The 115,343-nt window shown below is 41.4% G+C and carries 103 protein-coding genes and 3 pseudogenes (1 of these 106 running past the window's edge); 30 read left to right on the top strand and 76 right to left on the bottom strand.

Translation table 11 applies throughout. The features are described from left to right. The 6 genes from C161_RS25720 to C161_RS25695 form a co-directional block, all read left to right on the top strand. Positions 1-2,162 carry the 3' portion of a DUF4132 domain-containing protein gene (locus C161_RS25720; RefSeq protein WP_036673703.1) on the top strand. It extends 1,396 nt beyond the left edge of the window, so only the last 2,162 of its 3,558 coding nucleotides appear in the window; the start codon falls outside the window, past its left edge; its stop codon occupies positions 2,160-2,162. Between the two features lie 4 nt (positions 2,163-2,166). Further along, the gene (locus C161_RS25715) at positions 2,167-3,999 is read left to right on the top strand and encodes a hypothetical protein (protein ID WP_036673702.1); all 1,833 of its coding nucleotides are present in this window, start codon (positions 2,167-2,169) and stop codon (positions 3,997-3,999) included. After that, positions 3,986-4,264, top strand: coding sequence for a hypothetical protein (locus C161_RS25710; RefSeq protein ID WP_036673701.1), 279 nt, complete (start codon positions 3,986-3,988; stop codon positions 4,262-4,264). Before C161_RS25715 ends, C161_RS25710 begins: the two co-directional genes overlap by 14 nt. 223 nt (positions 4,265-4,487) lie before the next feature. Further along, positions 4,488-5,030 (top strand): sigma-70 family RNA polymerase sigma factor, encoded by a 543-nt coding sequence (locus tag C161_RS25705; protein ID WP_036673700.1) that lies wholly within the window; start codon positions 4,488-4,490, stop codon positions 5,028-5,030. Between the two features lie 13 nt (positions 5,031-5,043). Further along, positions 5,044-6,459 (top strand): DUF4179 domain-containing protein, encoded by a 1,416-nt coding sequence (locus tag C161_RS25700; RefSeq protein WP_036673699.1) that lies wholly within the window; start codon positions 5,044-5,046, stop codon positions 6,457-6,459. 174 nt (positions 6,460-6,633) lie between these two features. Further along, positions 6,634-9,141, top strand: a complete 2,508-nt coding sequence (locus tag C161_RS25695; protein ID WP_036673698.1) for a WG repeat-containing protein — start codon at positions 6,634-6,636, stop codon at positions 9,139-9,141. 154 nt (positions 9,142-9,295) lie between these two features. On the opposite strand, the gene C161_RS25690 is transcribed toward C161_RS25695, so the two are convergent. Next, the gene (locus tag C161_RS25690; RefSeq protein WP_036673697.1) at positions 9,296-9,769 is read right to left on the bottom strand and encodes a YbaK/EbsC family protein; all 474 of its coding nucleotides are present in this window, start codon (positions 9,767-9,769) and stop codon (positions 9,296-9,298) included. A 54-nt stretch (positions 9,770-9,823) separates the two neighbouring features. Continuing rightward, complete coding sequence (locus C161_RS25685) at positions 9,824-10,381, bottom strand: helix-turn-helix domain-containing protein (RefSeq protein ID WP_036673696.1); 558 nt, start codon at positions 10,379-10,381, stop codon at positions 9,824-9,826. 431 nt (positions 10,382-10,812) lie between these two features. Here C161_RS25685 and C161_RS25680 point away from each other — a divergent pair, with 431 nt between their 5' ends. From C161_RS25680 to C161_RS25660, 5 genes are all read left to right on the top strand, one after another. Then, positions 10,813-12,612, top strand: a complete 1,800-nt coding sequence (locus C161_RS25680; protein ID WP_036673695.1) for an ABC transporter ATP-binding protein — start codon at positions 10,813-10,815, stop codon at positions 12,610-12,612. Then, positions 12,609-14,357, top strand: a complete 1,749-nt coding sequence (locus tag C161_RS25675; protein ID WP_036673693.1) for an ABC transporter ATP-binding protein — start codon at positions 12,609-12,611, stop codon at positions 14,355-14,357. The genes C161_RS25680 and C161_RS25675 overlap by 4 nt, the downstream gene beginning before the upstream one ends. Before the next feature lie 83 nt (positions 14,358-14,440). Continuing rightward, a complete protein-coding gene (locus tag C161_RS25670; protein WP_235193937.1) occupies positions 14,441-15,403 on the top strand; it encodes an ABC transporter substrate-binding protein in 963 nt (320 codons plus the stop codon). 403 nt (positions 15,404-15,806) lie between these two features. Continuing rightward, entirely contained in the window at positions 15,807-16,016 is a 210-nt protein-coding gene (locus C161_RS33185; protein WP_143780989.1) for a hypothetical protein, read from the top strand. Between the two features lie 303 nt (positions 16,017-16,319). Next, positions 16,320-16,718 carry an RDD family protein gene (locus tag C161_RS25660; protein ID WP_081746009.1) on the top strand — a complete coding sequence of 133 codons (399 nt, stop codon included), beginning with the start codon at positions 16,320-16,322 and terminating at the stop codon, positions 16,716-16,718. 358 nt (positions 16,719-17,076) lie between these two features. On the opposite strand, the gene C161_RS25655 is transcribed toward C161_RS25660, so the two are convergent. The 10 genes from C161_RS25655 to C161_RS25610 all read right to left on the bottom strand — a co-directional run bounded on the left by C161_RS25655 (position 17,077) and on the right by C161_RS25610 (position 28,058). After that, positions 17,077-17,262, bottom strand: a complete 186-nt coding sequence (locus C161_RS25655) for a hypothetical protein (RefSeq protein ID WP_036673690.1) — start codon at positions 17,260-17,262, stop codon at positions 17,077-17,079. A gap of 176 nt (positions 17,263-17,438) precedes the next feature. Continuing rightward, entirely contained in the window at positions 17,439-17,843 is a 405-nt protein-coding gene (locus C161_RS25650) for a hypothetical protein (protein ID WP_036673688.1), read from the bottom strand. Positions 17,844-18,372: 529 nt separating this feature from the next. After that, positions 18,373-19,875 carry a PIN-like domain-containing protein gene (locus C161_RS25645; RefSeq protein WP_036673686.1) on the bottom strand — a complete coding sequence of 501 codons (1,503 nt, stop codon included), beginning with the start codon at positions 19,873-19,875 and terminating at the stop codon, positions 18,373-18,375. A gap of 119 nt (positions 19,876-19,994) precedes the next feature. After that, positions 19,995-20,534 (bottom strand): DUF4145 domain-containing protein, encoded by a 540-nt coding sequence (locus C161_RS25640; RefSeq protein WP_036673684.1) that lies wholly within the window; start codon positions 20,532-20,534, stop codon positions 19,995-19,997. Between the two features lie 702 nt (positions 20,535-21,236). Continuing rightward, on the bottom strand, positions 21,237-21,884 hold the full coding sequence (locus tag C161_RS25635; protein WP_036673682.1) for a restriction endonuclease: 648 nt from the start codon (positions 21,882-21,884) through the stop codon (positions 21,237-21,239). Positions 21,885-22,737: 853 nt separating this feature from the next. Beyond that, positions 22,738-23,766: a hypothetical protein gene (locus tag C161_RS25630; RefSeq protein WP_036673680.1), complete on the bottom strand. Its 1,029-nt coding sequence runs from the start codon at positions 23,764-23,766 to the stop codon at positions 22,738-22,740. Between the two features lie 292 nt (positions 23,767-24,058). After that, complete coding sequence (locus tag C161_RS25625; RefSeq protein ID WP_036673678.1) at positions 24,059-24,463, bottom strand: hypothetical protein; 405 nt, start codon at positions 24,461-24,463, stop codon at positions 24,059-24,061. A 328-nt stretch (positions 24,464-24,791) separates the two neighbouring features. Beyond that, positions 24,792-26,327, bottom strand: a complete 1,536-nt coding sequence (locus C161_RS25620; RefSeq protein ID WP_036673677.1) for a Dyp-type peroxidase — start codon at positions 26,325-26,327, stop codon at positions 24,792-24,794. A 20-nt stretch (positions 26,328-26,347) separates the two neighbouring features. Further along, positions 26,348-27,451 carry a hypothetical protein gene (locus C161_RS25615; RefSeq protein WP_051449947.1) on the bottom strand — a complete coding sequence of 368 codons (1,104 nt, stop codon included), beginning with the start codon at positions 27,449-27,451 and terminating at the stop codon, positions 26,348-26,350. A 247-nt stretch (positions 27,452-27,698) separates the two neighbouring features. After that, on the bottom strand, positions 27,699-28,058 hold the full coding sequence (locus tag C161_RS25610; RefSeq protein WP_036673674.1) for a hypothetical protein: 360 nt from the start codon (positions 28,056-28,058) through the stop codon (positions 27,699-27,701). 406 nt (positions 28,059-28,464) lie between these two features. Between C161_RS25610 and C161_RS25605 the strand changes: the two genes are divergently transcribed. After that, a complete protein-coding gene (locus C161_RS25605) occupies positions 28,465-29,949 on the top strand; it encodes a M6 family metalloprotease domain-containing protein (RefSeq protein ID WP_036673672.1) in 1,485 nt (494 codons plus the stop codon). Between the two features lie 673 nt (positions 29,950-30,622). Here the strand turns inward: C161_RS25605 and C161_RS25600 are convergent. From C161_RS25600 to C161_RS32120, 14 genes and pseudogenes are all read right to left on the bottom strand, one after another. Continuing rightward, a complete protein-coding gene (locus C161_RS25600; RefSeq protein ID WP_036673671.1) occupies positions 30,623-30,880 on the bottom strand; it encodes a hypothetical protein in 258 nt (85 codons plus the stop codon). 996 nt (positions 30,881-31,876) lie between these two features. Beyond that, positions 31,877-33,568: a dihydroxy-acid dehydratase gene (ilvD, locus tag C161_RS25595; RefSeq protein WP_017688240.1), complete on the bottom strand. Its 1,692-nt coding sequence runs from the start codon at positions 33,566-33,568 to the stop codon at positions 31,877-31,879. 15 nt (positions 33,569-33,583) lie between these two features. Beyond that, positions 33,584-34,249 carry a GntR family transcriptional regulator gene (locus tag C161_RS25590; RefSeq protein ID WP_036673669.1) on the bottom strand — a complete coding sequence of 222 codons (666 nt, stop codon included), beginning with the start codon at positions 34,247-34,249 and terminating at the stop codon, positions 33,584-33,586. A gap of 469 nt (positions 34,250-34,718) precedes the next feature. Beyond that, positions 34,719-34,829, bottom strand: a pseudogene (locus C161_RS33180) (tyrosine recombinase XerS); the annotation flags it as partial. Positions 34,830-34,902: 73 nt separating this feature from the next. Beyond that, entirely contained in the window at positions 34,903-36,879 is a 1,977-nt protein-coding gene (locus C161_RS25585; protein ID WP_036673668.1) for a sigma-70 family RNA polymerase sigma factor, read from the bottom strand. A 571-nt stretch (positions 36,880-37,450) separates the two neighbouring features. Next, the gene (locus C161_RS25580; protein WP_036673667.1) at positions 37,451-38,767 is read right to left on the bottom strand and encodes a sensor histidine kinase; all 1,317 of its coding nucleotides are present in this window, start codon (positions 38,765-38,767) and stop codon (positions 37,451-37,453) included. Beyond that, entirely contained in the window at positions 38,754-39,449 is a 696-nt protein-coding gene (locus C161_RS25575; RefSeq protein ID WP_036673666.1) for a response regulator transcription factor, read from the bottom strand. The genes C161_RS25580 and C161_RS25575 overlap by 14 nt, the downstream gene beginning before the upstream one ends. 26 nt (positions 39,450-39,475) lie before the next feature. Beyond that, the gene (locus tag C161_RS25570; RefSeq protein WP_083684368.1) at positions 39,476-40,600 is read right to left on the bottom strand and encodes a dimethylarginine dimethylaminohydrolase family protein; all 1,125 of its coding nucleotides are present in this window, start codon (positions 40,598-40,600) and stop codon (positions 39,476-39,478) included. Between the two features lie 86 nt (positions 40,601-40,686). Continuing rightward, the gene (locus C161_RS25565; protein ID WP_235193936.1) at positions 40,687-41,073 is read right to left on the bottom strand and encodes a hypothetical protein; all 387 of its coding nucleotides are present in this window, start codon (positions 41,071-41,073) and stop codon (positions 40,687-40,689) included. Positions 41,074-41,176: 103 nt separating this feature from the next. After that, complete coding sequence (locus C161_RS33365; protein ID WP_255319864.1) at positions 41,177-41,302, bottom strand: hypothetical protein; 126 nt, start codon at positions 41,300-41,302, stop codon at positions 41,177-41,179. A 274-nt stretch (positions 41,303-41,576) separates the two neighbouring features. Next, positions 41,577-42,596, bottom strand: a complete 1,020-nt coding sequence (locus tag C161_RS25560) for a DUF4367 domain-containing protein (RefSeq protein WP_036673665.1) — start codon at positions 42,594-42,596, stop codon at positions 41,577-41,579. Continuing rightward, positions 42,557-43,141: an RNA polymerase sigma factor gene (locus C161_RS25555; protein ID WP_036673664.1), complete on the bottom strand. Its 585-nt coding sequence runs from the start codon at positions 43,139-43,141 to the stop codon at positions 42,557-42,559. The genes C161_RS25560 and C161_RS25555 overlap by 40 nt, the downstream gene beginning before the upstream one ends. A 220-nt stretch (positions 43,142-43,361) precedes the next feature. Further along, on the bottom strand, positions 43,362-43,700 hold the full coding sequence (locus tag C161_RS33175; RefSeq protein WP_218034871.1) for a hypothetical protein: 339 nt from the start codon (positions 43,698-43,700) through the stop codon (positions 43,362-43,364). Continuing rightward, positions 43,624-43,815: pseudogene (locus C161_RS32120) on the bottom strand (PhzF family phenazine biosynthesis protein); the annotation flags it as partial. The gene C161_RS33175 and the pseudogene C161_RS32120, both read right to left, overlap by 77 nt. Here C161_RS32120 and C161_RS33170 point away from each other — a divergent pair. Together C161_RS33170 and C161_RS25540 are read left to right on the top strand one after the other, a co-directional pair. Beyond that, a complete protein-coding gene (locus C161_RS33170; RefSeq protein WP_218034872.1) occupies positions 43,738-43,911 on the top strand; it encodes a hypothetical protein in 174 nt (57 codons plus the stop codon). The pseudogene C161_RS32120 and the gene C161_RS33170 overlap by 78 nt on opposite strands. After that, positions 43,904-44,248, top strand: a complete 345-nt coding sequence (locus C161_RS25540; protein WP_235193947.1) for an SDR family oxidoreductase — start codon at positions 43,904-43,906, stop codon at positions 44,246-44,248. Before C161_RS33170 ends, C161_RS25540 begins: the two co-directional genes overlap by 8 nt. 406 nt (positions 44,249-44,654) lie before the next feature. Here C161_RS25540 and C161_RS25535 read toward each other — a convergent pair whose 3' ends face one another. After that, positions 44,655-45,596 (bottom strand): ketopantoate reductase family protein, encoded by a 942-nt coding sequence (locus C161_RS25535; protein WP_051449946.1) that lies wholly within the window; start codon positions 45,594-45,596, stop codon positions 44,655-44,657. 149 nt (positions 45,597-45,745) lie between these two features. Here C161_RS25535 and C161_RS25530 point away from each other — a divergent pair, with 149 nt between their 5' ends. Continuing rightward, complete coding sequence (locus tag C161_RS25530; protein WP_036673661.1) at positions 45,746-46,297, top strand: TetR/AcrR family transcriptional regulator; 552 nt, start codon at positions 45,746-45,748, stop codon at positions 46,295-46,297. Positions 46,298-46,709: 412 nt separating this feature from the next. On the opposite strand, the gene C161_RS25525 is transcribed toward C161_RS25530, so the two are convergent. Then, positions 46,710-47,321, bottom strand: coding sequence for a DUF1349 domain-containing protein (locus tag C161_RS25525; protein ID WP_036673660.1), 612 nt, complete (start codon positions 47,319-47,321; stop codon positions 46,710-46,712). Positions 47,322-47,802: 481 nt separating this feature from the next. Here C161_RS25525 and C161_RS25520 point away from each other — a divergent pair, with 481 nt between their 5' ends. Then, a complete protein-coding gene (locus tag C161_RS25520) occupies positions 47,803-48,243 on the top strand; it encodes a GNAT family N-acetyltransferase (RefSeq protein WP_036673659.1) in 441 nt (146 codons plus the stop codon). Between the two features lie 967 nt (positions 48,244-49,210). Here C161_RS25520 and C161_RS25515 read toward each other — a convergent pair. Together C161_RS25515 and C161_RS25510 are read right to left on the bottom strand one after the other, a co-directional pair. After that, positions 49,211-51,121: a beta-glucoside-specific PTS transporter subunit IIABC gene (locus C161_RS25515; RefSeq protein ID WP_036673658.1), complete on the bottom strand. Its 1,911-nt coding sequence runs from the start codon at positions 51,119-51,121 to the stop codon at positions 49,211-49,213. 80 nt (positions 51,122-51,201) lie between these two features. Then, a complete protein-coding gene (locus C161_RS25510) occupies positions 51,202-53,895 on the bottom strand; it encodes a glycosyl hydrolase (RefSeq protein ID WP_036673657.1) in 2,694 nt (897 codons plus the stop codon). 306 nt (positions 53,896-54,201) lie between these two features. On the opposite strand from C161_RS25510, the gene C161_RS25505 reads away from it, so the two are divergent. Further along, positions 54,202-55,203 carry a helix-turn-helix domain-containing protein gene (locus C161_RS25505; protein WP_036673655.1) on the top strand — a complete coding sequence of 334 codons (1,002 nt, stop codon included), beginning with the start codon at positions 54,202-54,204 and terminating at the stop codon, positions 55,201-55,203. 356 nt (positions 55,204-55,559) lie between these two features. Here the strand turns inward: C161_RS25505 and C161_RS25500 are convergent, their stop codons facing one another. From C161_RS25500 to C161_RS25480, 5 genes are all read right to left on the bottom strand, one after another. Then, positions 55,560-55,772 carry a hypothetical protein gene (locus C161_RS25500; RefSeq protein WP_051449945.1) on the bottom strand — a complete coding sequence of 71 codons (213 nt, stop codon included), beginning with the start codon at positions 55,770-55,772 and terminating at the stop codon, positions 55,560-55,562. A gap of 282 nt (positions 55,773-56,054) precedes the next feature. After that, the gene (locus tag C161_RS25495) at positions 56,055-57,038 is read right to left on the bottom strand and encodes a glycoside hydrolase family 43 protein (protein ID WP_152683060.1); all 984 of its coding nucleotides are present in this window, start codon (positions 57,036-57,038) and stop codon (positions 56,055-56,057) included. A 28-nt stretch (positions 57,039-57,066) separates the two neighbouring features. Then, the gene (locus C161_RS25490) at positions 57,067-57,885 is read right to left on the bottom strand and encodes a carbohydrate ABC transporter permease (RefSeq protein WP_370739079.1); all 819 of its coding nucleotides are present in this window, start codon (positions 57,883-57,885) and stop codon (positions 57,067-57,069) included. 31 nt (positions 57,886-57,916) lie between these two features. Further along, positions 57,917-58,813 carry a carbohydrate ABC transporter permease gene (locus C161_RS25485; protein WP_036673654.1) on the bottom strand — a complete coding sequence of 299 codons (897 nt, stop codon included), beginning with the start codon at positions 58,811-58,813 and terminating at the stop codon, positions 57,917-57,919. 84 nt (positions 58,814-58,897) lie between these two features. After that, complete coding sequence (locus tag C161_RS25480; RefSeq protein ID WP_036673653.1) at positions 58,898-60,235, bottom strand: ABC transporter substrate-binding protein; 1,338 nt, start codon at positions 60,233-60,235, stop codon at positions 58,898-58,900. 242 nt (positions 60,236-60,477) lie between these two features. Between C161_RS25480 and C161_RS33165 the strand changes: the two are divergent. Further along, a pseudogene (locus C161_RS33165) lies at positions 60,478-60,645 on the top strand (GntR family transcriptional regulator); the annotation flags it as partial. A gap of 368 nt (positions 60,646-61,013) precedes the next feature. Continuing rightward, complete coding sequence (locus tag C161_RS33160) at positions 61,014-61,559, top strand: substrate-binding domain-containing protein (RefSeq protein WP_235193935.1); 546 nt, start codon at positions 61,014-61,016, stop codon at positions 61,557-61,559. 187 nt (positions 61,560-61,746) lie between these two features. Here C161_RS33160 and C161_RS25470 read toward each other — a convergent pair whose 3' ends face one another. The 4 genes from C161_RS25470 to C161_RS25460 all read right to left on the bottom strand — a co-directional run bounded on the left by C161_RS25470 (position 61,747) and on the right by C161_RS25460 (position 65,892). Continuing rightward, positions 61,747-62,583 carry a class I SAM-dependent methyltransferase gene (locus tag C161_RS25470; protein ID WP_017688250.1) on the bottom strand — a complete coding sequence of 279 codons (837 nt, stop codon included), beginning with the start codon at positions 62,581-62,583 and terminating at the stop codon, positions 61,747-61,749. A 464-nt stretch (positions 62,584-63,047) separates the two neighbouring features. Beyond that, positions 63,048-63,134, bottom strand: coding sequence for a hypothetical protein (locus C161_RS33155; RefSeq protein WP_405144675.1), 87 nt, complete (start codon positions 63,132-63,134; stop codon positions 63,048-63,050). Positions 63,135-63,782: 648 nt separating this feature from the next. Continuing rightward, positions 63,783-64,778 carry a glycoside hydrolase family 43 protein gene (locus tag C161_RS25465; RefSeq protein WP_036613892.1) on the bottom strand — a complete coding sequence of 332 codons (996 nt, stop codon included), beginning with the start codon at positions 64,776-64,778 and terminating at the stop codon, positions 63,783-63,785. 424 nt (positions 64,779-65,202) lie between these two features. Beyond that, the gene (locus C161_RS25460; protein ID WP_036673652.1) at positions 65,203-65,892 is read right to left on the bottom strand and encodes an SDR family NAD(P)-dependent oxidoreductase; all 690 of its coding nucleotides are present in this window, start codon (positions 65,890-65,892) and stop codon (positions 65,203-65,205) included. A gap of 157 nt (positions 65,893-66,049) precedes the next feature. On the opposite strand from C161_RS25460, the gene C161_RS25455 reads away from it, so the two are divergent. Next, on the top strand, positions 66,050-66,634 hold the full coding sequence (locus tag C161_RS25455) for a TetR/AcrR family transcriptional regulator (RefSeq protein WP_051447337.1): 585 nt from the start codon (positions 66,050-66,052) through the stop codon (positions 66,632-66,634). A gap of 762 nt (positions 66,635-67,396) precedes the next feature. On the opposite strand, the gene C161_RS25450 is transcribed toward C161_RS25455, so the two are convergent. Both C161_RS25450 and C161_RS25445 read right to left on the bottom strand, forming a co-directional pair. Then, positions 67,397-68,356 carry an NAD-dependent epimerase/dehydratase family protein gene (locus C161_RS25450; protein WP_036673651.1) on the bottom strand — a complete coding sequence of 320 codons (960 nt, stop codon included), beginning with the start codon at positions 68,354-68,356 and terminating at the stop codon, positions 67,397-67,399. Between the two features lie 37 nt (positions 68,357-68,393). Next, entirely contained in the window at positions 68,394-69,584 is a 1,191-nt protein-coding gene (locus C161_RS25445) for a glycine C-acetyltransferase (protein ID WP_036673649.1), read from the bottom strand. 300 nt (positions 69,585-69,884) lie between these two features. Here C161_RS25445 and C161_RS25440 point away from each other — a divergent pair, with 300 nt between their 5' ends. Continuing rightward, positions 69,885-70,085, top strand: coding sequence for a hypothetical protein (locus tag C161_RS25440; RefSeq protein WP_036673648.1), 201 nt, complete (start codon positions 69,885-69,887; stop codon positions 70,083-70,085). Positions 70,086-70,746: 661 nt separating this feature from the next. Here the strand turns inward: C161_RS25440 and C161_RS25435 are convergent. The 8 genes from C161_RS25435 to C161_RS25400 form a co-directional block, all read right to left on the bottom strand. Then, the gene (locus tag C161_RS25435; protein WP_422395217.1) at positions 70,747-71,517 is read right to left on the bottom strand and encodes an AAA family ATPase; all 771 of its coding nucleotides are present in this window, start codon (positions 71,515-71,517) and stop codon (positions 70,747-70,749) included. Between the two features lie 174 nt (positions 71,518-71,691). Beyond that, positions 71,692-72,132, bottom strand: coding sequence for a hypothetical protein (locus C161_RS25430; RefSeq protein WP_036673647.1), 441 nt, complete (start codon positions 72,130-72,132; stop codon positions 71,692-71,694). Continuing rightward, positions 72,133-72,339 (bottom strand): helix-turn-helix transcriptional regulator, encoded by a 207-nt coding sequence (locus C161_RS25425; protein WP_036613900.1) that lies wholly within the window; start codon positions 72,337-72,339, stop codon positions 72,133-72,135. 159 nt (positions 72,340-72,498) lie between these two features. Continuing rightward, entirely contained in the window at positions 72,499-72,873 is a 375-nt protein-coding gene (locus C161_RS25420) for a DUF2750 domain-containing protein (protein WP_036673646.1), read from the bottom strand. Between the two features lie 202 nt (positions 72,874-73,075). Further along, positions 73,076-75,124 (bottom strand): glycoside hydrolase family 16 protein, encoded by a 2,049-nt coding sequence (locus C161_RS25415; protein ID WP_036673645.1) that lies wholly within the window; start codon positions 75,122-75,124, stop codon positions 73,076-73,078. A gap of 153 nt (positions 75,125-75,277) precedes the next feature. After that, a complete protein-coding gene (locus C161_RS25410) occupies positions 75,278-76,819 on the bottom strand; it encodes a response regulator (protein ID WP_036673643.1) in 1,542 nt (513 codons plus the stop codon). Between the two features lie 3 nt (positions 76,820-76,822). Further along, on the bottom strand, positions 76,823-78,535 hold the full coding sequence (locus tag C161_RS25405; RefSeq protein ID WP_235193934.1) for a sensor histidine kinase: 1,713 nt from the start codon (positions 78,533-78,535) through the stop codon (positions 76,823-76,825). A gap of 200 nt (positions 78,536-78,735) precedes the next feature. Next, entirely contained in the window at positions 78,736-80,388 is a 1,653-nt protein-coding gene (locus tag C161_RS25400; RefSeq protein ID WP_036673940.1) for an extracellular solute-binding protein, read from the bottom strand. A gap of 198 nt (positions 80,389-80,586) precedes the next feature. Here C161_RS25400 and C161_RS25395 point away from each other — a divergent pair, with 198 nt between their 5' ends. Further along, positions 80,587-80,844, top strand: coding sequence for a GlsB/YeaQ/YmgE family stress response membrane protein (locus tag C161_RS25395; protein ID WP_036613911.1), 258 nt, complete (start codon positions 80,587-80,589; stop codon positions 80,842-80,844). Between the two features lie 159 nt (positions 80,845-81,003). Here the strand turns inward: C161_RS25395 and C161_RS25390 are convergent, their stop codons facing one another. The 3 genes from C161_RS25390 to C161_RS25380 all read right to left on the bottom strand — a co-directional run bounded on the left by C161_RS25390 (position 81,004) and on the right by C161_RS25380 (position 83,241). Further along, the gene (locus tag C161_RS25390) at positions 81,004-81,795 is read right to left on the bottom strand and encodes an SDR family oxidoreductase (protein ID WP_036673640.1); all 792 of its coding nucleotides are present in this window, start codon (positions 81,793-81,795) and stop codon (positions 81,004-81,006) included. Between the two features lie 408 nt (positions 81,796-82,203). Further along, complete coding sequence (locus C161_RS25385; RefSeq protein ID WP_036673639.1) at positions 82,204-82,650, bottom strand: GNAT family N-acetyltransferase; 447 nt, start codon at positions 82,648-82,650, stop codon at positions 82,204-82,206. Between the two features lie 162 nt (positions 82,651-82,812). Then, on the bottom strand, positions 82,813-83,241 hold the full coding sequence (locus C161_RS25380; RefSeq protein ID WP_036673638.1) for a MarR family winged helix-turn-helix transcriptional regulator: 429 nt from the start codon (positions 83,239-83,241) through the stop codon (positions 82,813-82,815). A 166-nt stretch (positions 83,242-83,407) separates the two neighbouring features. Between C161_RS25380 and C161_RS25375 the strand changes: the two genes are divergently transcribed. Further along, a complete protein-coding gene (locus C161_RS25375; protein ID WP_036673637.1) occupies positions 83,408-84,718 on the top strand; it encodes an amidohydrolase family protein in 1,311 nt (436 codons plus the stop codon). Between the two features lie 82 nt (positions 84,719-84,800). On the opposite strand, the gene C161_RS25370 is transcribed toward C161_RS25375, so the two are convergent. The 6 genes from C161_RS25370 to C161_RS25345 all read right to left on the bottom strand — a co-directional run bounded on the left by C161_RS25370 (position 84,801) and on the right by C161_RS25345 (position 89,305). After that, positions 84,801-85,217, bottom strand: coding sequence for an ester cyclase (locus C161_RS25370; protein ID WP_036673636.1), 417 nt, complete (start codon positions 85,215-85,217; stop codon positions 84,801-84,803). A 105-nt stretch (positions 85,218-85,322) separates the two neighbouring features. After that, positions 85,323-86,321 carry a zinc-binding alcohol dehydrogenase family protein gene (locus C161_RS25365; RefSeq protein ID WP_036673635.1) on the bottom strand — a complete coding sequence of 333 codons (999 nt, stop codon included), beginning with the start codon at positions 86,319-86,321 and terminating at the stop codon, positions 85,323-85,325. A gap of 3 nt (positions 86,322-86,324) precedes the next feature. After that, the gene (locus tag C161_RS25360; protein ID WP_036673634.1) at positions 86,325-86,951 is read right to left on the bottom strand and encodes an ABC transporter permease; all 627 of its coding nucleotides are present in this window, start codon (positions 86,949-86,951) and stop codon (positions 86,325-86,327) included. Next, positions 86,948-87,718 carry an ABC transporter ATP-binding protein gene (locus C161_RS25355; protein ID WP_036673633.1) on the bottom strand — a complete coding sequence of 257 codons (771 nt, stop codon included), beginning with the start codon at positions 87,716-87,718 and terminating at the stop codon, positions 86,948-86,950. The genes C161_RS25360 and C161_RS25355 overlap by 4 nt, the downstream gene beginning before the upstream one ends. Positions 87,719-87,731: 13 nt before the next feature. Continuing rightward, positions 87,732-88,637 carry a glycine betaine ABC transporter substrate-binding protein gene (locus C161_RS25350; protein WP_036673631.1) on the bottom strand — a complete coding sequence of 302 codons (906 nt, stop codon included), beginning with the start codon at positions 88,635-88,637 and terminating at the stop codon, positions 87,732-87,734. Positions 88,638-88,648: 11 nt separating this feature from the next. Continuing rightward, the gene (locus C161_RS25345; RefSeq protein ID WP_156946166.1) at positions 88,649-89,305 is read right to left on the bottom strand and encodes an ABC transporter permease; all 657 of its coding nucleotides are present in this window, start codon (positions 89,303-89,305) and stop codon (positions 88,649-88,651) included. A 137-nt stretch (positions 89,306-89,442) separates the two neighbouring features. Here C161_RS25345 and C161_RS25340 point away from each other — a divergent pair, with 137 nt between their 5' ends. Continuing rightward, complete coding sequence (locus tag C161_RS25340; protein ID WP_036673628.1) at positions 89,443-89,799, top strand: winged helix-turn-helix transcriptional regulator; 357 nt, start codon at positions 89,443-89,445, stop codon at positions 89,797-89,799. A gap of 196 nt (positions 89,800-89,995) precedes the next feature. On the opposite strand, the gene C161_RS25335 is transcribed toward C161_RS25340, so the two are convergent. From C161_RS25335 to C161_RS25295, 9 genes are all read right to left on the bottom strand, one after another. Continuing rightward, entirely contained in the window at positions 89,996-90,829 is an 834-nt protein-coding gene (locus C161_RS25335; protein WP_036673626.1) for an SPL family radical SAM protein, read from the bottom strand. Between the two features lie 157 nt (positions 90,830-90,986). Then, positions 90,987-91,439: a Ger(x)C family spore germination C-terminal domain-containing protein gene (locus C161_RS25330; protein WP_235193946.1), complete on the bottom strand. Its 453-nt coding sequence runs from the start codon at positions 91,437-91,439 to the stop codon at positions 90,987-90,989. Between the two features lie 190 nt (positions 91,440-91,629). Then, complete coding sequence (locus C161_RS25325) at positions 91,630-91,998, bottom strand: hypothetical protein (protein ID WP_036673625.1); 369 nt, start codon at positions 91,996-91,998, stop codon at positions 91,630-91,632. Between the two features lies 1 nt (position 91,999). Next, entirely contained in the window at positions 92,000-92,347 is a 348-nt protein-coding gene (locus C161_RS25320; protein WP_036673624.1) for a YolD-like family protein, read from the bottom strand. Further along, positions 92,344-93,561 carry a DNA polymerase IV gene (locus tag C161_RS25315; protein ID WP_036673936.1) on the bottom strand — a complete coding sequence of 406 codons (1,218 nt, stop codon included), beginning with the start codon at positions 93,559-93,561 and terminating at the stop codon, positions 92,344-92,346. Before C161_RS25315 ends, C161_RS25320 begins: the two co-directional genes overlap by 4 nt. Positions 93,562-94,037: 476 nt before the next feature. After that, a complete protein-coding gene (locus tag C161_RS25310; protein ID WP_036673623.1) occupies positions 94,038-94,925 on the bottom strand; it encodes an RCC1 domain-containing protein in 888 nt (295 codons plus the stop codon). Between the two features lie 193 nt (positions 94,926-95,118). Further along, the gene (locus C161_RS25305) at positions 95,119-97,050 is read right to left on the bottom strand and encodes a fructose-bisphosphatase class III (RefSeq protein WP_036673621.1); all 1,932 of its coding nucleotides are present in this window, start codon (positions 97,048-97,050) and stop codon (positions 95,119-95,121) included. Positions 97,051-97,248: 198 nt separating this feature from the next. Then, positions 97,249-97,968 carry a class I SAM-dependent methyltransferase gene (locus C161_RS25300; RefSeq protein ID WP_036673619.1) on the bottom strand — a complete coding sequence of 240 codons (720 nt, stop codon included), beginning with the start codon at positions 97,966-97,968 and terminating at the stop codon, positions 97,249-97,251. 66 nt (positions 97,969-98,034) lie between these two features. Next, positions 98,035-98,943: a LysR family transcriptional regulator gene (locus C161_RS25295; RefSeq protein WP_036673617.1), complete on the bottom strand. Its 909-nt coding sequence runs from the start codon at positions 98,941-98,943 to the stop codon at positions 98,035-98,037. Between the two features lie 145 nt (positions 98,944-99,088). Here C161_RS25295 and C161_RS25290 point away from each other — a divergent pair, with 145 nt between their 5' ends. After that, complete coding sequence (locus tag C161_RS25290; protein ID WP_036673616.1) at positions 99,089-100,108, top strand: alpha/beta fold hydrolase; 1,020 nt, start codon at positions 99,089-99,091, stop codon at positions 100,106-100,108. Positions 100,109-100,400: 292 nt separating this feature from the next. On the opposite strand, the gene C161_RS25285 is transcribed toward C161_RS25290, so the two are convergent. From C161_RS25285 to C161_RS32110, 4 genes are all read right to left on the bottom strand, one after another. Then, positions 100,401-101,441, bottom strand: coding sequence for an NADH:flavin oxidoreductase (locus tag C161_RS25285; RefSeq protein WP_200869437.1), 1,041 nt, complete (start codon positions 101,439-101,441; stop codon positions 100,401-100,403). A gap of 209 nt (positions 101,442-101,650) precedes the next feature. Then, positions 101,651-102,226, bottom strand: coding sequence for a TetR/AcrR family transcriptional regulator (locus tag C161_RS25280; protein ID WP_036673614.1), 576 nt, complete (start codon positions 102,224-102,226; stop codon positions 101,651-101,653). Between the two features lie 96 nt (positions 102,227-102,322). Next, complete coding sequence (locus C161_RS25275) at positions 102,323-102,886, bottom strand: GNAT family N-acetyltransferase (RefSeq protein WP_036673613.1); 564 nt, start codon at positions 102,884-102,886, stop codon at positions 102,323-102,325. Between the two features lie 384 nt (positions 102,887-103,270). Further along, positions 103,271-103,516, bottom strand: a complete 246-nt coding sequence (locus C161_RS32110) for a hypothetical protein (protein WP_084650483.1) — start codon at positions 103,514-103,516, stop codon at positions 103,271-103,273. 185 nt (positions 103,517-103,701) lie between these two features. Between C161_RS32110 and C161_RS33510 the strand changes: the two genes are divergently transcribed. Beyond that, entirely contained in the window at positions 103,702-104,070 is a 369-nt protein-coding gene (locus tag C161_RS33510; protein WP_051449942.1) for a DUF5808 domain-containing protein, read from the top strand. Between the two features lie 265 nt (positions 104,071-104,335). Here C161_RS33510 and C161_RS25265 read toward each other — a convergent pair whose 3' ends face one another. Beyond that, positions 104,336-105,499 carry an MFS transporter gene (locus C161_RS25265; protein WP_051449972.1) on the bottom strand — a complete coding sequence of 388 codons (1,164 nt, stop codon included), beginning with the start codon at positions 105,497-105,499 and terminating at the stop codon, positions 104,336-104,338. A gap of 456 nt (positions 105,500-105,955) precedes the next feature. After that, on the bottom strand, positions 105,956-107,818 hold the full coding sequence (locus C161_RS25260; RefSeq protein ID WP_036673610.1) for a beta-glucoside-specific PTS transporter subunit IIABC: 1,863 nt from the start codon (positions 107,816-107,818) through the stop codon (positions 105,956-105,958). A gap of 415 nt (positions 107,819-108,233) precedes the next feature. Here C161_RS25260 and C161_RS25255 point away from each other — a divergent pair, with 415 nt between their 5' ends. Further along, positions 108,234-108,986, top strand: coding sequence for a MurR/RpiR family transcriptional regulator (locus tag C161_RS25255; protein WP_036673609.1), 753 nt, complete (start codon positions 108,234-108,236; stop codon positions 108,984-108,986). A 91-nt stretch (positions 108,987-109,077) separates the two neighbouring features. Here C161_RS25255 and C161_RS25250 read toward each other — a convergent pair whose 3' ends face one another. The 3 genes from C161_RS25250 to C161_RS25240 all read right to left on the bottom strand — a co-directional run bounded on the left by C161_RS25250 (position 109,078) and on the right by C161_RS25240 (position 113,737). Then, a complete protein-coding gene (locus tag C161_RS25250; RefSeq protein ID WP_036673608.1) occupies positions 109,078-110,250 on the bottom strand; it encodes an MFS transporter in 1,173 nt (390 codons plus the stop codon). Positions 110,251-110,383: 133 nt separating this feature from the next. After that, positions 110,384-111,808 (bottom strand): glycoside hydrolase family 1 protein, encoded by a 1,425-nt coding sequence (locus C161_RS25245; protein ID WP_036673607.1) that lies wholly within the window; start codon positions 111,806-111,808, stop codon positions 110,384-110,386. A 423-nt stretch (positions 111,809-112,231) separates the two neighbouring features. After that, positions 112,232-113,737: an FAD-dependent oxidoreductase gene (locus C161_RS25240; RefSeq protein WP_036673929.1), complete on the bottom strand. Its 1,506-nt coding sequence runs from the start codon at positions 113,735-113,737 to the stop codon at positions 112,232-112,234. A gap of 166 nt (positions 113,738-113,903) precedes the next feature. On the opposite strand from C161_RS25240, the gene C161_RS25235 reads away from it, so the two are divergent. From C161_RS25235 to C161_RS32495, 3 genes are all read left to right on the top strand, one after another. After that, on the top strand, positions 113,904-114,473 hold the full coding sequence (locus tag C161_RS25235) for a TetR/AcrR family transcriptional regulator (protein ID WP_036673606.1): 570 nt from the start codon (positions 113,904-113,906) through the stop codon (positions 114,471-114,473). A gap of 205 nt (positions 114,474-114,678) precedes the next feature. Next, positions 114,679-114,999, top strand: a complete 321-nt coding sequence (locus tag C161_RS25230; protein ID WP_036673605.1) for a transposase — start codon at positions 114,679-114,681, stop codon at positions 114,997-114,999. A gap of 68 nt (positions 115,000-115,067) precedes the next feature. Beyond that, on the top strand, positions 115,068-115,343 hold a 276-nt coding region (locus C161_RS32495; protein ID WP_235193931.1), incomplete at its 3' end, for an IS3 family transposase.

The following is a 115,343-nucleotide window of genomic DNA, read 5'->3' as shown; positions in this document are numbered from 1 at the left end:
ATCGGGATAAGAAGCGTGTTCACAACCTCATTAGTATTAGTTTTCTGCCCTTGGATTCGGAGGCGATGCGCAGGTTTGCAATCCTGACTACTCATCCCGATTGGACACTGGATATTATCTCGGACATGTACAATTCATACGCTTTTAGTGGAGAGCAGCTGCTTCAACGTTACGGGCAAGACCCTGAGGTGCAACGTGAGAAATTGCTAACCAGCCTGATCTCACTTAATGGCATGACCGACTACAGATACAAATCGATGCCGCATGACGAATACCGCCGAATCATTCAGCAGAATCTGGACTATGCACTGACACAGTACAAGAAACTGCCAACAGATACACGCATTTTAATTCTGGAGATTACCTTTGAACAGCGTGATGAGTTATCGAAGAAAATATTGGCCGAAGCGATTCGTGCCGGATTGCAGGATTCTTCCAAAAAGGCCAACGGCGTGGCGTTAGCGGAATTCAACCGAATTCCTGATCAGGACTTGTATACGCTCATATACCTCTCGGAGAAAAAAGTGGCGATCAAAGAAATGGCTCTGACTGCAATCCGCAGTCTGGAAAACAGCAAGGAACTGTACGGTGAACTTTTGAAGAAAGAGAAGTCCGACGATTGGAAGAGCTTGATCCAAATTCTGCTAGATACCGCAGATCTAAGTCCAGAGTATGCCCATGCTGCACTCGCTGATCAGGCGGATGCCAAAAAGTTGTCGAGACTGAGCTGGTTGTCCTTGAAAGATCTCCCTTCACTGATACGTATTGAAGACAATCAGCCTTTAGATGACCGGATTAAACAGTATGCTTTGGTCCAATCATTGGATCATACATCCGGTCCTAATGAACGGTTGAATGAATTACGAGATTACGTAAGTGAGGCATCGCTCGCTCGTTTTGCAAGTGAACTGCTCCAGGTCTGGATTCAGGAAGGTGCTCCTGCAAAAGAGAAATGGGTGATGTATGTATCAGCACTCTTTGGCGATATTCACATTGTGAATATTCTGGCTCCGCAAATTAAGGAATGGACAGAAAACAGTCGTGGCGCGATTGCAGCAGATGCTGTAAAAGTGCTCGCTTATCTGAAAGATCCATCCGCTCTTATGGCGATTGACAAGATCAAACGTGGCGTGAAGAACCGTCAGGTGAAAGGTGCAGCAGAAGAAGCATTGCAACTTGCAGCCGATAATATGGGACTCACCTCGGAACAACTGGAGGATCGGCTGGTCACCACACTTGGTTTTGATGAAAAAGGAACCATGCAGCTGAGTTACGGAGAGCGTTCCTTCCTGGTTAAGGTCAATGGAGACTTACAAGTCGTTGTCTTAAATGAAGAAACGGGCAAATCCGTGAAGAGTTTGCCTGCTCCTGCACAGAAAGATGATCCTGAATTGGCAGCGCAGTCCAAGGCACGTTTCACACAGCTGAAAAAAGATCTCAAATCCATGGTTAACATTCAGGCGCAGCGTCTGGAAGAGTCATTGTCCAAGCAACGTCTGTGGTCTGCCGATGAGTGGAAAGCATTGTTTGTACAAAATGTAATCATGCAAAAATTTGCTGTTGGTCTGATCTGGGGAACGTATGAGGATGGCGCTCTGATCAGCACCTTCCGTTATATGGAGGACGGCACCTTCAATTCTGTGGATGAAGATGAGGTCGATCTGCCTTCGGATGCGCAAGTGGGACTTATACACCCGTTGGAACTGGATCAGGCAACGCTTGAAGGTTGGACAACGCAGTTGGAGGATTACGAGATCAAGCAGCCATTCGAGCAATTGAATCGTGAGATTCACCAGCCAGAAGATGAGGATAAAACGAAGAATGAATACGATCATCTGCCCGAGTCTGATTTTTCACCAACGGCTTTCCCCAAAGCACTGGAGAAATACGGTTGGATCAAAGGACCGGCACAGGACGGCGGCTGGTATCATGAATTTTATAAAGAGTACGGAGATCTTGTTGCAGAATTGCAATTCAGCGGTACGAGCATCACGTATTACGAGGGATTGGATGACATTACCCTGGAATCCCTTCATTTCTTCAAACCGAATAACAAGCAATATTATTACTATGGTGACAACAAACCCATTGCTCTAGGCAACGTTCCAGGTCGCGTGTTCAGTGAAACGATCTACGACATTCTGAGAGCAACGGGGCGTTGATGACGTGAATGGATTCAAGGAAAAATTCCGAAGTTTTTCGAAGCTGTGTACGGAGGATTATTTGATTCGGTATGCCAACAAGGGGTTGTACAAAAGGTCTTTGAAAGAGTTGGACAATGGTGTAAGTGTAACGTACACATGGAATGCATCATCTGTGAGTTGTCAGCTCAGTGACGGGACACAATGTACGCTTGAAAATACGCTGGATCATTGGGAATGCTCCTGCCCGGCCGATCATATCTGCAAGCATGTGCTGATTGCAATTCTGTATGATCAACGGGAATATACGGCAGAGGATTCAATGAATGCAGACGAGAAGCATGTGCTGGATAAGGACTCAGGGATATCGGATAATGATCCGTTGGATGTATCAAAAGACGTATCAGAAACAGAAACAGAAACAGACTTAGTATCAAATGTGGACGATCCAAGCGAAATTCCGCATACGGTATCACGTGAGATCGAGTCTCGCTTCCGCTGGATGACGGAGTCTGACCTTACAACACTGATTAAATCGTACAGTTCTTCCATGATTGAGGAAGTTGTTTTCCGACTGAGATACCCAGAGGAAATTAAGATCATTGAAGATTCACTTCTTACGGTTCATCTGACCATCCAGAATATCGAGGTGTCTTTTACTGAGGAACCGAACCTTGCCAAAGCACTATGTAAGGTGCAGCAGACAGCCGGGAAAATGGCCAAGCTTGAAGCTTTGCTACGGTACCGGAACCTAAAAGGCCTGGATGATACGGATGCATTAAGTGGACGGGTGTACGAGGCCAAGTTCTCTCTTCAGACAGTAAAGGAAAGTCGGGTTATGCTGGCAGGATTGTTGAAGACGGGACTGGCCCGCCTTCCTCAGTCCTACATGGCACAACTGGAGACTCTGGCAATTGCAGCTCATAGTGGCAACCTGCCTGACATAGAACGCAGTTTACGAGGGATTCAAGGGGAACTACAGTTGTTTTTCAACAGACATATACGTTTCTCCATGCAATCCATGTTGGATCGGGTAAGCAAGCTGTATCTTGCACTCCAGGTTCTTGAAGAAGAAAAGGTGTCTGCCATTCAGCAGAGTCAGCTCATTGGCAGTTTTCGAAGTAAATACTATACGGTGCCTTCACTTCACCTGTATGGACTGGGAGCTGATGCGTGGGAGACACGATCCGGTTTCCGTGGAATCACCTATTATTTCTATTGTTTCGATGATGAGGAAATTTACACCTATAGCGATGTACGTGCTGTATATTATGATGATCAGCAGTTCTCATATACAGAGCATTATGGTGCATTCACACCATGGTTGCCTAATCTGACCTTTCGCCAGTTCGTGGGTGAAGAAGTTCAATTCCATTCAGTTAAAGCGAATGAAGAACGCCGGATCTCTTCCGGGGAAGGTGCCAAACTTGCGATTTTGCCACGAACGGGTGTGGAAACGTTGAATCTGGGCAAAACCATGCAAGACGTAACGAGCGTATTTCAAGAGGAATCGCGATCGTTCGACTTGTTTGCTGCTCCCAAAGAACGATTGGCTGTGATCAAAGTTGCTCGAATCGTGGACCATAGCTTTGTCAAACAAACGCAGGAGCTTGTCCTGACGGTTGAGAATACCGAAGGGGAAAGATTGGCACTCACTCTCCCGTATTCATCTGACGGGCAGGCGATGATTCAAAGACTGGAGTCAGGATATGGTTCCCAATCGCTTGAACACTTCTATGCCTTTGTGCGTGTGGAACCAAAACGGATTAGCCCAATCAGTTTCCTGAAGGGTCAAACGGTGCTCAGTCTAAAACTGGATATCGGTAATGGGAGGATGGGCAGACTTGGAAGAATATAATCAGTTCATGCAGAGAATTAACGGCTGGTCAGAAGAGTTGCTGCTGCGCGGGTTATCCCAGTTTACGATCCGAGATATTGAGGTACTCGAGCAACTCGCAGCGGAATCCTCGCGGCTGCAGATGAGTTTCCTGCATGAGTTGTTGAATCACCTCATCAAGGAAGGACGTAGCGTGGCTCTTGGACAAGGTAATGAAGAGTTGCTGTTATTTCAGTATTGTCGTCTCACCCAATATGTACAGCTCAGTGTGCAAGAAGAGGCGTAATATTAGTTAGCAATCCAAGCGAAGGCACATGAAGCGATATGATGTAATAAATAAGATATAGTATAGAATATAAGAAGATTTGCGGAAGACCACAAGGTCACTGCAAATCTTTTTTTATCGTGGAGTAAGTAAAAGTCATTTGTTAAACGAATATAGGTACGAAGCACAGATCAACACGAGTATTCGTGATCATATGAGCATGGAAGGGAGGGGACATCTAATCGTGGAAGAAGAACAGATACGGAAGGCAATAGCGAATCGTGATCCTGAAGCCATGGAATGGGTGATGAACCACTACGCAGGTTTGTTATGGAAGATTGCTCATTCCATCCTACATCATGCATCGACAGAAGAGATTGAAGAATGCGTAGCAGATACATTTTTTGCTTTTTGGCAGAATCCGGATGCATTCCAGTCTGGGCGAAGTAGCCTGAAAAATTACCTTGCAACAATCACAAAACATAAAGCGATTGATCGCTACCGGAAACTTAATCGAAGAACTGAGCTTACATATGAAGAGGAGATTCATTCGGTGCAAACGGATGATTTGTTGGTTCAGATGGTCAGTAAAGAGACATATACGGAACTTAATCAAATGATTGAATCTTTTCCAGAACCGGAACGTGAGATTATGAAACGTCGGTTTTACGAAGGACAGAGACCCCATGAGATATCAGAAGCATTGTCCCTACACGTTAGGCAAGTCCATAACAAGCTTTATCGCTCCAGGCAACGATTGAGGACATGGTGGATGAACAGGAAATAAAGGAGGGGATCAAATGCGAAAATCCGAAAAAGAATTCACTGAGCAGAACCTCTTTAATATTAAAAAGTTGTTCTATGATAAATTGGCGCTGAATGAACCACCAACCGTTACGAGATCAGATTCATCATTTTATCCACCTGTATTATATCCATCCGCTCCATCCGCACAGACCAAGAAGTCCATGAATAGGAGAAGAAAGTATCGCAAAGCCATCTATGTTCCTGTAACCGCTGCGTTATCGTTATGTCTTGTGACAGGGGCAGCTGCATCGGTGGGCATCATTGACCTGCCTTCTATTCTTCATTTTCTAGGTGCAGATCGGATTGGCATTCTTCAGCCTGTTCATCAGGTGAGTGAAGATCAAGGGATTCGAATGGAGGTTATAGGTGCTGTCAGGGACGGAGATACAACGGAAATCTATGTTTCATTATCGGATCTGACGGGTCATCGCATTGACGATACACTGGATGTATATGATTACAGAGTAACCGGAGGTAATGCAAACAACGCTCAGATTATTCATTATGATGATGCGAATCAAACAGCTATTGTCCGATTCCTCATTCAAGGAAAAGTCAGCAAAAATCGGATTACCGTTCAGATCAATACGCTGATGTCAGGTGCATCTCGACAAGATGGTTACAACGTACAAGTGGACTGGAAGCAGTTGTTACAAGAAAAGCAAAACAATAGTTATGAAATCATGGAGCGAGATCGTATAAGTGGCTTGGGAGGTACAACCGATATTCAATTGGAAACCGATCCAATTCCCGTACTGCATCAGGATGTAACGAATATCCCTGTTGAGGGTATTAATTGGGTGCATATTTCCAATATAGGTTTTGTGGAGGGCAAGTTACACATTCAGATTAATCCGGATAATGAGATTGGCGAGTATAATCATGGATACTTCTACTTCACGGATGAGCAAGGCCAAAAGCTCGATATTCCCCAATATTCCATTAGCTACGGGAGATACATGAAAAATGGAGTAGACATTGGTGGGGATTACATTGAGTATGTGTATGATCTGTCTGCTGTTGACAATTTAGATAAGCTGAGAATTCAAGGCAGCTTTACGAGCATAAGTGAAGTTGTGCAGGGAAATTGGAAAACTACTCTTAACTTGAGTCAAAATGCTTTGAGTAAAACAGGAAACATTCAGCTTGATACAAATGGAGGCTTACAGGCAAATGTTACTCTTTCCCCGGTTGGTGTCACACTTACAGGTGAGGCACTGAGTATGATTCGGATGGAGGATCTGAGTATTGAAGTGCACCTGAAGGATGGTACAAAGTTGACTGGCGAATCCGGTTTCCTCCAGCTGGATCAGGATCTCATTAAGTGGATTTCCCCAAAGACCATTCCGGTGAATGATGTGAGCTACCTGCTAATCAATGGAGAGAAAGTAACTTTGCAAGATAAATAATATAAAAAGTGAATCAAAGAATCGGGGAATAAGTGCAATCAGAAGGCTGTTCTGTTATCGGAGTGGTAAGTGAGAATATTCTTTAGTTCAACTTATATAAAATGAATTACATGTCATATCCCGATTTATGACGCATACCATTAGGCGAATGCGGTCATAAGGGAGGAAACTAAGATGTCCATGAGCGAACCGCTGTTAACGCAAATTGTGAATCAACATATTCCGGCTGGCGCAACGGTCGTCACTATTGATAAACCTGTTCAACATCCAGCGATCTATGCGGCAGATCTTACCGGTGACGGTATGCCGGAGATTGCTGCAGTCTATCAGTTGAATGGTGAGCTGTATTTGCTCATTCTGAAATTTGTTCAAGGACATTGGATCAAGATGGCACTAATTAAGGGATTGGGGTATGGGGTGACTTTAATGACCGCAGCCCCTGTAACTTCAACGGCTAGGAACAATCTCATTATCGGTTGGCGGATTGGTTCTATCTGGTCTAAGCTTGCCGTATATGAGTGGACGGAATCCGGGCTCAAAGATCTGGCGCCTGACGATCTATACTATAGCTATGCAGAGATTATAGATATGCCTGGTCCGCATGGCCGAGATGGGAAAGTGGAGATTGCACTCTGGATACATGACACAGGGGAAGCCTATCGTGTGGAGATTATACGATGGCAGAATGGGAAATGGGTTCCTGCACCGGACGTATATGCAACCTATTATCCCAAAGTGGTGCAATATTACGAGCAACTAACCCAACAATATCCTGATTATATCTTTTACTGGTATTACCTTGCGGATGCTCAGTACCACGCGGGCCAGTATCCGGCAGCTCTCGCTTCAGTTCAGAAGGCACTCAGCTTCCCGGAAGCGTATCCTTCCAGAGAGGTACTACAAGAGTTGGAAAAGAAAATTAAGCAGGCGATGGTCCCTATAAGCCATGCCCGGGTAACGACATGGTTATATCCAATCTCCGTTCGAACCACGAGTGGGACGCGTTGGGGGTATATGGATGCACAAGGCCACATTCGGCTTGAGCCGGTACTGGATGACGCGCAAGAGTTTCAGCCCAATGGATTGGCTGTGGTTGTGAAGGGTGGTCGTGCCGGCGTTATTAACCTTCAGGGACAGTATGTCGTTCAACCTGTATACGATTCCATCAATTCCTTTTCCGAAGAACGGGCGATAACAATTGATTCTCAAGGATTTAAGATGATTAATGAACAAGGTACAGTCCTGACCAAACGGGCGTACCCGTATATCTCGAATATGAACGACGGTCGAGCATTATTTTACGATTCTAATCCTGGTCAGGCAGATGGATCGGTGAGTCGGTATGGTTATTTGGATGCGTCGGGCAATGAGGTGATACCTGCACAGTTCGCTTCTGCGAATGATTTTCAAGATGGTAAAGCGGTTGTGCAGATTAAGGACAATGAATATGCACTCATTAATCGCAATGGTCATCGGCTCGCAACGTATCCATATGCCTATGTGGGACCACTAGGGGATGGACTGCTTGCTTTTCAAAAAGAAACCTCGGGCAAATATGGGTACATCGACGAACGGGGTAATATTCGTATTCAGCCCAAATTTTCATCGGCATTTCCTTTTAACAACGGGCAAGCGATCGTTAATACAGCAGAGGACTACAAATCGATCTACGGTGTTATTAATACGCAAGGATCGTTTATCATTCAACCCGCCTATAATGACATCCGCGAACTAGGCGAGCATCGTTATGCGCTGGGGCAAGCGATTAACCCGGAGCAACCTTATATCGGCTCAGTGTATGCGATTGCAGATACCAACGGTAGAAGGCTTACGGAGTTCCTATATCGCGAAGTAGGCAATTACAAAAACGGCCTTGCTTCCGCATCGGATGGAAGACAGACCTATCTGTTGGATTTGAGTGGAAGACCTGCCGCTGGGTATCCCCATGTAGAAGGTTCGGGTACGCTGGAGGTCGTGGCACCAGATCTGATTAAGGCCTATGTAGACCAGCGTTTATCGTATGTGAATCGGGCAGGACAGATCATCTGGCGGCAAAATACAATCGTTCCACTTCATCCACCGTACCGTGTACGCGAAGAGAAGTACAAACCAAACAGGGACTACCTCGTATATTATCCGCAGGTGGAGGGATTAACGAACCAAGCGGAGCAAATTGCGCTGAATGCCAAGTTGAAGCAACTCTCTCAGGTTAAACCGATCCCTGCCGATCAGCAGCTGGATTATACGTATACAGGTGATTTTGATGTTACGTTTTATCAGCAACAATTGCTGCAACTGCAACTCACAGGTTATAACTACCCGGCGGGTGCAGCGCATGGTATGCCTACGATGATCTATGCGATCATTAATCTGACAAATGGTCAGTTGTATGAGCTAAAGGATTTATTTAAACCGAATAGTGACTATGTAAAAGTGTTGAGCCAGATTGTGGGGGATCAGATCAAAAATGATCCTCAATACTCGTATGTGTTTCCGGACACCTATACGGGGATTAGTGGGGAGCAGCCGTTTTTTGTCACAGCGGATGCTCTTCATCTCTACTTCAACCCGTATGATATCGCACCCTATGCGGCAGGGTTTCCAACGTTTACGATTCCTTTTGTCCAGATCAAGGATATCATTAATACAGAAGGTTCGTTCTGGAAAGCTTTCCATGAGTGATTGAGGGTACAGCCAACATTTTAACGAAAATATACGCTAGGGACGTTAAGGCACAAAGACAGCGGATTTTTCCTGCTTTAAGCAAATGTCCGCTGATGCTTAGCTTATATAACAGTCAAAATGTTGGCGCTACCCCATATAGAACTACTATAAATCAATCATTCCATCCTTTACATACATCAATCCACTCTGAATAACTAGAGTATTTTTCTAATTGTTCTATTGTAAGTTCAATAGCACTATTGCTACTCCCGCAAGCTGGATAGATTGTCTCAAAACGTTTTAGAGATATGTCTAGATAAACAGAAACATCATTTTTAATAGCAAATGGACAAACACCTCCAATGGCATGACCAACCATATCAATGGCTTCATCAGGAGAAAGCATTTTTGCTTTTGTTTTGAAATACTCTTTGAATTTTTTGTTATCCACTTTTGCATCCCCGGCAGCAACTACTAAAACAGCTTGTCCATTCACCATAAAAGAAAGTGTTTTTGCGATTCTCTCTGGCTCACAACCTAATGCAGTTGCAGCCAAATCCACGGTTGCACTAGATACTTCAAATTCGATAATTTCAGAATCCATACCATATTGTTTAAAAAAATCTTTTACTTTTTCAATTGCCATAATCATCACACCTCATTTTTAAATATTTTCTAGAAGATTATAGATGAAACTTGCCTATGTTCTTGGGTAAAAAATCATGTTGTAAATGACACATGGTTCTTGATAGGGATTATTATAGGAATGAAAAACATTAGCACGAAAGCGGAGTGCTTGATTTTCTTTTAGAACAATTTTTTTTGTGTTGACTACCAGCTCTAACATACCTTGTACCACAAAAACATATTCTTCCACACCATCAAGGTGCCTTTCAGATGGATGGTGACATCCAGGATCAAATTCGATATAAAATATTTCAACGTTACGGGTAGGGTCAAAAGGAAAAACAGGAAATGCTCTCATTTTTCCATCATTTTCAATGATAGCGTCTTTGGACCGTGTATCAACCACATTGCACTCATCTTCTAGCTCTTCCAATAATAAAGATAAAGGAACTTTTAAGCCCACTGCGATTTTCCAAAGAGTTGTAATCGTTGGTGAAGACTGTCCTCTTTCAATCTGTCCAAGCATAGGCTTACTTACATCAGTAAGTTTAGAAACATCTTCAAGTGTAAGATTTCTCGTTGCTCGTATTTCTTTTAACCGTTCTCCAATAGTTAATACTGGCGATTGCATTGCATCACTCCTTTTGTATGTTATAGCATTATAAAATTTAATATAACATACTTATAGTTGAGTTCAATAGGCGGCAGTTAAATGATGTAAGTAACTACTTCACATATTTATCCATACGAAATGGAAAATATTACGGGAGTTACAGATCAAAGAAGTCATATTTATCTATACAATCAAAAACGAAAACTTTCTCCAACAACAATTTTCTTTGCTTGGCGAGAATGTAAATACTTCACCAGTCATTCTCAAGTTACGCGACGAGGTCATATGTCCAATAGGGCTTATAAGATGCTGTGAGACAACAATAATCCGTGATGAGGTATTATTGCTCCGTGAAGAGGTAGTGATCATTCAGGGCTCTATGAGATATTAATGTGCGTATATAGCACTGAGCTATATTGAGAATGATTATTAATATCAGGAGGGGTGAGATGAACAACACATCTGAAGTGTCGGGACTAATGCAAGTAACGAAGGAGCGCAAAGGTCTGCTGATTACAGCAAGTATCTTCTCGACCCTGTCGAGTCTGTTGCAGATTGTTCCTTTTGTCGGAGTGTATAAGATCGTCGAGGAACTGCTAACGCATGCGGGGCAACCCTCTGCCATGGACAAAGATCTGTTGATCTATTGGGGGATCGTCGCATTCGTAGCCCTCATTGCAGGGCTTGTTGCGCTCTATATCGGAGGGATGTGCTCACACATCGCTGCGTTCAACATTTTGTATCAGCTCAGAGTGAGACTTGCGGAGCATGTTGCCAAAGTACCCATGGGGTATCACACTCGGACGGCAACTGGTGAGCTGAAGAAGATCATCGAAGTCAGTGTGGAGAAAATTGAGAAGTTTATCGCCCATCAGTTGCCGGACCTGGTAAGTGCGATCGTTATTCCACTGATGCTCTTGGGATATCTGTTCTGGCTCGATTATCGCATGGCGCTGACGCTTTTGGTTCCAATCGGAATCGGGTTCTGGCTCCAAAGTCGCCTCTTTCGCAGCGAAAAAGGCCGCCAGGCTTATCGTGATTTTCAACTTGCCATCGAAGAGATGAATGCGACGGGTGTTGAATACGTGAGAGGTATGCCGGCAGTGAAAGTATTTGGGATTACAGCCGATTCGTTTCTAACGTTTAAACAGGCGGTGACGCGGTACCGGGATATTTCGTTGAAAATAACAGATTTGTGTAAAACATCCTACGGGCTGTTTTTTGTAATCATGATCTCGTTATTTACCTTCATCGTTCCGGTGGGTATTCTGCTGTCGAGTGGAAATGCGGGGAATCAGTCGTTTGCGATCACGTTTATTCTGTTTCTGATCATTACCCCGAGTCTATCTGCTCCGTTATTGAAGTTAATGTATCTGGGTAGTGGGATGCGAGAGATTGTGGAAGGACAGAAACGGATAGAATCGGTGTTTGCCGAGCCGGTTGTACAAGAACCTGAGTTGCCTAAAGTTCCGGATACATATGAGGTTGCCTTTCGGCAGGTATCTTTTGCTTATGAACGTAAGGAGAGCGAAGCATATAAACCTGTACTTGAACAGATTGATTTTGTAGCCAAAGCAGGAGAAATGACCGCACTTGTCGGACCTTCTGGTGGGGGGAAGTCAACCATTGCTAATCTATTGCTTCGTTTCTGGGATGTACAGGAAGGTGAGATTACGATTGGTGGAATTCCGATTCAGGAGATGGGGACAGAGAAACTGATGGATACCGTGTCCTTTGTATTTCAGGATGTACATTTGTTCTACGATACGATTGAAGAAAATATTCGGATGGGCAATACATCAGCTTCATTACAGGACGTTATAGCTGCGGCTCAAACTGCTTGCTGTCATGAATTCATCGAGAAACTGGATGCTGGATATGACACCAAAATCGGAGAAGGCGGCACGTACCTGTCCGGCGGCGAAGCACAGCGAATTGCTATTGCACGGGCACTGCTTAAAAATGCTCCCATTCTGGTCCTGGATGAAGCGACGGCCTACGCAGATGCAGAGAATGAGCACAAGATCCAGCAAGGTCTGGCCCAATTGGTTCAAGGCAAAACAGTACTGATTATTGCTCATCGTCTTACAACGATTCGTGCAGCAGAGCAAATACTCGTGATCCGCAAGGGAACGATTGCCGAGAGTGGGACACATGATCAATTGCGTGCATTAGGCGGAGTGTATGAGCACATGTGGCAGGCCCATATCAGTGCAGCTTCCTGGAAGCTTGGAGGTGCAGTGCGATGAAGAATTATTTATACAATATATCTGGGGGTAACCCGCGTAGTCTGCTACCTTCGGTAATTGCAGCGATTCTGGACGGGATTACAAAGATTGTTCCTGCGGCGCTGCTTGTGGATATATTCAATACGATCTATAAGTCTTTTGCTGATCCGGACAAAGGACTGGATATCAACCGAATGTGGATTGTATGCTGCATCCTGTTTGCCTGGCTTCTGGTGGAGTATGCGGCTTATGCTTCGCTCTATGATAAGACCTATCGGGCAGCATACAGCCTTGCGGCCTCAGGAAGGTTGAAGTTGGCGGAACATATTCGCCATCTGTCGTTAGGATTTTTCGGAAAACGTGATCCTGGGGATCTGACAAATCTGATCCTGAGTGATTATGGTCAGGTCGAGCATACGATCTCTCACAATCTGTCACAGCTGATCAGCGCGATTGTGCTTCCGGTACTCGCTTTTGGCGGACTTCTGTTGTTGGATTGGAGAATGGCCGTAGCCATGTTTATTGCGGTTCCCTTAGGTGTGGCTCTGTTATGGCTTACGGATTCCATTCAGGCACGACTGAGTGAGAACCATGTTCGAGCCAAAAACGAAGCCGCTAGTCGGCTGCAGGAGTATCTGAGCGGTATTCGTGAGATTAAGGCCCACAATATGGGGGGCAAACGTTTTGAACGGCTGCGTCGTTCTTTTGACGAATTGAAATCCGCTTCCATTCGGTTGGAAGGCATAATGGGACCGATGATCATGGGCGCGATGTTGCTTGCACGATCAGGGATGACATGGATGATTCTGGTGGGCAGTTATTTGCTTGCAGGTGGTGAGTTGTCCTTACCGGTATTTCTGTTATTTTTGCTGGTAGGTACAAAGGTATTTGAACCGTTGACGGTTGTACTGATGAGTTATGGGGAGATGCGGTACTCAGCATATAGTGCAAGACGCATTATGGATGTGCAGCAGGAGGCCCAGATGGCAGGAACGGGAGATGTACAGCCCAATCAGGCGATTTCATTCGACCGGGTGACCTTTGGATATGATGATCAGCAGCCGGTGTTGAAAGACTTGTCGTTTACGATTGAGCCGCATACCATTACTGCCTTGGTTGGCCCATCCGGTAGTGGTAAGAGTACAGTCACACGTCTCATTGCCCGCTTCTGGGATGTACAGCAAGGAACCATTCGCATTGGTGGCAGACCCGTTGATCAGATGGACCCGGAGAAGCTGTTAAAGGATATCTCTGTGGTCTTCCAGGACGTGTATCTGTTCCAGGATACAATCGGCAACAACATTCGTGTAGGAAAGAAAGACGCTTCGCAATTCGAGATTGAGGAGGCAGCACGCAGAGCTTGTTGTCATGAGTTTATCTCCAGTCTGCCTCAAGGGTACGATACGCTCGTTGGCGAGGGTGGATCGACGTTATCTGGTGGGGAGAAGCAACGTATCTCCATTGCACGTGCTTTGTTGAAAAATGCATCGATCGTTTTGCTCGACGAAGCCACCGCTTCACTTGATCCGGAGAACGAAGCCGCGGTGCAGCAAGCGATTAATGAGCTAGTCGCGGACAAGACGGTTATTTTGATTGCACACCGATTAAAGACCATTCAGAATGCCGATCAGATCCTTGTTTTGGACCAAGGTCAGCTCGTAGAGCAAGGAACTCATGCGCATTTGTTAGATCACTCAGGCATCTACGCTCGGTTGTGGCAATTACAACAGGATGCAGAAGGCTGGCAGGTAAAAGTAAACGGATAATGAGTTCGATGAGATAGATAAAGTAACTGAAGCAAATAAGCCTCATGTGGCTAATGAACTGACATAAAAGGAGAATGACAACGATGTTTAAACGAATTCCTGTATGGATTGCACTATGCTGTATGCTCACCTTGGCGGCCTGTGGAACGACCCAGACGACCAATGAAGTGGCGAGCTCCTCAGAGGCAACCACACAAGCGACGACCAAAATGATTACTAACCCTAATGGAGAAGAGATTACGATCCCTTTGAATCCAGAGCGCATTGTTGATCTATCCGGCTCTACAGAAGAACTGTTGATCATTGGGAAAACACCTGTTGCAACGATGAGTGCGGATTACGGTAACCCGGAGGAAATCACTCCAACCATTAAGGATCAGCTGAGTGCAGATACCGTTAATCTGGGCTGGTATGGTTTCCCGTTCAGTATTGAAGCTATAGCGGGTGCCAATCCGGATCTCATCATATTGGGTAAGGATTTTAACATGGATCAGTATGAAACTTTATCTAAAATTGCACCTACAATTGCATTGCCTTACTCTTACTATGATTGGAGAGAACGCCTGACATTCTTGGCAGATACGTTTGGAGAAGAAAGCAAGAAAGATGAATATCTGGCCAAGTATGATGCCAAATCTGCAGAGTGGAAACAAAAGCTGCAGACGGCTGTACATGGTGAATCCTTTGCCGTCATTGAGACATATCCAAACAACCTGGTCATCTATTCCAATAAAGGGGCAGCTGAGATGTTATACGGTGAATGGGGCCTGAAGCGCACAGAGGGTATCCCTGATCCAGAGGGCTGGGGCGGTAAACAGATTGCGCTGGAGGCTCTGGCTACCGTTAATCCGGATCGTCTGTTATTGATGGAGAATAGCGAGAATAAGATGGTAGACAGCAAGGTGTGGAATAACATGAACGCAGTGAAGAATGAAAAGATCTATAAAATCTCTAATGTCGATAATTACAATTATTCGTACACAGCGATGGGGAGAATGGAGCTTATGGACCGCCTGGGTACGATGATTCTGGAAGGACAGAAGTAGTCGTTGGATTAGAGCAATTGAAACGATAGATTAAATTTAACTTTTAACAGAACCTAACAACGCCTATGTTAATTGTGGAATTGTGGAATTTGTTCGAAATCATGTAACTTGAGCGGTTCTGGCTGCGTTTAGACATTGGGGTGATCTGATGTTGGTGAACGCGGTTCAACGGTACATGGTATTAGGACTTATATTTATAGGGATAAGCTTGACTGCATATCTCGTTCTTGAAAGGGTTGAAGGGTACCATATTACAACGACAGAGTATTACGGCTTACGCAATGCAGGGGGATTAATATATATTCTTTCGCTTATCCTGGGATTCGGTCACTATTTAGTCGCTTTTTATGTTGTTATTATTAGCCCGATCTCATGGTTGTTGCGGAAATATGTATGTTTTCCTATGGTGAGAACTTTCATCTATATGATTGGGTTTGGATGGGGCGGGCTGTGGGTTTTTGATCTCATGTACAATCCATATTTCGTGAATGGATACCATCTGAACCGAATGACATCGATATGGATATTTGCCATCGCCGGTTTAGTTTATGCCATTGTGGAGAATAAGATTTGGCGAAGAGGGCAGATGCAGAACGAACAGAAGGCTACTTAACAAATGTTGAGTAGCTTTCTTGGTTTACATAATTATTATGGTGTTTTCATTAGGGGCTCAGTTAGAAAGGATTATGTAAGAGTAAGTAGTTAGTGAACATGAACAGCGGTTAAGTTAATTCGATAGTTTGTTATAAAATTCACAAAGGATGCAATTAAAATGAGTTAGGAGTTTTATCGTAAAAAGGTAAAATTTTCTGTTATACTATTTGGGTTGTGTACATAAAGTTAGATATTTTAATGAAGGGAGTTCATGAAGTAAATTAGCCATTTAGTTTAAAATTGTAGTTTGGAGGAAAGCATTTTGTATAAAGCAGGTTTTTGGATTAGATTAGGAGCAGGTGTATTGGATAGTCTTATTATTTCAATTCCGTTAGTGATTATTGCAGGTGTGCTGACGGGTAACTTTGATACGGATGAGCCGATTGCCAAGCTACTTAGTGCGTTATACTCAATTTTATTACCAGTTTACTGGTATGGTCGAACCATAGGCAAACGCATATGTGGAATTCGAATCCGCCAATACGATACACACGAACCGCCAAAAATTGGTACGATGCTGATGCGAGTTGTTGTAGCTGGACTTGTGTACGTATTAACTTTGGGTATCGGAGTTATTGTGAGTGCTTTTATGGTCGGTCTGCGTGAGGATCGACGTGCGATTCATGACTTTGTAGCAGGAACAGAAGTAGTTTGGGACTAATTCGAAAAATATAAAGAATTCGCTGTACAGGGGTAAAAATCACTGTGCAGCTTTTAAATCATTAGTACTGTTTCACAAAACTCGTATTTTGTACATATGTATACAGTTTGCATTTCCTCAAGCAGTTTCTTTTGAATATCAATCCTCTTCTACATAAAGACAAACAATGACAGCCAGTTCCAGTCAAGTTGATGTTGTTGAAAGAATCTAATTCGCTGATTTGCGATTTTTCTTATAAATAATCCATCTCCATTAAAGGATTTGATTAACCTTTCAACTCCATTAATTACGAGGTAATTATAATTAGTGTGCTCCATTAACGAAGTAAACAAAACATTAACTGACACAGATGTCATGTTCAGACTTCGATCTTGGGATTTGTAGATTTCTTTGGTTTTCCATAATAATCGACAATGAGTATTTCTCCCTCATGGCTCAATAGATTACCCGCTATTACTTGAGTTAAATCTGGACCTATATTGTTTAATAAAATAGTAACCTTATTCTCAAAAAAAACAGTTCCTGTAGTCGCTGGTGCTTCCATACGGTTCACTCCCATATTAGTAAAGTTCCGTTCGGATACTACTATTATTTAACAATTAGTTCCTTCACCTAGGAAACTAGGTGTTTTCTATGAGTGTTGCTCGTTTTCACTTTGAACGCCTGAATAGTGAACTGGAGCCTAAAATTCAAATACATCTGCTATATTGACATAAAGGTTTACAGATATTTGAATGCACTGACTATTCCATAAAAATCCAATATGAGAATACTGCTATTAGCTAGAACCATTACTAATCTGAATTTATAAATCGAATCAAAGTCAGCATCAGGGTCATCAACTACCTTCTCAATTAAATCCATCATGCGTTTTGGAAATAACAATGCAATAGTTGTAAATAACATCGCAAATCCGCTTAGCAAAATGTAAATAAGAGCACTCGCAGCCGTTTTAATTAACGAATCAGCTTCTCGAGTGACGGTTGAATTTTTTGATGCTTCGTTGAAATTTTGTGTTATCTGATTAAATTCAATAGACGACCAAATTGAGATGCTTATATTAACAATCGAAATAAGAATCAAATATATTATTGCCAAATTAACTGACCAATGATTAGTCTTCATGTGCCTTATCCCTATGCCTATTATCAACAAAGAGATACGTGTTACGTAGCTAAACCATATAATAACGAAACTTTCCTATGAACTTCTTTTATCTTGCGATCAGTAAGCTAATGAAAAAATAGAAACGAAGACACTGGAATACATAAGAATCTCACTATCAGTCATCCCTAGTTATAAATATAAGACTGATAAATGAGGGGTGGCCTGAAGCAGCTGATTATCAAAAGGAGATTAATTCCATTTATAAATGCTAAAACATCCTCCTAATAATAGGTTGATAAGTATTGTTCAGAAAATACTGATTTATAAACGGCAACTTTATATAGATCTCTCCCTTTCAAGCAAAGAATGATACACGTAATTAAGATTACTACTGAAGTGAAAATTGAAATGTGAATACATCAGTTAACATGTGATGCCCGCTGTATTAGTTTTTAATGAATCTCTTGCTTCAATTGTACTGAATGAATTACTAATGGAGTTTTAGCATCTAATATCGGAAAAGAACTCTCTGGGTTATGAATAGAAACTATTCTTCTTCTTCCCGTAACCTCTCTTCGTAGTCATCTTGAGCTTCTTTTTGTCGAATACGTTCTTCAAGATCTGCTTCAATTTCTTCCACGCTAATGTGTTCCTCATTGGCAAAAGCTGATTCTTTTTGTTCCTTATTTCGTTCAAATTCTGCCTCAAGTTCATCAGTACGTTCCTGGTCTTCGTAGGGTTCTGTATCTTCTTGAAATGCATCATCATAATCCTCATCATGACCTAGCGGATCAGTTGAACTGATCACTTCAACTTCATCCAGTTCAATGTAAGGTGAATCAATATCAATTAATTTAATTTGATCGTTATGTGTACCAGAAAAAATTTCAATATAAACCCTTGCATCTACCTGACATTTTATTACACTAGGAAGCTCAATGTTAGGTTCTCTACTACCAACATAATAATTATGATCAACATATACAGTAAAATTCACCTTACAATTAATAATCACTATTTCATCATCAATATCATTCATATAATTATTAATCTCTATATCTTCAACCACATCCACTGCAATAAAGTCTGAATTATATTCGATACTTTCTATATTTGTAAGCTTTTCTTCAATTTCTCCGTGCATATTTTCGTTAATATAAATTTCTATTTGCTCAGCTAATTCATATTCTTGATTATCAACTTTCTCCTGTAGTTCCTCGAAGTTTCTGCTTACAAATTCAAGACTCATTTTAATAAAATCATTGAAGTATATGACAAACACTTCGGCATTGTTCGCTTCCATCTCTTTACGTAGTTCTTCTCGTACTTCTACAATCTTGTTATCTGTTAGTTTGAACCAATCTTCTTTTTTATCTCTTGTTATAAACAAAATAGGTTTTTTTTCTTCATTGGACTTTTTTAATAATTCCTTCCAAATGATTAAATCCCCGAATTTATTTGTGGCTTTGTTTCGATCACTGTATCCTGGCGGGATACTATTTTCATATCGTATGGTACCTTCTTGTTCAATATCTGAGACCTCTTCGTCAGTAAACCCAGTGCTAGTTCTAGAACAAAGTGACTTTTGGAATACTTGTACCAATTTTGATTGAAGGAAATCTTTGTTCTCTTCGGTTGATAAAGCTACATTTAATTTGAACTTGCTGATTGCATCATACAAAACTTTATTTATATCGATTTCAGCAATTAAATCTGACAGCAACTCATGACCTTGTTCATCTAGTTTTTTGTGTAGCGATTGAAATTTTTCATCTATGGCCGAGATAGTTTTATCGAACTCCCTATCAAAATTATTTAGACTTCTAATTGAACCAGTTATTTCACCGGTATAATTGAGTTGGGGATCCATCTCAACATTAGCAACATGGGAAGGAATCCAAATACGATCTTCAATAAAAAGTAGAGTGTCCATTGCATATTTAGAAAGCGGTGAATTACATTCTTGTAAAAAAAGCAATGCAGATGTGTCAACGGATATGAGAGCACTTTTCCAAAGTCTCCTGAAATCTTGTTCACTTAGATAACTCATCTATTCTCCTCCATTACATATTCAGCTTGTATGTTTCGCATTTACCAGTAAAACTTAAAATCAGTTATAAGCGTGACCATGTGACCCAGATCTCTCCTCTTTATTTAACTCAGCTTTAATTACTCACTAAGACTACGATTATGTAAAATAAGAAATAAGGAATTTATTTCTGTACATAGATTTTTCAGTACATCATAGGAAGGCAACCCAAGCTGCGCTTGAAAAGATGGATGAGCCTGCATATTCCTAAATTTTCTTATGTTATGGAATTTATACTTTTGTTCAGTATCTATAATTCTTCTCTTAGACAATCTGTCAATCATAGCTGAAAGTGTCACACGGTTACCTTCAGAGTAATTTGATCCATAGACCTTCTCGTGAACATGAGCAACGGTAGCCTCAAAAGCCTTAAATGCTTGATCCAGCGATAGTGTCAGGAAACTCCAATATAAATAACCGTAGGCAAAGAGAGCTTTAGATACTTCTAACATCTCTTTTATGTCTGGAACAATATGTTCATTAAGATCAAGCTTATCGATCAACTCTATCAAGTGACTCTCCGTAATTTTTTGTTCTTCACCTGTCTGTAGATTGGGCTTAACAAAATAACTAAAAAGTTCATCAGCTTTATAAAAGTTCTCATTTGTTATTCGTTTCATATACATACCCCACTTTTCCAATAGTTTACTTGCTATACATCATATATAATAAATATTATCGGCTACTTAACTGATGAAACATAACCCTTGTTAAAGTTTCAAGTACTCACCTATACTTATGGATCAGAGAAGAGAATGATTGACTAAAAGTTGCAATTACTAGGAGTGAATATACTTTGTCAGCACAAACAAACGTCTCCTTTTCGATTTCTCATAGCCACAAAGCTGCAGAGTGGGATACAAAGAAAAATAAAAGGATTTCACCGAACGATGTAACTGCAGAATCTCATCGTTGAGCATCGTGGGTATGTGAGTTTGGCCATGAAGAGTTTAACCCGGTAAGGATCAGGGTTCGTGATGCCGGCTGTACTGACAATTTACTTCTGGTGAAATGATTAAGTACATCTCCCCATTCTGATGGCAACCAAACCTCATCACAGCTGATACTTTCTAAGATTGCTATTATTCCCTTATCATGGTCACTGTCTTTGTGTGTGCACACAGTAGCATTTACTTTATCCTTACCTACTATGTTTTGAAGTGTTTAGCCACTCTGATTCATCTCCACCATCTACCATTACCGATTTCTTTTAATTATGTACTCTTATTTCTAAATAGAACGAGTCACCTTTATTCAACTTAAACGCTATAAACTTTCCCAATATCCCTTCCTCCTCTTCCCATGGATAATAATATATATTCTCATTTACTCATCACTTTTTTTACATACTTCTCGGCCTTGTAATCCTTACGAACTTCATGCAGCGTAGTTGAATTTGTCTCTGACCAGGAATCAAGTAACCTTCTGGGTTCCGCTTCGATTATTTTACGTGCTTCAAGGGTGTCACCAGCCCTGAAGGCCTCAATAATGTTGGATAAGTCAGTTCGATCAATCAATTTCACATAATTGATACCTGCCAGCATTTCACATGAATCTGTGAATCTGGTTGTTGCAATGACAACCGCTTTTTTGGCCTTATAGTATCTCATACAAGAGAAGACTTCTTGAACGGCACTAATGCCTACCGGATTTTCTACAGCGTATCTTTTGGCTTGGATGACATTTCTGACTCCATCCGGATCAGTAAAAACTACGTCAGCTCCAAAGTCACGACTACCCACAGTCTTATATACACCGGAGTAGCCTAGCTCGATTAATAATCTGTATAGGTACATTTCAAAACCTGAGCCGTCACCCATCCTATCAATATCACCTAAAGTGATATCTCTTAGATCGTAATCCTCCTTATCAAATACAACGATAGTCTTTTGTTTTCTCGACAAGATGAGAATTAATATAGACAACACAAAAACTGCAGCAATAATCAGCAGAAAAATAATATAGTCCATTAGGTCTACCCTCCTTCTAATTTCTAGTACAACAATACCATATATTTCAAGGTTATAGATAGAATTTGTGATCGTAGTATTATGAAAATCAAGATTTTGAACTCTGTTAACAAGCCGTAGGCCAAGGTTTGAAGCGGATGACCCGGTACTTTTGTGAGCTTTTAGGAGTCTCCAGATCCGGCTACTATCGTTATCTTCAAGCAGCAGATGGTACGCTTAAAGCAGGCTCAGCGCGATGAAGATGTCTTTAAATGGGTGAAGAGAGCCTTTCATCGCCCAGGTTTTAAGAAAGGTTCACGTTCCAGCAAAATGACGCTCATCATGAGTTTGGTATCGTGTATAATCTCAAACGAATTCGCAGATTGATAAAGAAATTCGGTTTGGTCTGTCTTCATCTGAAACCCAAACCATTCAAACGGATGGTTAAGGCGGCTCAGGAGCACCTAACATTACCTAACCTTTTATAGAGAGACTGCATGAAAAGAATCCCTGGTCTCGCTCTTCTGACGGATATCACCTATCTACCTTAGTGACAGTCCAAGATGGCCTATTTGTAAACCATCCTCGATATTACTATCTAATCCGAAATGACACCAAGTTCCTGTCCTTTTCGGCAATGGAATAATGTCCTTGTCCCTCTACAAAAAAAGCCGCTATAATAGCGACTTCAATGAGACTATGTTCTTGTTCCTCGACACCCTTTAATCCTCTCTCAGCACAATCTTGCTGGCGACATCCTTGATCCTATGGCTGGCAGATTTTTGTTTCGCGTGTTTCATACATTCCACTTTTTAAAGCTATAACATTTGAGATCTTCACATAAGAAGATCTCGTTTTTGTGATTTGCTACAAATTACGGTAATTGCATTGCTCGATTCATAAAAATCTCATCTACTTGACTCAATGTCATTCCAAAATGTGTACTAGCTCTTTCAAGTATAATGGGATCGTGTATTTCAGGAACGTAATTGTTTCCGTAATCCGTTAAGATATCGAACTCCTTCATCATATAATTGTAAACTGTGTCAGCATCACTGTTTTTAGTATCACCGAATTGTTCACTTTTAGTTGCATAATATGCGAAGGAGGTTGGGGTAATTCGGTTTTTTCTGTAGAGTGCTACGTAATCATTAAAGCTAAAAGGAGATTCATCTTTGTAAAAATCATTTAAATATTTGTAGTAATTAATCAAATCCTCATTTCGACCCTTATAGTTCTTAGGGATGCTATATAAGGACTCTAATGCTTTTTTATCATCTCCAGCTTGGCCATAGATATGATATTTTGAAAAGTGATACATCATCTGGAGATCCTGATCTGTTGTTTGGATCTTATCAATAAACTCCGTTATGAGAGCGTATTGTCCTGTGGCTAAATAGCCATTTAACTCATCCCAAACCTTCTCGCTCTCGGTCGCTGCGGTCTGAGAATCACTCGTGCTAAAAGAATACGTATATCCGATCATTTTTCCAAGAGTCTCTTGGGACAAAACAAATTCACCCTCAAGATTCTCACCTTGTTTACCAATTATGTTTTGAACTGAAATAGGTTGTATGATACCTGCTTGAGACGTGATTTGAAGGCTATACTTTCCAGGAACTAACCCTGCTCCATTATTAGAAATCAACTCACTTTCTAACTTACCATTATTGACTTCAACTTCTTTCTGAGCTGAGAATCCATCTTCACCTGTTATAGATAAAACAAGTTTCATTCTATTTGGTAAATTAGTGGTGCCGGTGAAAAGGAGTCGGCTATCCTTATCGAAATCTTCTTTTACGGAAAGTTCAACATGGAGACTACTACTTGCTTTCTCTGAGCACGCACAGAATAAGAGAATTATACTAAGAAAGAGTAGTATAGATTTTGCATTGATTCTCATAAGCTATGTTTATACCTCCAATTTTTATTACTCCTTATATCGGAGAGACAGTTTTGAATGTTGATACCTTTAGAGATTGCAGTTATTTCGCAAGTTATAGACTTTTTCTAATTAGAAAGGATTATGGGTTTGGCTTATTAAGCCATCTAAGTCCAGCTTGTCCTAAACCTAAAAATTCTACTACCCAGTTGTATATATTAAACGGTTCTAATCCTATAAAATATAAACTACGCGTACAACTCCTTACAGTTGCACGCTCTTTTTTATGTCTTTGTAAGCCACAAATATCCAACTAATTACTAAAAAAGCATGTCAAACGTAAACCAAACGTATCTTTTAAATAAGTATCTGTTGCTAGGATAATTTGTTTCATAGAGTTTGTGATCGCTAATATTGATACTCCTGGTTGGACAATAGAAATTTCAAATTCTGTTTCATAACCAGCTCTCACCATCTTTTTTAACATATTTAAAGTTTGTAAGTTCCCTTTTTCAAATCGTGTTTCACCATAGCTTTTCTGTCTCGAATTTTCCCTTTCAATCATTCTTTGTATTATTTCTAATACATTATCATTCCAAACAATTGATTTTTCAGCTTGGCCGCAAACTTCATATAGATCTGAGACACGAGAACCGGGATGCTCTCCGTGTGAATACTTACAATGATAAAGATGAAATATAATTTTTCTATGCTGCATATCAATTTTAATAGAAACAATATCAGCAATTTCCCCTGATCCATCATCGTCAAAAATTATGTCTGAACTTTGATCGGTTTTAAGTGCATATGATCAATGTTTAGGTATTCATCTAATCGGCAATCGGATCAAGTTCTTGTCTTTTTCGGTAATCGGTACAAGTTCTTGTCCTTAGCTTGGGACAAGACTTGTACCCATAAAATAAAAAAGCCGCTAAAATAGCGACTTTCAATGGGACAATGTTCTTGTCCCTCGACAATAAACGACCATTACCAGGTTAAGGTGAACGACCATAACAGTAATTTGCTTTAAAGTTGTTGCTATTACCTTATACGTGTTTAGTGATAATCTCATTAATTGCACTAATTGAAGGTTGGAAGAAGTAACCCCCACCTGTCATCGTTACAAACTCTTGTAAATTTAGTGTTTTGTGCTCTAATACAAATGTTCTACTCCGATCAGTTGATGTATTTTGTCCGATTATAGGATCTTCTCCTTCAGAGCCCGGAGGATTTTTCTTATTATTTGCCCAAGTTTTTTGCAAGAACTCAAACTGTCTTTCTATGGATGTTTGATATGAAATAAACAATAATCCTCTTTCTTCCTCGGGCACCTCATTAAACGATCTTCCAAATGGAATACCTCTTCTTATAATGCGTCTAAGTAGTGTTTGCTCTGCAGAACCTAAATCAGTACCCATATCCCGAGGATTGACTTTACGTATATGTGCTGAAAAAGGGCATATTCCTCCAAGTCTATCGTTCGTTGCGCCACTTATTACTCGTCCGCCTACTTCCTTACTCATTTTGATTGGGGGCTCCACTTCATTGTATGAAAAGTGATTGCTTTCATACGCATCCTTTCCTATATTTTCTTGATCGTGCTCTGGAGAACGAATGATAGGAGCACCACTTGGCCATCGTCCCATTAATTTGGCTCCAATGAGATCCTCCGATAGTCCGGTCTGCACTTTAATTTGTTTTAAAGAATCTTGAAATGCTTTTACATCTTGGCGTAATCGTCGGAAAACCAAATATGAACCATTACGAGCCCATTTTGGTACATTAATGTACATATCAGGTCCCTTGAGTAGGGGTTGGATATCATCATCAGGGTGAGGCCTTGCTCCTTGTGCTGGGTATCCAAATACAAATTCCCCTGGCCAAATGAGCAGTTCTCCTGGTTTCGAGAATGAAAGAGATCTCTTTTCATCAGGGTCAATGAGTCTTGGAGTCAGGTAATCATGATCACCATCAGAGATTCGCCCTCTTACCCCTGGTTGCGAGATCCCGTCCTTAAACCCAAAATGCTCATGCCCTGGCTTGTCTGGTAGAACTCGTCCTACTTCTTCTTGAATTAAGCGAAGTCCTACATTTTCGGAAATCATCTTCTTTATAGTGTTTACTCTTTCTTGCAAAAAATTTTCATTATCGCTAGCAACGATTAGTACAAAGTCTGGATAGTTGTTCCATCCTCCATATTCCCATTGTTCCGGGTTCAAACGATCTCCAAGAGATCTTCTCGGCATGCCATCTTTAAAAGCTTCGCTTGTAAAATGTACTGATTCATCGGGAACTAGTTTTTCAAGTCCAACATAAGTGAATGCGACATTTATCCAGGTTGATGTTAGTCCTTGTGGATCTCGACCACCAAGTCTTTCACGCATCGACTTAAATAAATTATTAAAACGCAAAACTTCCTCCAGAGAGGAAATCTCGGGTAGAAGTTCCTTCAACCACTTTTTAGTCTGCTGAGGCTGGATGATCTTGAGAAATAGAAAGTTCTGAAAGTCTTTATTAAATCCGGCTAAAATATTTCCTTGGATATCCTGTATATCCAAGACCGGTTCAGATTGCTCTACCATCCATCTCAACCTTTCATAATTTAATTGCGTCTACTGCGCTGCATATCTGTTGGATGTATCATCATTTCAGCTACTGCAGCTGTATTTCCTGGACACTGATGCTGCACATTGTCTGCCTCGCCTTTACGGCATACAATGCCCGTTAATTTAATATCAATGAACCGAGCAACCTGACCACCGTAACGAATCGGTTTATCGTCAATTAAAACTTCTTCTCCATCTGGAATTTCATAGACCGCCCTGACTCCTAGCACTTCCTCACCACTAGATCCATCTTGTCCTCTGATTATTTTCCAATATGTTTTTGGATCGGTACCAGACTTAGTTTTCCACCCATTTGTATCTAAATCATCAATATATAGAGCAACAGGATTTTGTATGGTTATAAAGTACTTATCTCGTGCGAAATCATTTATGATACCCCCAATAAGTGGATCGCTCGCACGTCCTGCGTTTCCATAGTCACTACACTCAATCAACTCATCATATGCCTTTATTTCGTTGCCGTCTTTTATTCGGAGAACAGTAGCACGGGCAGCGATATTAATTTCAGCTGAAAGTGTATTGGACTCATGAGTTAAATGCATCTTGCCTTTTTCGGTATTCCATGCATTGTAAGGGTTATACTCTTCATTCATAAATAACTCTTCTTTAGAGATTCCATTTTTTATATATTGATTGTAAAGTTCTACAATTTTATCTTGATCCAGGGACTTCCAATATTCTTCTCCTTCACATGTAAACGTCACACGTTTGAGCCTACCCGTTTGTTCATCACGTTCTACATGCCATTCACAATATTCATCCTGTGGGCGATAAATATACTTTCCATTCTGAATTAACGTCTCCTCTGCTTCTTTATAAGCTAGCTCCCAATTATCTTGATATTTGTCCGCGATCAGTTTTGGGAATGCCTTCCAACGGATTGTTTTGGTAAGGTAATTTTCTGGAGTATCTATCTTTACAGGGTTGTAAAATTGACATTTTCCGACTCCAACTTCGGATTCGACCTCTGAAATGCACACGTCAAATCTTGTTGATATGTAATCACTCCATTGATTCTTTTGTTCTTCATTCATGTCTTCCAGAAAAGCAGGTGGATCAAATTGTTTAAGTTTTGCCATAGTAAGTTCCTCCTTATTAAATTTAAAATCAAGCTTCACAATGAGTTTTAGATTTATGTCAAAACCACTTGAATACTTTTGCATTGCTTAATTCAGATTCAGGAAGATCCTGTGCAACTTGGGTTTATAAAGTTCCTCTTGACGAATTCATGTTGCCTAGAAAAAGCTGCGATTCATTGATGGCACGTATATGCGTGCCATCATAACCGTCATTTAATCTAGAGACATCTAACGGAAACTGTGTTTTTTAATCGACTGTTTCTGCAAAAGCGATATAACTAACTAGCCCTGTAATATTTAACTTTTTCTCAATTAGCTCAGGTGATCTCATTGAAATTACTGTATTGATCCTAGCAAATGTGTTATTTATTTCTCTTACAAGCAATCCTACAGTCAGATTGCTACTTGAAATGTTTATTATTTTTCCAGACTCATCTTTGTAGTTAGGCAAATCAATACTGAAAGTGTTTAATGCGGTCCAACATGATTTAATAGGCACACCAAAATCTATATAATCATCAGTAACAAAATTCTCTGGATTATCTGGATCAGCATCAATTGTCATTGATCGCAATCGTGCATCATATTCTCTAATTAAAATCGCCACAGTTGTATACCACCTTCACAAAGAAATTTTCTTCTGACTGTCCATCCGTATGTTTTATCCTTTTTTGCTATTTCAAATGTGGATAACCCAAATTAAGCTGTTCCATTCCTCTAAGTGTTTAGTAGTACTATAAGATAGCTTTAATCGTGATGCCATCTTTTCAGTTTTTATCCATCCTCCTAATTCAATATATTCGCAAAATTATTATTAATAAACAGATCATAAATTATACATTGTTGGCAGTGGTGAAATTGACAAAGGTCAAGAAAATTTGAATTTTGATGGCGCTTATAGATGAGGAAACACAAAGACGTTAGTGGAACTGTAATAACTAATTTTACTAAGAATAAATGTTCTTAGATGGAGAACCATATAAGTAAATTAATTTTATGGAGGTAAGATTTGGATGAGCTACATAGATGGTGAGATTTTAACTTTTACACAGAACAATAATGAAATAAAACTTCGAGTGTATGGAGATGAGTTTTACGCGCGGTATGAGTCACTGGAGGGTTATACAGCTATATATGATGATAAGTTACAAAAGTTTTGTTATGCTTCCTTGGTAAATGGTGCTCTGACTTCAAATGGAATAGATATTACTTCTCCTCCACCAGCTGATTTAGAAGTGCACTTATTAGAAAATTCTGTTGTAAAAAATGGTAAATTCAATAAAAAATACAATGAACTTATTTCCAGTGAAAGTAATCCACATGAAAACAATACGAATAAAACTTTAGGGCCAAATAAGGGACTTCTCGAAGGAAGGTCCCTCGCTAAAGGGAATATTAATGGGTTGACAGTACTCGTTGATTTCCAAGACCTCAAATCTACTGTCACCAGCGACGATATTAATGAGATGTTAAATGGAGAGAATTATAAGGAGAATGGAAATTATTGCTCGGTAAATGAATATTTCAAAATTATATCATCTAACCAACTCGACTATAAAAACACGGTTATTGGACCTATAACCTTGCCTAATACAGTAGAGTATTATAAACGTAATCTTCTTGTGAAAGATGCTTTAGATATAATAATAAATGATCTCAATGTTGACCTTTCTGCAGTTGATTCAACTAATTCTAAAATTGTAGACTCCATCAACTTTTTATATGCGGGCAGAACAAGTTATGAAGGGAACCTCTGGCCCCACAATGGTAATGCTAATTTAAACTACAATGGATATAAAATTGATTTATATATGCTTACAAGTATGGGGAGGAATAAAAGTGATCTAAGTATTGGGACATTCTGTCATGAGACAGGCCATTTACTTTTACGTTTCCCTGATATGTATGATTATGGTGAACGTGATGGAGACAATATCAAGAGCAGTGGTATTGGCATGTATTGTCTAATGGGTTCAGGTAATCATTTAGATAATGGTCATACCCCCTCTCCAGTTTGTTCTTATCTAAGAGAGCTTGTAGGGTGGGCTCCTAATATTATTAATCTTAATGAGATAAACGGAGAACTTTCCATAAAGCATGGTGAATATAACACAATTTGCATGTATAGTACGCATAGCGAGAATGAATATTTTATTTTAGAAAATCGCACAAATTTAAATCTAGATAAATATCTCCCTTCCAGTGGTCTGGCTGTGTATCACTGTGATACTTTAGGTTCTAATGAATTACAGACAGGTAGCTCCAATAGACATTATCAATGTGCACTTCTACAAGCAGATGGTAATTCCGACTTGGAAAATGACGTTAACTCTGGTGATGGTACTGATCTATATTCCGAGAAAGATGGTGTAGTTATTTCTGGGAGTACTAATCCTTCAAGTAGGTTGTGGAATAACAGTGACTCGGGATTAGTTATTTCAGACATTTCCAGTCCAGGATCAGTTATAAAACTAAAGATATTAAACAAACCCAATTAATATTGGGGTTGCCGACGTCCTGTTAGCTTATCCCTCTAGCTTCTTGTTATCTGTACGAATCGTAAGCTCCATATAAGAAAATATGAAGAAACCTTGTCCAACAATAACCATTATGGTTTTGTATGGACAAGGTTTCATTTTCCAAACTATGGCTGTCAAAAATCACAATTCCCCAGAGTTAGATGATTCGGATGTTTGCTCATTGTGCACATCGATAAGGTAACTTATTGCCGGTTACTCGTTCTAACTTAGCCTTTAGGTCTTGTATTTGGTATTCAAACTGAAAATTTGCGTGATCGAATCAGGTATCGATGCTTTGAGTTCTTCCAATAATGCTTTTTGTTCTTCTAACGTTTGTAATCGGTCTTTCATATCATCAATCCATGAGTGGATTAAATGATGTCGGCGTCTTACGACCTTGTAGAAGAGTTCACTAACTACTCTTCATACAGCTATTGCTTCATCTATATAAACTTCAGACAACTCACCCACAAAACTTCCTTGTATACCTATTTTTTTAATCGCCCTTCATAATAACCTTCTTGTTATATACCCTGCATCACTATTAGCGGGCTCCGCACCATCATTAATTAGAAAAGAGCCGGTCTCACATGATCAAGTATCATTCTAAACGACTTTAAATCGTCAGTATATTGTTTACCATTTAACTCCATCAATTTTCTATTGGGATTAAAGAAGAAAACCGTATAAAAATATCCTTGTCACCATTAAGAGCTGTTGCAATACTTTTTAGTCCGCCTCCATAATCAATATTGGGATTTTGCATTTTTACAAATCCTGTGTCTTCTTTTTTGTAACACATAAATACATTGTTCCCAATTTCTAAAAATCTCTCGCTTACAGAAGCAGGATGATCCAGTGAATCAACCCCTGGTTCAAGATTAGGTCCACCTGGTTCACCAACAGGCATAAGTTAAACCAATGTTATCACACACTCAACTTGCTCCGTAAATTAACATTTTTTGATTTCTTAAAAAAATTAGTTAATATGCCCAATTGGTACAAGTTCTTGTCCCTAACAATGACAAATCAGCACTAAGTACGGTATCTGCCCCTTGATCCAAAATCACATTCGGCTTCCTCCCCTTTTCTTTGCTAAAGTGCTTGTTAACGAACTTGTTTTATCTATTTCAAATGGGATTACAGTTCAAGTGGAAGTCTCTCCTAGCGTTGAAGCTGGTCTCTTATTCATAATCCAACCCGTAGTCTGTTAATCGCTCAAAAGAGACTCGCTTCTACACTTAGATATTTATCTAATCGGAAATGGGAACAAGTTCGTGTCTTTCAACAGCTAGTTTCATTACGAAATTTCGCTTTTTTAATGCTTGGCAGCCTGTGTTTACCCTCAGAAACGCTGTTGCTTCATCGTGATGTGACAATTGTATAGTGTGTATTTGTCCCAATAAAACCTTTACCTGAATACTTAGATATTCATCTAATCGGCAATCGGACTATGTTCTTGTCAATTCCGGCAATCGGTACAAGTTCTTGTCCTTTGCTTGGGACAAGAACTTGTACCGATAAAATAAAAAAGCCGCTAAATTAGCGACTTCAATGGGACCATGTTCTTGTCCCTCGACAGGTATATTTACTCCATCCAAACATTCCTGCACTAGCCGGAACCTGCCTGCTATTCGTAGCGAACCCCCAATTAATGAAAGTCGAGAAACGGTACAAGCAAAAATACACCCCCTAGAATTTCATCGGCTAAACTCAGGGGTTTAATCCAATGTCTATTCTAAGGGGTGCACTTCATTTTCGAATGATGAAACTAAATTCTTCATCTTTTTCTTGCGACATTCTTGATCTCTAAATGGCGTTTTTTTTGTTTAGCACGCTTCATGCATTCGTTGTTTGTAGTAGCTTCTCCCCTCCCATTTTATATGTAGCATCAATGTTTAATTGTCTATTCCATCAAATCTGTTACTGCACCTCTTGAAGCAGAGGAAACTAATTTAGCATATTTGGCAAGTACACCGGATTTCACTTTCAGTGGCGGTTGTACCCAAGCTTGCGCTCGAGCGGCCAACTCTTCTTCTGGCACTTCAACCTTAATTTCCTGAATGTCGCTATCAATGGTGATAATATCTCCATTTTGGAGCAAAGAGATCGGTCCACCTACTTGTGCCTCAGGGGATACATGGCCGACTACAAATCCATGCGAGCCACCCGAGAACCTACCATCTGTTATGAGAGCAACTTTCCCACCGAGACCTTTCCCTACAATTAGTGCTGTAACGGAAAGCATCTCAGGCATACCTGGTCCACCCTTAGGACCACAATAGCGTATGACCAATACGTCCCCTTCTTGAATTTCATCATTCATGATCGCTTCTGTCGCTTCATCTTCGCTATCGTACACCTTTGTCGGTCCGGAAAACTGTTGTATCTTCATGCCTGACATTTTGGCAACAGCGCCTTCAGGAGCTAGGTTTCCTCGAAGCACAACCAGTGGTCCATTTGGTTTAAGCGGATTATTGAGTGGACGTATAATCTCTTGATCATTCTGAAGTGGAGCAGCTTCCGCTAAATTCTCCGCCAACGTTTTACCAGTTACGGTGAGGCAATCTCCATGAAGTAATCCCTCAGCGAGCAATAGCTTCATTACCCCGGAAACACCACCAATATCATTCAGATCCTGCATGACATACTGACCACTTGGCTTCAGATCTGCCAAATGAGGAACACGCAAGCGAATTCGTTCAAAATCATCCAAGGTTAAATCCACTTCTACGGAGTGCGCAATAGCTAGCAGATGGAGAAATGCGTTGGTTGATCCCCCTAGAGCCATAACAACGGTGATCGCATTCTCAAATGCTTTCTTCGTCATAATGTCTCTTGGGTAGATTTCCTGTTCAAGAAGTGAGATGACCTGCTTACCGGCTGCTTCGCATTCCAATGCTTTATCCGCTGAGATAGCTGATGTCGAAGAAGAACCAGGCAAACACATACCCATTGCTTCTGCAGCTGCGGCCATCGTATTAGCGGTATACATCCCCCCACAAGCCCCTGGACCTGGACAAACACTGCATTCGACCTTATGCAATTGTTCGTCTGTTATTTTTCCATCTTGATATTGCCCAACGGCTTCAAAAGCTGAAACGATATCCACTTTTTTACCGTCGAGATTACCAGGTTGAATGGTTCCTCCATATACATAAACAGAAGGAATATTCATCCGTCCAATAGCCATCAAACATGCAGGCGTATTCTTGTCACACCCACCGATTGCAACAACGCCGTCAAAACGCTCGGCTCCGGTCACAATTTCAATCGAATCAGCTATAGCTTCCCGACTTGGTAGCGAGAACAACATCCCGCCATGCCCCATCGAGATCCCATCAGAAACGGTAATCGTATTAAAAATTAGTGGGGCACCGCCGTTATTACGTGCGCCCCGCTTAGCTTGCACCGCTAAATCATTGATGTGCATATTACACGGTGTTACTTCACTCCACGTACTTGCTATTCCGATCATTGGCTTTTTAAAATCCTCATCTTGAAATCCAACTGCACGCAGCATCGCTCTGTTCGGTACCCGGTTAGCACCTTCACTGATTACCTTGCTTCGAATGCGAAGATCTTTTTTATTTTCCATGTTTCTTCCCTCATTTCAAAGTATTTCGTTCAGTTCCTGCATCGGTCGAATAAAATTTTGTTTCATTAAATTATGGGCATCGTTGCTATTTTTGCCTTCAAAAGCTTTAATAATCTGATCATGTTCTTCAACTGAAGCTAGTGTAGCCGTAATAGGTTGTTTTAAAAATACGTATTTAAATCGCCTAATGTGAATCTGAAGAGATGTATTAAATGTAGCTACATAAGGATTATCTGAGAGCTCCACAATATAATTATGAAATTGCTCATCCACCTCCATAGCCTGATAAACTTGTCCATTTTTAATAGAACTTGCGAATTCCAAATTTATGGATCTTAGTTTCTCGATCTGTTCTGGAACAATAGTTTGGGCGGTGATTTCAGCAGCTAAGGCCTGAAGAGCAGCCATCGTTGAATACATCTTAAAAATATCGTTTTTCTCAATATTCGTTACTTTTGTTTCTTTTCCTGGATGCATGGACACGAGGCCTTGAACTTCGAGTAACTGAAATGCCTCCCGAATCGGTGTCCGGCTGACTCCAAGTGATTCAGCCATTTCCGCATCAATAAGCTTTTCACCTGGTTGCAGTGTTCCATCAATGATCCATCGCTGAATCTGAGAAAACGCTCTTTCTTTTGCGGACATACGGACTGGTAAGGAAAAATATTTAGGAATTGGCATTGTTTTCATCCTCATTACAATTATTCTTATATGCAATATATCGCATACACGATCGAGAAGCAATTATTTCATTTATTCGCTCAATTAAGTTTATCCAGATAACTACCTGTTTTTATTGAGAGTCTGAGACAAAAAAGAGAACTATAATTTAAAAGTCTTTCTTTGAGAAATGTTACATAAGGAATATATTTTAATGTGAATGTTCTTATATAAAATTATTTGGTACTAATGAGGGCTTATGTACTTTTTACTTAAGTACACATCTAATCGGCAATCGGACGATGTTCTTGTCCCTCGACATGAGTTTGTAGTTTTAACTCCCACCCCTCCGTCGTATAATCTACCTAAAACGCCGAACTCATATTCCGAGTTCGGCGTTTTTAAAATTCAATGGACACAATTAATATGCCGGTTTGATCGACTCTCGCATCCTCCAGGTTCATGAATTTATGCCCTTTGTCTAAATAATGGCAAATGAATGCCTCAAAGAAGAATGAACCGTCAAAGCCGGCTTTCCAAAGGCTGTTGCATATTTCTCAAAAAGTTTTTCTATAGAACGTTGTGTTAAACGTCTATTTTTAAAATGCAGTTCTGCGTCCGCAGGCTTTTGAATGCCTTCCAGCCCTTAGTTTCGGGCTAGATGTTTTTATTTGTCAGTAAAAAGTATTTTCGTATAACTTCCCCGTATGCGCATCAAGCACTTCGGGCGTCCGCTCGTGCTCGCTACCAATCATTCGATACACTAGTTCGTACGGGGACTCTTCCACCCTAGCATTGTGCATCCGTTCCCATTGCAGACGCAACTTGGCCTGTGCCGTCCATCGGAGGATGGCTGTCTGGTAATCAAATGAAGGCACGGTCTCCAGCTTCTTTAACTGTTCTGGCCTTATGGAGGGGGACATCAAACTTTTGACCCTCCCATTAGAGCGGTCAACAGCTAGTTGATAGCATTCATCCCTGACAGATATGTCTTGAACATATACACCAAAGCGAATGATTTCCAAACGATCTTCGTCGTCGGTCTCTTCAGTTAGAAGCTTGAGATACGGCAACATTTCAGCTGCTAGTCCTCGGACATAGTCCATAGCTACTTCTATACATGCGTCTCGATCCCAGGTTAATGGAGCTAGTTGATCTGGCTTACCATGCGAAACAAAGTCAATCAGTTGTCCGGATTGGCTGTCTACTCGCGCCTTGACTGCTCCCTCCATCTGATCAGCCCAATAGGCCTTCCAAGACCGGTCATTCTTGGCTGGACGCTCTTCATTCTGTTGCTTCCACACCATCAACTTGGTGTTCGAGCCAATATTGTCGTCTTGTACTAACTGAAATTGGTCGTTGTTTACGCCAATCCACTCTTCTAGGCTTCGTGCGGGCGGGAACTCACCTGGCCACTCGTCCAGAGTTCTTGGGTCAGAGGGTACAGCTTCTGCCCTATAGGCTGTCGGAACTTCCTCCTGTGATGATGCAGTATAGATTAGCCCTCTACTTCGGGGGGCGTAAACAAGATGGACCTGATCGTCACCATCCGTGTACACGGCTTTGTCCAATACGCAATATTCCACATGTAGCAAAAAATTCGCCTTCATACACGCCATCTGTTCCTCTTCTGGTGTGATCATGGTTGGGAGTGCTGGCCCTGGAACGGTTCCATAGTACCTAAATCCGACCACGCGACCGCCGGGATGAACCATAATCAGGCATCCCGTCTCAGGAAGCGGCAGCCCCATCGCCTTCTGCTGTCGTGTGTACACCAACATCCCTTCCATCCACTCCATCTCACAATACGGAAAATCACGCAGTGCGCCGGGATAATGATCTTCCAGGAATTGCTCTGCCTGCTGTTTGAGCTCCTCCTCAGATATCCGTGTCTCGTTGTCCAATGAGGCCCAGGAAATGGCATAGTCTAGCAAGTTGCCGCCCCTGGAGAGCGTGGCAGAAACGGCGTCATCACTCCCCGTTTTAACCCATAAGAATCCCGCTTCTCCCTTCCCTGTTCCCCTCCTGGTGTTCTCTTGATAGTCATTGACGATCAGATCATAATCCGGTGAAACGGCAAACTGGTGCTCTGCCTGTTGTCTTAACTGCAGGCGTAAAGTATCCAGGTCTCGTTCGAGAAAATCTTGAGCCATTTCGTTGCGCAAATGTTCCAGCCCCTTCCGTAATTGTGTTTTTACAGTACCTAATGGCATATCCAGGAGATGGGCGATTTGCTGCTGGGTCAGGTCCTTCTTATATTTTAAGAACAGGAGCTGACGCAGCTTCGGATTCAGACTGGCCAATGCACGCTCCAGATCCAGGGTTTGATCGATATCATTAACGACCAATGGCTCTTGCGCCTGCGGGTCTTCGCTCAGGTGAACACGCTTGGATTTCTTCAAATGATTGAGCGCCCGGTTCACCACAATTCTGGTAAGCCAGCTCTCAAACGCTTCGGCTTGCTGCAGCGTTTGCAGTGACTCATAAGCCTTAACGAGGGCATCCTGAACGATATCCTCCGCATCTTTGGACTCCCGTACATAATGGCGAGCCACTCGGTGCAGCTTATCCGTTCGATCCTTTATAAGAGATACGAAGGCATCGTGATCTCCGTTCTGTGCGGCGTTGATTTGTTGCTGTGCATCGATCATTGTCGTTCACCTCCTGTTATATAGACAGCTAACTCGGGGGTTTGGATTTAATTAATGTAACATTATTCTTATAGTTGTTCCCAAATAAGTGCATATGCTGATTATTTAGATATACACCTAATCGGCAATCGGTACAAGTTCTTATCCTTAGCTTGGGACAAGAACTTGTACCGATAAAATAAAAAAGCCGCTAAAATAGCGACTTCAATGGGAATATGTTCTTGTCCCTCGACAAATCATTTTGGAATGGGCTGGAAAAATATTGATTCTCGTGATGTCAGGGCATCCTGTCGTCGATCGCTCAGCATGGGCCAGTACCTTCAGCTCTTTCACTTCATCAGTCCAATTATAAAGGTGAACATGAGTTGTGGCTGGATCTTATGGCAGATTTCCAGTGCTCGCTTCGTTGAGCCCCTTTACTGCCCATTAGCCCTTTCATCTCTGCTGTACCTTCTTCCAACAGAATTACCCGTTTTGTCGTAACAACCCCCGCATAACTTCATCGTCGAACGAATTGAATACAGTCAACGTGATAGATCTACGAAAACACGTTACATGCAATTTTAGGCAGCTAATTAAAAGCTCGACTTATTTTAAATTTCAGTATAATCTTGTAATTCTCTTGATCTTCAGATGAAGAGAATTGTCCTATCATCCGATGCATAACTTTTTCTATGATTTTTTCACCCAATTTATAACTTTCTACAGATTCATTCTTTATTTTTAATTTGTTTTCTACACAAATCACAAAATGATGATCTTCTATATAAGTAAATAAATTAATTTTTTGCTCTCGATCTGCATATTTTAGTATGTTCGACAGAAAATTATCAAATACACGTCCAATATTTTCCATATCCACAATAATTATGACATCCGTAGGGGAGGCATTTACAAGTACCTGAAATCCTTCCGCTCGAAGTACAGCTGTAATATCTGACAATACATCATGAATTGATTCCCGAACTGAAAGGGTTACTAAGTCTGCCTCCCTCTCTTTATCTAATAAAAAATATGAAAACAGATCGTCTGTACGATTCTTAAGTTGGAGAGCCTTTTGATACGCACTCTCGATTTGATACCTTGTTTCTACACATAAATCTTCTGGTGTATTACGGGCAAACTCTAAATACATGATGAGAGATGTCAGTGGCGTACGCATATCGTGAGACATTTCGGTTGCAAGATTTCTACTCTCATTTTGCAAATTTTCTATCCTTTCTAACCTGCCTAAAAATGCTTTACGTAGTTCCTCTATACTTTCCGCAATCATCGCCAATTCATCATACCCTCGTACCGTTATAGAATAGTCTAATGAGCCGCCTTCAAGGATATGAATTTCATTATTAATTGTGCGTAAATATTTGATCCCTCTACGTATTCCTAATAAAACAATGGTTATAAATAACATTGCGGACAGCAATATTTCAAGCATGTAGGCCACATTATAGTAGTGAGAAAAATAAAATCCATAGATTGAAACGTTACCTGTCCCATCCTTAAATTGTACTGGGTAAGAGTTCCGTCGATCATAATCAGTTTCAGGCTGACTTCCAAATGCTCCTTCGTCATCAGCATGGTACAAGGAATCATATTGAAGCACCTGGTTCTGAAATACGTATAAAAATAAATTACTCTTCTGACTTTTAATCCAGTCTGAAAACGCAATACGATCTGTCGTTGACAGATCGTTTGCTGAAACATATTCTGAAAATTTTTGGACGTAAACTTGAGATTCGGACTTTAAACGCTCATCAGAAGTAAAATAATGATCCATAACCCGATTGCTTATGGACTGCAAAAGTAAAAAACAAAGAACACTTATGGTGAGAGCAATAATTATTAAAACAGTCAACTTTTTAGTTATAGTAAGTTTATGAGTGGCCAAAACGGTAACCTCTTCCCCATTCCGTTAAGATATACGCTGGTTTTGCTGGATCTTCTTCGATTTTCAATCGTAATTTTCGGATGTGTACTACTACCGTATTATTTGAACTGTAGAAATAAGGTTCTTTCCAAATACTCTCATAAATATTTTGGGCAGAGAAAATTTTATTTCTTCTGGTCATCAACAGTTTAAGTAGACCGTACTCCAGATCGGAAAGCTCAATCTTCTGACTGCCTTTCCATACATCGTTAAATTGTTCACTTACTTTTAAGCGTCCTCCGATAAGAAATGTTTCGCCATAATCCTTTTTATCTTGATAAATCGTATACCTACGCAACAAAGCAATAACTCTTGCCAGAAGCTCCTGTACAGAAAAAGGTTTAGTTAAGTAATCATCTCCACCAGCAAGCAAACCTTCCGTTTTGTCCAAAGTTCCGGATTTAGCAGTTAGAAAAAGAATAGGAACATTGTATCGTTCTCTGATTCGTATACAAGCCTCCAGTCCGTTTATTCCAGGCATCATAATATCCAGAATCACCAAATCCAATGACTCATTTACTAATTCAATTCCCTGTTCTCCATCTTTAGCTGTTGTTACTTCATAACCTTCACGGACAAGAGACATACGTAGCAGATCACGAATTTCCTGATCATCTTCAACCACTAAAATCCGGCTTGTCATAGTTCACCTCATACTTGATTTAACTTTTAGCTATCCGTGCGAAGCAATGGCTGTGTACTGCAACGGAAAGCTCCACCGAAAGAACGAGAAATTTCGTAATCAACATATTCTACTTTGATTCCTCTTTTCTCAAGCTCTTTTCCAATTGTATTTTTGAATGCAATGTCCGTAACATATACTTTGCTACTGATTGGCAATCCATTTACTGCCAAATCTTGAGCATCCTTGTAACTCACTTCGATTTTGTCCCAATTTTTAAGTTCTTCTGGGAGCCCATTGGCTAACGAATCCATGCTAACAATCATTAATCCATCTCTTACAAAACTGATAGCACAATCCAGGTGCAATGTGCCAGGCTCTAGCTTCACCTCAACCACCTTATAACCTGATGGTGTCAAATAGTTTCTGAGCCAATCAATACCGGCTTTGTTTGAAGCTAGACCAGAATTACCGACGAATACAGTCTTTCCATACACGAGGATATCTCCACCTTCAAGGTAAGGACCGGCAGCAGAGTTGATTCCTTTAGAAACGTCTGGTTGTGGGACAGCTACATGCGGAACGTTATTTTGGGCTGCTTCCTTATCCAGAATACTTCTAACAGGTAAAACCTCAAGTCTCCGGTAAGCCGATTTAAATGAACCTTCAATTAGATGATTTCCGATTGTGAAGAATGGATCTCTGACAAAGAAATTAGTTACTCCTTCGCCACCTGTAATGCCATCTTTCACAGCCCCTAGTTGTTTTTCTTTTTCATTTAAAAGGCGTGGACGTTGAACCTCAACCCCGTATTTTTCAAGAACCTTTTTAAGGTCTTCACGCTCTTTTTCCCACTTTTTCTGTGCCTCTGCCGGATCCGTATTCATTATAGACATGCCTCCTTCAGGCATAGGCATGTCTCCTTCTGGAAAATCATCAAAATTGAAGTGCATAAAAGCTTCAGATTGTGTCAATACAACTCTTTTTAGCGTGGCGAACTCACTCTCTACATATACATTGTTTTTCTCACTTTTTGTAGTCACAGTTCCATTCACTTCCGTAACTCTATTAACTTTAGACACACCAGTCGCCCCTGCCACTGGTAATATGCTAGTTACCAGTACAAGTGATAATGCTGTTGATCCAACCCACTTCAAACTCTTTCTTTTCATATTAATGCCCTCCTAATAATTTGTTTTAATGCTTACAGTTTGAATTATAGAGAGCAATTCTTAACAGTTTATGAAGGCATACTATTTTAATTTAAACTCCTTCCCGTAAGGTCTGACAAGAGATCTTTAAATGAATCACATCTTCTTCCATCAAAAACTATACCCGCTTCTCCATGTTTTGGCTCATGCAGTTTAATAGAAGGATTGCTAGATAGATAGGTTTCTTCATATGTAAAGCAAAATAAGGAACGTACAAAAGGGATACCGTGCCCTAGGCTGCTTGGTTTTAGACGATCAGATTGCTTTGCTAAGTATTCCTTCAGGAGATTTAGAGTTACTCCCGAAATATCTACAATCCCTTGATCAGAAACCAACATCTTGAGTTGTAAAGCATACGCACACAATGTATTCAGGCTCAACCCTTGAATTCGTTTATCTGCCTCATAATGATTCCAAAGTTCACTTAAATTCATAATAAAATCCTCCTATTAAGAGCAATTAATTTTAGTTTGCTTCAAATAGAAGATTTTAATTTGGGGCTATTTAACTAAAGTTTCCCGTTAGTTGATTAATGATCTAACCCTTGCCCCCTTTAGAAACACCACGGAAAAATTCATCTTGAATATTAACTTTAAATACTACTGAACGTTGTTCTTTAACTGTCATCTCAATAAATTGTCTCTTATTCATCATATTATGCAATGTTTCCCCTCCCTTTTAGAGATAAAGTATTCTATATAAAGGAACCAAGTTCTTGTCCCGCGACAAATAATAACTAACAGTTCAACGGCAAGTTTAAAGGCCATCCTTCTTTGTGGGATGGCCCTTCCTGTACATATTCCTCCATTAATAATACTGCCTTATAGGTTTTGTTAGCATTATTCAAATTATAACTGGCTGGAAGATTACTTGGGTCCTTCAGTAAAGCAGAACTAATGTCTAAAGTGCCTTGTTTATCCCTTTGTTGTTTAGAACACTAAGGAGATGTAAGCATCTCTTCAGCAATTTTGACCAGATCCTTTTTACCTAAATTTCTGTCTCCATTATTGGATATTTCATACAAAAAATGATTGTGATCGTCCCTCCATCCAATCCGATGGTAAGGAACGGAATTAGTTTCCCTATCCTTAATATCGGATTGAATATAATAGACCTCATTACCTTGGATGTTCAGCTTCTCGGATTTAGCGTGATCGTCCTGGAATATGGTCACTTTGGAGTCGGGGAATATTCTTGTTGCCATTACAGTTACAACGTTCTTCCCCTTGACATAGCGTGCCAAAGAGAAATCAGCCTTATTCCAATTCAGTTTTTGAATATAGACCCGTTGCCCATCCGAAGAAGATTCAGCTTGTCTTCTAAGGTCGTCTGTTAACTTCAGGTAAGCAGCATCTGAGAGATGGTTTGTATACAGATCGGCAGGATAAACGTATCCGTAATCAAACTGGTACCCTTGAGGAAGTTGCGTTATTGATTTTAAAACTGGAGCTTGCGTCCGTGTAATTTCAGCTTGCAAACTGCTGAAATTTGAATACTCGATCCACTTATATTCAAATTTTACGGGGGTTAATTTATCCGCGTTGTTAATTAACTCATCTTTGACATAATAGGCTACATAATCCCCAGGTTGCAATTGTTCTTTAATCTGATTTGTGTAAAAGCCCAGTCTTTTTGTGTAATTGGTAACAAAGTCAGTAGGCTCTTTTGCGGCGGCAGTGTTTAGTACCACCTCTCCTTTATTGTTAAGGAATTCAATATATTGCGAGGCCGCATACCCTGTCACTGATACTCCAAGAACGAACATTGCGGTTAGCCCGGGAACCACGAATCTTTGACGAACTCGTGCTCTGGCATGCAAGCCTCTCTTGTGAACTGCCAGCTTATGGACCCGAGTCATGACTTTGTCAGTGACATCAAAATTCTGAAACTCCTCTTGGATCAAGAGATCCATTTCTTTCAGATTTTCGTTTTGAGAAGTACGTTGTAATTTTGGCATAGTTCTTCCTCCTTTGGTTTCATCCATTTTTTGAGTTTGATTTTGGTTCTAGCAAACTTTTTCTTGACGGCATCGGGACTTTTATTCAAAATTTCAGCTATTTCTACAAACGATTTTTCTTCAAAAACGCGCAGAATCAGTAGGTTCCGTTCAACCACATTTAGTTTTTCAAGCGCCCGGCTTAGTGGTTCGTTAAAGAGTTGGTTATCCAGCATCTCTGCAGGACTAATGGCAGATTGATCTTGAGCCATTAGTCTGAACTTCCATTTCTGTTGCATTTTTTTTCGACGGATTATGTTTATGCAGTGATGATAGGCTATTTTGTAGAGCCAGGCGGAGAAATTCACCTCAGGTTTATAAAGATCTATTTTCTCATAGGCTTTAACCAGAACGTCTTGAACAGCATCCTCGGCTTCCTGTTTGTTTGAAATAAGTCTCCAGCAATACATAAATATCTGTTTTTGGTATTTTTGAACGATATAAACGTAGTCCTGAATTTCGCCCGCTTGTACTCTTTTAATTCTGTATTCGGTTTCCTCATCCATGTTTCTTTAAGGCACCTCCCAGGTATTCGCGATGAAGTTTATATATGTATAACAAACGAGGTAGTTCTAAAGGGACATTTTTTTAGAAAAGTCTCTAAATTGTTGTTCAACCATATCCTCCTTATTTGTTTGTGATACAGAATCGGTCTGGTTAATAGGTCTCAGATTATTGACAACAGTACCAATCAAAACCCAAACACTGTAAGAGCAAATTCAACATCTAATGTTTCAATAATAGAGCGTTAGAATCTCTGCTTTTATAGAGCGCGGCTAAAACTCTAGCTTGCCTAAAATTAATAAATAATGGGATTTTGTTTAACCAAGCTTGAATCACAGTATTTTCCTGACAATAGCCGTTTAAGAAGTTGCAATAGTAACGCTTTGCAATTTCCTTCCTTACATATCCAGACACAACCCAAGGAATAGGGATTTCATAGAATAAAGGAGTAGCAATATCAGAAACAAACCAGTTATATTCCGCACGGAGCAAAATTTCGGCATTCCGCAGTAGCATTGTCAGGAGTATCCAGCGTAAACAGATGATATCCCACCACATCATATTTTTTGCTAATGGCGGTTATGGCATCAAAATTGGGATGAACCTCATTCAAGAGCTTTCTACTGCGGATCGGAATCAAAATGTCCCGCAGCCCCGTCGAAACAATCTGGATCGGTTCTTACTACTGTATTTTTTCATCAGCTGCCTGATCTTTGGCTCTGCCAAAAACAGCAGACCGATCTTCCATCGCGCTACTCGCTTGAATCGTTAACTTCTCAACGGGTCTTACTCGTGTTTCTTACCCCGGATTCTCAGCTTATTCGGCAGCTAAGGGTGCAGTGGAAATTCTAAGCATCTATATGGCAAAAGAGCTCGGTCACCGCGGTATCACTGTGAATACGATTGCCCCTGGTGCAATCGAAACCGATTTTTTAGGCGGCGCTGTACGTGATACGCCATCTTACAATGATGCGTTTGCTTCAATGGTTCCCCTTGGTCGTGTGGGTGTACCTGACGACATTGGTCCCGCAGTTGCCAGCCTACTCGATCCTGATAATCGCTGGGTGAATGCACAGAGAATCGAGATCTCAGGTGGTCAAAACATTTAATTTTTCATAGGAATACAATGATATTCCGTGACTTTTTGTAAATTCGCTTTCTTTACGCAATATGATTTCCAATACTAAACTATTTAGGTAATAATCTAATCGGGAATGCTACAATATTCTTTTACCTCTTCATCGGAGGACTAAGAAGAAGCCGATCACAATGATCGACTTCTTTTCTGTTCTTATTGTGCTATTACTTCCCATAAGTATAAAAAACACAATTTAAAGCAGAATACGATCATTTGCTCCCTCTCTCGGCTGTAGCTCATTCATTGTAAAAAGCGAATAACTCCTTATTTTGATCAGATCAGCCTGTTCATGATTAATTGCATGGCCTGAATCAGGGATGATTTGTAGTTCATCTGGTTGTCTTATAGCTTTTGGATAGTTCGACAATCTATCATATTTACCGATCAGGAACAATTTGTCGTGAATCCATTTCCGATTTGATACCATTTTGACTTAAAAATTTTATTAAATCATTACTCAGCTGCACAATCTCATTGTTAGCATGATTCGCATAATCCGGCAACATCATATCTCTAACCATTTTAGTTCGTAGCCATGCCATAAAGAAAAGATCCAAAAATAAGTTTGGAAATTTAAGCACCATTTTAAGCATTGGTGGATCAATTGAAACGCCAGCTTTTTGTATTGCCTTGAGATGCGCTTTTAAAGTGACTGTTATTTTGCGTGCCATTTTTCTGGTTCGGGCAGTTTTTTTGTCAATGATCTTATTTTCAGAATGCAAAAAGCTTAACATGGCAATGTCTGATACCGAATGTGTAATTAGATACGCTTGCATATCCTTTTTAATGACGTAAGGAAGCTTTGCAGTTTTTAATATTTTTGCGAGGTTTTTTATACGTTCTGTCACTACACCATTAATTTCTCCGAATGCAGTTGCCGCTATAATCTTTGGTAGAAATCGAGCATGCAATACTCCATCTTTAATCTGTCCACCGAAACCCGGAAAAGCGGGTAATAGTCTATCACCTACGATATCCAGCCACGAAGAAAATCCCATTGAATTACTAGTCATCGTAACTATATTTTTGCTTTGATTATCTTTTAGCGTTAACAACGCTGATTCGGACCGATCATAACGAACGGTAACGAAAATAAAATCGTATATGTCGTCGTTTTGGAGTGTATCAATGACATTCACTTTTATCGATCTAACTGTACCTTTTTCCATATATCGCAGGCCATTTTCTCTTAATGATTTATATCTATCAGAACGGGCAAATAGGGTAACGTCAAACCCTGCTTCTATAAGCTTAATTGCGTACATGCTCCCGATGACACCTGCACCAAAAATTAAAATTCGATCTTGTTTATTTAACATTAAAATCACTCCTACCTATTATCATTTCTTGTTTAATCATCCGACAACATGTTGTATGATGTGATTATAAATTTTCAATATTCATTGATCAACCATCAGTTTTTTATGATTTGTCGGATGATATTCTTAGACGCTAATAGGAGGAAAACATGAAAAAGCAACCCCAAATAACAGAAAAAACAAGACAAACCTTTGTTGAAGTTTTTTGTGAGTTATATAGCCAAAAACCAATCGAGAAAATTTCAGTTCAGGAAATCGCGAATAAGTCAGGATATAACCGTAGCACCTTTTATCAATACTTTACTGATATTTACGAATTGTTAGATGCTCTTGAAAATGACTTATTGAACGACATAAAAGAAGAATTGGCGAAAAAAGAGCTATCGATGCATACGGTTCAAGATGCGCTCCATTGTCTGGACAAAAAAGAACATCTTTTGGTTCTCCATGCCCTTTTAGGTGATTATGGAAGTCCCCGTTTTTTAAAACGCTTAAAAAAAGAAATTACTCTAAATCAGTTGGAATTAAATGTTCCGCAAAACCCTGCCTTAACGCCATACTTGATTGAGTTTTACCTGTCAACCTCCCTTTCCTTATTTCGTCTTTGGCTCCAGCGACAAAAGGATTTATCGTCAGAAGAGTTTTTCAAGTTAGTGGACAACCTCTACTCAAAGGGGGTTACGTCCTATTCTAAAGAATGAGTCTGGCATTCAAACCTAATCGGTGTATAGTACAATAAAAAAACTGCCCTTTCTTGTGGTACGGTTCACGCTTAAACTATCTTGCCCGTTAGTTTAAGGAATTGAAGGACAAGATGACGATTAGATACACGCCTAATCGGCAATAGGAACATGTTCTTGTCCAATACGGTAATCGGTACAAGTTCTTGTCCTTGGCCCGGGACAAGAACTTGTACCGATAAAACAAAAAAGCCGCTAAAATAGCGACTTCAATGGGACCATGTTCTTGTCCCTCGACATTGTAGGTATTGTTGGCTCGGGACAAGAACTTGTACCGATAAATAAAAAAGCGGCTAAAATAGCGACTTTAATGGGAATATGTTCTTGTCCCTCGACAGCACCAATTAAAACTGCATTGCAGGTTGTATTTAGGTTATTCGCCGAAACGAATATTTTTAACAGTTTTATTGACTAACGAGAAGTTCTGGAAAGTCCGTGGTCCACCCTCTCCTAATGGCGCCTGTGCTTCAAGGCCAACCTTAATGGTCTCTTCCACTGGTAGTGTAAAGAAACGCATCATCACATATTTGAGACCATCCAGTGAATAGTGGAATGCAAAGGAATTGCCGACTCGTGCTATTTGTAGCCAAATGGTGTCACTGTCGATATTGGACCCGTTTGCATCATCCGATGTTTGATTTGTTACTACGCTAACTACTGCATGTGTATCAAAATCTGTTTTTTCAAAACAAGCTTTAGCCCACACCTGGAAATCCTGCATAATCATAAGTGTTGCTGAATCATAAGTGTCCTTAAATCCATGGGAGACTTGAGCACGCATTACAAAATCCCCCGTAACTTCTTGATAATAAAAAGGTGCATTGGCAAGACTCTCTGGTGTGATCCCTTCTTCTGAAACGGGTCCAGGTCCACAATTATTAAAGAAATCGGATTTAGCAGTTGCCTCAATAATCAATTTGTCATTCTCAAAGGTTGCTTTGCTTTCATTAATCCATTTGAAATGTTCAAAAGCTGATTTTTCCATCTAATTGCCTCCTTAAATTATGTCACAAAGTATCACTAAAACTTTAAGGCTTAATAACCATGTAACTTAGGTCACTTTATAAACGTATATTGAAATCATGTTACAAAATGGCAATGTTTCTTTTACCGAATTACTGTGGTTGACCTCTGAGAATTCTATCTTATATTAGTTTCCCCCTACTGTCGTGTACAGTGGCATTCTTTTTAATAAAACGATCGTTCTTGAAAAAGAATACATTGATTCTTAGGTGTTTGAAAACTAGGAGTCAGATTAATGACTTTTCCAAATCAAATATAGCTACTTGGGAACGATCAGTCAACATATCGGTTACATGGATTGAGATCGTTTTTTGTAATCGTAGTCCTTTAGCTCCTCTTTTTTTGTTGTATTTACAACAAAAAAATTATCGTTTATAATCATTCTAAAAGTATGTTTAATTTGTTTTTAATTACAAAATGAATTTCTGAAAGGATTATAAGAAATGAAATCAAAAAAAATAGACTCAATTGAGGGGCTCAACATCGCTTTTCAAATAAGAGAAGAAGTGTTTGTGAAAGAACAAAATGTACCAATTGAAGATGAGTTTGATGATTATGATAATTTAGATGGACAGTGTGAGCACATCCTGGTCTATTTTAATGAACTACCCGCCGGAACAGGCAGAATTATTATTCGAGATGGCGTAGGTAAATTAGATCGAATATGTATCTTAAAACCTTATCGCGAATATGGTCTCGGTAAATTAATCGTTACATCACTGGAAGAAATTGCAGAAAATAAAGGAATATCCAAAGTTAAATTACACGGACAGACACATGCAGAGGGATTTTATCACAAGCTAGGATACCATACTACCTCCGATGTATTTATGGAAGATGGAATTCCGCATTATCTAATGGTAAAAGATTTATTATCGAAATGATGCCATTATCACGTGTAAATCAATGTTTAATTTATGCAATAGGTATCTTAATTCTAACTCTTGGCATTACCTTGACCATACAATCAGATTGTTTTTCAAATTTTTGTGTTTCGGCTGCGTTTTGGTTGTTGCAGGAATAGGAACGGCCATGTATCTACAGACCAATTTTGCACCGATTCCGATCGATCGGTTAACACTCTCACTAAAAAAATAACTCGAACGAATATATTTTTTTCGAGATTCGAGAACTCTGATTAACGTTGTACTTCTGTTCACGGCATTCATTTTTGGTGGACCCATAGGTATAGGAACTGCACTGGCTGTCTGCTACAGTGGGGCCATTTTAAATGTTTTTATGCCATGTATCAGAAAGATGATAGAAAAATTGAGTTCAACAGAACCAGGAAGTAATGAGGTGGATGGAAACAATTCCGCTAAAATCATCGTGTATATAAGACTTTAGTCTTTATGAGTTGTATCTACTCATTATTTAGGTCTTTGTCTAATCGGATATGGGAACAAGTTCTTGTCCCTCAACGGCTAGTTTTATTATGAAATCTCACTAATGTAATCCTTAGCAACCCGTGTTTACCCTCAGAAACTCAGTTGCTTCATCTTGACGCGACAATTGTATAATGTGTATTTGTCCTAATAAAGCCTTACCTGAATGTACTTTTTACTTAGATATTCATCTAATCGGTAATCGGACCATCTTCTTGTCCATTTCGGTAATCGGTACAAGTTCTTGTCCTTGGCTCGGGACACGAACTTGTACCGATAAAACAAAAAAGCCGCTAAAATAACGCCTTCAATGGGAATATGTTCTTGTCCCTGGACAGCATAACACATAGTGCTGTTATTGAGCTAATGTCAATTTATATGATCTCTTGACTTTAAAAAAATAGCCCGCTATGCGAGCGAGCTTGATAATCATCTTCATTGAGTTAAAGAACATAAGGAGTTGCCTCTACACTTTTATTGTAATTACTGGACTACCCGCAGAAATATGTTGTGCCCCCATCCGACTTACTGACACATAATTGTCAGAGTTCGTTATTATCAGCGGAGTAATCAATTCAAAACCTCTTTCTTTAATTTTCGCCAAATCTACTTCCATCAGGACATCACCGACATTCACCAAATCACCTTCTTGGACTTTGAGAGAGAAGCCCTCGCCTTTCAGTTTGACCGTATCAAGGCCAACATGGATAAGAACCTCCACACCATCGTTGGCAATGACTGCAATCGCATGTCTTGATTTGGTTATCGTGGTAACTACACCTTCAACAGGAGATACAATCGTTCCGTTTGAAGGGATAATTGCAATTCCTTTGCCCATCGCTTCACTAGAGAACGCCTCATCTGCAACATTTGCAAGGTCAACAACCTCTCCAGTCACAGGGCTATACACCGTCATCTCTGCTTTCGTAACAGATGAACTTGAACCTTCATCCGTTTCCTCAATACCGGAAACAGATACGGAATCCGTTGTGCTTTGCGTTGCTAACTCGCCGGATTTGGTGCGGGTTTGGTATCCCCACAGATAGGTCAAAATGAAACCAACCACCAGACCCACCGCCATTTGCAACACATAACCATAGAAGCCGGGATCAATGCCTTGAGGATTGACTGCACCAGGAATACCGAATACGCCGGATGGAGCAAATGCATAAACTTTGGACAAAAAGGCTCCACCGATCACTCCACCAATACTACCACCAATAATCGCCATTATGAGCGGTTTTTTTTGAGGAAGCAGTACACCGTAAAGTGCAGGTTCACTCACACCGAGCAATGCTGTGCCACCCGTTGAAATACCCAGTGTTTTCAGCTGTTTATCCCGTGCTCTCAGTCCAAAGGCCAAGGCTGCGCCTGCCATCGCAAACTGATTCGCTGCCAGTAACCCCATCACAGAATCGTAACCAACAGTTGCCATGTTGTTAATAAAGATTGGGATAAAGGCCCAGTGCAAACCAAACATGACGATCAGAATCCATGGTCCACCCAATACAAGTCCAGCAAGAATCGGATTAAAATTGTAGATAGCCGTTGTAATATCAGCAAGACCGTTACTGAGGTATGTGATTACAGGACCGATGATGAACAGTGTCAGTGGCACCGTAACCAAGAGTACGATAAATGGAGCCAGAAAATATCTAAAACCTTGCGCGATACGCTTCTCAATAACACGATTTAACAGGGATGCAAACCATACTGCAACAATTGCGGGGAATACGGATGATGTGTAATTCATGATATTCATCGGCAGACTGAGGAAGGTCAACTGCTGCTCAGAGCCTACAAAACTCACTAGCGCGGGGTAGACCATGGAACTTCCAATAATCATTCCCACATATTGATTCAAGCCAAAGTATTTGGCGGCGGAGCTACCCAGGAAAATCGGGAAGAAATAAAACAGTGCATCACCGATAGCATTCAGTACGATATACGTTCCATCCGTTGCCGTCAGAGCACCGAATGCAGATAGACAAGCCAGCAATCCTTTAATAATACCACTTGCTGCAAGCGCTCCCATAACAGGCATAAAAACACCGGAAATCATGGATGTGAAGCGGTCAAAGAGACTTTTTTTCTCACCTTGTATCTCATTGGAGGATTCAGTATTGCTCATGTCTCCCAGGAGGGAAGACAGCTCATTAAATACGGGAACAACCTGATTCCCGATGACCACCTGATATTGTCCTCCTTGCTGAATAACGGTCAGCACGCCATCCATTGCTTTGATCTCTTCGGCATTGGGGATTTTGCTGTTTTTGAGTTCGAATCTCAACCGGGTTACACAGTGGGTAACCTTATTGATATTTTCTTTGCCTCCGACACTGCGTAACACATCCGTTGCCAGTTGACGATGATCCATGCCTGCTCACTCCTTCATGGGTGAGATATGGAATGAACAAATAAGCTCGTGTGCATTCAATGTGCATTCCATATCTATTCTCAGTACTCTAAATAGACATTACCTACAATACCTGTCGGTTCCTGAATCAGGAACTGGGACAGGAAATCTTGCTGTTCTTTTACAAGCGTATTCGTCACTTCAATCACAAGTCTGTTGCCCTTTGGTTCTAAATATCCGCTTGCTTCGTACGCATAAGGCGGACAGATTCGCGTTCCGATATCATGCCCATTCAGCCACACTTGAGCTACTTCGTACGGTTCATGAATGACCAGCCGCGCTGCTGCCGGTACTTCGTGCATATCGAACTCTATTTCATATCGCACGGTCCCCGAGAACTCGGGTAACATCGTCGGTACGGCAAGTGAAGTAAGTTCAGCACATGTCCCATATGCAGAGAATTCCGGGTATTGCTTAGCCGTTGCCAAGGAGAGCTTCCACTCTCCTGTAATCTCGTGTAGGTTGGTGTATGAACAATGTGCAGTTGAGACTTCCGCGATCTCCTCACTCAGTGCAGTCCCCTGCACAATCAACACAGATTCATATTTTTCGAGCCTCAAGGAGAATGATTGCTTGTTTCCATACATCCTGGTGTGAAGTGGTGAGAGTGTATTCGCAAAAGCATTATAGATGTACATCTCATCCACGCCTTTCAAAGCCGGAACGGTAATCGTGGTCTCAATCGCTTTTGCCGGATCTTCATTGAAGAACATATATACCTCACCGTCGTTATGACGGTAGTGGTAATAACGCAGGTAGGGCTGGTATTCCGAAACGGTGATCTCATACACATGGTCACTCCGCAGGCGCGTCGCCAGTTCATCTAGTGCAACAATACTCACAGATTTATGCTTCTTCAGATCTGACAACTCGCTCGTGCAATCCTCTCCTTCACTGCTTCGAGCAGGAAGTCCATCCACGAAATAGACCTGTAAACCCGCTTCGGCATAGGCAACCAGTTGAGCAATTAATTGACTCGGTAGCGCTTCGGCATAAGGAATAATCAGGGCAGGGAACTGTTCACGGTTCATCTGGAGTTTTCCGTCTTTCACCTGCGCCGAGATCACCAGTTCCGATGGAACGATGTCAAAATCTATCTGGTTCTGCGTAAGCTCTCTCGCGGGCTTCTGGAACAACATATACTCTCCAGCCCACTCCGCTTCTGCATGATACAGAATGGCTGCCGGTGCAACATGCACACCATCCGATAACAGATGACTTACTCTGTTCATGTAGTAAGCTAGTATTGGCAGATACCGATACTGCGGATCATATCCGTTCGCGTATAGATGAGGTGGACAATCTGGATCAGGATACTTTTTCGGCGAAAATGCATGTGGCACAAAATGGTTCACACCCCGTACCAGCATGTGGTCCGTTAGCCATTTCATCAGTTTCAGCCCTTCTCCGAACCCATATGCACCGTACACTTCACACATGGTACGACCGTGCTTCTTAGGGTCCAGGTGTCCGAGTGAGGTTCCCATCTTCGCCATTCCATAATGGAAGAACTCACCGTCCCATCCAGTGGATGTGAATGATTTGTAATAGCCATCATCCATGCCTGGCAGAATCTGATGAAGCACCACGTCAATGCCGGACATATCCTGCCCCCACAGACTGCGATAGAAATGCCCTGTACCATAACCGAGTCTTGCATGAGCGTTATTGTCTTCAATGACATGCCCAATGTACTCTACACCATGGGCGCGACACCACTCTCCCAATCTGTCCGTGAAATGTTCTGCGTATAATCGAGTGATCAGATCCATGTAGCGATAGCGCATCTCTTGTCCTTTCACACCTGCATTCGCCCACAACAAGGGGAGTGAACGAATAACATCATCGTCGGATCCTTCCTGCTTTAACATGTCCTGCAAATCTTCACACCACGGAAGAATCATATCTAGGCGTCCGATGGAAGCCAGTGGTCCTTTTACATTGCCAAACCTTGGCTCATCCGAGAAAAATCCAGCCAGTGTCGATCCAAAATCATCTTTGTATCGATCATAATGTGCCTCGTACACCGTATCAATCAGCACCTGTGTGGCTTCGGGCACAATTGGATTCAGATATCCTTCGGTTGCTTTTTCCCCTCCATCATAGGTAAGAACCAGCGTAAAGATTCTCCAACGCCCCTCAGGCAGATCCCATTGCACCGTTCCTTCATGTAATTGTGAGGTCAGATCAACCAGGGAATCGGGATCAATCTCATCAGGTCCCGTTTTGCGAGCGGCAACTACACCAACAATCCGATCTTTAGCCGAGAAGACTTGCTTTTGTTCTCCCTCATGATCCGACTTTACTTGCTCCACTCCAACACTAATACCTCTCTGGCCGGGTCGTTGCAGCGCCCATTTCACCAGAATTCCCGCCTGAAGCTGGGGTCCGACGAAATCCTGTTGATGTATTTTCAGAAACTGCTTCTGGTACTGGGGATAATCCGTCTTGATTCTGCCAGCGGCATATCCTGTAGGAAAATGAGAATCATCCAGAATCCACACTTTCATCTTCCGGTTACGCGCCTCATCCATGATGATATCCAGATCTGTCCACCATTGGGGCCCTACAAAATCCGGATGCGGGCGGGATTCCACGCAAACCGCCTTGATGCCACTCTCATCAATAATCTGCATATGTTCACGCAGTACAAGTTCTTCTTCACCATGCTGCCAGAAGAAAGGCAAAATATAATTGTTCTCCCGGTTTTCCAACACCTCGGTCATCTTTCTCATCAAAAACCCTTCCCTTCTGCTAGACAGACAACTTCGTTGTTTATGCTCTCTCCTATCAATTAAGTGTCAAAATTACATATTATATAAAGAAAATCCCATATGAACCAAAACATAAATCAATACATTAAAATCCATTAATCAATCGTAAACAGACCAATATAAATATAAACAAAGATGTTTAATCACTTCACACTTTTAATATAGCGCTTTCAAATGAAGACCGAAATATCAAAACAGTACATATTGACTGTCATAAATTCAGATGTTAAGGTTACTACAAACTTCAGCCGACTGGAGGCAGTGAGCATGAATCACGACCAATTGGATGCAAAGCTTCGTAAGCTTACGGATAGGGATCTGCATTATCAGGCTCATCCTTCTGCACACTCTGCTACCTACGATTCATTGAAGAGAGTAGATCATGAAGGACAGAAAGTTTATGTTTTTGCGGACATGATTGGAGAGAAAGACAACATCACCATTTCCAAGCACACACGGTTTGCCGAGGTTCCGCTACATATTCACACTTTTATTGAGCTCAGCTTCGTATATTCCGGTCAGTGCACCCAGATCATCAATGGAAAAAAGGTCACGCTAAAGGGCGGACAGATCTGTATTGTAGATACAGGCATTCCCCACGCCATTCTGTCCACAACGGAAGAAGATGTGATTATTAATATTCTGATTCGTAAGCGTTACTTTTCCTCTTCTTTCCTGAGCAAACTGGCCAACAATGGCATTCTGTCTCACTTTCTGGCGAATGCCATCTCAGATCGTAAGAATCATAACCGGTACATTATTTTTCATTCCGAGAATAACACCAACATTCCTATCCTGATGAGACAACTGCTCTGTGAATTTTATGACCCGTCACTCGGCTCATCCGAGATGATGGATTCCTATATGCTGCTGATCTTCTACGAACTGCTGCGTGTGTTCCAGTACGACACGAATCGTCCTCGCACACTGACGCAGAACAAGGTGACGATCATTGAAATTTTGAAATATATTGAGAATCATTATATGGACTGCACCCTCACATCCACCGCGGAGCATTTCAACTTCAATGCCAACTATTTGTCCACCTTGATCAAAAAAACAACCGGTCAGACCTTCAAGGATCTGGTTCAGAGTGAAAAATTCAACTACTGCGCGTTCTTGCTCGCCAATACCAATCGCCCGATTTATGATATTGCCAGCAGTACGGGGCACAGCAACTTGAGCTTCTTTTACAAAAAATTTCAGGATCACTTCGGCATTACGCCTCAGCAATATCGGGAACAACATGCTGCCAGAATAATGGAATGATAGTGAATAAAGAACCCTTTGCATCTGTTGTGGCTTCCCTCTCGGGCTCAGTGAAATGTTTATAGTTCAACCAATATTGTCAGCAAAAAACAAAAATACTTACTCCCAGGCTTTTATGTCGCTACATGAGTTCCCTCGCAGTAATATTTAGATGAATACCTAATCCGAAATGCCACAATGTTCTTGTCTTTTTCGGCAAAGGAACCAAGTTCTTGTCCTTAGCTTGGGACAAGAACTTGGTTCCTTAAAACAAAAAAAGCCGCTATAATAGCGACTCCAATGGAACAATGTTCTTGTCCCTCGACAATAAAAAAAGTCGCTAAGCAGTTTGATTATAACCTGCCCTATCCTCGGTTTTATTGAGCTATCGTTTCCCGAATCTTTAGATTGCAGCTTCTTCCATAACTCGCCTCAATTTCTTTAGACAATACATTTGTTTGTTCCCCTAGATATTTCAAGTCGTTAGTCAGAACTGTTGTATCGTCGCCTAACCGAGCCATAACTGATACACTTACAACATTTCGAACATCAACATCATTACTTAAAGCCATTTGTTTAATAAAACCCACAAGTATTTTTTCCTCACTTTTGGTTAATTCATGGTTAATTTAAGTGTGAACAACATTTTTATAATTTAACGTTATCTCTTTCCTCTTTAAGCAAGGTTAGCCCCACTCAACTCTTCGACTTATTTGTTAAACTATCCTGCCCTTATGATACGGTTCGAAGTATTATCTGTAGAGCGAAATCGAAGGCACCCAATAGGGTGCCTTCGATTTTCTTACTGTCTCTCTTTGGCAAGTTGGATAAACGAACTCAAATCCATCAACCAACCTTGTTGGGACACTCGTTCATTGTAAAGAACGTGCAAGTGCTGCAACAGAACCGCGGAAATCGGGTCTGCCGTCAGCCGTCCACAAAAGCGCTGTCACAAATGTATGGCGATTCGGATCGTACAGCGGATCTCCTATAATGTTCTTGTACGTTCTTGCGTGAAACACAAATAGCGTCTCTTCGTCGTCCTCTGACACCGTGAAGGAATTATGACCGGGACCATACATTGAGATACTCTCATCTGTAGAGAAAACCGCTGCTTGAGACTTGCGCCATGAGGTGGCATCGAGCAAATCAGCATCCGCATCGGCTTCAAGTAAGCCCATGCAATAATTGAAATCGGTGGCGCTAGCCGAGTAAGAGAGGAATACCCGATTACCCTTGCGAAGAAATGCCGCGCCTTCGTTCACTTTATAACCAATGATCTCCCAGTCATATTCCGGCATCGAAATCATCGTTTGCGACCCAGTCAACGTCCACGGATTGCTCATTTTAGATATATACAGATTAGAGTTACCTTCAATATTCGGATCCTTTTGTGCCCATACGTAATACCGGCTTCCATTATGCTCAAAGGTAGTGGCATCGAGGGCGAAGCTTTCCCACTCGGTACGAACCTGCCCTCTTTCCGTCCAAATGCCTTCGAGCGGATTGGCATTTTCATTCTCTAGCACGTACATCCGATGGTCGAACAAGCCTTCATTCGTTTCCGTCGTGTGTGCGGCAGCGAAATACACGTACCATTTGTCATCAATAAAATGCAGTTCGGGTGCCCAAATATTGGCACTAAGGATACCAGTCTCGCGCTTTCTCCAGATCACTACAGGAGTTGATGTAACAAGCTTCTCAAGGTTCTGGGCTCTACGGATTTCAATCCGATCATACTCCGGAACGGATGCTACGAAGTAATAATAACCATCCGAATGTCTGTAAATAAAAGGATCAGCTCTCTGTTCAATTAATGGTTGAATGTCGTGTGACGCTCGTTGTTGGATTTCCATCTTATCACCTGTTTCATCATAATATAGATTACCCTTTAACAGCGCCTGCAGTCATACCGTCTATGAAATATTTCTGAAAAGCAATGAATAGTATGAAAATTGGAATGATGGAGAAGAAGGAGCCCACGATTAATAAGTCATAGTTATTGCCATAAGGAGTTAACAACGTTTTCAAACCGATTGGAAGTGTATATTTACTCTGATCTCCCAACACCATGAATGGCCACAATAGATTATTCCAGCTATTCATACCATTCAATATGGCCATTGCTGCAAACGATGGCTTCATAATCGGCATAATTAGTCTGAAATAAATCGCATACTCGTTTGCGCCATCAACCCGCCCAGATTGAATAATCTCTTTGGGTATGCTTCGTAGATATTGCCTGAAGAAAAATATTGTCGCGGCATTGGCTATACCGGGCAGAATGATTGCCGAATAGCTATTCACCATTCCCAAATCATTAATTAGGCTGTACAAAGGAACCAGCAGTATTTCGAAAGGCACCATCATAATGAGTAAAACACATATAAAGAGGAAGTTCTTACCTTTAAAATGATATGCTGCAAAACCATATGCAACAAATGCGCTTACAAAAAGTGTTAAAACCACTTGAACGATTGTTAAAATCATACTGTTCCAAAACCACACAAAATAATCATGTTCTCCAGTAAACAGAAAGATGAAATTATCAAAACTCATGATTTCAAAATCCAAACTTAGGTTAAGTCCATATCTAACTAATGATTCACCTGGTTTAAAGGAAGATAGGGCCACTGCGTAGAATGGGATCATAATTATAACGAATAGTATAATGAATAAACAAATAATTACTATTCTAGAGATGAAATCACTCCTCGTCTGACTTCTGCCCACTTTAATCCTCCTCCTTTTTGAACATTCCACTAAATTTCAACTGCGTTAAATTGATAACCATAGCAATGACTAACAGAACGATACCAACTGCAGCTGCGTAACCCAGCTTATTCTGCTCAATCCCTTGTCTATACAGATATCCAACAATGGTTAAGCCAATATTTTGGGGTGATTTGTTACCGTTGAACATCATCAGGCTCTCGGTAAACATTGCTAAACCTGCATAAACACTAATTGTGGTAACATATACCGTGGTTGGCTTCAATAATGGCATTGTGATCGTTCTAAACTTCTGCCAAGCAGATGCACCGTCAATTGAAGCAGCCTCATAATATTCATTGTCAATGCTTTTCAAACCCGATAGATAGTAAAGCATATTAACGCCTGTCCATCTCCAACATGCGAGGATTAACAGTGCTGCCATACTCCAATTTCCGTCTTTCAAAAATTTGATAGGCTCTACACCAAATATACCTAGGAAACTGTTCATTAATGAACCTTCCATCTCACCGAATGTAAGGCGGAAAATGGTACCCGCAACTGCGACAGATGTCAATGCAGGGAGAAAGAAAGAAGATTTAAAAAACTCTCTTCCCATCATTAACTTACTGTTGATCATAACGGCGAATAACATGGGAAAAGGAATCAACAGCACTAAGGTTCCTAACATGTACACAATGCTATTTTTAATAGATGTCAAAAACACTTTATCAGTGAGTAATTTCGAATAATTTGCTTCACCAATCCATTTAGGATCCTGTCCCAGCATCCTATCTTGAAAGCTCATTACGAATGAATTTACAAGCGGAAAAAACCAGAATACCAAAAATATGAGTATAAATGGCAATACAAAAACATAAGGTGCAACTTTTTGAGAGTATACAAATTTCTTTATCATATTCTCAATCTCCCTTGACTATGGTTAAACCTGCCGACCACTGTACCTGCCGACAGGTTTAATCAAATCATTTACTTATTATATTTATTTCAATTCTTGTTCAATTGCTGCTTGTGCTTCATCCAACGCTTCCTTCACGTCTTGGCCATCTTCAAAGATAGCATTCAAAGTAACCGTATTGAATATATTGCCGATGGTTGGTGAAGCTTTAACGGACTTAATCGCTCTAATTTCGTCTTTGATTTCATTCAAAGTATCAAATGCATTTGTTTTAAAGTATTGGACGTATTCATTTTCAGGGTTTTTCGTAACTGCATCATCTTTCCATACTTCCATGTTGATTGGGTCAAATCCAAGTGTATTCCAGATTTCTGTAGTAGCTTCTTTCGAAAGCTTAGCAAAGGCTACAAATTCTTTTGCCAACTGAACGTCTTTACCATTCTTAGTAACAACTGTGCCAGTACCGCCTAAGCCAACGGAACGAGGATTACCTTCTTTGAATACAGGCAATGGAGCTATTGCATACTTACCTTTAAGGTCTTTCATTTCGTTTACAAAGCGGGACATGTACCACTCAGGCATCAATGCACTTGCGTAGTTGCCTTTGTTATATTCACCTTTTGCTTCTTCTGTGTCGGGTTGTCCGCCAGGGATCGTATGAATAACATTGTTCTTCTGCAGATCGACTAACATTTCATACGCTTTAATCATTTCAGGCGAGTTCACTTTTGGATTACCATTTTCATCTGTAAAATCGGCATTTTGCTGAGCTAGTAGCAGCGATGCTTGCCACGAAGCTGATGTATCAGCAGTACCTAAGTACTTGCCAGTCTTTTCGTAAACCTTGATACCTGCTTGTTTGTAATCTTCCCACGTTTTGATTGTCTTGTAGTCAACACCTGCTTGTTCGAGAATTTCAGTGTTGTAGAAAGCAAGCGTAGCACCTACGTGATAATCAAAGCCATAAACCTGATCGGCTTTGGAGTAAATCTCGACACGTGAAGGAACAACAACGTCTTTGTATGGTGTAAATACATCATTCAAAGATTCCAGGGGAACGTTGTCACCTTCCAAGAATTTAGGGAATTGACCAAGCTCAATATCCGCGATATCAGGAGCACCTTTTCCGCTTGTAACTGCCAATAAGAGCTTGTTGTGCATATCATCGTAAGGCATAACCGTTACATTCAACTTAATCTGTTTGTCTGGGTTCTGTTGGTTCCATAACCCCAGCATTTTATCCAAATGCTTGCCGTGCAAATCTGCGAATGTCCAAAATGATAATTCTGTTGCATTCTCACCGGCATTAGCGCCTAATTGTTGTGTTTCCGTTTTTGAACCAGAAGGACTACCACATGCAGTAAAAACAAGTGACATAATCAGGAGAGTAACGATGGAGATTAAAGCACTGCGTTTTTTCATTTGTTCGTCATCCTCTCTTTTTTGTTATGCATTTGAAAAGTCGGCTGACTAGTTAGTTCTGTTAATTTAAGCGGTTACAATCCATCTTGGCACCACCATCCTTAACATAATTCTAACCTTTCAAAGAAAAGACCCCTTCGCAACAATTTTCAGATTCCATATTGTAAGCGCTTTACATGCCGTATTATAATATATATGAAATAAGCTTTATATAACCAATTGATTATAAAATCATAAAGTTTATGGGGAGATGCTACTCTTTGAAAAAGCTGGCGCTCTACAAACAAATTCGAGAAAACATTATACAGAAAATTAAATCAGGGCAGCTTCGGCCAACGGACCGCATTCCTTCTGAACAAGAACTAATGGACGAATTCAGAGTAAGTAAAATAACCGTCAGGAACGCCCTAACCCTACTAGCTGACGAAGGATTAATTATACGCGTACAAGGCAAAGGCTCATTCGTGTCTTCTAGTCTTGTTGTTTCTAGCATCAATTTCTCGCCATCCCCAAGCAGCGCGTGCTCCATGCCGCTCATCGGCTTCATCATTCCGACGATGAGAACCCGTGTCATTCAGAAGCTCGTTGACTACACGGAACACTTCCTACAAGAAGCCTGCCTCAGCATGGTACTAAGCATCACGCGCGAGTCCTCCTCTATCGAATCAAACGTCATTCGTACACTAACGGAGCTCGGTGTGAAGGGATTGATCGTTTTTCCAACAGAAGATGAGAAGTATAACGAATCATTACTGCGTCTGTCGCTCGATAAATTCCCGTGTGTGTTCATCGACCGTATCTGCGCAACATTGAGACGTACACCATTACATCCGACAATTACGGCGGTGCGTATAAAGCTGTATCCCATTTGTTATCCAAGAGTCATCAGCAGATTGCGCTCATCTCACCTGAAAATGCCAATACAGCCGTCGAGGATCGCACGCTCGGCTTTGAGCAGGCGTACACAGATCAAGGCATCTCGATTGACAAGAGCTTGTGGTGTCACATCCCTCTCGACATTCTACGCAGCGAGCAAGCATTGGACTATGTAAGCAACTTCTTGCAGAACCACAGTGGAATTTCGGCAGCCTTTTCCTTGACCGAAGAAACAGCACGCCTTACATCCGCCGCTATCAGTCTTCTGAACGTTCACTCAAATATCGACTTGCTATCTTTTGATAATCCACATCTTTCAGGCGTAGCTTATGTGCAGCAGGATGAACAGGAAATGGCACGAACAGCCGTAAAGCTGTTACGTGAACAAATGGATGATATCTATTCTCCTAAGAACGCCGTTATTCCCGTGCAACTCATCTTCCCTTGACACGACAAACGTTGCAGCCTACACAATGATCTTGTCTTCAGCTTGGGACAAGACTTGGTTCCTAAAAACAAAAAAAGGCACCTCTGTGGAGAGATACCTTTAGCTATATTATCCGCAAGACATGTTTCTGGCTGAGCAACGGATAAACATTGAATAATGCTGCAGATTTCAAACACCATAAATAAATTTAGTTGTCATTGTATACAGCCTCCCTTTTTCGCAGTACCACTACGATATCTGTCTGAGGTACAAATAAATTATAATTCGTTACATGCACTTGTCTCGTTTCGGTTACTGATTCTATCTTTAATTCAGGAGGAAGACAGCGCTCTATGTGAGTAATTAATGTATCTTTGGTAAATCTCCAAATTACACCATCAATTGAAGAGTTCGCCATATAACCACCGTCCGTTACAGAACCTGAAAGAGACTTGAGAACAACCGGGTCCGCAATAATGATAGATCCACCGTCACGTAACAGTCTGCAGCTCTCTATGAAGGCTTTTTTGTGATAGCGAATGTGATGAAAGCTTCTTGCAAACAAAATCATATCGCAACTATGATCAGGTAAAGAAGTTGGTTTATCAATGAAAGCATGGATATAAGAATTAAACCTTCCCCACTTCTTTCCAAGTTTTAGAGCATTTATATTCGGATCCATGTTGAGAAAACGAACATCCTTCTGCTTGCGAAGATACTTGTTCAATAAACCTGTACCACAGCCCACCTGAAGAACATCGCCCTTTAAAGGGGGTAAAACTTTGTAAACATTACGAGGAATAGGAAAATTTTGAACGTACATGGCCAATTCGTAGAAAATCGGATAACGCTCTTGCAATCGAACCAATTTACTGGTGTAGAAAGGATTCCGCTTTTTGTGACGTTTAAAGTCCCATTTGTTCAAATAGTAGACAGGGGTTAACAGCAAGAACAGAATAATAAAGACACTTTGGACGCTATAAATTCCAAGTTTACTAAAACGATCATTGGAATTATGAGACATCATTTGTTTAGAAGTATTCAAAATGATCACTCCCCTCTCACAACGCTATAAATGGTGTAGAACCTCTTTAACATAATAAACGAGTATTTTTTGACTCCTTCACCCCCGTCCATTTGAAGCTGACAAAAGAAGAGCCGTTTACGATGATGCATCACATGTGTTTCAACCACTGGATTTGAAAGAACAGGTTCCGTTATATATTATGAACTGTCTGTATAAGCCGTTTTTGGAGAAATCATTTTTTCGTGGAGGCCTCAATTGGACAATGTTTGTCGAGCGGCGTAACGAATTTCGCAACGTATTCTAACAAATGTTACATCAACAGGAGGCTGATGCTACGCCTTAATTAGCTGCTGCTCAATATCAATCATAGTCGTCTTGGTTTGGAATGGTACAATGTTCTTATCCCTCGTCTGAGCATCGAAAAAGCCGCCCACAGGCGACCTTTTGAGCAAGAATACGATTTTCAATTTGAAGTATGATCATCAGGACGATGGATCATATAGGTATGCAACATGTTCTTCGATCCAATCAATTTGCCTGAATCCATAGCCGGCCATCGTTTGCTGCACATCCAGCACCTCTAATTCCGGTGCCTACCAAGGCGTTTTTTTCGTTTCCATCGGTCGTCCCCTCTTTCTGCAAAAACTGGAACCAAGATGCGAGCACCCTTACATAACTTGTGCGATACAAACTTTTAAGATACGATATGTATCTTTGTGAAAATTATAAGACACAATACGTATCTAAGTAAACAACTATTTCATCCCTTTCTATGGGTTAAGTATTTCCCTGTAGCGCTACTGACCCAAGTTAAAGCCCACTCTCCTCTAGATAGCTTTTTTATTTTGATACTCATCTAATCGTTAATCGGACTATTTTCTTGTCCCTCGACAGGAAAAGAAGTTCCCTACTAAAACTCGTCGACACGCGCTTCACGCACTCAACTGGATAAAGCCATTAGGATATATGTGTGTCAACAAAATTCTAATTAAACATAAAGCCTTCTCTCCGAAGGAAAGAAGGCTTTATGTTTAATTAAGATAAATTTATTAATTCAATCAGTATACTGCTGAAGTATTCTTTGTTCAGCAGAGATTTTCTCCAAGTTTGAGTGAAACAACTGATCCTCCTCCTATCAAAAAAGCAGCCCCGTCAGGAGCTGCCTCATGTATTATGCCTTATATTGTAATCTTATCTGTTTCCGCTAACCAGCTAACTTACTCCGCACCCGGATAAGGATTGATCTTCTGGATCGTTCCATCTTCGTTGTAGTTCAGCTCCGAATATTTAACGCAGCGCTTGTGGTTGACGCCTTCCGACAGGGAGCTGTCGTGATAGAACAGATACCACTTGTCTTCAACTTGCACAATGGAGTGATGGGTTGTCCAGCCGATAACCGGAGAGAGAATCTCGCCCTTGAACGTGAATGGTCCCATCGGGTTCTTGCCGATCGCATATACGAGCTTATGCGTGGTTCCTGTAGAGTAGGACAGGTAGTAATAGCCGTTATATTTATGCACCCATGGGCCTTCAAAATATCTCCGTTCCTCATCCCCAGCCAGAATCGGATTCCCGTCTTCATCGACAATCGATATCTCGGCAGGCTTGCCTTGGAAGGACAGCATGTCGTCGCTAAGCAGTGCAACTTGCGGTCCAAGCGCCGGCTGGTCAGGAGCAGGTCCTTCTGCATCTGGCACGAAGCTGCCAGTCTGCCATTTCTCCAACTGGCCACCCCAGAGTCCGCCGAAATAGATGTATGACTGATTGTCGTCATCCACCAGTACGGCCGGATCGATACTGAAGCTGCCTTCCATATAATTCGGTTGCGGCATGAATGGGCCTGCCGGAGACTCTGATGTTGCCACACCCAGACGGAAGATGTCGTCATGATCCCGTGCCGGGAAAAACAGGTAATAGGTATTGTTCTTATAAGCGGCATCCGGTGCCCAGAGCTGCTTGGAGGCCCACGGAATATCTCTCAGATGCAACGCTTCGCCGTGATCAACCACCGGGGAATCGAAGTTGTTCATCGAGAGGACATGATAGTCTTCCATTTTATACTGGTCGCCGTTATCGTTGCTCGGCTCGTCATGATCGAGGTCATGGGAAGGATAGATGTAGATTTTGCCCTCGTAGACATGGGCGGACGGGTCAGCAGTGAAGATGTGGGTTACGAGCGGTTGGTGGGGCTTAGGTAGTTGTTGTTGATTCATAAGGCATCTCCTTTGGTATTGGAATAATAAAATACTTCATGTACGGGATTACGGTAATTCATTGATTGCACCCTCAGAATTAAAAGCAAGCGTTTACAACCTCTAATGTTATTGTATAAGCCCCGCTTATTCTTTCCTAGTACACATAATAAAGATCTTCCCCCGAAAAAATGTACAATTCCCGCCCATCTCATAATTCTTATATTCTACAATGAAGTGATGTTTTTTGCGTTGTCTTGTCATCGGTACAATTTCTTGTCTTTGGCTCGGGACAAGAAATTGTACCGAAAAACAAAAAAGCCGCTAAATTAGCGGCTTCTTCATCTCTTTCAAGCGTTTCTTAGCACAAAATATATGCCTAGTTCTCAAGCTCATCTACTTGGTTACAACTGTATGTTATGACCTGCTGAAATCATCACCAATGTTAAAACAGAATGGTATCGGGGGTAACCCCCTCAGGATACTCTTCTTCCCATACGTTTTTCTCTACATAGGCCTGGTACCACATCTCTGCAATTACATCCGGATCATTAATTGCGCCGGTACCTGACTCCTTGATCAATAAACCTAATGAGCGGTGGCCCACAAAAATCCCTTGAGCAGACAATGAAGTATGAAGATTAGCAACATAATTGCGTAACCCTGCAAGAGCAATACCGATATTCCCCATCATGGACACAGGGTACATGGCGGATAATCCTGAGGTAAAGAGCAAGGCTCCCTCTTTCCTAGCGAGCATATCAGGGAGAACAGCATTGACGACATGGATGGCACTAACCACATTCGCCTCAAATGCATCCCTGGCGTTCTCCGCCGTTAACTCCAATACAGAAGTGGGAGGATAATTGCCTGCTGTTGGACTGAATTCCAACACATCAATCTGACCATACTTTTCTTTCATGTTGGTCATAGCCTGTTCAATCTGTTCCTTGTTAAAAATATCTGCTACGAAATAAGATGCCTCGATACCATCCGCTTTCAGTTCCTCCACCATATCTTGCAGTTTTGCAGCATTTCTTGCAACTAATGCCACTTGGAAGCCGCGCTTGCCAAAGCTCTTCGCAATAGATAATCCTAATCCCTTACCTGCACCAACAATCGCCAGTGTTTTCATTTATGATTCTCCTTTTATGAATGAGTTAGTGAGTTCAATTGACAGTTGTAATTGTAAAACGTACAATTAAAAGACTCAATGGTCGATATAATTCAATGTGTTAAATAAACATCACTTTTGATAAATCTGACTATTATTTATGGAGGGGAAGCACGAATTGGGTAAAGATAAAGTGGATCTGCGCATTCTCAAAACGCGGAAAGCCATTAAAGAAGCGTTTCTGAGATTAGTACAAACCAAAGGCTATGAACGAATTACTGTGCAGGACATTGCCAAAGAAGCGATGATAAATCGCAACACATTTTATTTGCACTATGTAGATAAACCTCAATTCATGGAGAAGTTATTTCAGGAAAACGTGGAGAGTTTAAATGCTTGCTTAAGCCTGGAAGTGAGTTCAATTCATGAGATGGATAAAGATATGTTTGCTACCATGTTAAAAACGATTTTCGACGATATTGAAGCCAATATGATATTTTTTAAGACAATGATCACTCAAAATATTTATCCAAACTTCTCCGTTTACTTGAAAGAGGCTTTTAAAACGATCATTTTTTCGGGAATCGGCGATCATCGCCACGATGAGAAGATAAAAATTGGCATCGAATACATGATATCTGGATTGGTAGGAGTAATTTGTCTCTGGATAGTTGAACCGGAGAACTACAGGGTAGATAACTTTATCGAGCAACTGAGTGAAATTCACTATTCTAACATGGTTGACTTGCTGAAGGATACTTGATAATAAACTAGTATGATCTGAACAGAAAGGCTATTCTTGCCGAATCTGATCTGGCTCGACTCCCTGCTTAGATCTGTCAGAACTAGGCAGGCATAGAATAATGTTTGCAGTCAGATACGAAGATAACGGTACTGTCCTAACTCCGGCGTTCTCAACGCTTCCAAGTACCATGAGCCTGTCATGAATCCACATGACAAAAGCTACGTGGCTATAATGCGAGTCCGATATACTTTGAATCAACTTGCTTAATGGGTAATTTCCACCACTACAAAGCAGAATATCCCCCGTTAAGTATAAATCCTCATACATCTTCATATTTGGACACGAACATTTGAATTACTACCTCTGCCAAGAAGCCACAATTCGTGTTCCTAAGCATGAGCGTGAGATACCAAGAGCAATCTACGAAACCGACATCGACGAGTTCGTAAGCACATATACGCGTCCCGATGGTTGGCGCAGATTGATTGGTCTTTACCGGAAAAACGTTATTTCTAATAAAAAAATCGTTATTTACGCGAATTCTTAAATTCATGTGCTTTTTTCTTGCCACATGATCTTCATCATGATGCTATTTAGATAGATACCTAATCCGAAATGACACAATGTTCTTGTCCTTAAAACAAAAAAAGCCGCTGTAATAGCGACTTTAATGGAACAATGTTCTTGTCCCTCGACAATTTCGTTCTGTTTTTGTTTTTATAAGTTCCCCTTTCTTGCTTTTTTTAGCGATGTCACTCTTCGATCGAATTCATAATAACTTTAAGCCTTGCGAAGCATTTGTCTCTCGCTTAGATGTGAAAGCATATCCTTCGTCATGGCCTTCAGGTCGTAGCGAGCATGAAATCCCCATTCTGTTTTCGCTGCCGTCGCATCAATGGAATGCGGCCAGCTATCGGCAATCGCCTGTCTCTTCGGATCAACGTCATAATCGAGGATAAAGCCGGGAAGCTCATCCCGAATCGCTGCAGCGATCGCCTCCGGATCCACGCTCATTGCGGTGACATTAAATGAATTTCGGTGCATCAACCGGGAAGAATCCGCTTCCATCAAATCGATGATAGCGTTCAGGGCATCCGGCATATACATCATGTCCATGTTTGAGTCCTTGGCGATATAAGATGTATACCGGCCAGCCGTCACGGCTGCGTAATAAATTTCCACGGCGTAATCCGTCGTTCCTCCGCCGGGAGGCGTCATATAAGATATCAAACCCGGGAATCGCAGCCCCCTAGTATCCAGGCCGTATTTGTGAAAATAATAATCACAAAGCAGTTCGCCGGACACTTTGTTCACGCCGTACATCGTATTGGGCCTCTGGATCGTATCCTGAGGGGTATTGTCTTTCGGAGTCAAAGGACCAAAAGATCCAATGGAGCTTGGAGTGAAAAATTGGCAGCTGAGCTCCCTGGATATTTCAAGTGCATTCATCAATCCGCCCATATTCAAATTCCAGGCAAGCAGCGGTTTCTCCTCTGCGGTAGCCGACAGCAGTGCAGCCAAATGGATGAAGGTATCAACTTCGTACCGCTTGGCGATTTCGAACATCGCCTTATCATTCGTCACGTCCAGCAGCTCGAATGGCCCCGATCGGGTAATTTCGTGGGCTGATGACCTGAGATCCGTAGCAACGACGTGATCCGCACCATAAATTTCACGTAATTTAACAACTAACTCAGAACCGATTTGACCCAGTGCTCCGGTCACCAAAATCTTGTTCATAAGACATTCCTCCCGAAATGTACTCCCGCGAATGCAGCTAAATCAGCTTCATTTCCTTGCCAACTTTCTCATAAACGGAGATCACCTGGTCGAGCATCTCCTTGGTATGGGCAGCTGTCGGCATGTTGCGTATTCTTCCGGTTCCTTTCGGAACCGTCGGAAACAGGATTGCCTTGGCGTAAACACCTTCTTCATAAAGCCGTTTGCTGAACTGTTGGGTGGTTACTTCATCGCCAATGATACAAGGTGTGATCGGCGTTTCGCTTTGGCCTACATCATATCCAAGCCGGCTCAAGCCATTTTTCAAATCATTGCCGTTCTCCCACAGCTTCTCGATCAGCTCTTTGTCATTCATCAAAATGTCGACAGAAGCGCTGCAAGAAGCGATTGCAGCCGGAGGTAGCGATGTCGAGAACAGAAACGGACGGCTTCTCAGCTTCAACCATTCGATCAGTTGTTTTTTACCCGCCACATAACCGCCGACAACGCCAATCGCCTTGGAAAGAGTACCAATTTGAAAGTCAATGCGGTCGGACAATCCAAAATGCTTCACGGTTCCCGCACCTGCTCCGAGAACGCCCGAACCGTGGGCATCATCCACATAAGTAATCAGATCGAATTCTTCTGCTATTTTCACGATTTCAGGCAGCTTTGCTATATCACCATCCATGGAGAAAACCCCGTCGGTGATGACCATAATTTTATGGTATTGACCAGATTCCTTGGCATCTTTCGCCTGTTGTCTTAAATCATTCATATCCGAATGCTTAAAGCGAATCACCTTGGCTCTCGACAGGCGGCAGCCATCAATAATCGAAGCGTGGTTCAGCTCATCTGATAAAATCGCATCATGCTGGTCCATTACCGCGGATATAGCAGCCATATTGCAGTTAAATCCCGATTGATACACGATAACGGCTTCCGTTTTTTTGAAACGGGCCAGTTTTTCTTCAAGCTCAATATGAAGATCCATCGTACCATTAATTGTTCTCACAGCCCCTGCGCCTGCCCCGTATGTCTGCGACGCCTTAACTGAAGCATCAATCAGGCGGTGATCTGTTGCCAGTCCCAAATAGTTATTGGAAGACAAATTGATTAAGGACTTTCCGTCGATACGAATAACAGGACCATTTGCACCCTGCAGCGTATCGATGACGTTATATAGACCTTTAGTCTTTAGATCTTCGATGTTCGAACTTAAAAATTGGTCCAATGCTTGACTTGACATTCCATTCCCTCCTCGATATACGAATGTCCTCGTACAGGAGACACAGTATTCTTCGAAAAAACCCTGTTATAAAAGGAAATAAACTAAATTCAATGTATCATCATTTTTATTTTTTGTACACATGTGGCGGACAAAAAAATAAAAAAATCCGCAAAAAAACATAGCGATTGCTTCCCCATTCTCGGAAGCAATCGCTACTAAATCTTTGCTATACTTTTTGTTACATTCTATACTAATTCATCATGTATTAAACTATTATTATGCAATGAGAAACTCTATTTCAACCTGTGAGGTGATTTGATGAACAAGATTTTAGCGATCTCGATTTTGGGAATGGGTTTAACAGGTGCTGTTTTAATCATCTCAATTGCTCTGTTGTTTAACCCCCCAATAGGAAGTGTGTTGAAGATGGTTACTGTTGCTTCAACATTATCTTTTATTATATTTGCTGTTTCGGCTTTGATATTTCGTCGGCGATTAGATGATGAAAATAGTGAGTAGTATATTTATACTTCCTCGATTTAGGACGAATGCTTCGCAGTTGCAATCCTAACAATGTTTCTGCTTATCTTCAGAAAATAATGAAACATGCATCCCCCCCTACAAGCACCCATGCTAGAAAATAGAATCTTCTGTTTTAAAATATATAGAAGCAGCGGATTTATATCCTTATTTTTCCATAACAGTCCAATATAGTTGTACCGTTCTTCCTGTTCGATCCGTTGTTTCTCTGTGTAGAGCGTTTGAATGGTTCTACAAAATCACTTCTACTAAGCCTACAGCATGTAAGATACTCAGCATCACCAAAATTACCGATCGGACTGTGAAAAATAAAAACATCACTTTGCCGGGCAACACCTACTGTTTTCCCTTTATATCCAGGTATGTGATCGCTGACCTGCACTTGGGGCGTCCTAGTCTACGGAGGAGCCCTTTTTCGTGATTTAAATACTCCTACGTAAACATATACAAAAAAGGATCGTTAGCATTTCTGCAACGATCCCTGTCGTCAGTCCGCTAGTTGAAATCAGCAGATGATCAATTTGATGCCTTATTAAGTTTGATTAAGCTAACGTTTCCCGTTAGCTTAATCTCGACAATAGATCGCTTTCTTTGTAACGATCTCTCTTAAGCTTTTAGATTCTATAGGATAGCAGTGGATTTAATCTTGAGTTTCTTCGAATAACTCTCTGAGCATCCTATCCTTGTTATTCACAAACTCTTTCATAATCATATAATGGTCGGTTTCTTCCAATACTTGGACTTCGACACCATCTGGCTTTAGATTGTAAATAATCGAATCTGGATATGCCATAAGGATTGGGGAGTGGGTCGCAATTATAAATTGAGAGTTTTGCAAAACAAGTTCATGGATTCGTGTCAGCATCGCCATTTGGCGAAGGGGAGACAATGCAGCCTCAGGCTCATCCAGTATATATAATCCCTTCTCCCCGAACCGATGAATGAAAGTGGAAAAGAACGACTCTCCGTGCGATTGCTCATGCAAGGACTTCCCACCGTAAGATTCTATAATAGGGCGAGCGAATGATGGTTGGCTGTCCAACTCATCGATCGTCGTGGCTAAATTATAATAACTCTCTGCCCGGAAGAAGAAGCCATCCTTCGGGCGTCGCGGACCTCTGATCAATTGTATATATTCATATAAGCTCGAGTGAGTAGCCTGGGTTGAAAAGGAAAAGTTGATCGTCCCACCCTCCGGGTTAAATCCCCATGCGACAGCAATGGACTCCATCAGTGTTGATTTGCCCATCCCATTTTCACCTACGATATAGGTTACCTTGGGGTGAAAATCAAGAGTATTTAGGTTTCGAATGACCGCCAAATCAAAGGGGTAACGATTATAGGTGGGTACTTGTTGCCGCTTAAGCTGAATTTGTCGTAAATAGGGATGCTGTATATTAATATAGTTCACTCCCTTTTAAAACTTTGATCGTTATGCTTACCTTTTTTTGGAAAACACTGACTGATGTTTGTCTCAAGCTTTAGTTTACTCCATCAAACAAATAATACCATATACCGAAAATAACCTGTCCGTAAATCGATATCCGGTAAACATTCACCTCTCTCCACTGCTTTGATCTAAACCTTAAATTTCTCTCGCATAATACATCCACAGTGCAAAAAATACGATTAAAACAAATAATAAGCAAGTTAGTAAGGTATAGAATATCAAGGGATTAAAGAAACCGGCGATCACGGAGGCAATGCCCATACCAATGAGAATGATTGCTGTGCTGAGTGTGCCGGCTCTCTGGAGTATCATTACACTCCGCTCGTCATTCTCCTCAATATACTGCTTCTTCAGCTCGGCTTCATTATTACTGGCTTTTATATACCTGACGAGGAAAAAAGCGACGGCCACTTCAACCCCGATAAAAGCTCCTGTGTGAAATCCCTTTATAAAACTAGGTAAATCGGGTAGTCCACCTCGGTAAAATATAAGTCCTACATAGATCAATAGGGTAGCAGTCGCTACCAGTGACAGTACGTTTTTGCGAGTTTTTACTTTAATCTTGTACTTGTCCATTTACATTTCCTCCACTTCGCTGAAATCAAAAACATCTTCAATGGCGAGTCCAAAAAAGTTGGCAATTTTGTAAGCAAGAATAAGGGAAGCCGTGTATTTTCCCCTTTCAAGAGAGGTAATGGTTTGCCGGGTAACACCAACAATTCGTCCCAGCTCTTCCTGTGACAGCTTATGCTGCTTACGCAGTTCTGCAATTCTTGTCTTCAAGTGATCACGTCCTTGCAATGTTTACTTTGCATTTTTAGCATAGTTCACTTTGCATTATGTGTCAAGTACACTTTGCATTATTACTTGCATCTGAATGTAAAACAAGCCAAGCCTGTAAAAGGAGGGCTTGGCTCGTGGGAATGGCCACTAACAATCCTGTTAGTATTTTTCAAGTTCTGTCTTTAAATCCTCAATTAGTATATCGACTTCTAATACAGCAGAATCAGCATTATTTAAGAATATTGAAGGTTTAAAACCCTCTTTTTTTAAATTGGGTAGAAAATCGTCTATGAACTTGTACAAATCCATACTTTTACTTGAGTAAATTTCCCAACCATCAGTTGCACAGTATTCCGCGAATTCTTTCTTAGGCCAAAATGGAAGTAATTTATTACCTTTATCATCTTCAGTAACTGACCAACCATTCTCATAAAGCCCCCACACTTCTTCTGAATCCACTACTTTTTTGATGAAGTATTCATAACGAATATTTGCAGGGAGATTGATGACTGATTCAAATTCTTTCTGATTCATATTTCCTCCTAATGATGTTGTCCTTCGACAAGAGTTGCAGCCGATGAACTACATTATCAAGTCTAAAATTAAACGACCGATTCCCAGGTAGAAATATTGGGAATCGGTCGTAAGCCAATTATAGAGTATGAGATTTCAGGATCTCCGGTTTGCCCAGCATCTGTTCCATCTGATCTTCATTCGCTCTATCCGAAATCGCAAATTACTGTTCTTTATACACGCGTACATAATCTACCTGCATAGTCGCCGGAATATCGGAGGCGTTCGGGGTACGGCCGCCGTCAAAGTTTCCGCCGACTGCCAAGTTCATAATGAGGTAGAACGGCTCATCAAAAGGTGCATTCGGATTATTCGGTGCAGCTGCGGAATACCACTGCTCGTTAGTGACTTTATAGTAAAACTTGCCGTCTACATACCATTTAATATTGTCCTCTTCCCATACTACTGAGTATACATGATAATCATTGGCAAAAGTTTGCCCCGCCGGGAAGTGATAATCGCCGCCCGAATACTGGTTCCCGGGCCATTGTCCACCAAAGTGTATGGTACCGCTTACTGATCCAGGCAGACGGCCTCTCGCTTCCATAACATCAATTTCACCTGATGCAGCCCAAGTGCCGTATGCTGAATCTTTTGGAAGCATCCACAGTGCTGGCCATACCCCATCACCTGTAGGAAGCTTGGCACGAAAATCTACTCTGCCGTACTTCAAGGACAGTTTATCCTTGGTGTTAATCTTTCCCGAAGAATACTGTGCATACCGATTCGGGTCTTGTGGGAAAGATTTGCTGTCGTTCATGGCTTTGATATTCAGATTCCCGTCCTGTACATATACATTTTGGGTGCTGTTTGTGTAGTGCTGCAGTTCTGCATTTCCCCATCCCCAAGTACCGGGATCGTTATTGAGATAATATCCTGTTTCATAGTTCCATTTACTTGTATCCAGCGTAGTTCCGTTGAATTCATCCTGCCAAATGAGGTTCATGCCCGCGATTGCCGGGTCGGTTGGCGTTCCGATTGAGATATCCTCTTGATCGGATACATCCGGACGCGGAGCATTTGGATTGCCGATGAAAGTATAGTTGACGAAGTTGTTGCCAATATTTCCACCCGCCTGTCCGTTCAGCGGATATCCGATACGGATCTGCATATTTTCTTGGATTGGCTGGAACCAAAGACCATAGATATAATCGGCCCAGTAACCCCACTGGTTGGCATCGGACATATTGTTATACCCATTACCGGAGTATGCAAATTTGCTCTGGCTGGAGTTACTCAAATCAACCCATTGCCCATTCATGTTAATTTGGTATACAAAATTGCCCAGTTCCTTGGCGATTGGCGCCCCTCCATCAATTTTGGGAAGCGGAACCCCAATGGAACCATTCGCATCTGCTGTGAAGGTTGTTCCTTCGTATGGCGTAATGACATATGAATTTCTTGTAGGTTCATTAAACGTAATGGTATAAACAAGATTAGTCGAAGAAGTCTTTGATTCCAATTTGACATTGATCGACTCCGTTACGTTAAACCAGTACCCACCGCCGCCATCCGTGAATTGGCCAAAATTGTGATCGTAGATCCAGCCGCTGGCTGCATTATTGTCAATATCAATCCAGGTGCTACTGTTTACAGGTTTGACATACACCTTCAAATCATCCGCAACAGCTTCATAAGTGACCGCAGGATTATTGTTGAACGTTGGATATGTAAAGCCTGCACCGCCTGTGAAACTTGCTGTGATTTGTGGACCTTGTGTCGGATTCATCGCTGTGATGGTTGTTTTGTTGATGTTTTGGAATACAAGTTGATACTCCAGCTTAACACCATTCGCTTTGGAGTATAGCTGAATCTCGGTTGTTGCGGAGAGGGTGAACCAATAACCATTGAAGCCGCCATCGCTCCAGTGCCCCCAGTTTTGGTTATAGATATAACCGCCTGCCTGGTCGATATCAACCCAGTTGTTGCCCACTTTTACATTAACGCCCACATCACTGTGAACATCATTCCATGTCGCGGAGCCTCCATTGAACTTAGGCATAACAAATCCGTAGCTGGCCTTGCCAACCCCTGATTTTGAAATAACAGGCCCGTCTGCTGATGAGAAGTACTCCATTGAGGTTACGGTAGTTCCCGCTGCCTGAACCTTTGAAGCTGGCAGTATGCCAATACTAGCCAGCATCACAACCACAAGGAACATACCGAGTCCCTTTTTCATAAACCGTTTCGCCGTAAAGTGAGATGGTTTCATAATTGCCCTCCTTTAATAGAATAATAGCTTTTCCCAATACATGTGCATTAAGGAAATTGCTTACATAGGGGAATATCTTTATTCTATCGAATAGGTTAATTCGCTGAAAAGGTACAATTGTTTTTGTGGTATCCCATTTTTTTGGCTTTTGATTCAATCTGCCTTCTGCCGCATCATCTGTCGGTACTCTGTGGGTTGGATCTGCATCACAAGTCGGAACGCGCGTGTAAAGCTTTTGTAGCTTTCATATCCAACCATAGCAGCCACCTCAACAATTTTATGATCGGTTTCGGCGAGAAGCCGCCGCGCTTTATCCAGACGCACATCTCGTAGGTATTCAGCAAAACCTTTACCAATATTCTTCTTAAACAGATTTGAAAAATAGGCATAATTAAGCGATACATGATTGGATACCATCGCGAGGTCCAGCGGTTTGTGGTAACTCTCGTGTATAAAACGAATGGCTTCATTTAGATCCTGCGAATGGCGATAGTTGCACTTATAGTCATAATATAACTGATTCAACCGAAGCAGCTGCTGTTGCAGTGCTTGTATATACTCACGCATCCCTTGATAATCAAAGAGATTACGCAATGATTCAAGGTCCAGCACTTCTTCCCCCATATAAGGGTGGATAACTCGTTCGTATTCCTCCATCATCTGAACAGTGGCGGCGCAGAGCTGTTGGGTATAGCGAATAGGATAGCGTTGCAGCACCTTTTTGTGAAATATTGCAGAAATACCCTGAGTAATTGTTCCGCTGTTATCTGTTCCAATCGACTGGAACAATTCGTATAAGTCTTCATAGGGAAGTTGCCACTGCTGTTCCATATGCTCAATATGTGCTGGGAAGATACTATACTGATCAGGAAACAGGTAACTGTGGCGATAGAGCTCAAGCACTTGGGTATAGCTGTCGGGTAGTTCTTTTAACCCCTGAATCGGGTTAGTCATGGCCGTTATGGCATTGATCTTTCCTTCCTTGAGCGCTGCAGGCAAAACACTTGGATCTATGGACGCATCCACCGCAAGGATCAGGTATGGGCGATGTTGCAGGCAAATACAACTTTGTCTGCCAAACACACGATAAGCAATGGCTTCCATGCTATGGGCGCTGCTGGCTCCGGGCTGGTTCATGCAAACTTCTTCCCGCAGCAGGGCTAGGCGATAATTACGCCATAACGCATCATTTTGTTCCTCAATCTGAAGGATCCATGCGTCATCACTTAACGCACCTTGCATAAACATTCTTAATTCTTTACGATCGGTCTCTTGGGCGAGGCGGGATACACGCTGCATATTATGCGTAAGTGCCTGCCGTGTCTGGATCTCTTGCCATACATGCTCCAGGGAATGTTGCAGATCCTCTCGCTTCAAAGGTTTGAGCAAGTAACCCTTTGCACCAAGCCCGATCGCTTTTTGGGCATATGTAAAATCACTATAACCGCTGATAATGAGGTATTCCACATCCAGGTATTCCTCTTTGGTTTGAGCCATGAGCGTCAACCCATCCATATCCGGCATCATAATATCGGTAATCACGATGTGAATGCAATGCTGCCGCAATAGGGACAGCGCCTCAATCCCGCTCACGGCACAGTATATGTTGTTCAGCTCCAGAGGAAATTGATGCAGCATGGCCTGCAGGCCGTCACGAATGTGTTTTTGATCGTCCACAATCAGGATATTAATCATGCTCTACCACCCTCCAAGATTTACATTTTCCCAAGGCAAGCGTATCGTTACGCAGGTATATGCACCTTGCACACTATCAATCCAAAGACCGCAATTCTTGCCATAATGAAGCTGCAACCGCTTATTCACGTTTTCCAAACCAAGTCCGTTCCTGCTAGTCACCATCGGTGTATCCGATTCGCTCCGCAGTACTGCCTGAAGACGGTGTAACATCTCAGGCTCTAACCCCACTCCGTCATCTCTTATGTTAATGAAAAGCAGACTGTCATTCTCCACAGAAAAGGTAATCTCTATAGATACCCTGCCGCCTGAAGGTGCCCCGTGATGAACTACATTTTCAACGATGGGCTGCATACACATCTTGGGAATGGAGTAGCGAAGTATCTCCTGAGGAAGATCGGCCGTCATAACGATACTGCCGCCTTCCATAAAGTTGATAAATTCAATATAACTTTGGATATTGGCAAGCTCCTCACGAAGAGCAACGGTATCGCTACGCCACTGCATGCTGTAACGTAGTTGGGAGCCCAACGACACCAATGAATTGGCTATAGCAGGCTGCCTCTGTACCTCTGCCACCATACGGATCGATTCCAGGGCGTTATATAAAAAATGAGAATTAATCTGCGAATGCAGGGAGTGCAACTGTGCGTTTTTGGCAATTAACTGTTTATCCACGACTTGTGTCATTAGACGTTTGACCTCATGTAACATTTTATTGTAATTCACCGCCACCTCATCGATTTCATCCCCTCTTTCGTTCTCATCAAGGCCTGTATCAATCATTGCATCCAGCTCGCCTTTTCGTACCTGACGCATGGATATCAGTACGCTGTCCAACCGCCGGAAAATACGCCGTGTCGTTTGGGATACGAGTAGCATAATCAGCAGCAATACACATAATGTAATCGTTACCACAAATGCATACCAACTGCGCGGCCCCTTCATCAATGCCTGATGGGAAGCAATCTCAACCACATAAGTGTTCAACGGAGCGATGTATCGATACAATGCATAGAAGCTCTGATCTCCCACCTTAACCTGAAGCGGGCTTTCCTGCGGCAATATATCCAGCTGTCGATGAATACTGCCAAGGATCTCCTCCATCCTCTGCCCGTACTTCTCAGAAAACTCATGCTGGGGATTGTAAACATACTGAGGAGGATCACTTGCGTTCATCAATACCGAAAAGAAGTCCCCCTTGCTCTCCTGGAGCAGGTCGCTGAAAAACATGCTGTGCGGGACTCGCACTTCCATAATACTAGGGCGTTTTTGTTCCTGACCTTGAAGGCGAACCAGACGATAGTAGGATAAAGTGTGTTCACCATCCCTAAAAGAAAATAAACGGTAAGCCGCACCACCTTCGTCCCGTAGCTTTATCCAATAATCCTGCGGCCAAAATTTCTTATAGTGATAGATTTCAGGCCAGATTTCGTACAAGTTTGGGTTATCGACGTAAAAGCTAAGCTCACTGATCATCGCATTGCTTTGAATGATATTAAGCATTTGCTCAAACTGGTTCTGCTTAAACTTCACCAGACGCAGTCCATCCACAAGCATATTGGAATGAATAAAATCCACAAATGACTTTTGAGTAAGGGCTGTATTGGAAGCGTTCTCAATCATATCCATTCTTCTGCGCAATTGTTCATTCAGCCATGAAACGTGGCTGTTGCCCGTTGCCATAGCGTCCTTATATAGCTGGGTTTCTTGCATGCGGATATACACAAAGGATATCAAAATAACAGGTATAGCAATCATTAGGCTAAATGCCAGAAACAGCTTTTGGGATATACTGGCATTGCGATAAAGCTTCCTCAATCTCGTTAGTAGGTATTTCATTCTGATGTATTCACCACCTTTGTTATACCGTATATTACTAGTTATCACGTAGGTAACAATGTATTAGGGAATGGTTATCTGGCTATCTTGGCTTTTCGCAGTTCCAGTTCAGCCTGGCGATATTCCATCACCTGGTTAAAGCCGTAGTTCACACGACGTATCAGAAAATTTTCGAAAATTTTGTCAAAGGCAGCTTCATCCTTCGCTGTAATCAGCTCTGGCAGTACTTCTTCCCAATTCTGAGAAATACGTGACCAGGCTAACGCTATATCGGAATCTCCTACAGGATCTAGTCCCTTATAGATGCCGCTGTCCAGATCGGCCTGTTGGTTGGCGAACTCCTCCATTTGCTTAATGGATGGGGCATTCTCTGGTCTCCACTTGTTAACGAAAGCAGGGTTTCGCAGCATCCAGTAGGTATCCATAATGCCATATTCCTTTTCCAGCCGCTCCCTATCCGTGTCATACAACTGAACCATCGCCGCAGTCAACTGCGGTTTGCCGTTTTTCATCGCCCAGGTTTCACCTTCTTTGCCCAAAAATATATCCCTTTGGCCTTCTTCGCTGGCCAGATAGGTCAAAAATCGAATGGCCCGTTCAGGGTTTTCCGTGGATTTGCTAATCAACGTAACCATCCAGCCATCCATGCTGCCGGGAAACAGTTTGGCGGATTCTCCCCTGCTGCTCCGGGGTCCATCTACAGCAATATAGTATGAATTCTGATTCGTAAGGACTTCCAATTTCGAATTAAGGTCCGATATGTCTGTCCATTCCCGAATCATCATAAAATATTGGGCTTGGTTGGTTTTTTCCTGCACCTGTGCACTGGAGTCGACCAGAAAATCAACATTAATCAGGCCCTGCTCGTAAGCGATACGAAATGTTTTCAGCCACTCAATATAATCCGGATCTGTCATTCGGTCGTATACTTTACCGTTCTGTTCATGGGGGATCGCAAGCAGATTTTGCAAATATTCGGTCATCCCATAGGATGCATTCCCCTGTGCCCAAAACGGACTGATCAGCTGACCTTTATAAACAGAATATTGATTCTTCAGCAATTGCAATGCATTTAGAAAACCTTTCGGTGTGGTAAGGTCCGGTTTGCCCATCGACTCATACAGATCTTTTCGTACGAGAAAGGTTTGGTTCGCTCCCGTCAAGCCGGTTGAACGCATCTGTTCGGGACTGTACGCATCATTGGGGATGACATAGGTATGGCCGTCTTCCTGCCGATACCATTGTAGAGAACCATCACCTGCTACCTTGTAAAAGTAAGGATCGTACTTGTTTGCTAGCTCATCCAAGGCATAGATGAGATTACTCTCCCGAAGTTTGTTAACCGCACTCTCCCAGGAGCCGATAGTTATCAGATCCGGCAGACTACCGGTCGTCAACATTCGTGATAACATCTCGCTTGGTTCACCAGTTGATACTTCAAATTCGATATTGACCCCTGTTTTTTGGGTGACATATTTGGAAGTCAGGCTCTCACCCCAAGTATGCCCGTACCATTCGGCTCCAACGAACCACGTTAGATTCACGGGGGTGGTATCCAGCTTCCATGATGGTTCTTCTAGATTCAGATTAAGGCTCTGTATCTGCTCCGTGACGTCAGCCTTTGTCGAAGCACTCTTATCTTCCACTTGCTCTGACTCAGAACAAGCAGTCAAGCCTGACATCAGACACATCATCAACAAGGCTGTAATAAAAGGACTTCGAAACATAAACACCTGAGCGCCTCCTTTCTATACTGGCCATCTTCATCCCCATCTGCACCAGCATTCATACTAGTGGTGGTACAACCGATTTTACTACCCTTGGATTAAAATGGAAATGGTTTAGTGGTCGATTCGCAGATGATCCGCAACATTCCCCCTAACGAAACATAACTTGTAATAAATCAATGGAAGGGAGACCAATTCGTGTATTTAATCTGGATACTTATTGTCGGTGGGCTAATTGGCTGGTTAAGTGGAAATCTGATTGGACGGGACGTGCCGGGAGGCGTACTTGGAAATATCATTGCTGGCTTTGTTGGATCGTGGTTAGGGTATGAACTGTTGGGACCGAGGGGGCCGGTGGTGGGTGGATTTCATATCATACCCGCGATCGTCGGGTCAATCATTGCTCTCTTGATTTTCTATGCTCTGGCGCGCGCTGGAGCGTTTCGAAGACGTTAAAAGGCGGAGACGACAAGTTTTACCCAATTGATTGGGTATTGACGTAAAGCTTCTTTCGCCACCTTTGCATCATCTTCTTCACAAAGCATAGTATCCATCCGGTAGTCGAATAAAGCCGCCGATCCTGTTGATCGGCGGCCTTCTTTGGTTTTATGGAAATTAGAAACCACCTCTAGAATGAATGATTTGTCCGGTGATCCATTGGGAATCGTCGCTTGCCAGAAAAGCAATCAGACGGGATACATCTTCAGGAAGACCGATCCTGCCCATCGGAAATCCCGGTAGCAAAGCTTTTTTCACTTCTTCTGACATCCAACCCGTATCAGTAGGCCCGGGATCAACCGCATTCACAGTAATGTGAAACGGAGCCAGTTCAGCAGATAGACATTCGGTAAAGGTGGAGACAGCGCCTTTTGTTGCGGCATAAGCGAGATTGCCAGGCATCGGCCCCTTACCTTGACCGGACGTGAGGTTGATGATCCGGCCGCCGCAAAGGTCCTGATGGACGGCCAGTTCAACCTCCAGCATACGCGCAAATTCGGCCGATAGCATGAATGTACCTCGAATGTTCATGGCACAGTGCGCATCGATCAATGATGCATTTAATTGACGGAAATCAGCTGCTACACTGTAGGTAGCGTTGTTGACGAGAATGGTCGGCAGCCCGAGAGCCGATCGGCATGCATCAAGCAGTTGCGCTGGAGAATTGGGATCGGTAAGATCGACCTCCATATGCGCTACCTTAACGCCATAGGAGCGAAGTTCTTCGGCAAAGAAATCCGGCCAGTTTTTGTCGGCATCCCCCGGATTCTCTGTTTTATCGTAATCGTACAGATGGGTATAGAACACATTAGCGCCTTCTTGTGCCAACGTGCGGCAGACAGCGGTTCCAATACCTCCGGGGCGGCTTGTGCCTGTCACAATAGCGGTTTTTCCGTATAGTTTGGTCATTTTATTACCTCCGTTTAATAAGGGAGGGAGAAAACCATTTTTCATTGGAGATGGAATTATCCTAGGTATAACAAAAAGCGGATACATCAAGTATCCGCGCCCGGGTTTGATTCAAACGGTTCCTCGCGTCCCTTGAATGATTGCGGATCGGCATCACAAACCAGGCGTGTGGTTATAACCAAAACACCAAGTCGAGCGATCCAGTTTAGATAACCATTACAAGGAAGTCCACATTGTCCGGCGAGTCCCCTTTCCTACATCTCCACTTCAAATATTACGAGTCAGACTCAATTACTGTCAAGATGATAAATACATGGGATTACATTTCCAGTGAATTGGTTGGGTGGTCAAGCATCCAGCTAACCTGCAGACTGTTCACTTTTTTGAGAGTAACTTTATATTCGATTTTTACAACTTCAATTCATATCGTATATCAGGTAAATTCTCTTCATTTTCTTGTCCTCTACCAGTAATTTCAAATCCATTATTCTCATAAAATCTTTGGGCATTTTTATTCACTTCAAATGTATATAAAGTTAATTTTCCATTTGCTTGTGCTTTTGCTTTATTAAGCAAGGTTCGCCCTATTCCATTCCCCTGATAATCAATATGAATATAAAGTTGGCTTATCTCGGTTTCACTATAGGCAATCATTCCAACTACTTTTTCATCAATTAACGCTAAATCTATTTGATACTGTTTAGATAGTATATGATTTAAAAAATATAGATGGTTTTCGAAGCTATGGGTTTCAGCCTGACCAATTGCCCGTTCCTTACTATCTCTCCACATTTTCACTGTATGTTCAGCATACTTGGGATTATAGTTAGATACTTTAATTTCAAGTTTGTTCATTAATATACCGCCTTAAATAGAAAGATTTTCAAACGATGCAGTATTGACTTGAAAAATATCTTCTTGATCCAGGATTTCCGTTCCATTGTAAGTAATAATTCCTGATGAGAAATCAATATCATCAGTGTTCTATGGCCACCAGTTACCTCTCCTGCCCGTCTATTATATGCGTTCATTAATTCTGATCAGTAATTTCTTTAAGATTTGCTTCTCCTCGTCATTAAGGGCTTGAACGATTTCATCCTCCACTTTTTGAAATGAGTTATTGAAGTCTTCAATCAAGTCAACCGCTTTTGGTAATACATAAATATTTTTTTGCCGTTCATTATTGGCCGGGATTTTACGTTCGATGAAACCTTTTTGCTCTAGACCTTGAAGCATGCTTGTAACGCTTGCTCCACGCAGATGAAACCGATCTGCAAGATCCTTTTGAATAATATGATTATCTTGATTCTCATAAATATAATCGATTACTTTTCCTTGTTGAGAACTTAATCCTAGCTCTTTTATACTCTCATCCGCTCTTTTCTTTAACTTAAGACCGATAATTTGAAACAAATCCATATAAGGCGTATCTTCTCGGGAATGCATGACCGTCCATCGTCCCCTCTGTAATTGTTAGGAATCTAATTGTAAGTAGCTAAAATATACAGTGATCCCAGTAGGCTTGTCAAACAACAGTTAGACTATTGACTGTTAGATATCTAACAGTTATACTCCGAAGTGTTGAATCACAAACACATTAGGAGGAGTTATGATGGAAAAATTAAATCAGAATGCTGGGTCAGAAGAAATTACGGCGATTACAAATGTACGAATCTTTGATGGATATCAAATTATTGTTCCCAGACATATTGTCATTAAAGGAGTGTCCATTATCTCAGTGGGCGGAGACATCCCAAGTGACGCAACAATTATCGATGGAGAAAATGCGACATTAATACCTGGTCTGATTGATGCACATGTCCATACCTCCATTGGTGGATTACGAGATGCCTTAAAATTCGGTGTTACAACAGAACTTGAAATGAACGGCGATTTTACGAAAAGAGGGCGCGAAATTCAGCTAAAAAATGTGGATGACATCGCAGACGTTCGATCTGCTGGGACAGCGATTACCGCTCCTGGTGGGCACCCAGATGAATTATTGCCTGATGGAGATGAAATACCTGAATTCGTATTAAAGGAACTAGAGAAGTTATCGGAGGAAGACCGGGAAGCAATGTTGGCCGCCTACGCTCACGATCACGACGAAATACCTCAAGTGACAACGGTTGAAGAAGCGATCAAACATGTGCATACCCAAGTGGAGAATGGATCCGACTATATTAAGATCATGATTGAAGAGGGAACGGTTATGGGTGCACCTGGCCTGCCTGTTCTAAGTGACGAGATTCTAAAAACAGCCGTTACTGAAGCGCACAAGTTCGATAAGTTGGTCATTGCCCACGTTTTGACGGCTCTTTCATCGAAAGCAGCCATCGATTTTGGAGTCGACGGTTTGGGCCACTTGTTTATCGACAGACCCGAGTACACGTCCGAATTGGTCAAATCCATAGCTGATTCTGGAGCTTTTGTTACACCGTGCTTGGTGTTGAATTCATCGATTATAGGTAATCCGGCATCAGAATTGGCTAATGATCCACGAGTTCATTCCAAATTAAGTCCGGATTGGATCGATATCTTGAACTCAAGCTTCAATACATTCCCACAAGGCAATATGGAGAACAGCTTTAAGAATGTGATGGATCTTCACCGTGCCGGAGTTGATATTCTTGTAGGGACGGATGTCGCACCGGTTCCCGTTCCGAACCTTGGTGGCCTTGCTCATGGGGCCAGTGTTCACCATGAAATGCAGCTGCTGGTGAAGGCTGGGTTCACTCCGATTGAAGCTCTTCAGTCGGCTACTTCCAAACCAGCCCGTTGCTTTGGTCTACATGATCGTGGCCGGATTACCGAAGGTGCACGTGCTGATCTTATTCTTATAAACGGTGATCCGATCACTAATATTTCAGATACCTTGTCAATCCAATCCGTGTGGTTCAATGGTTCGCAAAAACTAGGCTAAAACTAGTAGTTTATATTTCCTAATTGTAAAATCACTAAGAAGAGGGAGTGCAAAATGCAGTCCCTCTTCGACTTTAATCTAATTATGCTTTTGGAATTGCCCCTATTTGTTGAAGCAAGCCAAGCATATCGGGTTGACCATACTCTTCAATAATTTGGCCATTAGAGATCCGATAAAAATTCATTGCATTTACTTCGATTTTTTTGCTCGTTGGTGGAAACCCGAGAAACTCTCCGTCTTGTGTGCCCTTCATGACAAAATGAGCTACTAGATCCTCTTCTGCTACCAGCTCCTTAACAGTCCATTGTATATCGGAAAAACCAGATCTCATCATATGAATTATGGAGAGATAACCACTTGGACCATTCATTGGTTCTTTTTGCATAGGTACATAAAAAACAGCATCTGGAGAAATCAATTCTTCAGCAAGTTCCTTGCTTGCCGTATTAATGAAGTTCGTGAAACGGTGCATTAATTGTTTGTTTTCTGTAATCGTCATATTTAAACCCCTTTCTATTTTCGTGAGCATATGCCTTCACTTAAATTTTATCGCTACTTTAGATAATTGGTAAGTAGGCACCTTTTTGTAACTATTATTTTATCTCTAGGTTGCAGAGAAGTTATCATTCGTCTCTACAATGTCATTGGATATAACGATCTTACCGTTTGCGGTGTTACTTTCCATTAAAAGATGTGCCTTTCCAATCTCCTCGAGTGTAAAGACTCGAGCAATAGGTGGGACTATACCATGTTTTTGGATATGCTCAAATAAAGAGATCAGTGTACTTTCTTTGATAACTTCACTGGTGAACGCTGTAAAATACACACCTGTGGGTATATCCACTAAAGGTTCAAAGGCATCAAGAGTCCATTCATTTCCTAATATTCCTGACATGCAACATATCCCTCGTTCTGAGATGAATTGCAAGGACTCCTTTACAGTCGTTGTACCAACCAACTCTAGAACCTTGTTTACCCCATTTGGAGCAATAGCATACACCTGTTCTCTCAAATGCTCATTATCGAGCAGTGCATAGTCTGCTCCAGCTTGTTGGAGAAGTGCAAATTTCTCTTTGTCTCGAGTCGTTGATATAACTGTTGCTCCTACACTCTTAGCTAGCTGAAGTGCTGCTAAGCCTACGGAACTTGTCCCACCACGAATAAGCAGCATCTCTCTTGAAGTCAATTGAAGACATTCAAATAAGGATGCATACGCGGTATAATACATTTCCGGTATCGCTGCAAGTTCAGTCCATTTCATATCGCTAGGAATAGGATACACTTGGTCCGAAGGTATAAGTGCATATTCAGCATAACTTCCGTCAAATGCACGGCCTAACCCTCCCATTAATGAAGCGACGGTAGTTCCCTTTATAAATGTGCTATCTGAAGGGTCTTCAATCTCCCCTACGCATTCGATCCCAATAATACGCGGGAATTGAACGGATGGTGAATGCCCCTGTCTAGTAAACATTTCGGAGCGATTTATTCCAAACGCCCTGATTTTTACAAGTACCCACCCAGGTTTGACTGCAGGAATAGGTACTTCTGTTATCTGTAGTTCTTGTGGGGTACAGACCCTTTCCAATATAACTGCCTTCATTATTTATCTCCCCGATCTCAAATGTATTTGTTTCTCAAACAGCATGAATATTGCGTTCGTGACAATGGCAAGTCCTGCTGACAATAAGCCCCCCCACAAAATTTTATCGATATTCATGGTCCGTAATCCATCATTTAATATCGTACCTAGCCCTCCTGCATTAATGAAGGCAGCGATGGTTGCCATGCCAATGGTTGTTACCGAAGCAAGTCGAAGGCCTGTAAACAGAGGCTTGATTGCCAAGGGTACCTGGACCTGAAGTAAGATCTGAAATCGGCTCATACCGACCCCTGTAGCAGCTTCAATAACAGATGGTTCAACATGATTCAAAGCTGCAATGAACTGACGTAGAAGGATATATTGGTTATAGGCAATGAGCACGGTAATGGCTGTCGTTTTCCCCAATCCGGTCACAGGGATCATTATTGCAAACAAAGCCAAGCTCGGAATAGAATACAAGATTGAAAACATGTAAATGAGTGATCTAGATACCTTATCAGAGGCCAGAGCTAAGATGGTTAAAACGATTGCAATGATCACAGAGAGCAGCATGGTCAGAATGAGGATCTCCACATGCTCCAATAATGCTTGTACCAACTTATCCGGATGTTTAATGGCATAGTCGATCATTTTAAGTCCCCCCAGAAGCGTTCTTGCTCCTTCGAAGATTGAATGAGTGAGTGCACAAAATCATCTGCAGGATGAGTTACAATTTCTCTCGGGGTATCGAACTGGCAAACCTTCCCCTGATTCATAATCATAACCCTGGTTCCCATCTTGAATGCTTCATTAATATCATGAGTCACGAACAAAAAGGTTTTTTTCATTCCACCCTGAATTTTCAAGAGTTCATCCTGGAGATTTAAGCGCGTAATGGCATCCAAGGCCCCAAAGGGTTCATCCAGCAGCATAATATTGGGATCGGTTGCTAATGCTCGCGCAAGACCAATTCTCTGTTGCTGTCCTCCGGACAATTGTGAAGGATAACGTCGTTTGAAGTTCTCTGAATCTAACCCAACCAAAGCTAACAATTCTTGTACCCGTTCTTCGATTTTCTTTTTGTCCCATTTCAAAAGACGAGGAACAGTAGATATATTTTGTTCAATATTGATGTGGGGGAACAAGCCTACTTGCTGAATAACATAGCCAATTTTCCTTCTAAGTTTTACAGGATCAACTCCAGCGATATCCTCCCCAAATATTTTAATAATCCCGTGGGAAGGATCATTAAGCCGATTCACCATCTTCAATAAAGTTGTTTTTCCTGATCCAGAGGAGCCGAGGATTGTAATAAACTCTCCTTCACTTATCGACAAGTTCACATGATCAACTGCAAATTCATTGGAATCTGAATATGTTTTGCTCACATCATGGAATTCGATTGCTGTTGGATTCATGTTAACGCCATCCTTATTTAATGGAATCATAAAATTCTTTTGCTACATCTTCATATTCTTCTTTGTCTACGTCCACTTTTGCGTTTAGTGCGGTTACGGTGTCTGAATCGAATACCGAACTAACCTTGTTGATCACTTCAGCGATGCCGGGGTCCGTTGAGAGCACATTATCACGGATAACAGGCGCCAAGTTATAAGGTGGCCATACTTGTTTGTCATCTTCCAATAGAGTGAACTCGTCTTTGTTCACCAACTGACCTTCAGTGGTATATGCGGGCGCGACATCAGCCTCGTTGTTTCTAAGCACTTCATATTTCAAACTGTTATCATATACTTTGGATGATTTCCAATTGAACTTGCCATACACTTTCTCTAATGCTGGAATACCGTCAGCGCGCTGGTCAACCTCTCCTTGGGAAGCAAATCGAATCTCACCGGCATGTTTTTGCAAGTCAGTAATGGTCTTGATCCCTAATTTTTGTGATACTTCCGTTCGAATAACGAGACCTGCTCCATCATTTGCTTTTGAATAATCGAGCCATGAGATATTAAATTGCTTTTTGTACTCTTCTTTGACTGTTGTATACACTTCATCCGGATCTGTCATCAAATCCATCTTCAAAACGGCCAACAAACCCGTACCTGTGTACTCTGGGTACATATCGATATCGTTATTAACAATCGATGAATGAATGATGGAACCCGCAATATTGGGAAACCGCTCAACTTGATACCCCGCGCTCTCCAAAGCCAACGCATATAGCTCCCCGACAATTAAATTCTCAGTGAAGTCTTTTGAACCAATTCGTATTGTCGATCCATTATTATTCGTTTTATTACCACATGAACTCAAAATTATGGACAAAACAAGCGTGATTGAAATGGCTAAAACTAATTTTTTCTTTATGTTCTTTTTCATTTGTGTGGACCCTACCTTTGCAAGAATTTATATCTAAACAATACACGTTCAGACAGATCTAAAATAAACCCTATACCAATAGCCAGAATCGCTACTGAAATACCACCAATTAAAAGTAAATCCGTTCGATTGAGCCCTAAACCGGTAAAAATGATCTCTCCTAATCCGCCAGCTCCAATTTTGGCAGCCAAAGTAGCGCTGGCGATAATTTCAATCGCAGCGGTTTTAATCCCTGTCAAAATCAATGGTCCAGCCACTGGAAATTGGATTTTCCATCTAATTTGTCGTTCAGACATCCCTACACCTTGTGCAGATTCAAGTAAAGACATGGACACACTTTGTAACCCGGATACTGTATTCATTAAGATAGGAGGGATTCCTAAAATAATGAGAGCGACAAGGGCCGGCTTAATTCCAGTACCCATGATAGGAAGCAACAGAAGTAAGATCGCTAGGCTGGGAACGATTCGTAATGTTTGAAATAACGAAAGGATCCATTTTTCGGAACGACCGTATTTAGTTGATAAGGTACCTAATGTAATTCCGATAAGTGTAGAACCCATCAATGCCAATAAACTGATCTCTAAATGCTGTCTCCAAGAATTCAAGAACGTTAACATATGATTCGAAAAATAGTCACTCAGTTGCATCCATAAACTTTCTTGCAAAACCCCTCCTCCTTTCATTCATTTTCATTTGCTTTTTTTATCGACAGAACTATAATATAAGCAATGTAGTGGTTTTGAAAGTAGGCACCTTTTTGTTGTATAGGAACCTAATAGTAACTATTGGAGGCGATAATGTAGTGATTCCAAAAAAAGATTTGCCGTTGTGTCCCGTGGCAACGACAGTTGGCTTGATAGGTAACAAGTGGAAGTTATTGGTTATGAGGGATCTTTTGAAGGGAACTCAACGATTTGGAGAACTTCGTAAAAGTATCCCGGAGATCAGTCAAAAGGTTCTCACTGAAAATTTACGTTCAATGGAAGAGGATGGAATTGTCATTCGTACTGTTTTTGCAGAAGTCCCTCCGAGAGTTGAATACAGCTTAAGTGATTTAGGAAATTCACTGAAGCCAATTATATTCTCTATGGAAACATGGGGGCTCGGGTACCAGAAACTCAATGATGAACTTCCAAACGATATTCATCAGAGTGAATGATGTCAAATTGTTACTCCACGGTCATTTCAAAATAGAATGAATTCCTCTACATCTTCAAGTTAAATCAATGGAGGACTCATGCGTCCTCCATTGATTCGTAAGAGAAAGTTGATCTTCGAACACCAGTTTCTGCAATATTTCTATTGCATGAAGAAAAAACGGGCAAGATCCTCATTAAATGAATGGCTATTTAAAATCAAAATGGATATGCACTGTTTTTGGATACATGAATAATTTCAGATGGAAACCTTGCCTTAAAATATTTTTCGACTTTCAGATGAATTCTTTTCTCGTACCATTTCTCCCAGCCGTTCGCCTCAAATAATTGTGGCATCCCTAACCGCTTAGATCTCATCCCCATTTGACCATCACCAATCAATAGCGTATCAATCCAAATTCGATCAGTTATGCCTTGTAACATGTTAGCGAAATTAGGTGAAAAAGGTAGCACAGGGGAAATAGATACTTGTGTATGTATCCCTGCATCATTTATCTTTTTCAAGGCTTTAACTCGTAAATCTATTCCAGGAGCATAAGGCGAAAAAATTCGTTTCACGTCTTCGCGATCTGTCTCGATTGTCATTGAAACCATAATTCTACATTTTTCATTTAATTTCAGCAGTATATCAAGGTCTCTGGCAACCAGCGGGCTTCTAGTTTGAATTTGAAGTGAATCTGGTGGGTTTTTATCCATTTCTTCCAATAGGCTTCTTGTAATGTTTGCCCTCTGCTCTACAGGTTGATAAGGATCTGTGGCTGATGACATGAATATACTTATGGGTTTATTTTTACGTCTTAGAAGAGAGACTTCCCTTAGATAGTTTTCTGCTGCATTTTTCTTAACATCCACCCACGATCCCCAAGGAATATCCTTAAACTTTTGAATAGGCATTTCTCTGACGTAACAGTATTCGCAAGCAAATGCACAACCCGTATAGGGATTTAGTGAATGAGTAAAACCAATATCTAGATAACCTTTTACTTCACTTAATATTTTCTTAGACACAATGTCTTTGATTTCAATTGGCATGACGCTACCATCCCCTCAATTACTTTTATGCCCACTTCTCCTCTTGCGTTTTATCTTAAAATTTCTCATGCTACTTGAAAAGTAGGCACCTTTTTATTAGATAGGAACCAGAATGTAACTATTAGGTGTTAACAACAAAACAACCGTTTCAACTCGATTACTCTACTGCTCCAGTGGAGCCGATTCGAAGATCAACTTCCACATCAAAATGTGCTCGGGATAGTTCTTTCCCCCAGTCGGCCTGTGCTTCCTTGTATAAGGGATACTGATATGCCCTGGCATAAAAATCATACCCGAAAGGATCGATATTATAGTTTTGGCACTTTTTAATAAGCGCCTCCATGCTTTTTTTCATTTCCTTGCTTAATTTATTTGCCATTTCCTCGGAATTTCCCAAAAGCTCAAATTCAAGAAACTTTTCAGTTATGCTGACGATCGACTTCACTTTAATGTTGAATTGAAATCTGCCTTTTTCATGAGAGGATTTCGTTTTTACCGATATGTCACCTAAAGAAAAACTCACTTTGTCGATGTTAAATGGCATGGTTTGTTGTAAATCATCAACAGGAAAAGTGAGATTGACCCCTGGTTTAGCCTCATTTTTTAAAATGTGAAGAAGCGTTTGCGGATTGTTACATACAGAAGAACGCTTGTAGGCAGAACAAACTCCATCATAAATCCAATGTAATTGAGTACATAGTTTACTCTGCCTTTCTATTTATCTTTTTTGTGATTCCCGGTTTGCCAAAAGATCTGCTTGTACTTGTTGCATCCATGAGTTAGATTCTTATTTTCTATGTTCATGTGGGCAATTCAGTAATATCAACGTTCATATGTTCGGTAAGCATTAAGGTTACATCCACTTTCACTTTGCTCCATAATAATGTCATTTTATGAATGTAACCTCTCACCGAATAATCTACCGTTAAACTCAGATCAGATCTCACTTCATCTATGATTTTAATATGATGTTCCTTTAGCGTTTGTTTTGATTTGTACATTTCTAAAGCAATTTTCTTTTGGGTACCGTCCAGGTAGTCAACATACACAGATTTCATCTTAAAGTTTGAAGCGTATATTTTATGCTTATCTACCTCCAGAGCACCTAAAAGATAAGGGAGCTCTACCACCCTCTTCACGAGTGAAAGTTCCTCGAAAGTCTGTCGCACTTTATACGCCTCCTTCTTCAAGTTTTACAGCGACCAATTGATCAAAATCGACCCATTCAAATCCATTCTCCATTTCAATTTTGATTTTCTTTCCAAAGGTACTGACTGAAGTGACGATCCCGTGTATATACCGATTGCCTGACTCAGTAAATATTGCAAAGGTGGCTTGCAATGTATAATTGAGCGACATATCTATATTTTGTGTAATAATCTCCCACTCATCTTCATGGATCAGCGGTTTCGTTAGATAATGAACTTGAGTACGATGCTGTATAATTCGTTCTTTATGTTGAGGAAGCATCATGCGGCTCGATTCCCATAATCCATTGGCCTCCAGTTTTTTGCTCATTTATAATGCCCCCCAATTTTAGATGCTCGATCGATCGCTTGACCCGCAGCCGTAATGGAGCTTGCTCGTAGAATGGCAATGTCGCCAAATCGATCCTTAATGTCGTCCATCACCTGATCAATGGCCCGTTTCTGCTCTTGATCATCAAAAAAAGATAGTTGATATGTATCCGCGTTGGATAATTGAGACAGGGATACGCCTACACGGCGCACAGGTTGCCCATCCCAGTGTTGATGGAATATACGTTTGGCTATCTTGCATACATCAACGGTTATGTTTGTAGGATCAGACAGTTTAACCTGCCTGTGAAAACCAGTGGGGTGGTCAAAATCCGCTCCAGATACACTTACGGATACGACACTACTCATCAGTCCCTTTTTGCGGGCTCTTCTGCATACTTCTGTGCAGATATCGAGAATAACCACTTCGATCTCCCAAGCCTCTGTGAAATCTCTAGGCAGGGTCATTCCGTTTCCGATATCTTTTTGTGTACTGTGCGTGTTGACGGTTACCGGCGAATTGTCGAGTCCATTTGCGACTCGCCAGATGACTTCTCCATTAACACCCCACTTACTTCTTAATTTGGAAAGAGGTGTATTTGCCAGGTCTCTAATGGTTCGGATGCCCATCTTCCACAGATGTTTTTCCATTCTTGAGCCGATCCCCCACATATCGCGGATGGGCTTATCTCCAATATGGAGGTGTAATTCCTCTTTTTTTAAGTGGAAAATACCCCCCTCTGCTTTTTTAGCGATCATATCGCAGCATAATTTACTGATGATTTTGTTTTCACCAATGCCAGCTCTCGCGTAAACGCCTGTTTCATTATAGATTTTGTCTTGAATTTGCTTGGCCAAATCGACTGGATCATTACCGAATAGATGCATAGACCCTGTAAAATCAGCGAATAATTCGTCTATACTGTACGGTTCGACCAGATCGGTGAACTCTTCAATAATGGACATGATTTGAGTGGATACTTCGATATATTCTTGCATGTGTGGTCTCACAATGATCAGTTCAGGGCACTTCTGAAGAGACTGCCAGAGTGGTTCCGCGGTAGACACACCCTTCGCTTTGGCTAGTGGACAAGCGGCTAGGATAATTCCAGAGCGTCTTGCGGGGTCTCCCGCAACAGCTAATGGTCTATTTTTGTATTGAGGCATTTTTGCCTTTTCGACTGAAGCATAAAAGCTCTGTATATCAATGAGCATAATGGTTCGTTGCTTAGTCAACACTGTAATCACTCCTGTACTTTTAAGAACGTATGTTTGTATATATTATAAACAGAACACATGTTCCTTATGCAAGAGGTAAATATTTATAGTAGACCACGACGAAGTGATGGATTCAAATCATACTAAGTCACACCAGCTTCTCCAGCATTTGAACTCCCACCTGTAAACACAGTTTTCATTCACAAAGTTAGTTAAACAAAAACAGCCGATCACGTTGATCGGTTGCCTCCTTGTTGTTTGAGCTATCGTCTCATTGGTATATTTACTTTCACCCGGATCTACCCCCGGTTTCACATTCCAGAAGTCAAACAATGCCTCTTCCAGCACATTACAGTGCTCACACTCTACTACTCCTCTATGATATACATCCATCAAATGGGCAATAAAACCATGTTCTTGTCCCACGACAAATAACAAAAGCAGCCGACATCAGCTGCTGCTTTCGTAGTATTTTATGGTTGAATGTTACTCCATCCGCTTACATCACATTGTCCATAATCATTATCACCCACAGCAACCATCGTACCATCCGATTTCAGTCCAATCGTATGGGCACACCCCGCTGAAATAGCTCGAATTTCGTGCCAGCCACTTACATCGCATTGGTGATGTTTATTCGAACCCACCGAAACCATTGTACCGTCAGACTTAAGACCAACAATATGATAACTCCCCGCTGCAACTGCTACAATATCGCGCCAACTGCTTACGTCGCATTCACCATCATTATTTCTTCCCACAGCCAGTACCGTCCCATCCGATTTGAGCCCAACTGTATGAAGATACCCCGCCGAAACAGCCAATATGTCGCCCCAGTCGTTTACGTTACATTGGTTATATTTATTGTTACCAACTGCTGTTACCGTTCCGTTTAATTTTAGACCAACTGTATGCCAGTCACCCGTCGTGACCGATACAATATTGCGCCAGCTGCTCACGTTGCATTCCCCTTCATTATTTCGCCCCACCGCAACCACGGTGCCATCTGATTTAACCCCAACCGTACGGCACCAACCTGCCGAAACGGTTACAATATCGCGCCATTCGCTTACATTGCATTGGTCATGCTTATTCCAACCTATAGCTGTTACAGTCCCATCAGATTTAAGACCAACGGTATGGGCATTACCGGTGTTCGTAGCCATATGAACATTACCAGCCGCAACTGCGACGATATGGCACCAATTGCTTACCTTACATTGACCATATTTATTATCCCCCACAGCTATTACTGTTCCGTCAGATTTAAGAGCAACGGTATGACGGCGACCTGCCGCTATGGTACAGTTACGGAACCGTTTCGTCTCAAAAAACGCTTCCTTCCGTGAATTGTAGTCCATATCTTTCTCCCCTCCACCAATTGAAAATCCGCCGTTAGTTCAACTGTTAAGTCATAAAGTTTGTTGTTAAATCGCACTGTGAAAAAAGAAAGGCTCGTACAGACAGGAGATTATTACTTCCCTGCCCAATACGAGCGTCTATGTCATATTGCACTCAAACGGTTGATCCGAATGTGTACTTTTAGCAATCGTTTCATTTCATGTGGCGATAGTCTAATAGATCCTTCAAATTTGAAATTTTCTGCAACAGCTTTTCTCCGACATTGGTTTCCCTCACCAGCTTCCGCGCCAGTTCTTTGTCCACCAATCTTTTTAGAGATAACACGTCCGTTCCGTTACATAACACATCTTCTTTTGAATTAAATTTCTTGTGGGCAACGAGCTGCATGCCAAAGGAATTGTACAACAAGGTATATCCGGCAATGCCCGTTGTGGATTGATAGGCTTTGGAAAAACCGCCGTCAATCACGATCATTTTTCCGTTTGCTTTAACAGGGCTCTCTCCACTAATTTCTTTGACTGGCGTGTGCCCGTTAATGACATGTCCATGATCTGGATTCAAATCAAACTCCTGCAAGATTATTCGACAGATATCTTCATTTTCACGTAAATGGTAGTAAGGATTCTTTCTCTCTTTATGTGCTTCTTTATCTTGGATAAAATACCGTTCAAAAGTGGTCATTTCTCTCTTTCCAAAGAGCGAGGAACATTCTCCTGTCCAGATGTACCATACCATATCCGTCGCCAGATCTTCTGTCTCTTCCGGATGCGCAAAGGCGTAACGTAAATAATCTTCAAAAACATCAAGCAATTGACGGCCCGCATATGTCTTGTCTTCAATCTGCATTTCTTCCATATTTCCTTCTTCATCCAAAGGAATACAGCCGTGGATTAACAAATTCCCGTTGTATTTTAAATAAAGGCTGCCCTTTTTCATGAGAAAATTCATATGTCTGGCCATCTTTTCGGAATGCTGAACGGAAAACAACAGCTTTTCCATCACCTGGCGTTCTTCCTCAAGCAATTGTTCGGGCTTCTGCGGATTTACGGTTGCGAAACAGGTGTTTTCCAGGTGGTACGTTTTACCGCAGATGTTGATTTCATTGTTGTCGTAATCAATCTGCTCCAGCAAAAGTCTTTCAGACATATTAAAGTATGGGCGTCTCTTGATAATCGGGCTTTCAAGTTTAAACTGAATCATGGCAATGGCTTGGTGAATTTTGGTGATCTGCAGAATTTCCTGCTCCGATACATTATGTCCAGCCTGTAACTTAGGTCTGAAGGACGGATTGTCTTCATAATATTTCTCCGCGAGGTTTAGCAGTGGGCGCAGATTGATTCCGTATACATCTTCAATGATGTCCAGATTATCGTATCTGGCGCAGATTCGAATAATATTCGCAAGGCAGACCAGAGAACCTGCGTAGGCTCCGATCCAGAGGACATCATGGTTCCCCCACTGTATGTCTACAGAATGGTAGTTGATCAGTGTATCCATAATTTTATCGGGGTACGGCCCCCGGTCATAGATATCTCCAACCACATGAAGATGGTCAACCACCAGGCGCTGTGTCGTATAAGCAAGGCCGATAATGAGATTGTCCGCCTGGCCCAAGGATATAATTTGCCGATATATTTCCTCGTAATAAGGATCCTTATTGTTGGTCGAATCCGTCTTGTATAAAAGCTCTTCTACAATATATACATATTGCTCCGGCAGAGCTTTACGCAATTTTGAGCGTGTATACTTGGAAGAGGCATAAGAAATAAGCTTAAGCATGTGTTCAATTGTTAGTCTATACCACTGGTTCAAAGCCTGTTTATTGCTCAGTTCCCCTATAACCAGCTGTATTTTTTCTTCAGGGTAATAAACCAACGCCGCAAAATCATTGATCTCTTGATCCGTCCAAACCTCCCGGAATAATTCTTTGATTTTCTCTTTGACGGTACCCGAACCGTTTCGTAGTACATGCTGAAAAGCCTGAAACTCCCCATGCAAATCACTGACAAAATGCTCGGTTCCCTTCGGGAGATTGGAGATCGCTTCAAGGTTGATGATCTCTGTTATGATTTTTTCTTCCGTATCATATTTCTCGGCCAATAAATCTAGAAACTGCTCATCCAAAACAGATGTCCCCCTTCAAGGAAGTATGGTGTTGTATAGCCGGGTCCAAAAGCTTTAGACCGATATCAAATTACACTCTGTACATGGCATTGATTATATGATAGTTATCAGCAACGCCTTCCCCAATCATACTCCAGTTCATCATATATGAACAAATTTCATTGAATGGATTTGAATGAAACAATGTTTGTAGTTATTTTAGTATTTTACACAATGAAAAATAAACGATCTATTCTGAGAATTTGCTTGTTTGAATTCCCAATCACCATATGTTTTAATTTTTGAAAAACCGATTTGTTTCAGCGATTCATTGAATTCTTCTTGATTTCGAAACCTCAGCTGCATTTTTTCATGAACTAATACTTTGTCTGTTTTGGTATTTTTTACAATTTCATAGAAAGTGTAAATATCTCCCTCAAACCCTTCATATTCTGTATAAATTTCTAAAGGATCTCCGCTTAGTCTATCTTTAGCTAAGTCAGGAGTTTTGTCCTTCTCCCATTCTTCCCATACTTTTACCAAAGGGTTTCTTGTATCAAAAATAAAGTGACCCCCGATTTTTAGGGATCGGAATACGTCTGAGATTACTCGTTTCCAGCTGTCATCTGTAAGAAATACCTGTGCAACATTCGCTGTCATAATTACCGCATCATAGGTATTGGTTTGTAAATCTGCACTATCACCTATAATCCATTCCACACTTTCAGAATTATCTTTACTTCTCGCTACTTCAATCGCTTCTTCATTGGGATCTATAGCGGTAATTTTATAACCGTACTGAACAAGATGAGTAGTCCATCTTCCTGTTCCACAGCCCAGGTCAGCTATAGATTCTACTTGTAATCTCTTTAACAATGCAAGGAAAAATTCATCGTCTTTTCCCCAATGGTTAATCTGGTCATATACTAATGGAATCATAAATAATGTCTCCTCACTTTCAACAGCATTTTACTGTGCTCAAGAGTTTGATGTCTCGTACATAAGCTATACGGTTTTATTTTCACTCTGTGAACCAAAAACTTCCCTAGTTGCTTCTATAAAAGATAACATGATTGGTGAAAGCCACTTGTCTTTATGCCACAACATCTGTGTATATACCTGCAAGTCCGGAATTTGCCAGGGGAGGACAACAAGTTCTCCGCGTTCAACTTCAGATTCCGCGACGATCTCCGGAAGAAAGGCAATACCGATTCCTGAAATTGCACATTGTTTAATGGCTTCAGCACTTTGAAACTCTAAATATGTAATGCTATCAATGCCCTCTTTCTCAAATGACCGATCAAACATCGTCCGATAGGGACAACCCTTCTCATTTGTCAGGAACACTTCATCATGAAAATCTTCCAATTGCAGCACAGTTCGTTTGGCGAGTGGATGATCTGGAGCAGCTAACAATCGGAAATGTTCTTCCAGCAAAGGTTCCACGGAAAGTCCACTCGAGCGAATAGGTTCATCCAACATATAAACAATATCCGTGGTCCCCTCAAAGAGCGTTTGCTTGAGCTCTTGATTCGGAACTGAGCGGAAAATTAAGCGAACTCCCGGATGCTGCGAACGAAACCGTTGGAAGACAGGTGGAAGCCGATAGGAGCAAATAACCTCATTCGCACTTATCGTTAAGGTTCCACTTAGTTTTTCATTATCATGGACAGCACTACGAGCCTCGTCCATTTTTTCGAGAACGCCTTGGGCGTGTGTTAAAAAGCGTTTACCCGCAGTTGTGAGCGCGAGTTGCTTGCCCAACCGATCAAAGAGGCGAACACCTAGCTCATCTTCCAATGCTTTAATTTGCATCGTGACGTTAGAAGGAACGTAGCTCAGCACTTCTGCTGCCCGCGTGAAATTCAATGTTTTTGCAACCGTACAAAACGTATTCAGTTGACGCAATTCCATCCGATGATCCCTCCTTCATCTTTCAATTTTATTGAATACTATCTTGAATTCTATTCACTTTTATTGAGAGTATCACAGCTCTATACTGAGTACAAGAGATCACAGTGAACCTGTGGTGTTTCATTTTGAAGGGAGCAATTATACGATGGATTATGAAATTTTTAATTTGGGTGATGTACTCTTACAATCAGGAGTGACGTTACCAAACGCTTATCTCGCTTATCAAACTTACGGAAAATTAAATGAACAGAAAGATAATGTTATTGTCTATCCAACGGCTTTTGGTGATCAGCATATTCAGAATGAATGGCTCATTGGCAGCGGGATGGCACTGGATCCAGAGAAATATTTTATTATCGTTCCGAATTTGATGGGCAATGGACTCTCTTCCTCTCCCAGTAACACGCCTCCTCCATTCGATCGGGCTAACTTTCCACAGGTAACCATCTATGATAACGTACGTTTCCAGCACCAACTGCTGACCGAAAAATTCGGTATTCAAAAGATTGCTCTCGTCGTCGGGTGGTCGATGGGCGGCATTCAGGCATTTCAATGGGGGGCAAGTTACCCGGAGATGGTTGAACGAATCGCACCTTTCGGAGGCATCGCCAAACCTTGGCCTCACACATTTGTGGTCCTGGAAGGCGTGAAAGCTTCACTGCTATCCGCAGTCGGCTTCGACTCAAGTAAATTAAACCAACTAAGTTCTACAGACATGCGTGCCGTTGGTCGGGTGTATGCGGGATGGGGACTATCACATGCGTTTTATAGAGAAGAGCTATACCGTGAGATGGGATTTGACATATTGGAGGATTTTGTAGCTGGTGTCTGGGAAAATAGCTTTATGAATATGGATCCGCATAATGTTCTGGCCATGTTATGGACAGGTCAACATGCAGATATCAGTGCAAACCCCTCCTATAACGGAGACTTTGATAAAGCACTTCAGAGCATAAAAGCTTTTGCCTGTATCATGCCGGGAAGCACGGATCTCTTCTGCACAGCGGAAGATAATGAATACGAAGCTAAGCGTATACCTAATGCTGTCTTGAAACCAATCCAATCGATCTGGGGCCATTTTGCCGGTCGTGGAATCAACAGTGCCGATAATCAATTTATTGATGACAATCTAAAACACTTGTTGTCACTTAGCACTAATGAATAGATCGTCACTTGCATTGGGAATTCAGTGAAGAGAAGCGTTGATCTTTCGGAGGGAGAGCTTCCCCCAAGCAGTGGTGTTGTTGAGTGATGATGTAGAAATGAAGGAACCAGCAATAATGAAGTTGAGGACCTTATTCCGATGTTTCTTTTGCATCCTCTGCCAGTCTCATCTCTATGGCGTTCATCTTTAGTTCCACCGGATAACTCACTCTGGTTGCCATTACAAACACACCTCCAAGATGATCTTGAAGGTGTGTTTGATTAATACATATTCCTAATGATTATAACTACAATTAAGTAAGTACAGTCATCGCCTCTCTTGTGAATGGAACCAGATCATCAGTACGTCCTTCTTGAATTTTCTTAACCCATTCAGGGTCGACTAGAAGAGCACGACCTACAGCAACCAGATCAAACTCATCATTCTGAAGTCGTTGTACCAATCCCTCGATACCGACGTTACTTGCGCCTTTACCTTCTGTGAACAGACTTGTAAAGTCACCATCAAGACCAATCGATCCAACAGTGATTGTCGGTTTACCAGTCAGTTTTTTGGTCCATCCAGCAAAATTCAGATCAGACCCTTCGAATTCCGGCTCCCAGAAACGGCGTGTGGAACAGTGGAAGATATCAACTCCAGCTTGAACCAACGGTGCGAGAAGCTGCTCCAGTAATTCCGGTGTTTCAGCCAATTTAGCCTGATAATCATCTGTCTTCCACTGAGATAAACGCAGTACAATAGGGAATTCCGATCCCACTACTTTACGGCAAGCCTCAATCACTTCAACTGCAAAACGTGTGCGAGCCATCATATCTCCACCGTAACGATCCGTACGAGAGTTGGTTTTCTCATACAGGAATTGGTCGATCAGATAGCCGTGTGCTCCATGGATTTCAACACCATCGAACCCAACGCGTTTCGCTTCTGAGGCTGCTTTTGCGAATTCCTGAACGATTGTAGCAATCTCAGCTTCCGAATAATCATTAACATGACCTTTGGCTCCCATATGCCAGATCTGTGGAATAATTCGACCACCAGCTTCATGTACTTCAGATACAACATGTGCCCAACCATTCATTGCAGCTTCACCATAAAAGTGCGGTACATTGGCTTGATTGGATGCATCCGGATGATTAATTATTGTCCCTTCTGTCACAATAAGCCCCACTGCGTTCTCTGCTCTGCGGCGGTAATAGCCCGCAACATTCGAACCCGGGATACCTTCCGGAGAAAATTGACGCGTCATCGGCGCCATCACGATCCGATTGGATAACTTCAAGTGACCTAACTCTATAGGTTGGAACAATGCTTCTACGGATTGAGAATAATTCATAATAACCTCCACATATTTCGTTTTTTTTATATAAATTGACCTAGGAGATGTTAAACAGCAATCAGCCTGGTTAACAGCTAGACGTTATTTCCAAATGAATCAATACACGATTTTTCTCGAAAAGCCCCACCTCCTTCAAGCTTTCGTGGTGTATTAATCCGCCTTCAATTATTTTTGACTTCGTAGTCAAGAATTTCACAAAAAAAAGATCAAGACATGATCATGCCAAATGAAGTACGCAGAACCGTCTCGATCTGTTCACGGGATGAACCTGATTTCTCCATAACTCTCACACCAAGAATGGTGTTATTTAGATAAGATGCAAGCTCTATACTCGTATACCGGTTGGAAATTAACTGTTGTTTCTGGCCACTACTTATGATCTTCTCTAATACCAGTTGAATCTCTTCTGCCATGAGCTCAGCTTCGCGTGTGACCTGCTCGTCATCTGTTCCGAATTCGAGTGATGCATTCACAATTAGACACCCTTGGCAGCTAGTTTCATCGTCTAAAAGGGAATATCGTAAGGTATCCAGTTTATCAACGGGAGACGAATCCAGGGCTTCAATCTCTTTCAGTTTCGCTATAACCTGTTCACGGTAAATTGCCAGCGCCTTCAGAAACAACGATCGCTTGTCTTTAAAAACACAGTACAAACTTTGCTTTTTGACTCCTGTAGTACGCGTAAGGTCCTCATAAGAAGTTGCTTTGAAGCCTTGATTCCAGAACACTTCCATAGACTGGTGTAATACACGATCGACATCAAATTCTCTTGGTCTGCTCATGGGATTAATGTATCAGTTATTGACCATGCAGTCAAGAACTGATCATTTTACATCCTAATCTCTACGGTATTTTCCTGCAGGTCCATTGAATGCGGTCTAACTCTTCCGGTAAGCAACCTTGTGAAAAGCATTGATATAACAAAACAGTGCTTCACCATCATCAGGCACATGCGTACTTGTATCCAGTGGTAGCATCATTGCCTGATACGGCTCTGGCACCATTCTATATTGATGGACATAGGAGGTTAGGATGAACCCGTTGCGTTGCCAGAACTGTATGCGTTCCTGATGAGCCTCTGTTGTCCCGAACTCCGCCTCGATAATCATACCTTTGATCCGGTGCTCTCTTAACGCCCAGGCTCTGAGCTGCTCTAGCATCCAGGTCCCTATGCCCCACCCACGCAACTTCTGTTCAACCGCGAGGTAATCGATGATCAGGATGCGGTCCGCAACCTTCCCCTCCAGTCCAGTAACAGCCATCGCAACCACTTCTCCATGATGCACGCCCGTGTGTAAATAACCAATCTTCCGGTCCAGCATACTGCGCAGAATCGCTTTTGTCTTAGCGCCGCTTTGAAAAGCCTCATGATAGATTCGCTCCATCCGCGCCCACAATGCTTCATCCCACTCCTCTATAGTCGTAAACTCTAATTCCAGCATCTCATTCGCCTCCAGCTTTAATTCAGATTTATCGTGATTCAAGACATGTAAGAGATATTCCTTCCGGTTTAATGGATTATGATCGTATCTTGTGCATGAAGGCACTTCACCATCGAAGGGCTGATAGCCATAAAATTCGGACGGGTTCGACCTCTTTATTCTTCGATCGTACTTCCTTTGACGAATTCTGCGAATTCTGAAGACTGTAGCATTACTTTAATCTTAAAAGTTAAACTTATGTTTTTATCGTTCGCATACCTGGCGTACATTCGCAAAATTCATCTATCCTGCCCGTTAACGTAATGAAGGCTGCACCGGCTAACACAGGCAGCTTCATTTTCGTTGTATATTCAATTATAATTTCTACGTTAGCGCAATAAAGCATTAACTTTTAATATCTTCTTTAGCCGTTTGTCTATATCGAATTATGGAAAGAGGTAAATTAACTACTCCAAGAATAAAAGAAGAGCCAATAGATATCCATTGAGATATTGAAGGATAATTCGGTTTTCCGTCTCCTACAGGTCCTATTTTGGGTTGGTGGCTATCCCACAAAACATATAAGAGACCAATAGCAGGTAACAATATGCAAATTACACTTGCAACTATATGTAACACATACTTGTTCAATCCTACCCCTCCATTTATTTTATTCATGTCTAGGACACTGTTTATATTATAACGTTATCTAAAACGGGAAATTACACTAACCTACTCCTTAGTTTAACAAAAAATTTTCTCCTTTAAGATATTTCCTAAAATAGTTTTCAATAACTGATGGAAAATTTGCCGCTAAGGATTGTTGTTCATATATTATGATTACAGCAAGCTTCTTAATAGTTATCCTGTTGTCCGTCGTGCAACTAAATATGATATCTCTGCTTAACATCAATTTCGCTATTCCCATTGTCCTAATCATAATAGCCTTTATTATCCTATACGCCTTAGCCTTATCGTTCTGGGCTGGTCAGGGCGGAAGCCGATTGGAGCAATCGGCAGATCACTCCAATTTCAGACCTGTCCATGATGATGATAAATGGCTATTAGGTATGATTTATTTCAATCGGAAGGATCCAAACCTAATCGTTGAGAAAAGATTCGGAGTCGGCTGGGGATTAAATTTCGGTCACCCAGTATGCTGGCTAATTTTTCTCGGAATTATCGTACTGTTAGTTGTGGTGTAACAAGGCTTGGAGGTTAGTACTCGCCTCAATCGGTATATAAATGTATGCGGAAACCGTCGATAAGCTTGACTTCATTCGCTGTGAACTTAATCCCATCACATCAAGCTTTGGTGCAGTTGGACCTACTATTATTGGGTTAATGAGTTATGAATTATAAAACAAAGAAAGCAGCTGATCACTTGGGTCAGCTGCTTTCTTATTGTTATAGAAGGTTTTATACATCGTTAAGAGGCATGTAACAAACGAAGATGATACAAGTGTTTATTTATTGCAAAGATTTTTTCGTTTGTTTTCTTTTAGGTAGAGAGTTATCAAGCAACGTTGTTACGATGCCAATCACAAGGGCAAGCGCGCCGATCCATGGGATGTAGTTCAACAAACTGTGGTTGACAGCAATACCCCCGATACCAGCTCCGGCAGCCATTCCAACTTGTCCAATCGCGCTATGCAAACTAAGTACAATGCCTGAAGCAGCGGGAGCGAGACTTATAAGCTGGAATTGGATCGGCGTACCTGAGGACCAGGCTACTATTGCCCAGAAAATAAGTAATATATATAGAAGAAATATGGATTGGCCTATAAACGGGAACAACAGTAATGCAGTGGCGTGGAGTACCATGCCACCAGCTAGTGTACGGAATGTGCCCCATTTATCTGTACTGAGTCCTCCTATTTTGGAACCAATAGCACTAGCGATACCAAATATAAACAGGGCTACCGTTACACCTTGATCACTCATACTAAATATATCAAGGAGATACGGTGAAATGTACGTAAATAAAATGGAATATGAGCCTAACCACACGAACGTAATCAGTAACGCTGCTGCGATACGCGGTTGCATGATGAATTTAAACTGATCACGCAAAGGAACAACTTCTTCAGCAACTACTTTGGGTATGATCAGCAGCGCTAGGAATAAGAGAATAAGTCCTATTACTCCAAGACCAATAAATATGATGTTCCAATCATAATGGGAAGCTACAACCCTACCTATGGGTACACCGATAACTAATGCCGTACTATTTCCCATAATAACTGTAGCAATTGAACTGCCTTGCTTTCCTGGATCAGCCAAAACCGCAGCAAGAGTAAGGAGCGTAACCTGAATAACACCGGCACTAAGTGCTGAAATAATTCTAGCTACGATAAGCATCTCATATCCTGTTATCGTTGCAATTAAAATGTTAATAACAGAGAATACAGTTAATGCATAAACTAAGAGTTTTTTTCGGTCTAATTTAGATGTGAAAGCAATTAAAAAAGGAGTACCTACGCCAAATGCTATAGAGAACACTGTAATTAGCTGTCCAGCAGAAGAAACTGAAATGTTGCTAGATTCAGCAATTTTGTCTAGGATCCCGGCAATAACATACTCTGATGCGCCATTAAGAAAACTAATTACAGCTAATAAATATATTTTCCACATATTTTTCAACAATTGCACCTTCTTATTTCTGTATTTCTAGAAAAATAGATTAATTAACTATTCACTAAAATAAATATTCTACATTCACTCATCTGGGACAAAACCATTTTCTATATAAGACCCTTCTATTGAATTAGTAGCTAAAGACCTTCCCACATTAAAACATCCGCTAATCGAATGGTTAGACTCATTTGTGTGTTCCACCTTTCAGTGTTAACTCCGTAAGAGATTTCTCCATATTCAGAGTAATCCTACTTATCCGTCTGTAATACATTTTATTTTGCAAAACTTATGTTACTTTTATTATTCAAATAAATATATACATTTTGGCATTTTAGTTTGAATTAACATGAGATCACATTTGTTACTCAAAAGTAACGCAGTGTTTTATTTTATTTAAAAACGGCAGCGTTCCAGAAATAACTTGGAATCACTGCCGCTATTAATAACACCAAATTAGGCTTTGACTGTGTACATCAATTCTTTTTCATTAATTGTGGTACGCCCAGCCGATTGGACATCGGTATATTGAACCATGTTCGTAATAATGACCGGGGTAATCATATTGTAACCCGCTTTTTCGATCTCTTCACGGTCAAATTCCATCAATAGATCACCTACGGATACTTTTGCTCCTGCCTGAATCTTGGGCGAGAAAAATTGGCCTTTCAGCTTTACCGTATCAATCCCGATGTGAATCAGCATCTCTGCGCCAAGATCACTTACGAGACCAATAGCGTGACCACTCTTAGAAACAGAGAATACTGTGCCGTTAACTGGGGAAACTGCACGTCCTTCTGAAGGTTGAATGGCAAATCCTTTACCCATCATTTCTTCTGAAAAAGCAGGATCTGGAACCAGGCTAAGTGGCTTAACTTCCCCACTCATAGGGCTGAATATTTGTTCATCCTGTAATTTAGTGTCTTCAGCTACTACAGGTATAGTTGCAGACGTTGCTGATGGTGCAGCTGCCTCTTCCTGGAAGCCCAGAAAATAAGTAATTACGCTAGCTACAACGAATGCAATTAAAGCAGCAATCAGTGCAAAGAGCAGGTTGCTAATGTCTGGACCGACATATGAGGCAGCTCCCGGAAGACCTACAGTGCTAATGAAATAGGCTTTAACAAAAAAGGTTCCCAGAAACGCCCCAGCGACTGCGCCCCCAATGAGCGCTGCAATAAATGGTTTTTTGAATTTCATGTTAATTCCGTACATGGCAGGCTCCGTAATTCCCATAAGAGCGGTCAGTCCTGTAGAATATGAAAGTGATTTGGTTTGGGTGTTTTTAGACTTGAAGCCCACACCAAATGCAGCACCACCCTGGGCCATATTAGCTGCGAACATTAACGGAACGATAAAATCGTAACCAAGTGTTGCAATCGAACCAACTGCAAGCGGCAACAGTGCATAATGCATGCCTGTAATAATCAGCACAGACATTGTGCCACCAATCAAGATACTTGCCAAAATGGATGCGTTATCAAATAACCATCTGATACCCCCAGATAAACCGTTTCCAATAATGCCACCCAGTGGCCCGATCGCGATTAAGGTTAGTGGTACCATGATGAGTAACGTAACAGTTGGTACAACAATCAGTTTCAGTGAAGAATGAGTGATGCGGTCAATCGCTCTCTCCACGTAAGCAGCGATCCAGATTGCAATGACGATGGGAATAACCGATGATGCATAGGATGTGGCAATAACCGTAATGCCTGCAAACGAAGTATTACCCTCTTGAAGCAACGCTGTAATGGTTGGATGCATGAGACCAGTCGCTAGTGCAGCACCTACATAAACATTGCTCCCCATTTTCTTCGCAGCACTAATGGCCAGAATAATGGGCAGGAAGTAGAATGCGCCATCGCCAACCGCAGACAAAATGATATAGGTTGAACTTGTATTTGTCATCCAACCAAGAGCCACCAGAATGGACACGATCCCTTTGATCATACCTGCGCCAGCAATTGCTGGCAGGATTGGCGTGAACATGCCCGATATGAAATCAAATAATGCGCTGATCGGATTCCTTTGTTTCTTTCCGCCTTTTGGAGCACTCTCTGCGTTAGGCTTCATGCTCATATTGTTCACTAGTGCTTTGTACACTTCGGAAACTTCACTGCCAATAATCACCTGAAACTGTCCACCGTTTTCCGTTACACCCATAACGCCAGGTGTGTTTTTTAACGTTGTTCTGTCTGCTTGATTGTTATCGTTTAGATTGAATCTGAGTCGAGTCATACAGTGCGTAACTTGATCGATATTCTCTTCCCCACCAACCAGTTTGAGAATATCTTTGGACAATTGTTGTTTATCCATGATGTAAGGCTCCTTCGACGTATATTAAGGTAGTAAAGCTAAATTTTTGAGGATGGCAAAACAAACTCATTATGTTTTCATATGACAGCTATTGTGACATTCTCAAGCAGACTAAGGAAGCTCAACAAGCTTGAAACTGGAACTATTTAAGGGTAGGTTGGTTTATTCGTTGCCACCTTCGTTCTCTGACCATGGACGCGTTAGCCAGTTATAATGGAAGTGCGAAACATATGTTATAACGTCATGTTACTCAGAACAGAGAAGAAAATATATATTGTTTAAGTGTTTAGTTTCCTTTGACACGAAATGATTTTTGTAACAAAAATGTAACGCGTTGTTTTTTGCGCATAGGTAATGTATACTGCCTAAGCAGGTTACCTATTATTTTTATTATGGTCTAAGGGAGTGTATATCCATGTTCACCAGTGAACAAATCTCATCCTATAATGAATTGGAACTATCTTTATATAACTATATTTCTCAGAACATGGAAAAAGTGGCGTACATGCGGATTAGAGAGCTGGCCGATGAAACTCATGTATCTACAGCCACCATTATGCGATTTTGCAGAAAGAATCAATGTGAGGGATTTTCGGAATTTAAAGTAAAACTTAAGATGCTCATTTCCCAAAAGGGTAAACTAACGAAGCAGGAGTTAAAAAGTCCACATCATGCTGTGTATGAGTTTTTTGAACGTTCTCAATCTCCTGAATTGGAGGAAAAAATTCAAACGGCAGCAAAGTTAATTGCTAAAGCCAGTAGCGTCATTTTTATTGGTATCGGGAGCTCCGGAATAATGGGTGAGTATGGAGCCCGATTTTTCTCAAATCTAGGGATATGCTCCGTGTACATAAAAGATCCTCATTATCCTGTTCATATCAAAATGCAAAAAGACAGCGTTACGATTGCATTATCTACGCGAGGTGAAAACCCATATGTTCTACCTTATCTCCAACGGATCAAGCAGGAGCAAAATAAAATTGTGGCGATAACAAACAATCGCCAATCCACCATGGCTAAAATATCAGATGTGAATATCCCTTATTATGTAAAAGAAGAGTATTATGAATCCACTAACATCACCACTCAGGTTCCTGTTGCGTTCCTTTTAGAATGGCTGGGACGAGAGGTTTTCAAAGAAATGGTAAATACAGAATCAGAGCTATAAAAGAGAACTCGTTCTTTCTAAAAATACGCACCAGAAAGAGAGTCATTTGGACTCTCTTTCTGGTTGTTATGGCTCTTAACGGATGACTACATTAGACTCTTTCCATTACTTTTTCCCCTCGTGTTGCTGCAATTTGCGTTAGAATCATTAGGATGATTATCACAATCATTCCAATCATAGCAGGTGTGAAACTATTGGAAGCATCATGAATCCAACCTAGCAATATTGGACCCATCGCTCCAATAACATACCCAGCAGATTGCTGCATCGCAGACCAGGAAGTTGCATCGTTCACATTGGTTGTAGAATCAATTGGTAACATCAGGTTTAAAGTGAACAAGCCCCCTGCTCCAACTCCAAAGAGTACAACGGAAACCATCGGTATGAAATTCATCATCAATAAAATCAAACCAACAATCATGAACAGAGATTCACCAACCATCCATACTCTTCTTGAGGGAAAGTTCTTCAATAATACAGGAAGTATAAAGCTAATCGGGATTTGGATTACAACAAATATGGTCAGACAAAGCGTTGCATAGGATTTGCTATACCCCATTTCCTGAATCATTAACGGGAGCCACGCTGTAAAAGAATAAAACAACATAGCCATTAATCCAAATGAAAGCGTAAGCGTCCATGCGCTTCTATTTCCCCAAGGAAGTTTAATTTGCGGACGTTCTTTTATTTCACTCACATGAACAGATTCAGACCGCGGCTTCACCATGATCCACCAAACGATCGCTGCCACAAAGGCAATTAATGCCCACCCTCCTACCGCTGTCTGCCAAGAATTGAAGTATGCCTCTAAGGGAATGGATACCATTGAACTAACTGCAGCCCCTACAGTGATCGCAATACTATAGAGTGCAATCATGGATGGCACATGATCGGGAAAATACTTTTTAATAAAACCTGAAGTTAACGGGCCAATCGAAGCGATCCCGATACCTACGATCAATGCAGATAAAAGTAAAACGAACGTAGACTGTGTAAATAGCCGAGTGCCTATTCCGATTCCCACCACAATCAGGGAATATCCAATGATTCGTTCTATTCCCCATCTCCCACTTGCTTTGACGGCAAAAGGTGAAAATACGCCCATACATAGTACAGGTATAGAAGTTAGCAAACTGGCTAGTGCAGCGCTCATCCCCAGATCTTCCCGAATCGTATCTAGCAGCGGAGATATAGAATTAATAGCTGGGCGCAAATTCAATGTAGCAACAAATAATGCAATTATTAAAAACACTTTTTTTCTCATATTCTGCTCCCTAATCGTTCAAATATCAATATTAAACTAAGAAAGAGCCGCTGACTGGCGGCCCTTTCTTAATTTATTCTGTAGGCCTGTACGCTAATCTGTAATATACGTATTCCAACATCAGCACCTGTTGCTATTCACGAAACAAGCTGCTCCCGTTGCTCTGAATGATATCCTTATACCAGTGGAAGGATTTCTTACGATAGCGTTCCAATGTTCCTGAACCATCATCATGACGATCCACATAGATGAATCCGTACCGTTTTTTCATCTCTGCAGTTGTTGCACTAACCAAGTCAATACAACCCCATGATGCATATCCCATCAATTCAACACCATCTTGAATGGCTTCAGCAACTTGAAGCAAGTGCTCCTTCAAATATTTAATGCGATAATCATCAATAACGGTTTTATTACCATTTCCGTCCGTAATCAGTTCATCTACGGCTCCTAATCCATTTTCAACGATGAATAATGGCTTCTGATAACGGTCATACATCGCATTCATGATGTACCTCAGGCCTTGGGGGTCGATCTGCCAGCCCCAATCACTCGCGGTCAAGAGCGGATTAGGAACACCACCAATCAGGTTTCCTTCTCCTTTAATTTGCTTGGCTGGATCAGCCGTTTCGCAACTACTTTGGTAGTAGCTAAAGGAAATAAAGTCAACGGTATTTTTCAGAATTTCTTCATCGCCAGGTTCAAAATGAATGGTAATTCCGTTATCTTTCAAATAACGTTTCATGTAGCCTGGGTAGTAACCACGCACATGGACATCCGTGAAACCTGTATTCTTATGATCAGCTTCCATCACTTTGATCATATCATTAGGGTCAGGAGTCAATGGGTAAATCGGCATAGCAATGACCATACAACCAATTTTGAAATCAGGGTTAATTTCATGCCCTATTTTAACCGCCAGAGCACTTGCAACAAACTCGTGGTGAACCGCTTGGTACAGATCCTGTTTGCTAAGTTGATCCGCATGCGTGTTAATCCCGCCGCCCACAAACGGGTGTTCCAGAATAGAATTAATCTCGTTAAATGTAAGCCAATACTTCACTTTGTCTTTATATCTGTCGAAAATGGCTCGCACATACCGTTCATAGAAACCGATCATTTTTCGATTTGCCCAGCCATCATATTCCCTAACGAGATGTAGAGGAGTCTCATAATGAGAGATCGTAACTAGAGGTTCAATTCCGTATTTCCGGCACTCGTCAAAAAGGTTGTCGTAAAATTGGAGGCCTTTTTCGTTTGGCTCAAGTTCATCCCCTTTGGGGAAGATTCTGGACCAGGCGATAGACGTGCGGAAAACTTTGAAACCCATTTCGGCAAGGAGTTTAATGTCCTCCTTGTATCGATGATAGAAGTCAATTGCGATTAACTTCATATTCTCCTCTGTTGGTTCTGTTGTTGGAGGTGTCTGAATGCCGTGCGGCATGATATCCGAAATGGATAGTCCTTTCCCGTCCTCTAGATATGCACCCTCAATTTGGTTCGCAGAGACGGAACCGCCCCACAAAAAACCATTAGGAAATTGAAATGTTTGACTCATTTAGTAAGCCCACCTTTCTTTTAAACCTTCAGCTGATCTGGATAAAAAACGAATCCCGCTTTATCGGTTTTTTATCATGTATTTGTTTGCACAACTTATGCTACATAGATTAATTCATAAAATATATGTTATTTCGTATTTAGTTCAAGGTATCACAGATTCACATTTGTAACATAAAAGTAACACAGTGTTTCAAAGGGTTGCTGCATGCTAGCTCGAGGGTAACTTTACTTTTAATAAGCGGAATGGCTCCGGTCAAACAGGGTGCAGCCTCCTCACTTGCGAGCACCGTCACCTCGTTATTCAATTGTACGTCCTCATTCAAACATGAAAGAAACCCAAGGTCTATGAATCACCTGGGTTTCTCGACTATTAGTTGTGGTGGTTGTACTCACCCCTACACACAGCTTTTAAGTTGTTTTATTAGCTCATCGCAGGCTGAAGAGTTTCCAGCAGTTTCTTAATCTCTTCATCATAGTCCAGTTGGAATAATGGAAATACCTCATCTAATTTTTGCTGGTACAATTCCGGATCCTGGATACGAAGCGCTGCTCTTAATTCCATTTCTTCTTCTGAACCATTGTCGTTCAAAATCATGTCCAGGACATCCGCTTTGAAATATTCACTTGGAGGAAGGATCAAAGCATTCATCAGGAATTGCATAAAAAAGAGATGGTTATCTTTTTCCTGATCCGCTTTTTTCATCGCTTTCTTCGTAAATAAGTTGATATATTTCTGAGCAAAATCCACTCCTTTCAGTTCATAAGGCCCACCATGTTCTACCCCTCTCCAACGCAGATCAGCCACGGAACTAAGCCACCAAGCCGGATCGATGGCCTGCTGCATACGCAGCAATACGTTCCGTTCAAACTGCGGATCGGGATGCAAGCGCTGTGCTTCCAAACATTTTCCTATAGTCTCAGCTTCGATCGCAGCAACGGTGATACCTTGTCCATGAATAGGATCAAAGCTACAAAATGCATCACCAAGGACGAGTAAACCAGAGGGCCAATCTTCCATGAGTTCAAAATGCTGGCGAACAGACTCGGAAATACGGTACCCCCTAGGCCCTTGCAATGGCTCTAACTGCTCCATCAACTCCACAATTTTATCTGAAGCAAACAAATGTTTGAGTTGTTCTTGAAACTCCTCTGGCTGAGTTGAAGGATACTCCTCCCCTCCAGCATTGAAAAGAATGAGTCCAGCGATATCATCTTCAATGCGCGTAAATATGCCTGCACGAATACCTTGCTCAGGATCTGAATCAGACATCACGAATTCATTTGGAATAGAGGATTTTATTTTGTAATAACGAGTGCTATAACCAAGAGATACCTTTAGCACTTCTGGTTCTGGCACATTCAACCTTATTTTATCAAGCCACCTAATCAATTTGGAAGAACGTCCTGAGGCATCAATAACCATATCCGCTGGAAGTTGGTCTTCCCTTTTTTCACCGCTTCTTTCTCTGGTATAAATGCCTGTAACAGCATGCTGGTCTTCAGATACGATGAGTCCGGTAACTTCCATACTTGTTAAAAAGCTTATATGAGGGATATTTTGGATTCGCTTGCGCAGCACCCATTCCAGCAAAGCTCTGCTGCACGATGCAATTTTGAATGAAGAAGGATCCTCCTTGTTAACTAATGTACCGTATCGATTAGTAACTATAAGCTTCTCATCATGTGAAGAGATGGCCCCCAATTCTATCAATTCGTCATTGTAACCTGGGAAATAATGTTCCATAATCAGCGCGCCGCGTGGTTGTACACGGTGTGGATGAAAAGATTGAGGTACACCCTGCCGGTTATTTGGCTCCGAAGGGAATTCATCCCTCTCAATCACACATACTTCCTCATAATAATCGGCTAACATTCTTGCAGTAATTAATCCAGCAATCCCTGCTCCGATCACCACAGCTTTTTTCATGTCAGACACCGAAGATTCATCCTTTCTAAGAAATTAGATTTTATTCTACACTTGTAGATCAATCAAAATATTACTTATAATACCAATATATAATTAAAATTTCTTTTATAGTAAGAATCAATATAGCGTTGGTATATAGTTAAACTACGATATGGAAGTGGTGTAGATGAAAATCATTGAAAAAAAGCTTGATTTAAGAGTTGCCCGGACTCATAAATTGTTAATTACGGCCTTTAAAGATCTGTTATCTGAGCAAGGCAAACTATTCAGCAATATCACGATTAATGAGATATGTGACAAAGCGATGGTTCACCGTACAACGTTTTACAAACATTTTGAGGATAAATTTGCGCTGTTGTCCGCTACCCTCACGTGGGTTCTCCAGGATTATTTACAAATGAGTATAGAAGATCGGCTTCGGCAGCCCTTGCAAAGCCTATATAGATTCATGTTGGAGAATTTACTGGAGCCGATTGTTCAAAACCAGAAGAATGACAAGGGATTTACTGACTTTTTCAAAAACTATATCGGAAATATATCCAGAAGAGATTTTCTGGAATTAAAAAGAAGAGGTAAACCATTTTCACCTCCCATAGAACTCTTAGCCGAATATCATTCAGGGGTCATTAGTTTACTTGTGACGTGGTGGATATATCATCTTGAAGAAGATGTTACGGCAGAACAGATGGATGAGTATTACTATCAAATGGTTAACGAGAAAATCATGTTAGATTAGCATGAAGCTCACTCTACGCGACGTACCTAGCCAAGTTATCCAGCCTGACCTATTTTCACCACCAGAATAAGAAGGTATCTTATTGTTGAGATAAAATAAAAACCGATGGGCATTTTACTTATGGTATTATCCCCTTTAAGTAGACACTTGAAAAAACCTTCATGTTATCATGAGGGTTCAAGTGACACTTGGAGGGGATATTTTTATGGCGAAAAAAGGACAAACATTTCAGAGATATACCGAAGAATTCAAATTGAGTGCAGTTAGATCATATGTCGAAGGTTCTTCAAGTTACAAGGTGGTCGCTGAGCGCGAAGGGATTCGAAACTGTTCACAACTGAAGGTGTGGGTGAAAAAGTGGAAAAACGGGGAAGCGTTCGATGAGCGAAAAAACAGCATCCCGAATCCACTGAAGGGACGTCCCCGCACAGCCTTTGGTAGCGTGGAGGAAGAACGAGATTATCTTCAAGCGCAGGTGGATTATTTAAAAAAGCGGTATCCAAATCTAGTAAAGGAGAAGCGCTGAGCCAACGGGAGAACTATGATATCCTAGATGAACTGCGCTGCTTGCATGGCATTACACGCCTATTAACGGTGGCAGGGATCCCTCGATCCAGTTACTACAAATGGCGAGCAACACAGCCGCAGAGAGACGCAAGACAAGACCGTGATCGTGAGATCAAAGAACACATGATGGCTATTCATTTTACAAACCGAGAGTTTGGTTATCCTCGCATGACAACGGCATTGTGGGAAGCTGGTCTGAACGTCAATCACAAGAAAGTATGGCGAATGATGCGGGAACTATCGATCCAATCGGTGATTCGCAGGAAGCGAAAGAAGTCTTTCTATACGCCATCTGTCATCTAT

Source organism: Paenibacillus sp. FSL R5-192, assembly GCF_000517845.1.
Taxonomy (GTDB): Bacteria; Bacillota; Bacilli; order Paenibacillales; family Paenibacillaceae; genus Paenibacillus; species Paenibacillus amylolyticus.
Note: the sequence above shows the minus strand (reverse complement) of the source record. Positions and strands in the feature narration are given on the sequence as shown.

Excerpts from the sequence above, each read along its gene's own strand:
- C161_RS25700 (WP_036673699.1), top strand. The coding sequence starts at position 5,044 with ATGCGAAAATCCGAAAAAGAATTCACTGAGCAGAACCTCTTTAATATT.
- C161_RS25695 (WP_036673698.1), top strand. The coding sequence starts at position 6,634 with ATGTCCATGAGCGAACCGCTGTTAACGCAAATTGTGAATCAACATATT.
- C161_RS25690 (WP_036673697.1), bottom strand. The coding sequence starts at position 9,769 with ATGGCAATTGAAAAAGTAAAAGATTTTTTTAAACAATATGGTATGGAT.
- C161_RS25685 (WP_036673696.1), bottom strand. The coding sequence starts at position 10,381 with ATGCAATCGCCAGTATTAACTATTGGAGAACGGTTAAAAGAAATACGA.
- C161_RS25680 (WP_036673695.1), top strand. The coding sequence starts at position 10,813 with ATGAACAACACATCTGAAGTGTCGGGACTAATGCAAGTAACGAAGGAG.
- C161_RS25675 (WP_036673693.1), top strand. The coding sequence starts at position 12,609 with ATGAAGAATTATTTATACAATATATCTGGGGGTAACCCGCGTAGTCTG.
- C161_RS25670 (WP_235193937.1), top strand. The coding sequence starts at position 14,441 with ATGTTTAAACGAATTCCTGTATGGATTGCACTATGCTGTATGCTCACC.
- C161_RS33185 (WP_143780989.1), top strand. The coding sequence starts at position 15,807 with ATGGTGAGAACTTTCATCTATATGATTGGGTTTGGATGGGGCGGGCTG.
- C161_RS25655 (WP_036673690.1), bottom strand. The coding sequence starts at position 17,262 with ATGGAAGCACCAGCGACTACAGGAACTGTTTTTTTTGAGAATAAGGTT.
- C161_RS25650 (WP_036673688.1), bottom strand. The coding sequence starts at position 17,843 with ATGAAGACTAATCATTGGTCAGTTAATTTGGCAATAATATATTTGATT.
- C161_RS25645 (WP_036673686.1), bottom strand. The coding sequence starts at position 19,875 with ATGAGTTATCTAAGTGAACAAGATTTCAGGAGACTTTGGAAAAGTGCT.
- C161_RS25640 (WP_036673684.1), bottom strand. The coding sequence starts at position 20,534 with ATGAAACGAATAACAAATGAGAACTTTTATAAAGCTGATGAACTTTTT.
- C161_RS25635 (WP_036673682.1), bottom strand. The coding sequence starts at position 21,884 with ATGGACTATATTATTTTTCTGCTGATTATTGCTGCAGTTTTTGTGTTG.
- C161_RS25630 (WP_036673680.1), bottom strand. The coding sequence starts at position 23,766 with ATGAGAATCAATGCAAAATCTATACTACTCTTTCTTAGTATAATTCTC.
- C161_RS25625 (WP_036673678.1), bottom strand. The coding sequence starts at position 24,463 with ATGCAGCATAGAAAAATTATATTTCATCTTTATCATTGTAAGTATTCA.
- C161_RS25620 (WP_036673677.1), bottom strand. The coding sequence starts at position 26,327 with ATGGTAGAGCAATCTGAACCGGTCTTGGATATACAGGATATCCAAGGA.
- C161_RS25615 (WP_051449947.1), bottom strand. The coding sequence starts at position 27,451 with ATGGCAAAACTTAAACAATTTGATCCACCTGCTTTTCTGGAAGACATG.
- C161_RS25605 (WP_036673672.1), top strand. The coding sequence starts at position 28,465 with ATGAGCTACATAGATGGTGAGATTTTAACTTTTACACAGAACAATAAT.
- C161_RS25600 (WP_036673671.1), bottom strand. The coding sequence starts at position 30,880 with ATGCCTGTTGGTGAACCAGGTGGACCTAATCTTGAACCAGGGGTTGAT.
- ilvD (WP_017688240.1), bottom strand. The coding sequence starts at position 33,568 with ATGGAAAATAAAAAAGATCTTCGCATTCGAAGCAAGGTAATCAGTGAA.
- C161_RS25590 (WP_036673669.1), bottom strand. The coding sequence starts at position 34,249 with ATGCCAATTCCTAAATATTTTTCCTTACCAGTCCGTATGTCCGCAAAA.
- C161_RS25585 (WP_036673668.1), bottom strand. The coding sequence starts at position 36,879 with ATGATCGATGCACAGCAACAAATCAACGCCGCACAGAACGGAGATCAC.
- C161_RS25575 (WP_036673666.1), bottom strand. The coding sequence starts at position 39,449 with ATGACAAGCCGGATTTTAGTGGTTGAAGATGATCAGGAAATTCGTGAT.
- C161_RS25570 (WP_083684368.1), bottom strand. The coding sequence starts at position 40,600 with ATGAAAAGAAAGAGTTTGAAGTGGGTTGGATCAACAGCATTATCACTT.
- C161_RS25565 (WP_235193936.1), bottom strand. The coding sequence starts at position 41,073 with ATGAATTTAAGTGAACTTTGGAATCATTATGAGGCAGATAAACGAATT.
- C161_RS25560 (WP_036673665.1), bottom strand. The coding sequence starts at position 42,596 with ATGCCAAAATTACAACGTACTTCTCAAAACGAAAATCTGAAAGAAATG.
- C161_RS25555 (WP_036673664.1), bottom strand. The coding sequence starts at position 43,141 with ATGGATGAGGAAACCGAATACAGAATTAAAAGAGTACAAGCGGGCGAA.
- C161_RS33175 (WP_218034871.1), bottom strand. The coding sequence starts at position 43,700 with ATGATGTGGTGGGATATCATCTGTTTACGCTGGATACTCCTGACAATG.
- C161_RS33170 (WP_218034872.1), top strand. The coding sequence starts at position 43,738 with ATGAACCTCATTCAAGAGCTTTCTACTGCGGATCGGAATCAAAATGTC.
- C161_RS25535 (WP_051449946.1), bottom strand. The coding sequence starts at position 45,596 with ATGTTAAATAAACAAGATCGAATTTTAATTTTTGGTGCAGGTGTCATC.
- C161_RS25530 (WP_036673661.1), top strand. The coding sequence starts at position 45,746 with ATGAAAAAGCAACCCCAAATAACAGAAAAAACAAGACAAACCTTTGTT.
- C161_RS25525 (WP_036673660.1), bottom strand. The coding sequence starts at position 47,321 with ATGGAAAAATCAGCTTTTGAACATTTCAAATGGATTAATGAAAGCAAA.
- C161_RS25520 (WP_036673659.1), top strand. The coding sequence starts at position 47,803 with ATGAAATCAAAAAAAATAGACTCAATTGAGGGGCTCAACATCGCTTTT.
- C161_RS25515 (WP_036673658.1), bottom strand. The coding sequence starts at position 51,121 with ATGGATCATCGTCAACTGGCAACGGATGTGTTACGCAGTGTCGGAGGC.
- C161_RS25510 (WP_036673657.1), bottom strand. The coding sequence starts at position 53,895 with ATGAGAAAGATGACCGAGGTGTTGGAAAACCGGGAGAACAATTATATT.
- C161_RS25505 (WP_036673655.1), top strand. The coding sequence starts at position 54,202 with ATGAATCACGACCAATTGGATGCAAAGCTTCGTAAGCTTACGGATAGG.
- C161_RS25495 (WP_152683060.1), bottom strand. The coding sequence starts at position 57,038 with ATGGAAATCCAACAACGAGCGTCACACGACATTCAACCATTAATTGAA.
- C161_RS25485 (WP_036673654.1), bottom strand. The coding sequence starts at position 58,813 with ATGATAAAGAAATTTGTATACTCTCAAAAAGTTGCACCTTATGTTTTT.
- C161_RS25480 (WP_036673653.1), bottom strand. The coding sequence starts at position 60,235 with ATGAAAAAACGCAGTGCTTTAATCTCCATCGTTACTCTCCTGATTATG.
- C161_RS25465 (WP_036613892.1), bottom strand. The coding sequence starts at position 64,778 with ATGAATCAACAACAACTACCTAAGCCCCACCAACCGCTCGTAACCCAC.
- C161_RS25460 (WP_036673652.1), bottom strand. The coding sequence starts at position 65,892 with ATGAAAACACTGGCGATTGTTGGTGCAGGTAAGGGATTAGGATTATCT.
- C161_RS25450 (WP_036673651.1), bottom strand. The coding sequence starts at position 68,356 with ATGAACAAGATTTTGGTGACCGGAGCACTGGGTCAAATCGGTTCTGAG.
- C161_RS25445 (WP_036673649.1), bottom strand. The coding sequence starts at position 69,584 with ATGTCAAGTCAAGCATTGGACCAATTTTTAAGTTCGAACATCGAAGAT.
- C161_RS25440 (WP_036673648.1), top strand. The coding sequence starts at position 69,885 with ATGAACAAGATTTTAGCGATCTCGATTTTGGGAATGGGTTTAACAGGT.
- C161_RS25430 (WP_036673647.1), bottom strand. The coding sequence starts at position 72,132 with ATGGACAAGTACAAGATTAAAGTAAAAACTCGCAAAAACGTACTGTCA.
- C161_RS25420 (WP_036673646.1), bottom strand. The coding sequence starts at position 72,873 with ATGAATCAGAAAGAATTTGAATCAGTCATCAATCTCCCTGCAAATATT.
- C161_RS25415 (WP_036673645.1), bottom strand. The coding sequence starts at position 75,124 with ATGAAACCATCTCACTTTACGGCGAAACGGTTTATGAAAAAGGGACTC.
- C161_RS25410 (WP_036673643.1), bottom strand. The coding sequence starts at position 76,819 with ATGATTAATATCCTGATTGTGGACGATCAAAAACACATTCGTGACGGC.
- C161_RS25405 (WP_235193934.1), bottom strand. The coding sequence starts at position 78,535 with ATGCAAGAAACCCAGCTATATAAGGACGCTATGGCAACGGGCAACAGC.
- C161_RS25400 (WP_036673940.1), bottom strand. The coding sequence starts at position 80,388 with ATGTTTCGAAGTCCTTTTATTACAGCCTTGTTGATGATGTGTCTGATG.
- C161_RS25390 (WP_036673640.1), bottom strand. The coding sequence starts at position 81,795 with ATGACCAAACTATACGGAAAAACCGCTATTGTGACAGGCACAAGCCGC.
- C161_RS25385 (WP_036673639.1), bottom strand. The coding sequence starts at position 82,650 with ATGAACAAACTTGAAATTAAAGTATCTAACTATAATCCCAAGTATGCT.
- C161_RS25380 (WP_036673638.1), bottom strand. The coding sequence starts at position 83,241 with ATGCATTCCCGAGAAGATACGCCTTATATGGATTTGTTTCAAATTATC.
- C161_RS25375 (WP_036673637.1), top strand. The coding sequence starts at position 83,408 with ATGGAAAAATTAAATCAGAATGCTGGGTCAGAAGAAATTACGGCGATT.
- C161_RS25370 (WP_036673636.1), bottom strand. The coding sequence starts at position 85,217 with ATGACGATTACAGAAAACAAACAATTAATGCACCGTTTCACGAACTTC.
- C161_RS25365 (WP_036673635.1), bottom strand. The coding sequence starts at position 86,321 with ATGAAGGCAGTTATATTGGAAAGGGTCTGTACCCCACAAGAACTACAG.
- C161_RS25360 (WP_036673634.1), bottom strand. The coding sequence starts at position 86,951 with ATGATCGACTATGCCATTAAACATCCGGATAAGTTGGTACAAGCATTA.
- C161_RS25355 (WP_036673633.1), bottom strand. The coding sequence starts at position 87,718 with ATGAATCCAACAGCAATCGAATTCCATGATGTGAGCAAAACATATTCA.
- C161_RS25350 (WP_036673631.1), bottom strand. The coding sequence starts at position 88,637 with ATGAAAAAGAACATAAAGAAAAAATTAGTTTTAGCCATTTCAATCACG.
- C161_RS25335 (WP_036673626.1), bottom strand. The coding sequence starts at position 90,829 with ATGCCAATTGAAATCAAAGACATTGTGTCTAAGAAAATATTAAGTGAA.
- C161_RS25320 (WP_036673624.1), bottom strand. The coding sequence starts at position 92,347 with ATGAGCAAAAAACTGGAGGCCAATGGATTATGGGAATCGAGCCGCATG.
- C161_RS25315 (WP_036673936.1), bottom strand. The coding sequence starts at position 93,561 with ATGCTCATTGATATACAGAGCTTTTATGCTTCAGTCGAAAAGGCAAAA.
- C161_RS25310 (WP_036673623.1), bottom strand. The coding sequence starts at position 94,925 with ATGGACTACAATTCACGGAAGGAAGCGTTTTTTGAGACGAAACGGTTC.
- C161_RS25300 (WP_036673619.1), bottom strand. The coding sequence starts at position 97,968 with ATGATTCCATTAGTATATGACCAGATTAACCATTGGGGAAAAGACGAT.
- C161_RS25295 (WP_036673617.1), bottom strand. The coding sequence starts at position 98,943 with ATGGAATTGCGTCAACTGAATACGTTTTGTACGGTTGCAAAAACATTG.
- C161_RS25290 (WP_036673616.1), top strand. The coding sequence starts at position 99,089 with ATGGATTATGAAATTTTTAATTTGGGTGATGTACTCTTACAATCAGGA.
- C161_RS25285 (WP_200869437.1), bottom strand. The coding sequence starts at position 101,441 with ATGAATTATTCTCAATCCGTAGAAGCATTGTTCCAACCTATAGAGTTA.
- C161_RS25280 (WP_036673614.1), bottom strand. The coding sequence starts at position 102,226 with ATGAGCAGACCAAGAGAATTTGATGTCGATCGTGTATTACACCAGTCT.
- C161_RS25275 (WP_036673613.1), bottom strand. The coding sequence starts at position 102,886 with ATGCTGGAATTAGAGTTTACGACTATAGAGGAGTGGGATGAAGCATTG.
- C161_RS33510 (WP_051449942.1), top strand. The coding sequence starts at position 103,702 with ATGATTACAGCAAGCTTCTTAATAGTTATCCTGTTGTCCGTCGTGCAA.
- C161_RS25265 (WP_051449972.1), bottom strand. The coding sequence starts at position 105,499 with ATGTGGAAAATATATTTATTAGCTGTAATTAGTTTTCTTAATGGCGCA.
- C161_RS25260 (WP_036673610.1), bottom strand. The coding sequence starts at position 107,818 with ATGGATAAACAACAATTGTCCAAAGATATTCTCAAACTGGTTGGTGGG.
- C161_RS25255 (WP_036673609.1), top strand. The coding sequence starts at position 108,234 with ATGTTCACCAGTGAACAAATCTCATCCTATAATGAATTGGAACTATCT.
- C161_RS25250 (WP_036673608.1), bottom strand. The coding sequence starts at position 110,250 with ATGAGAAAAAAAGTGTTTTTAATAATTGCATTATTTGTTGCTACATTG.
- C161_RS25245 (WP_036673607.1), bottom strand. The coding sequence starts at position 111,808 with ATGAGTCAAACATTTCAATTTCCTAATGGTTTTTTGTGGGGCGGTTCC.
- C161_RS25240 (WP_036673929.1), bottom strand. The coding sequence starts at position 113,737 with ATGAAAAAAGCTGTGGTGATCGGAGCAGGGATTGCTGGATTAATTACT.
- C161_RS25235 (WP_036673606.1), top strand. The coding sequence starts at position 113,904 with ATGAAAATCATTGAAAAAAAGCTTGATTTAAGAGTTGCCCGGACTCAT.
- C161_RS25230 (WP_036673605.1), top strand. The coding sequence starts at position 114,679 with ATGGCGAAAAAAGGACAAACATTTCAGAGATATACCGAAGAATTCAAA.